Raw genomic sequence first — 110378 nt, 5'->3', positions numbered from 1 at the left:
CGCCATCGATCTCGGACCCCAGGGCGATGAACCCTTGCGGATGACCCGGACGTGGGCGCGGCAGGTTGATCGGGCAGGTCACGCGCTGACCCGGCTGGAACCCTGCCCCCGCGCCAACCGTTTCGACGATGCCACACAGATCACCGCCCTGAATCCGGGGGAAGTGCAGCGCACCGCCCCAGCCGCCGGAGTCGACATCCTGATCGACCTCCCCGGTGGCGCTTGTGACGTCCGAGGAATACCAGCCAACCCGCGTGTTGATATCGGTGTTGTTGACCCCGGCAGCCGCGACACGCACCAGCACTTGCCCCGGACCAGGTTGAGGAACGGGAATATCCTGCCGCCATTCCAGCGCCTCTGGCCCGCCGTGACGGGTCAGGTAAACGCCGGACATGGTTTCGGGCAAAGTCATCTGTCAGCCCGCAGCATCGGGATGCGCCGGAACCGGACCCATCGGCACAATGTCGTACCGCGCGTTGAGCGCGGCCATTTTGGCCTCATCGGCAAAGTCAGCCTCATCCATCCCGGCCAGTTCCGCAAGAAAGCCATCGAAGCCCGAGGGTTGGAAGATCATCAGCATTCTGGCGGGGGCCGCATCGGCCACCCGGCAGGCATGGGGCACCCCGGGCGGGACATGCATCGTCGTGCCCGGCATACACCGATGCCAGTCGCCATCGACGTAGAAATCCACCGCACCTTCCAGAAAATAGAAGGTCTCGGCATGGCTGTCGTGGCGATGAAGGCCAAGCGCGAAGCTGGCCTTCAGATTGTCTTCCATGAGCGTATATGCGCCACCGGTGTCCTGACCCGACACCTTCACGAAGGTGTGGTCGTTTTCCCAGTCATAGTTGGGACCCTCTCCGGGCCCCAGTTTGGCGTATCGTTTGCTCATGGCGATCTCCGTACGGGGTTACGCGCGCAACCGCTCGTTCTCGGGGTCCCAAAGCGGTTGGTCCTCTTGTACCACGGCACGGTGTTTCTGACCGTAGATTTCGACCTCAAGCTCGGTGCCGGGATTGGCAAGCTCGGTCCTGATCATGCCCAGCGCGATGGATTTGCCCACGCGATAACCCCATGCGCCCGAGGTCGTCTCACCCACAGTCTGATCGCCTTGCCAGATGCAGGACATATAGGGCGCGTCACACTCACCGGCTTCGACCGTCAGGGTAACGAACGACTTCTTCACGCCCTGCTGCTTTTCGTTCAGGATCGCCGCCTTGCCGGGGAAGTCCTGCGGCTTGTCCAGCTTGACGAACCGCCCCAGCCCGCCTTGCAGAAGCGAGTAATCGGTCGACAGATCGCCTTTCCACGCGCGGTATCCCTTTTCGATACGCAAGCTGTTCAGCGCGTACATGCCAAACGGCTTGGCCCCGGCGTCGATGATCGCACCGTAGATCGCGGGCATATGCTCGTTCAGGGCATGAACCTCCCAACCCAGTTCACCGGCAAAGGACACGCGGATCAGATAGGCGGGTTGTCCGGCGACGGTAGCGGACTGGTGGGTCAACCATCCGGTGGACAGGTCCGCATCGGTTAGACCCGACAGGATCTCACGCGATTTCGGGCCGGTCACGATCAGCGTGTCGCGGGTGGTGGTGACATCCTCGACCGACACCCCGGCAGGCATCGCCTTCAGCAGGATATCGCGGTCATGCCACTGCGCCGTGGCGGCGGTGATCATCACGAACTCATCTTCGCCCAGACGGATACAGGACATCTCGGTCAGGATGCGGCCCCGGTCGTCCGAAACGTAGACGAGGTTCATCCGGCCCGCCTTGGGCAGACCGCCCGTGACCAGACCGCGCAGCGCCTCGGCGGCACCCTCGCCCTTGACCATGAAGCGCGAGAAGCCAGGCAGGTCCAGCACACCGCAATGGTCGCGCACGGCCTCACATTCTTCCTTGATCCGCTGCTCCCACGGACCGGACCGGCCCCATGTGTGCGTCGCCTCAAGCGAGGTGTCGTCGCCCGGCATCGCGAACCAGTTGGCGCGCTCCCAGCCGTTATAGGCGCCCATGACACCGCCCAGTTCCTTGACCTTGTCATGCACCGGCGACAGCTTTTTGTCGCGCGCGGCGGGCCATTCGTGGTGGGGGAAGTGCATGGCGTATTCGTTGCCGTAAACCTCAATCCCCTTTTTCACGCAGTAATCGTGATCGGTGTAGTCGGTGTAACGGCGCGGATCGACCGACCACATATCCCATTCGGTGTGGCCATCGACGATCCATTCCGCCAGCACCTTGCCAGCACCACCGCCCTGCGCGATGCCAAAGGTAAAGACGCAGGCCTCGAACGCGTTCTTCACACCGGGCATCGGGCCGATCAGCGGCAGACCGTCAGGCGCATAGGGGATCGGGCCGTTGATGATACGCGAGATTCCGGCCTCACCGGACAGCGGCACACGCTCCATCGCGTCGGCCACGATGTCTTCGATCCGGTCCAGATCGTCGGACCAGAGCTGGAAGCTAAAATCGTCGGGCATCGGGTCGGAATCGGTTTCCCAATGTGCGCGGCAGTTGGGCTCATACGGGCCGATGTTAAAGCCGTGCTTTTCCTGACGCAGGTAATAGGACACATCCACGTCGCGCAGCAGCGGCAGCTTCTGGCCGGATTGCTTCGACCAAGCCTCAATCTCGGGGATTTCCTCGGTCAGCAGATACTGGTGGCTCATCACCATCATCGGCACGGTGCGCCCGCCATAGGGCTTGAACCATTCACCGACACGCTGCGCGTAATACCCGGCGGCGTTGACCACGTAATCGCAGTCGATATCGCCCTTTTCGGTGCTGACGGTCCAACTGCCATCCTCATGCTGTGTCACGCCGGTTGCGGGCGTAAAGCGCAGGATTTTCGCGCCCATGTCGCGTGCACCCTTGGCCAGCGCCTGTGTCAGCTGCGCCGGGTCGATATCACCATCGCTGGGGTCGAACAGCACGCCTTCCAGATCGTGAGTTTCCAGGAACGGGTATTTCTCCTTGGCCTGCTCGGGCGTCCACATCTCCATCTCGATGCCCTGATAGCGGCCCATGGCACAGGCGCGCTCGAACTCCTGCACGCGTTCCTTGGAATGCGCCAGACGGATGGACCCGGTCTGGTGATAGTTCATCGGATAATCGACTTCCTCGCCCAGACGCGCATACAGCTCGGTCGAATAGCGCTGCATGTTCATGATCGCCCATGAGGTCGAGAAGGTCGGCACATTGCCCGCCGCGTGCCATGTAGACCCGGCGGTCAGTTCGTTCTTTTCCAGCAGAACGCAGTCGGTCCAGCCTTTCTTGGCCAGATGATACAGCGAGGAGGTCCCCACCACACCGCCACCGATAACAACCACGCGGGCTTTTGTCGGAAAGTCACTCATTCGTCTTGATCCCTGTTACTGTGCCCGTTGGGGCAGATCGTCCGTGATGTCGTAGTAATCGCCCTTGTCGGCGACAAAGATATGCTGCGAGAGCATCAATCCGGTGGGCGCATCAAACGCCCCCATGGAAATCGAAATCGTGTCCTCATCATTGTGCTTCCAGAACAGGAACGAGCCGCATTGGGCACAGAACCCGCGCCGGGCAATGTCCGAGGCACGGAACCAGCGCAGCGTGTCGCTGGCGGTGAAACTCAGGTTGTCCTGATGGGTCGAGGTCGAGGACCAGTGATGGCCCGATTGCTTACGGCACTGGCCGCAATGACAGGCAGAGGGTGGCGACAGATCCCCATCGATGGTAAAGGCGACCGCGCCGCACAGGCAGGAACCCTTGTGCATGTGATTACCCCCTTGCAACGGGTGTGGAGCTGGTGCCCAGCAACACGCCGTAGATGATGAAACAGGCGGCCATGATCCGGCGCACCCATATGTTGAACACCGCCCCCAGCGCCGCCTTGCCCATCAGCGCGCCTAGCAGTGTGAAGCCGGTATAGCTGAGCGTGGTGATGACCAGCGCGGTGGGCATGATGACCCCCATTTGCTGCCAGATCGGCACGTCCGGCTGCACGAATTGCGAAAAGGCGGCGAGATATCCGGCCACACTTTTGGGATTGATCGTCGCCACCGCCAGCGCGTGCAGATAGACATGCCGAGCGGGCCGTTCAGATGCAGGCGCGGGCTTGGTGGCGTTCATCCAGCCACGGATACCGACCCAGATCAGGAACCCAGTCCCCACCAGTTTGGCGATGAAGAATCCGGTCGGAGACGCCGTGATCAGCGCGGTGATGCCGAGCGCCGACAGGACCAAAAACGCGCTGGCCTGCGTCAGGATCGCCAACACCCCCAGCATCGCCTTGGGAAACGGTAGGCTCATACCGTTCGAGATGCAATTGACCGCATTTGGTCCGGGCGTAGTGACGAACACCACCCAGAACAGCGCGAATATGGTCCAGGCCTCAAAGCTCATCAATACGCTCTCATCAATACACCGGCGGGGCGATGACCCAGATCGCCACGGCGGGCTCATCATAGGGGTTCGCCCATTGATAGGGTTCATGCTTGATGCGGAAACTATCTCCCGGTCCCACCGTGAACTGGCGGCTGCCGATGGTCAGGTCCAGATGGCCGGATACCATATACCCGACCTCCTGCGTCGGTCGGTTGGCCGGGGTTTGCATTTGCGACCGAGGCTCGAAGGTGGAATGCACCATTTCGAATTCGTCGGTCAGATCGGGCGAGAGCAGTTCTTCGATCAGGCCCTCTTCATCCGATCCCATGGGTCTGCGGGTTCCGGCCCGCACCACATAGCCCTGTTCGTCGCTGGGAACAGCAGAATGCGCAAACAGCATCGACATTGGCACGCCCAGCGATTCCGCAATCTGGCGCAGGTCGGAAATCGACGGGTCGGATTTGTCGCGTTCAACCTGGCTGAGCCACCCGACAGAGCGATCCAAACGTGCCGCGATCTCGGTCAGCGTCAACCCACGCGCCTTTCGCAGCGCGCGAATATCGGCACCCAATGTGGCACTTTGGGGGGCTTGGCTGTTCACTGGCCGCTCCGAATCTCGTGAAAATTTCTCCCTGTTTTTCACGATGCCAGAGGTTCGTGAAATTTCAAAGCATTTTTTCACGCAATTTCATCGAGCCGGTAACAGTATCGTTGGACCTGTCGGGCACCGGATGCCCGACAGGTTTTCACACCTCTTCAGCCACACATCAGACTGTGCGGATCGCGGATATGCCCCCGGTTGGCTTCGACATAAGCAATAATGCCGGCCATACAGGACGGCTGGCCACCAAATCCCGGCCAGGGCGTGAAGTGGGGAATATGCACAAAGGTCGTCGGATCCCGTTGCAGCAGATTGGCAAAGACCGAGGCGACGATCAGACCGCCAACACCGGTGAGTTTGCCGTGCCCATGCTGCTCAGCCTCTTGCAGGGCATAGAACCACAAGGGCGTTTTCTGGAACCCTTTGGCGGCAAGCTCTGGCGGCACGGCAACCGGGTCAGTGCCGAGATGCGCGGCAAAGTGCTGACCGCTGGCCAGTTGATACGTATACCGGTCGCGGATCATGTTGCGCAGCGCCAGGTTTTTGGATTGCGCCTCGGTCAGCGTCTCGCCGATATCCTCCAACGCGATCTGGCCTGTGACGAAGGGCAGCTCCAGCAGCGGTGCGCCCATTTTGGGACCAACCGGTCGGGCCTTTTGCGACGCGGTCTTGCCGTTCATCGAGAAATACAGGTCCATATCGATATTGGCCACCTTGTCCCTTGGCCCGAAGCCTTGCGTTGCAAACAGGCTGACGGGGCTGCCGGACGCGTTCAGCTTGTATTCGAATTGCGTCGTTGCATGGCCGAAACGATAACAAGCACCGGTGAATTCAACCGGCATGACCGGCGCATCCCAGCCAAAGATCGGACGCTTCATCGCTGCTGTCAGGCAGCTGTCTTCTACGAAGGCATGCAGCAACTCGTTCCAGACGACCCACTGGTAATGCAGACGAATGAACCGCCGCACTTCCTGAAAGTTGCTTAATCCGGGGGATACGTGATCCTTCCAGATTTTGGCACTGATCCCTTCATGGGCGCAGGCGTGAATATCCTTGGCTTCGGACCCGCCCTCGCTCAGCTTGCTCATCAGGATGTTGTGCAACTCGATAAAGATGCCCTGCACTTGTGCGACGATGATGTTCTCGTCGTTGCGCGGATCACCGATCAGGGCCTTGCCCGCGCAGGTGCGGGCCAGATCCAGATGGTTTTCCTTGCGCCCGAACATCAGCATGTGATCCTGATCCCCGGCTCCATAGAGATGCGGTGACGCCTCGGGCCCGGCACCATAGACGCAGTCGAGGTCCAGGCTGGGCGTTCTGACATTCGGGATGGTGGCCGGATCGATCCGGGTGCCCAGGGCCGATGTCGCATCCAGTGTGATGTCGTGGTCAACGAACTGACCCAGAAAGGTCATGCCCGCATCCGCCGGACCATCATGGTTTTCCTTGGCTCGCATGGACTGAGACAAGTCGTCCAGCGCATGGATCACATCCGCATGGGTGATCTTGACGATATGAACCGGGTTTGGTGGCTTGAGACGCCCAAGGGTCTGCACAAAGGGTCTGGAGGGGCCCGCGCCGTTGAGACAAACCTTGGTGAGTTGATCAAGCCGCGTAAGGCCGTGATGCATACCTGCCATAACAAAATACTCCTGAAACAAATAAAAAATGTCGGTGAAAATAAAAATCCGACAGGTCGATTCATAGCAGAAATAGGGAAGATTCTCAATTTGACGGCGCGCGAATCCGCCGACGAGAAAGGGTCTTTCAGACCTTTCCGATACTTGGCAGCACAAGCTCAGGTTTAAAGAACCTGAGGTGAAGAGGCGTCAGACGGGTCGGGGCAGCCGGTACCGGATGTGGCGATCAGCCAAAGACCCGCGCCAGAATTGTTCCCAGCGCATCCGCGTCCGCATCGTTGAACGCATCAGGCTGATCACTGTCGATATCGAACACCGCAATCACCTCGCCCGAGGCATCCCGCACGGGCAAGACAAGCTCGGACCGGGTAGAGGAGGCACAGGCGATATGGCCGGGAAACGCATCTACGTCGGGAACCAGCTGAACCTCTCCCGTACGCGCCGCAGCACCGCAGACACCGCGATCGAACGGGATGGTCAGGCAGCCATGTCCGCCCTGATACGGGCCGATCTTCAACAACCCCGGCTCAGTCACACGGTAAAAACCCGTCCAGTCAAACCGATCATCGGCGTGATGCACTTCGCAGGCGATGGTCGCCATCAAGGCAACCTGATCGGTCTCGCCTTCGGTCAGCGCGGCGATGGTTTTGGCAAGCGTGTCGTAATCGGCGGTCATGGTTGCGCTTTTGTCTATCAGGGGCGGGGGCGCTGCCCCCTCTTGAGCCTTTGGCTCAATTCACCCCCGCCGTATTTGAAACAAGAAGAAGGGTCAAATGCGTTCTATGGCGATGGCCGTTCCTTCGCCGCCGCCGATGCAGATCGCTGCGACGCCGCGTTTGAGGCCCCGCTTCTCCAATGCGTTCAGCAGTGTAACCATGATCCGAGCGCCAGACGCGCCGATTGGGTGGCCCAACGCGCAGGCCCCGCCGTTCACGTTCACCTTGTCCCGGGGCAAACCCATTTCATGCATGAAGGCCATCGGGACAACGGCGAAGGCTTCGTTCACCTCCCAAAGGTCGACATCTTCGGTGCTCCAGCCGATGCGGGCCAGCAGCTTTTGCGCAGCCGGGACCGGGGCTGTGGTGAACAGGCCCGGGGCCTGCGCGTGGCTGGCGTGGCCAAGGATACGCGCACGAACGGACAGATTCTGTGCCTCAGCAGCCAAGGCAGACGCCAGAACCAGCGCCGCCGCGCCATCCGAGATCGACGATGCATTGGCAGCGGTCACCGTGCCATCCTTGCGGAAGGCCGGCTTCAGGGTTGGGATCTTTTCGGGCCGGGCTGATTTTGGCTGCTCATCCGCCGATTGGATCACCTCTCCTTTTCGGGTGCGTACCGAAACCGGGGCGATCTCGCCATCGAACGCGCCGCTGTCCTGCGCCGCCAGAGCATTGGACAGGGATTGCAGCGCGTATTCGTCCTGCGCCTCGCGGGTGAATTGGAAGGATTCGGCACAGTCTTCGGCGAAGGTGCCCATCAGGCGGCCTTTGTCATACGCATCTTCAAGCCCGTCGAGGAACATGTGATCGACGACCTGACCGTGCCCGATACGCGCGCCGCCGCGCATTTTCGGCAACAGGTAGGGGGCGTTCGTCATGCTTTCCATTCCGCCCGCAACCATCAGATCGGCATGTCCCAGTGCGATCTGGTCAAAGGCCATCATGGCCGCTTTCATGCCCGATCCGCACATCTTGTTGAGTGTCGTGGCCGGCACCTCTTGGCCCAGACCGGCGGCGAAACCGGCCTGACGTGCCGGGGCTTGCCCTTGCCCTGCCGGAAGAACGCAGCCCATCAGCACCTCGTCCACGGTTTCGGTGCCTGCCTGTTCCAATGCGGCGCGAATTGCGGCCCCGCCCAGATCCGCGGCTGCGACCCCGTCGAACATGCCCTGAAATCCACCCATCGGCGTGCGGGCGGCCCCTGCGATCACAACCTCATTCATCACGGTCTTCCTTTGTTCATTTTCCGGCTTCTGCATACCGAATGGTAAGATTTGCCGTCTAGCGTATTTCTACGAAGCAATTCCAGGAAAGAGGGCGGTCAAACATGGGCCTGACCACTACAACATCCGGTGAGACTCAGATCATCACGGTCCAGACCGACCGGATCGACGCCGCCATGGCCATTCAGTTCAAGGAAGACATGCGGCGCGCAACCGAATCGGGATGCAACCGGGTGGTGCTGGATCTTGGCGGGGTCGAATTTATCGATTCCAGCGGGCTGGGCGCAATTGTCGCCTCGATGAAGCAGCTTGGGGCCGGGCGCAGGCTGGATCTGGCCGGGCTGCAACCGGTTGTCGAAAAGGTGTTTCGCCTGACCCGCATGGACACGGTGTTCAAGCTGTTTGCCACCCTGGATGACGCCCTGGCCGGTTCCATCGACTGATCTGGGCGGAGTGGACTGCGTGAAGCCGATAGGGACCAAAACCTGCCTTGAACTGACCTTCCCGGCCACTGAGGCCGAAGCGAGCGCGGGGATTTCGCAACTCAGCACCGGCCTGTCACGGCAGGGGCTGCCGGCGCATATGGCGGATGATGTGAAGATCGCGCTGGCTGAGGCGATCAACAACGTGGTCGAACACGCCTATGCGGGCATCGCCGCGGCCAAAGTGCAGGTGACCTGCAGGCTTGACCACAACCGGCTGGACATCCTGATTTCCGATACCGGCAATCCCCTGCCCGGCTACAAACTGCCCGACGGGGTTCCTGCTTCGGTCGAGACAGGCGTTCAGGACCTGCCCGAAGGCGGATTTGGTTGGTTTCTGATCCACCAGCTAACCAGCGATATCTGGTATGAAAGGCGGGACGGATGTAACCGCCTGTCGCTGCGGTTCGACTTCGATCCGCAAGACTGACCGGCAAGCAATAGCCATAATAAGGCCTTTTTCGAACCATTGTCGCGCCGCAAACCCCCGTCATACAGTGACTTGTAGCTCAGATAGCTTCCCTCGGCGCCAAGTGTCACAGCCCCCACCCAGTGAACGGCGCCGAGGAACTTCTCTCCCTAATATTACTGGACAAACACAGGCCTCGGCTTAGGTTCGACCCGTCGATGGGGAGGAGGAATACCATGCGGGATCTGCATCTGCCGGGCCGGTCTGAAGTTCTGGCAACCGAAGGGATATGTGCAACGTCGCATCCTCTGGCCGCAAAGGCGGCGCTGGATATTCTGGGTCAGGGCGGCAATGCGATGGATGCCGCAATTGCCGGGGCCATCCTGTTGGGCATTTGCGAACCGCAGATGACGGGTTTGGGCGGCGATTGCTTTGTGCTGTTCAACCGGGCAGGTGAAGACAGGATTCGCGCTTTGAATGGTTCCGGGCGCGCCCCGGCACAGGCAGATGCCGAGGCTTTGCGCGCCAAAGGGCTGGCTGCGGTACCTCTGACCAGCCCTGACGCCGTCACCATCCCCGGCGCGGTGGATGCGTTCTGTCATCTTTCAGAGAATGAAGGTCGTCTGGGACTGGACGCCATTCTGCAACCGGCGATTCACTATGCTGAACTCGGCGTACCGGTTGCGCCCCGGGTCGCTTTTGACTGGCAACGCGGCGCGCGCACTCTGCAAGGGGCCGCCAGGCAGCACTATCTGATCAACGGCGGCGTCCCAGAGATCGGTCAGGTCTTCCGGTCTCCGGGTCAGGCCGAAGTTCTGCGCCAGATTGCCAAGCACGGGCGCGACGCCTTCTACACCGGTGAAATTGCCGAGGATATGCTTTCGGCGCTGACCCAACTAGGCGGTGTTCATGGCGCGGATGATTTCGCGGCTACGAAATGCACCGTGACCGACCCGATGAGCGGAACATATCAAGGCATCGATCTGGTCGAACATCCGCCCAACGGTCAGGGGGCGACGGCCATCCTGCTGCTGAACATCCTGAAGCATTTTGATCTGGCCAGCATGGACCCATTCGGGGCGGAACGCGTTCATATCGAGGCCGAAGCCACCAAACTGGCCTATGACGCCCGCAACCGCTTCATCGCGGACCCGGATCATATGGCCCGCGCGGAACGGTTCCTTGATCCCGAAATCGCCGCATCGCTGGCCGCCATGATCGACCCCAAACGCGCGATGCAGGCAGCAGCGCCGCTGACCGAAGCAATTCACAAGGACACCGTTTACATCACGGTGGTCGATCGCGACCGGATGGCAGTTTCGCTGATCTATTCGATCTTCCACAGTTTCGGATCGGGCATCGCATCCCAGAAATACGGCATTCTGCTGCAGAACCGGGGGGCCGGTTTCACTCTGAACCCCGGCCATCCAAATGAGTTGGGTGGTGGCAAACGCCCCATGCACACGATCATCCCCGGAATGCTGCAAGAAAACGGCCGCGTGATGATGCCCTTCGGGGTCATGGGCGGGGCCTATCAGCCGACCGGTCATGCCCGTTTCCTGTCAAACCTCACGGATTTCGACATGGGCCTACAGGACAGCATCGATGCCCCCCGCGCCTTTGCCGACGGGGGTGTGTTGAAACTGGAACGCGGGTTCTCAGAACAGGTAGCGCAACAATTGTCGCAACTTGGCCACACTGTTGAGATTTCAGAAACCCCACTTGGCGGCGCGCAGGCAATCCGAATCCGAAACGACGGCGTGTTAGAGGGCGCAAGCGATCCGCGCAAAGACGGGTGTGCGTTGGGATATTAGCGACGTCAGCGTCCGGGCCGGGTTGGCCCGGTGGATCAGTTCAGATGGAAGTGCAGCGGGTAGGACCCGTCCTCGAACGGCCCGAACATATTGGGAATATCGGGATGCTCTACCGGCTCGCCCGATTGGTCGGCTATCAGATTTTGTTCTGAAACATAAGCCACATAGAAGGACTGATCATTCTCGGCCAGCAGATGATAGAACGGCTGATCCTTGATCGGTCGACTGTCTTCAGGGATGGCTTCGTACCATTCCTCGGTGTTGGAAAACTCCGCGTCCACGTCAAAAATCACCCCTCGGAAGGGATGTTTTTTATGTCGCACTACTTGTCCCAAGCCGTACTTGGCATGTGTCTTTAGCATTGTTTCAGCCCCCAAAGCAGTTACTACCTCTTTCCGGGCGGAAAATCCAATCATTGATCTGAAATTCAGGGAAACAGTCTGTGAACCTTCTACTGACAGTGTTCGAAATTGTCGCGCCGGTGTTTATTCTGGCGGGCATTGGATTTGCCTGGGTCAAGCTGGGGTTTGAATACCGCCTGCAATTCGTCACCCGTTTCGCCATGATGCTGGCGGTGCCCAGCCTGATCTTCGTGGCGCTGATGCAGACCGAAATACCGGGTGGCGACCTGTCGCGATTCACCGTGGCCACCATCGTCGCCAACCTTGGTCTGGCGGTCGTGTTTTGGGGAATCGTTCGGGTGCTGAGGCTGGAGCAGCGCACTTACCTGTCGCCTTTGATCTTTGGCAATACCGGCAACCTGGGCCTGCCGTTATGCATCTTTGCCTTCGGACAGGCGGGGCTGGGATATGCCGTGATTTTCCTGTCGGTGACGGCGCTGTTTTCCTTTACCTACGGCATTTATCTTGTCGCAGGCAAAGGGGCCTTTGGGCAGGTCATCAGGCAACCGATGGTTTGGGCAACGCTGCTTGGGGCATTGTTCCTGTGGCAGGATTGGGAAACCCCGCTGTTTCTGACCAACACATTGGATTTGCTGGGGCAAATGGCGGTTCCGATGATGCTGGTCACTTTGGGCGTTGCCATCGCGCGCCTGACCACCCGCAGTCTGGGACAAGCCATCTGGCTGTCGATCCTGAAAGTGGTGGTGTGCTTTGCCCTCGGTTGGGCCATAGCGTCCGCGTTTGACCTGGAAACCATCGCCTTTGGCGTGCTGATATTGCAAATGTGCACCCCCGTCGCGGTCACATCCTACCTGCTGGCAGAGCGGTTTCAGGCCGACGCAGATGCCGTTGCGGGGATGGTCATGGTCTCGACCCTGCTGTCGGTCGCAGCGTTACCCCTTGTTCTGGCGCTGATTCTGTAGCGATTGTGATTTCCTCAGCGCTCAATCTGCGCTAGAATGCCTAAAAAAGGCACGAGGCACATGAGCAGAATTCTTTTCGTACTCCTAGGGGTGCTGCTTTTGGCATCCTGTGGGGGCGGCTCGAAACAGCCGCCCAGCAGACTGAACGACGCGTGCAGCATTGCGCGCGAAAAGCCCGACTATATCCGGGCTTTCAAAAGCACCGAGCGTAAATGGGGCGTTCCCGTTCATGTTCAGATGGCCACGATCTATCAGGAAAGCCGCTATCGCCACGATGCGCGCACGCCGCACCGCTATGTTCTGGGCGTGATCCCGATGGGCCGCCAAAGCAGCGCCTATGGCTACGGTCAGGCGCTGGACGGCACGTGGGAGCAGTACCAGCGCGAAACCGGCAAACGCCGCGCCAAGCGGGATCGCATTCGCGACGCGTCGGATTTCATTGGCTGGTACATGAACAAAAGCTACGAGCGGAATGGCATCCACCCCGCAGACACGCGCAATCAGTATCTGGCCTATCACGAAGGTCACACGGGCTTTGCCCGCGGCAGCCATAACAAGAAATCATGGTTGCTGAACGTGGCCAGCGATGTGGACGCGCGCGCGAACCTGTATCAGTCGCAACTGGCAAATTGCCGGTACTGAGGTGAAGGGGTCAGCGGTCGGCTGACCCACTTCTTTTGCTGTTCGAGAACAGATCCTGATTCAGTCTGCCACCCTCGGTCAACGGGCCCAGCAGCACCGTGGTCTGGGTGCCTGCATTGTCGTGGATCACCCATTTCCGCAGTTCGACCGGGTTGTCGGTGAACATCAGCTCAATCCGGCCCGAGTCCGGGTTCTTGGGGTCTTGCGCCGTCACTACGGTTGCGGTGCCGTCGAACTCGTGCCCTACCACCATATTGGCCTGACCAAGGTTTACATTCCGCGCCAGAACCAGAGACAGCGGTGTCCGCTTTAGCGGGTATTGTTCGGGCGGTTGGTTCGATTTGGGATCAAAGATCATGACACTGCCGGACCGTGCCAGCACCACGGCGCTGTCCGGCGGGTCATATTCGAACCGCATTTTACCGGGTCGCTGCATCCACAGCTTGCCGGTACTCAGCGAGCCATCATCGTTGACCTGAGTGAAACTGGTCTGAACCGTTTTCAGCTGGTTCAGGTAATTTGAGATTTCCGACAGCGGCAGCTTATCAGCAGCCCAGGCCGCAGGCGCGGCCAGTGTCAAAGCAAGGGCAAAAGCAATCTGTTTCATGCTTCACAGATATGCGCTCTGCCCTTGTTATTAAATATCCTATTGCTCGGGGACGAGGATTTCGCGTTTGCCGACGTGATTTGCCGCCGAAACAACGCCTTCGTCCTCCATCTGCTCAACCAGCCGCGCGGCTTTGTTGTAGCCGATGGCAAGTTTCCGCTGGATATACGAGGTCGAGCATTTGCGATCCTTGATCACAATCGCCACCGCCTGATCGTACAGAGCGTCTTCGCCGTTGGTGTTGCCACCGGTGTTCAAGCCCAGAACGGCGTCGATATTGTCGGCTTTTTCCTCGGCCGGACCATCGACCACGCCACTCATGTAATCCGGCGGGCCGAATTGTTTCAGGTGGTTAACGATTTCCTCGACCTCTTCGTCCGAGACAAACGGCCCATGGCAGCGGGTGATCTTGGCACCACCCGCCATATACAGCATGTCGCCCTGCCCCAGCAGTTGCTCGGCACCCATCTCGCCCAGAATGGTGCGGCTGTCGACTTTCGAGGTCACCTGGAACGAAATCCGGGTGGGGAAGTTCGCCTTGATCGTGCCGGTAATCACATCAACCGACGGGCGCTGCGTGGCCATGATCAGGTGAATGCCCGAGGCCCGTGCCATCTGCGCCAGGCGCTGGATGCAGGCTTCGATCTCTTTACCCGCAACCATCATCAGGTCGGCCATCTCGTCGACGATGACAACGATATAGGGCATCGCTTCGGGGGCGAATTCTTCGGTCTCGAACATCGGCTCGCCGGTTTCGTCGTCGAACCCGGTCTGCACCGTGCGGCTGAACATCTCGCCCTTGACCAGAGCGTCCTTCACACGGCCATTGTAACCGGCGATGTTGCGGACGCCCATTTTGGACATCTTGCGATAGCGGTCCTCCATCTCGCCCACGACCCATTTCAGGGCCACAACCGCCTTTTTCGGGTCGGTCACAACGGGCGACAGCAGGTGCGGGATGCCGTCATAGACCGACAGTTCCAGCATCTTGGGGTCGATCATGATCAGGCGGCATTCATCCGGCGTCAGCTTATACAGCAGCGACAGGATCATCGTGTTGATCGCCACCGACTTACCCGAACCCGTGGTCCCCGCGATCAGCAGGTGAGGCATTTTCGCAAGGTTCGCCACAACGGATTCGCCGCCGATATCCTTACCCAGTGCCAGCGGCAGCGCGTGATTGCCATCGCCGAAATCACGGCTGGCGAGAATCTCGCGCAGCACCACCATCTCGCGGTTTTCATTGGGCAGTTCGATGCCGATCACCGAGCGCCCCGGCAAGGTAGAAACCCGCGCCGACAGCGCCGACATGGATCGTGCGATATCGTCCGCCAGACCGATCACCCGGCTGGCTTTCAGACCCGGGGCCGGTTCCAATTCATACATGGTGACAACGGGGCCGGGACGAACGCTGACGATCTCACCTTTGACGCCATAGTCATCCAGCACGTTTTCCAGCATCCGCGCGTTTTCTTCCAGCGCCTCATCGCTGAGGTGGTGGCGTTGAATGCTGGCCGGGTTCGACAACAGGCCCAGCGGCGGCAGTTCGAAATCGGAATGCCGTTCTTCGAAAGACAGGGCCGGCTGCGCCTCGGCCTGCGCGCGGCGGGACGGTTGCGGCGCGCGGCGCACCGGCTGTGCGACCACCGGCTTGCGCGGCTCGGCCACCGGGATTTTCATCGCCGGGCGCGATTGCGGCGCGGGTTCGGGGGAGTCCTCGAACACGGCGTCATCGTCAAAATCCGGCTCGGGCGCGAAGTCCTGATGCAGAGGCTCCTGCCACTCGGGCGCGGGGTCAGCCGTCAGCATCGGTTCCGGTGGCAACTCGGGCGCGGTCATAGGCGGTTCAGGCGGCAGGCCACCTGTTGGCCCTGCGTTCAGGATCAACGGGTCCGGCCCGCGACCACGGCCTTTGGTCAGCGGCAGGTTCGGATCAGGCTCGGGCGTCATCTCACCGGTTGCCACCTTGCGGTTGCGCACAGCCGCCGAGATTTTCGAGCGGATGCGATCCTCACCCGGCATTTCATCGAAGCCTTCGACCGGCATGGGCTCAACCAGTTCGGGTTCGGGCATCGGATCAGGGCGGCGGATCAGGGCGGGCATGCGGGCCAGCAGGCCGGTTTTTGGGGCAGGTTCCGGCGCTTCCTCTTCCAGGTCTTCAAAGACGGGATCCCCAAAGGCAATCTCATCATTCAAAACCGGCTCAACCCGCGCGGCGCGGTGTTCTTTCCACTGCGCCCGGCGATCCCGCGCGGCCTGCGCAGTGGCCGAGGCCCCACGGCCCAGCAGGTTCATCAACAGATCGTAGGCCATCACCAGACCCAGCAGGAAAGCACGCGTTCCTCGGCGCACGTCAACCTTGGTGAAGCCCAGCACAAAGACACCCAGCGCGATCATCCCAACGGCCATGGCCAGCGACATCAGCTTGACAAGGAAATGCGAGAAAATCGGCAAAAGGGTCAGCAACGCCCCCATTACGGTGTCGCCAAACAGCCCGCCCAACCCATAGCTGTGGGTCGCGCGCCATTCGGCACCGGGCACCAGAGTCGCGGCGTAGACCGAGACAATTGCGATCCAGATCGGGGCAAAGATCAAACGGGCAACGGCACGATCTTCACCGAAATGACCGGCAAATCGCACACCCCAACCGATCAGCACCAGCGCGATGCCCCAGCTTCCCCAGCCAACGATCATGAACAATGGCGCGGCAATCGAAGCCCCAATCCGCCCCATCCAGTTCTGCACCGGCGCGTCGGTCGAGACCATCCAGTTCGGATCATCCGGTGTATAGGACCAGATCATCGCCGCCGCGGCAAAGCCCAGCAGGATCAGGGCGATCCCGATCAGTTCCTTGCTGCGCCGCTCGATCGCGGCCTGAGTCGTGCTGTCCAGTAGCGGATCGCGGTTGCGCGCGTTCAATGATGCCATTTTGCCCTCGTACCTCACGAATAGATGCAGTCGCGGAGCGTGATCAGCCCGCGCTGCAACTCTGTTTTTGGGGCCACCATAGCGGCCCGGATAAAGTGCTCGCCCGGGTTTTGCCTCGGATCGCCTTGAGAAAGATATGCGCCCGGCAAGACACGTACTCCGGTCTCCTGCCACAGCTTCAATGCGGTCTCCTCGCCGTTTTCAACGGGCAGCCACAGGAAAAAACCGGCCTCGGGCAGCATATAGCCCTGCACACCGGCAAAGACCTCATCCGCAATGGCGTATTTTTCCTGATAGAGCGCGCGGTTATCGGCCACATGCGCCTCATCAGCCCAAACCTTGGCTGCAGCGGCCTGCAATGGCAGCGGCAAGGGCGAGCCCGCGTAGTTGCGCAACTGTTTGACGCGTTTGATCGTTTCGGGCCCGCCCGCGATCAGACCGGACCGCAGACCCGCCAGATTGGACCGCTTCGACAGTGAGTTGAACAGCGTGATCCGTTCGGGATCTGCCCCCATCTCTTGCGCGACGGTCAGAACGCCCGTGGGGGCCTCATCCCTATAAATCTCGGAATAGCATTCATCGGCGAAGATGCGGAAATCGTATTTCTCGGCCAGGGCGATCAACTCGGCCCAATAATCGCGGGACGCCACGGCCCCCTGCGGGTTGGCGGGCGAGCAGATATAGGCAATGGCGGTGCGGTTCAGCACGTCTTCGGGCAGGCCCGCATAGTCGGGCAAATGTCCGGTGGCCGCTGTGGCAGGGACAAAAACAGGCTCGGCTGCGACCGAGATCGAGGCGACCATATAGACCTGGTAAAACGGGTTCGGGCACAGAACGAGCGGCTTTTGGCCGTTCTTCTGTTCCGGGCACAGGGCCATTGCGGCATTATACAGCCCCTCTCGGGTGCCGTTCAGCGCCATGACGTTGGTGTCGGGGTCCATGCTCACGCCATAACGGCGCTTGATCCAGTCGGTGATTGCCCCACGCAACTCGGGCGAGCCTTCATTCGGTGGATAACCCTGAAATCCAGCCGCATTTTCGGTGATCACATCCGTCACCCATGCGGGAAAGTCATGCATAGGTGCGCCAATGGTCATGTGAATCACCTCGCCGCCCGGCTGGTGATGGTCCAACAGGGTGCGCAGACGCGGGAATGCATATTCCGGTAGGTTCGAAAACCGCTCGGGGAAAATCATAACTACTGCCTCAATATCGGGGTCATTTCGCCCCGTCTTTTTTGGCAGATTACAGATCAGACCCCGCCCCGTCCAGACAAAGAGGTGCCGAATCAGGGGATTGTGGCATTCACGCCAATGCGGTTTCCGCCGCTGAGCCCAGCCGCAACAGGGCCTCTTCGGACCCCGGATAGCCCAACATCATCAGCCCGCAACCGGGTGTCTGGGTCGGTAAAGTCAAAGCCGCCAGCCCCATCAGATTGCCAATGCGGGTGTTGCGCAGGGCCAGCAGATTCTCGGTCACGTAATAGTCGTGATCGCTCAACAGCCGGTCCAGATTGGGCGGCAGGATCGGTGCGGTCGGGGCCAGAACGGCATCAAATCCGGCAGTAGCTGCGTCCCATGCGGCACGGCAGGCTTTGAGCCTGGACCAGGCCGCAACATAGTCGGGGCCTGAAAAAGCCTGACCCATGCGGAACCGTTCCAAAATCTCGGGGTACATTGCCTCGGGGTTGGCCTCGATAACGTCCTTCCACAAGCCATAAGCCTCGGTTGTATAAAGCACTCCGGTCAGGCCCATCGCGTCATTCAGCTCGGGCACGTCCAGCGGGACGATCTCGGCCCCTGCATCGGCCAGACGGGCCAGCGCATCCTCATAGGCCGCGCGCGGGGCGTCGCGCAGATCGTCCTTCGCGACATTCTGCAGATCCGCAAAGCGACGACCCGCCAAAGACGCGCCGCGCAGATCGGCGGGGGTACCGCCTTCCAGCAAGGCCAGAACATGCGCCGCATCCTCGACCGACCGGGCCAAGGGGCCGACCGTATCGAACCGCAGACATAGCGGAACAGTGCCTTCAAGGCTGACCCGGCCCGCGGTGGTTTTCAGACCCACCAGATTGTTCCACGCCGACGGGATACGCACCGACCCGCCGGTATCCGACCCAATCCCACAGGCGGCCAAACCCCAGGCAACACTGGCCCCGGCGCCCGAGGATGAGCCGCCCGGCACAGCATCTTCATCATCGATACAAGGTGGGGTACCGGTGATCGGGTTCAGGCCAAGACCGGAGAAGGCCAGTTCGCTCATATGGGTTTTGCCCAGACAGACCGCGCCCATGGATGTGGCATTGCGCACGACCACGGCGTCCGCATCCGGAACACGGCCTTTCAACAGGGCCGATCCAGCCTCGGTGCCAATACCAGCCGTATCGAACAGATCCTTCCAGCTGATCGGAACGCCATCCAGCAGGGACCGGCGCAAGCCCAAGGCGGCGCGGTCTTTTGCGGCCTTCGCCTCGGCCCGCGCGCGGTCATGGGTGACACGGGCATAGATGCGGTCGCGATGGGGGTGGGCGTCAATGGCGGTCAGATAGGTTTCGGTCAGGTCTACCGGGTCGATCTGCCCCATGCCGATGCCCCGACCCAGTTCACAGGCCGTCATGGTTAGCCATTCCTGCATCTCACCCCTCCTTCTTTTCCGCCTGAACCGGACGGTAGCGACAGGACCGCACATGGACAATCCCGAAAGGGCGCGCATATTGCAGGGCATGACACGGGCATCGGATATCCTGATCGTTGGCGGCGGCCTGAACGGCCCCGCTCTGGCACTGGCCTTGGCGCAAACCGGTCACACGGTCAGCGTGATTGATTCTCTGGCCGAGACGGTCCGCACAGACGCAGACTTTGACGGGCGATCTTATGCGCTGGCGCTGGCTTCGAAACGGTTGCTGGACGCGATTGGTGTGTGGGAGCGGGTCGCCGACCACGCCCAGCCGATGCTCGAAATCAAGGTGACCGACGGCCATGCCGGTTCCGGCCCGTCGCCCTTTTTCATGCATTTCGACCATGCCGAGATCGAAGAAGGCCCGATGGGCTATATGGTCGAGGATCGCCACCTGCGCCGCGCCTTTCTTGAGGCGATGGCAGAGGAAAAGCGCATCACCCAGATCAGCGGCAAGACCGTTGTGGCGCAGGAAACGGGTACATCCGGCGTCACCCTGACATTGGATGACGGCAGCACGGTTGCAGGGCAACTGGTCGTCGGGTGCGACGGTCGGCGCAGCGGTACGGCGGCGCGGGCGGGCATCATGCGCAGCGGGTGGGATTATGGTCAAACCGCCCTTGTCTGCGCCATCGAGCACGACCTGCCCCATCACGGCGTCGCGCATCAGTTCTTCATGCCCCCCGGGCCACTGGCGATTCTGCCACTGACCGGCAATCGCAGTTCCATCGTCTGGAGCGAACGCACCGACACCGCCTATCGCATCAACGCGCTGCCCGAGGCCGAGTACCTACAGGTTCTGCGGCCCAGATTCGGAGATTTTCTGGGTGACATCCGCCTGCAAGGCGACCGCTTCACCTATCCGCTGAACCTGACCATCGCCAATTCCTTTATCTCGGATCACTTGGCCTTGGTTGGGGATGCGGCGCATGGGATGCACCCGATTGCCGGGCAAGGCCTGAACGCCGGTCTGCGCGACGTGGGCGCTCTGGCCGAAGTGCTGACACTGGCCGGACGGCGGGGTGAAGAGATCGGCTCGACCCTTGTGTTACAGCGGTATCAGGAGTGGCGGCGCTTTGACACAGCTTCGCTTGCGATGGCGACGGATGTGTTCAACAAGCTGTTTTCGAACGATAATCCGCTGCTGCGGATCGGTCGCGATATCGGCATGGGGATCGTCGGATCCTTGCCCGGATTGCGGCGCGGATTCGTGCGTGAAGCGGCAGGTCTGACTGGCGATCTGCCGAAACTGCTGCAAGGCCGCCCGATTTAGTCCAGCGGACGCGCCTCATCCACCAGCATCACCGGGATGCCATTGCGGATCGGAAAGGCCAGCCCTGCGGTTTTGGACACCAGTTCCTGCTTTTCCGCGTCATAGTGCAATGTTGTATGCGTCTGCGGGCAAATCAGCGCCTCAAGCATATGGCGGTCGAACGCGTTTGCTGGATCACTCATTGCAGTGTTTCCTCATTTGATCCGCCACGCAGGGCGAATTCGATCAATGTCACAAGGGTTTCGCGCCGTGTGCGCAGGCACGGAGCTTCTAGCAGGGCTTGTTTGTCTTCCGGGTCGAAATCCATCAGCATCGACAGGGAATTCACCAAAAGCTCATCATCGGCATCCTTCAGCGAACCCCAGTCGGTGGACAATTGGCGGGATACGAAGAACCGTTCCAAAAGGGTCAGAAACCGTGTCCGATTGAACCCATCATCGTTCTCGGACTTGCCCAGATCGCGATCAAACCCATCCCATGACACCTCGCACCGGCGATACGGGGTGAAGGCGTCCAGTTCGGATTTGATGCGGAACCGGGAAATGCCAGTCAGTGTGATCAGGTACCGGCCATCTTCGGTTTCGGAAAACTGGGTGATGCGCCCGGCGCATCCGATGCGGTGCAGCTTGGTGTCATCGTTGGCCGAGGGGTTCGGCTGGACCATCGCAATCAGCCGTTCCTTGGTCTTCAGCGCGTCATCCACCATTTGCAGGTAGCGCGGCTCAAAAATATGCAGCGGCAGGGGAGAACGGGGCAGCAGCAGCGCCCCGGGCAATGGGAAAACGGATACCGTTTCCGGCAGGTCGGCGGGATGCATCATGTACCCGAGTGTAGCTCTGATCAGGAATTAGGCAAATATCATCGAGCTGAGCTTGCGCCGCCCGTTCAGAACAATCGGATCATTGGGCTTGAGCGCGTCGAAAATCGTGAACAACTGAGCCTTGGCCGCACCGTCATTCCATTCGCGATCCCGGCGGAACAATTCCAGCAATTGCGCCACGGCGTCTTCCACATCGCCGTTGGCGTGCAGCGCCTGCGCCAGATCGAAACGCGCCTGATGGTTGTCGGGCTCGGCCTCGACCGCAGCGGTCAGTTCAGCCACCGGGCCCGCATCTGCCGCCTGTTTCGCCAATTCCAATTGTGCATGCGCCGCTTCCAGTTCGGGCGCGTTGGAAATCTCGGCCGGGGCACCGTTCAGGATCGCCTCGGCCTGTTCCAGATCGTCGGATGCGATATGCGCGCGCACCAGCCCGCCATAGGCCGCTGCATGGTTGGGGTCTTCGCCCAGAATGGCGGCAAAGGTCTGCGCCGCATCTACGGCGGCCCCTTCGGCCAGCATTTCTTCGGCGGCCTGAACGGCCTCCTCCAACTGGCCACCGGGGCTTTCGCCGCCTGCAGCTTCGATCACGCGGTCCACAAAGGCCTTGATCTCGGACCCCGGCAGCGCGCCCTGAAACCCGTCAACCGGCTGACCCTTGAAGAAGGCGTAAACGGTTGGGATCGACTGGATCCGCAACTGAGACGCAATCATCTGCGCCTCGTCCACGTTGATCTTGACCATCTTCACCGCACCTTTGGCGGCGGTTACGGCCTCTTCCAGCAATGGCCCCAACGTTTTGCACGGGCCGCACCACGGCGCCCAGAAATCCACGATCACCGGGATGTCCTGCGACGCCTCGACCACATCGGCCATGAACGTGGCCTCAGAGCCGTTCTTGATCAGATCGGTGGCGGGGGTGCTGTCTGACGGGTTCAGAAGGTCCATGGCAAATACTCTTTCGTTCGAACTTGCGCCCTATATGCAACCGCTTGGCGCAGAAACCAAGGGCTGAGTTTGCCGGTTACAGATCGAAACTTGCAAAGACGGGCGCGTGATCGCTGGGCTTTTCCCATCCGCGCGCCGCGCGCAGGATACGGCTGGAATGGCCCGCGTTCGAGATATCCGGCGTCGCCCAGACGTGATCCAGCCGCCGCCCCTTGTCTGCCGCGTCCCAATCCCGGGCACGATACGACCACCAGCTATACAACTGGCCTTCAGGGATATCCTGCCGGGTGATATCGACCCAACCGCCCGCATCTTGCGTTTCCGCCAGTTGGTCAACCTCGATCGGAGTATGTGAGACCACCTTGAGCAGTTGCTTATGCGACCAGACATCATCTTCGCGCGGGGCGATGTTCAGATCGCCCACCAGAATGGACTTCTCGGGCTTCTCCGCATGGAACCAGTCGCGCATATCAGTAAGGTAATCGAGCTTCTGCCCGAACTTCTCATTCACCTCACGATCCGGCACATCCCCGCCTGCCGGGACGTAAAAATTGTGGATCGTCACGCCATTTTCCAACCGCCCTGCAATGTGACGGGCATGGCCGAGACCGGCGAAATCCTTGTCGCCCACCTCTTCCATCGGCAGGCGCGACAGAATGGCGACGCCGTTATAGCCCTTTTGGCCACGGGCAACCATGTGGGTATACCCCAGTTCTCCAAACCCTTCGGTCGGGATCTTTTCGACCGGAGACTTGCATTCCTGCAAACACAGCACATCCGGAGCCTCTTCCTGCAACAATTTCAGCACGATAGGCTCGCGCAGGCGGACCGAGTTGATGTTCCAGGTGGCAAGGGTGAAGGGCATGGGTCGGGATTCCTCTGTCGCGATTGGGCGGAGGTTAGCGCGACATAGAACCAGGTGCCATGAGAAAAGGCCGCGGAACAACTTCGTTACCTGAATCGCAGTTAAGCGGACAAAGCACCATTTCGCTGCGACTGCGCCAAGGCCCGCTTTACAGGTTTCGCCTTTGTCAAAAACGGTCGTTTCTCAGCGTCAACGTTATCTCAGCCTATAATTCACTACACAACAGGCGCGGATAACTAGGTCGGCAGTGTGGGCAAGGAAGGTGTTGCTCATAGGTTTGAAGTTTTGGCAAGCATGACCGCTTTGGTATTGAGAATTTCTTGAAAGACAGCAAATATCTGACTAGCAGAGTTAAGATCTGATAGGTGCCAGCGCAATGTGGTTGCAAAGACTGTTGTTGGTCGTAACATTCCCGGCCCTAGCGTCTGTGCTCTTTGTTGCTTCCCCCGCGCAAGCGAACCAGCTTAACAACTGGTCGATTTCTTGCGGAGTCGACCAAGGAGCGATCACTAAGAAAGGTAAGGACTGGCGCTTTACCACCAGTTCAAACAGGTGCCCAGGAGGATCTTGGCAGCAACGTGCTGAAATCTCTACAAAACATGTGAAACCAAATGTGAAAGGGGCTTATCTGTTTACTTCAAGGGTATCGATGACAAGCAGCCGCCCAAAGCGCTTCGATATCTTCCAACTGCACGATGGGCGGCGTTCGTGCGCTCCGCCACTCAAGGTAACGGTTCTATCGAATGGCAGAATGGAGCTTTGGAGCGACACTGAGTTCACGAACGGCGGTTGCATATATGGAAAGCTGACTCGGCAACCATCTGCGGGCAGGCTTAGGTTTGAAGGGACAGAACAAGAACTGAAAGTCCTCATAAACTTCGATGGTAACGGCGGTTTCGATGTTACCGTTTGGTTGGATGGACGGGTCGAAATGAAGGGCCGATATGACCAGCCCCTTCAAGCTAACGCTTTCAGATCAACCAAGTTCTATTTTAAGCACGGAGCGTACTCACCAAAAACCTTTGACTACGTGCTGTTTTCTCGCGGGATGAGTGTGAAAAAAGTAAGGCTCAGCAACTGAGTACTACGCGTACACCACTCTCTGCGGAAAACCGAAGCAGCGCTGATGACAGGGCACTATCTGCACTGCCTCGCGGGGTGAAGAACTGAGTAGATGCGAAATTTACCGCGCTGCGGGCGCTCGCAGCTCGAAAGGGCAAGGTACAGTTTGGGCTCAAAGCGGACATTTATAAATCAACTCCCCAAAAAAAAGCCGGGCCATCAGGCCCGGCAGTCCAACAGGGAGGTGCATGTCATAACCCGGACATGCGCGGGTTGGGAGTAACCTAATTATGAGGCCAGAGTATCACTTTGATCCAAATCAATCCACCTCGGATCACGATACAAGGCGATATCCACCCGATTCTGTGACCAAAAGGCGTGCATTCGATGGATCAGGCTCGATCTTCTGGCGCAGACGGTAGATGTGCGTTTCCAGCGTATGGGTGGTGACGCCAGCGTTGTAACCCCAGACCTCGTGCAGCAGCACATCCCGCGCCACGACGCCATCGGTCGAGCGGTAGAGGAACTTGAGAATGTTGGTCTCTTTCTCGGTCAGACGGATTTTCCGGTCTTCCTCGGTGATCAGCATCTTCATGGCCGGCTTGAAGGTGTACGGGCCAAGAACGAATACGGCGTCCTCGGATTGTTCATGCTGGCGCAGTTGCGCACGGATGCGGGCCAGAAGAACCGGGAATTTGAAGGGCTTAGACACATAGTCATTGGCACCGGCATCCAGACCCAGGATCGTGTCGGCGTCGCTGTCATGACCGGTCAGCATCAGGATCGGGCTTTTGACGCCCTGCTTGCGCATCAGGCGGCACAGCTCGCGCCCGTCGGTATCAGGCAGTCCCACATCCAGAATGACCAGATCATAGATCGCTTCGCGGGCCCGCTCCATGGCTGACGAACCATCAGAGGCTTCGAACACGTCAAAATCCTCGGTCATCACCAGTTGCTCGCTAAGCGCTTCGCGCAGGTCTTCGTCGTCATCCACCAGCAGGATTTTCTTGAGCTGAGCCATTTCGCGGTCCTCCTAAGCCTTTTCCATCACTTGCGCGTAGAAGATGCAATCGACAAGCTTTGCTGCACCTGTCTCACGCCATCGTGTCAGACGCGGCGGAAATGTTTCACATTTCTTTTGGAAACCGTTAGAAGTCCGCCGAACGCGATTGGGCATTATCAATGAGTCTAAACCCCGACATCACCGAGCTGCTGGCCCGCGCCCGGGCTGACCTGCGCATGGGCGTGCCTGTGGCCCTGACCGACGACAGCGGCGTCAGTGTGCTGGCGCTTGCGGCCGAGACGCTCAGCCCCCAACGTCTGGCGGATTTGCGCGGGCTTGGCGGGACACCTGTGGTCGCGATCACCGGACGGCGGGCCGAGACGCTGAAAGCACGCGCCTATGACGGGGATCTGGCGCGGGTTGTGATCCCGGCAGATGTTGAGATTGACTGGGTGCAGGCGGTTGCCGATCCTTCGGATGATCTGAACGCGCCGATGAAGGGCCCCCTGATGACCGAGCGGCAGGGGAAAGCCAACCTGCATCGCATTGCCATCGCGCTGACCAAGTCGGCACGCCTGCTGCCGGCAGTTGTTGTGATGCCAGTTGAGGACGGCCAGGCCTTTGCTGCCCAGCACGGCCTCACCTGCATCGATCACACGCGTGCGGCCCCTCATCTGGCCGATCGCAGCGCCCTGCACCCGGTTGTTGCCGCGCGTCTGCCGATGGAGGTGTCCGAGGCAGGACGTCTGCACGTGTTCCGCCCCGAAGACGGTGGTGAGGAGCACTATGCCGTAGAAATCGGCCGTCCGGATCGCGACAAACCGGTTTTGGCGCGCCTGCACTCGGCCTGTTTTACCGGCGACCTGATGGGCAGTCTGAAATGCGACTGCGGTCCGCAGTTGCGGGGCGCGTTGGCGCAAATGGGGGCTGAGGGTGCAGGCGTATTGCTGTACCTGAATCAAGAGGGGCGCGGGATTGGCCTGGCCAATAAGATGCGCGCTTATTTCCTTCAGGATCAGGGGTTTGACACTGTTGAGGCCAATCATCGGCTGGGCTTTGAAGACGATGAGCGTGATTTCCGGCTGGGCTCGGACATTCTGAAATCGCTAGGCTTTAGCTCGGTGCGTCTGTTGACCAACAACCCGGCCAAGATTTCGATGATGGAGAAAACCGGCATCGCAGTGACCGAGCGCGTGCCGTTGAAAGTGGGCGAGACAGCGCATAACCGCGGCTACTTGGCCACCAAGGCTGCGAAATCCGGGCATTTACTGTGACACCGGGCGATCTGGTCTGGACCCCACGCGGCGTCCGGTTTCTGGGCCGCGTCTTTCCCTGTTCGATTGGGAAAGGGGGTCTGAGCGCCGCGAAACGCGAAGGCGACGGGGCCACCCCAACCGGAACGCACCGCATCGTAGGGATGCTGTATCGCCCGGATCGAATAGTTGCACCCTGTTCCTGGGCGCGGCCCATCGGCCCGACGGATTTGTGGTCCGACGATATGTCCGATGACCAGTATAACAGTTTGGTTTCAGCGCCTTACGCCTTCAGCCATGAAAAGATGCGCCGGGCGGATCCGTTATATGATCTGGTCCTGATAACCGACTGGAACTGGCCGAATGCGGTGCCGGGGGCTGGGTCGGCCATCTTTATCCATCAATGGCGCAGGCCCGGCTTTCCGACAGAAGGCTGCGTAGCCTTCCGTCGCGATCACCTGCACTGGATCGCCCGGCGGATCGCACCGGGCACGCGGCTGATTATTCCTCAGGTCTGACCCGCTCGCCGAAAATGGCCGAGCCGACCCGCACATGGGTCGCGCCAAGGGCGATGGCTTGCTCGAAATCACCGCTCATTCCCATGGACAGGCCGTTCAACCCGTTGCGTTCAGCGATTTTGGCCAGCAGGGCAAAATGCAACGCGGGCTCTTCTTCGACCGGTGGGATGCACATCAGCCCCCGTACCGGCAGGTCCAGAGCTTTGCATTCTGCGATGAATCCATCCGCGTCGGTCGGGAGAATCCCGGCCTTTTGCTCCTCTTCCCCCGTATTGACCTGAACGAACAGGTCCGGGCAGGCTCCGATCTCCTGCGCCAGCCGCGCCAGGGTTTTGGCAAGTTTCGGGCGGTCGAGGGAATGGATCGCGTCGCACAGTTCCATCGCCTGCCGTGCCTTGTTGGTTTGCAACGGTCCGATCAGGTGCAGGTCTATCCCGTCGAACTGCTCTTTGAACGCGGGCCACTTGCCTGCCGCCTCTTGCACCCGGTTCTCACCGAAACAGCGGTGGCCCTGTTCCAGTACGGCCTGAACCCGTTCATTCGGCTGGACCTTCGATACGGCGATCAGTTTGACCGACCCGGGGTCCCGGCCTGCTTTGGATTCGGCCGTTGTGATGCGGGCGGTGATGTCTTGCAGGGACATGGCGTTCCTCAAATCTGTCTTTGGCGCGACAGAACACCATGTTCAGGCAAAAGAAAAGGGCGGGTCCGAAGACCCGCCCCAAGAACCAGTCGGTTCAGATCAACTTAGAAGTTGAACTGTGCACCGAAGTCAGCACGCAGCTGGCTGTCGCCGTCGCCACGCTTCTGGTTGCCGATACCACCGCGCAGCGATGCACCGCCACCCAGGTCATAGATGGCACCAATGCCGTACTGCTGCAGGTCGTCGTCAGCCGAACCGTCACCGTAGGCGAAGGTCAGGGTGGTTGCTGCGTTCACGTTGTAAGCAGCCGACAGACCATATGCGGTACCGTTGCGGCTGTCATCTGCAACGTCATCGTCCGCGACGAACAGAGTGCCCGAGAAGTCACCGAATTCTGCACCCAGGGTCAGAACGGCCAGGCTTTGCTTGTCAATCGCACCAATGTCGCTGGTCTCACCATAGGCCACAGCGGCAGTGATGTTGTTGAAGGTGTAGGTGGCGCTGAGGTCCCAACGGTCTGCGTCAGTAGTCGCGGAACCAGTGGTCGCGGTGTCCGCAAAGGTACGCTGGTCATACGACGCGCCAAACGCGAAGTCGCCAACTGCGTACTGGAAGAACACAGCGTTTGCGCCCGAACCTGTCGACGAATAGGCCAGGAAGTCATAATCAACGCCCGAGTACTGGCCGATGAAGTTTTCCAGACCAGGCTCGTTACCGTAGTAGTTTGCCAGGTTGTCGAACGAGCCAGCAACGTTGCCCGCGTCAACACGCAGACCGCCGAAGATGACCGAGAAGCGCGCGCCGTTCAGGCTGGCCGCGTTTGCTTCGCCGTTACCTGCGTCTTCGTCGGCCTGTACACGAACACGGCCTTCAAAGCGGACGCCACCGTCGGTTTCAACGATGCCGTCGATGTTCAGACGGAAACGCGAGACCAGGATGGTTTCGTCGGTTTCAACACCAGTCGCGGATGCACCACCAGTGGTGCTAACGGTGCCTGTGCGATCTTCCAGATAGCCCAGACCGAAACGGCCATAACCGCTGAATTTCACTTCAGCTGCTGCAACGCCTGCGGTCGCGATCAGCGCCGTCGTTGCGAAGAGAACTTTTTTCATCTTGTTTCCCTCGGTTTCAAAAGTTTTATCTACTCGACACATACCAAGGCATATGTCTCAGCACGGACACCGTTTCGCTCTTTTTGCCCCCATTGCGCAAGCTTGGCATAAAAGGGGGCGGTTCATTGGGATCAGATTGGTGCAAGGATGCCACAGTCGGTTTTGGGACCTGTCAGGCGGCAATCACACCGACAATTCATAAAGAATAGGCTTGTTGCACACATGGACCTTAGTTAGGAGTATCCCCCGACGATGTATAGCAAGTGAAAACAGGATCTGCTGACAATGCGCCTGCCGACGATTTTGGGTCTGATTGCAATTACCGCCGCCGTTTCCGCCTGCGGCCCGAATCGAGGCGCCGCGCCAAATCCGGTTTACAACAATACGGACAGTACCCGTTCGGCTGAACGAGAGCTGAACGACTCCAACCGCTCGACCATCTGGGATGTGTTCGACCGCAGCGGTGCTGAGCAAACAGCGAATGTGAACCGTTACCTATGGGCCGCATCGCTGGACGTTCTCAGCTTCCTGCCTGTTCAAGAGGTGGATCCGTTTACCGGCGTAATTGTAACGGGTTACGGCACTCCTCCGGGCGGAGGACGCTCGTACAGGGCAACCGTGCATATCAGCGACCCGGCGCTTGCGGCGCGGTCCTTGTCGGTTGCGTTGCAGTCCAGCGGCGGTGCACCCGTCAGCGCGGCAACCTCGCGCGCGGTTGAGGATGCGATCCTGTCCCGCGCACGTCAGTTGCGCGTTGCAGACAGTAAGTTCTAGCAACCCGTCGAAATTCGCACTAAGACCACGCCGGGTTCTGACCCGGCGTTTTCATTCACGAAGGACCGCATGATGTCGCGCTACTCGGCCACCGAAATCGAAGCAAAATGGCAAGAGGCCTGGGACAAGGCCGGGATCTTCACCGCCAACCACAAGGCGGACAAGCCGAAATACTATGTGCTTGAGATGTTCCCCTACCCGTCAGGCCGAATCCACATGGGGCATGTGCGCAACTACACGATGGGCGACGTGATCGCGCGGCATAAGCTGGCGACCGGGCATAACGTGCTGCACCCGATGGGCTGGGACGCGTTTGGAATGCCTGCCGAAAACGCCGCGATGGCCATCGGCGGCCACCCCAAGGACTGGACCTACGGCAATATCGCCGACATGCGCGGGCAGATGAAGCCGCTCGGCCTGTCGATCGACTGGTCGCGTGAATTCGCCACCTGTGACCCGGAATATTACGGCCAGCAACAGGCGCTGTTTCTGGACATGCTCGAAGCCGGGCTGGTTTATCGCAAGAACGCCGTGGTGAACTGGGATCCGGTCGACATGACCGTTCTGGCCAATGAACAGGTGGAAAACGGGCGCGGTTGGCGCTCGGGCGCTTTGGTGGAACGGCGCGAGCTGACGCAGTGGTTCTTCAAGATATCGGATTACTCCGAGGAATTGCTGGACGCACTGGATACTCTGGACAACTGGCCTGCCAAGGTCCGCCTGATGCAGGAGAACTGGATCGGCAAGTCGCGTGGCCTGCAGTTCGGCTTTGAGCGCACCGATGGAGGTGAGCCGATCACGGTTTATACGACTCGCCCCGATACGCTGCTGGGTGCGTCATTTGTTGGTATCTCGCCGGATCACCCGATTGCCAAGCAGCTTGAGGCCGAAAACCCCGAAGTTGCTGAATTCGTTGCCGAATGCCGCAAGGGCGGGACCACCGAAGAGGCCATCGAAACCGCCGAGAAGCTCGGCTATGACACCGGCATCCGCGTGCGTCACCCGCTGGACCCGAGTTGGGAACTGCCGGTCTGGATCGCCAATTTTATCCTGATGGACTACGGCACCGGCGCGATCTTTGCCTGCCCAGCACATGACCAGCGTGACCTCGATTTCTGCCGCAAATATGGCCTGCCCGTGATCGATACCTTCTTTGCGCTGGACGATGACACCCCGGTCGACAAGATCGCCTTTGTGCCGCCGAAGACTGAAAAAGTCCGCTGGGTGAACCATTTCGCGGGCCTGACCGAGGCCACGGGCGATGAGGCCATCAACACCACCGTCGATTTCGCCGAAAAGGCGGGCTGGGGTGAAGGCGTCACCAAATACCGCCTGCGCGATTGGGGCCTCAGCCGTCAGCGCTATTGGGGCTGCCCGATTCCCGTTGTGCATTGTGATGCCTGCGGCGTGGTGCCCGAGAAGAAAGAGAATCTGCCGGTCCGCCTGCCCGACGATGTCACATTCGACAAACCGGGCAACCCGCTGGACCGCCACCCGACCTGGCGTGACTGCGCCTGCCCGTCCTGTGGTGCCCCGGCCAAGCGTGAAACCGACACGATGGACACATTCGTCGATTCGTCTTGGTATTTCGCCCGCTTCACAGCGCCTCGCGCCGAGACGCCCACCGATCTGGCCGAGGCCGAATACTGGATGAATGTCGACCAGTATATCGGCGGCATCGAACATGCGATTCTGCACCTGCTCTATTCCCGCTTCTTTGCGCGGGCGATGCAGATCACCGGTCATCTGCCGAAAAAGGCCATCGAGCCGTTTAACGCGCTGTTCACGCAAGGAATGGTCACGCATGAAATCTACCAGACTCGCGACGCCAAGGGCCGACCGGTCTATCACCTGCCCGAGGATGTGACCGACGGTAAACTGGCCGACGGCACCGAGGTCGAGATCATCCCCTCGGCCAAAATGTCGAAGTCCAAAAAGAACGTAGTCGATCCGGTCAGCATCATCTCGGCCTTTGGCGCCGATACCGCGCGCTGGTTTGTGTTGTCCGATTCGCCGCCCGAGCGGGACGTTGAGTGGACCGCCGCCGGGGCCGAGGCCGCGTTCAAACATCTGACCCGCGTGCACCGCATTGCCTCGGAAATCGCAGACTCGGACAACCCGGCCAATGCCGAGGACGAGGTCCTGTTGCGCGAGATGCACAAGGCGATCCACGATGTGACCGGCGGCGTCGAATCCTTTGGCTTCAACGCCTCGATCGCCAAGCTTTATGCGTTCACCAACACATTGGCCAAATCCAAGGCGGGCACCGACGCCAAGCGTCAGGCCGCCAAGACACTGGCGCAACTGATGTCGCCGATGACCCCGCACCTGTCGGAAGAACTCTGGCAGTTGCTGGGCGGCGAAGGGCTGGTGGCAACTGCACCATGGCCGGTTGCCGATGAGGCGATGCTGGTCGATGACACCGTCACCCTGCCGATCCAGATCAACGGCAAGCGCCGCGCCGAAATCAGCGTTCCGAAGGACATGGACAAGAACGAGGTTGAAAAAATCGCGCTTGGCACCGAAGCTGTGCAAAGGGCGCTGGATGGATCGGCCCCGAAGAAAGTGATCGTTGTCCCGGGTCGGATCGTGAATGTCGTCGTTTGACCGAAGAACCTTTCTGTTGATGCCGCTGGCGCTTGCTGCTTGCGGCTTTCAACCGGTTTACGCTCCGGGCGGGGCAGGATCGGCGCTGTTTGGCAAGGTCGAACTGTCTGCGCCAAATAACGAAAACACGTTCCTTCTGGTTCAAAACCTCGAACAACAGCTTGGGCGCAGCGCGACCTCGGGTAAGGATTACAAGCTGAGCGTGCAGGTCTCTACCCAGGTTCAAAGCGCGGCCATCACCACAACCAACGAGACCAACCGCTACACGGTCAACGGACGGGCGCAGTATTCGCTGCGCTCCAACGCCTCGGGGCAGATCGTGGCCTCGGGCACCGTCACCGATTTCGTGGGCTATTCGGCGTCTGGGTCAACGGTTTCCACACTCGCCGATGAACGCGACGCGACACGGCGCCTGATGACGATTCTGTCGGATCAGATCGTCAATCGCCTTTACGCCACGCCGGGCCTGACCGCATGAAGCTGAGCCCGCGTGAGGCTGACGGCTATTTCGCCAAACCGGATGCAGACAAGACCGGCCTGCTGATCTACGGCGCGGATGCCATGCGGGTGGCGTTGAAGCGTCAACAGGTGCTGGCGGCCTTGCTGGGCGCAAATGCCGAAGAGGAAATGCGCCTGACCCGGATGCCCGGCAGCGACTTGCGCGGCGACCCCGCTTTACTGCTGGATGCGGTCAAAGCGGTCGGTTTCTTCCCCGGCCCCCGCGCCGTGTTCGTCGAAGAAGCCACGGATGCTGCCGCCCCCTCGATTTTGGCCGCGCTTGAGGATTGGGCACCCGGAGACGCGCAGATCATCGTCACCGCAGGGCAGCTGAAACCCAGTTCCAAAATCCGCAAAGCCTTCGAATCGCACCCGGCGGCCTATGCGGTTGGTATCTATGACGATCCGCCCTCACGGGCCGAGGTCGAGCGTGTGCTGGCACAGGCCGGATTGCGGAATGTGCCGCGCGACACAATGTCGGCGCTGAATGAACTGGCCGTCAGCCTCAGCCCCGGCGATTTCGCTCAGACGGTTGAAAAACTGTCGCTGTTCAAGCGCGGCGATGACAGCGAACTGAGCCTGGAGGACATCGAAGCCTGCGCCCCCCGCTCGACCGAGGCGGCGCTGGACGATGTCCTGAACGTGGTCGCCGAGGGTCGCGCCGGTGAGATCGGGCCGCTGATCCGGCGTCTGCAGGCGCAGGGTACCAACGGGGTAACACTGTGCATCGGAGCGACCCGGCATTTTCGCACACTTTATGCCTGCGCCTCGGACCCCGGCGGTGCGGCGCAGGGAATCGGCAAGCTGCGCCCGCCAGTCTACGGCAAACGCCGCGACCGCATTCTGCGGCAAGCGCAGGGGTGGGGCGCACCCAAGCTCCAGACGGCGCTGACCGTTTTGACCGATACCGACCTGTCCTTGCGCTCAGCCGGGCAGACAGCCCCGGCGATGGCGCTGGTCGAACGTGCCATGATCCGTCTGGCAATGCTCGCCCGGTCGCGCTGACCCTGCGTTTGTCTTGACCCCTGCCCGTTCCGGGCCACACTCAGGCCAGCAAATGGCAGGAGATCAGCATGTACAAGATCTATGGACGCGTCCAAAGCCGCACCTCGCGCGTCATCTGGCTGCTGGAAGAGCTCGGGCAACCGTACGAGTTGGTCAATGTCGGACCACGTGATCCACAGGTTGCCGCGTTGAACCACAGCGGCAAGATTCCGGTTCTGGTGGACGGCGATCATGTGATCTCGGACAGTTCCGCGATCATGACCTATCTGGCCGACAAACACGGGGCCTTCACCTTCCCGGCGGGCAGCCCTGAACGCGCCGTTCAGGATTCGGTGTTCCACGCGATTCTGGACGAGCTGGATGCGGTCCTGTGGGTTGCGGCACGGCACGGGTTCATCCTGCCCGAGGACAAGCGCGTCCCGCAGATTGGCGAGGCCGCCAAATGGGAGTTCGATCAGAATTTCAAGCGGTTAGAGAAACGGTTCCAGGGTCCGTTCCTGATGGGTGATCAAATGACCATCGCCGATATCCTGCTGGTACATTGCATGAGCTGGGCAAAGGGCGCGGGCTTTTCGTTGGATTCGGACGTGTTGAAAGCCTACGGCAAAGAGATGCGGAACCGGCCTGCCTATAAGAAACTGGCCGAACTCAATTAATCAGGACCGTTTTGCCTCAGCCGGTCTACTGCGGATCGACCGGCCCAGCGCCCTGTGGCCAGACACGCCGTCAACAGGTAACCACCTGTTGGCGCTTCCCAGTCCAGCATCTCTCCGGCGCAAAAAACGCCTGGCAGGGCCGTCAGCATCAAGCCATCGGTCAGGGCCGCGCGCGAAACGCCACCTGCGGTTGAGATGGCTTCGTCCATTGGCCGCGGGCCCGCATGATGAACCGGCAGCGATTTGATGAGTTGTGCCAAGGCATCGGGCGCGGACGGGATGGGCCGCCCGAACTCCATGAGCAACGCCGTTCGGGTCGGCCCCAGTTTCAGAACTTTGCGGATGTGATTGGACAGGCTGGCCTTGCCGCGCGGTTTGCTGAGGCGCTGCGCCACGTCGTCCTGCGACACATCAGGCATCAGGTCGAGCGTCAATGGCGCCCCGTCTCGCACCGCTTTGCAGATGGTGTAGATGCCGCCGCCCTCCAGCCCGCGGGCCGAGATCACCGCCTCGCCGCGTGTGTGCAAGGACCCGGCTTGCAGGGCAACACCTTTGATTGGCGCGCCGAAATGCGATGCCATTTGGTCGGACCAGTCGACCAGAAGACCGGCATTGGCGGGAGCAAACGGGGTGATCTGAACACCTTTGTCGGCAAGGGGGGTCGCCCAATTGCCGTCCGATCCCAATCGCGCCCAACTGGCCCCGCCCATCGCTAGAATTGTCGCGCTTGCCGTCAGGCTGTGTTCGCCGTCCGGGGTGTCGAATGTCAGCACATCGCCCTGCCACCCAGTCCAGCGCCAGCGCGTCCTGATCTCAACGCCCGCTTCTGACAGGCGGGCCAGCCACGCGCGCAACAGGGGTGAGGCTTTCATGACGGTTGGAAATACCCGGCCCGTCGAGCCGGTGAACAGCTCTTGCCCCAAACCGCGCGCCCAGTCCTGAACGGCCTGCGCGTCGAACTCGGCCAGCATCGGAAGCAGCCAGTCGGCGGCTTCGTCATAAGACTGGATCAAGGTCTCGAAAGGTTCATCCTTGGTCAGGTTCAGCCCCGATTTTCCCGCCATCAGAAACTTGCGCGCGACCGAGGGTTTGGCCTCGGCCACCAGAACCGAGTGACCGGCCCGGGCAAGCTGTTCCGCCGCCATCAACCCGGCGGGACCTGCCCCGATCACCACTGCCTGCGCCATTCGCACCCTCTTGCCTTCGTCGCCCACAGGCGCATCATTCCCGATCATGACGAACAGCGATCCGATCTGCCCGCTTTGCGACCGCCCGATCCCCGAAGGCGGCGGCAGCCTGCATCATCTGATCCCAAAACTCAAAGGAGGCAAGGGCGGACCCACCGTTCTGCTGCACCAGATCTGCCACAAGGAAATCCACGCCACGCTGACCGAGGCCGAATTGGCGCGCAGTTTCAACACGGTCGAGGCCCTGCGCGCGCATCCCAGGCTTGAGAAATTCCTGAACTGGGTCCGCAAACGCCCGCCCGGTTTTCGTTCGAAAGTGCCGGGAAAACGGCGCGCTCGGTGATCAGCCGGGCAGGACGGGATCACCGAAGGCATCCGAAATCGGCTGGGCCAGGCCCTCGAACTCCAACCCCTTGAAATCCGGCACCGGTGCGAATTGCGCGCCCTGAATGTGCTGAAATTCCAGCGTTGTGTAGGGGCGCTTCCACAACCATTCGCGGTTTCCGACCGCCCACGGGTCGGGATCAGGCGGGGCGTCCTGCGTGAAGGCGTAGAAATGCAGATCGAACCCGTATGGAGCGACGTCCTGCATTGACAGCAGTTTCATGCCCCGGGCGCGGCAGAACGCGTCCTCGGCGGCTATATCGCCGGTACGCAGGGTGATCTGACCGACCCGCGCCTGCGCGAACGGGTTCGCGGGATCGGCTGCATTTTCGGGCCGGTTGCCTTCGAAATCATGTTGCAGAAGTTCGATCACAAAGCCTTCGGGGTCGCTGAGATGGGCCATGTAGCCGATATCCAGAAACTGGCGCGGGACACTGACAGCATGGCCCTGTTTGCTCAACGCCTCAACCGCCGCGTCCACATCGGGCAGAGTAATCCCGATCTTCCAGTATCGTTGCCCCTGATCATGGGCGTACCCGCCGCCACCTGGCATCAGCAACAGATCCGCATCCTGCCCGTCATAGCCGACGCGGCGGTTTTGCCCTTCGGCCCGCACCGACATGCCAAGCGCGTTCCGGTAAAATCCGGCCAGGCGATCCGGATCGGCGACGCGCAATCGCAGCGCGGACAACCTCATCGGCACAGCTCGGCGATGCCAGCGGCGATGTCGGGCTTTGCAGCGACACTGTCCGCCACCAGCTCGCGCGCTGTGGGCATCAGGTCTTCGGGCGCGACGATGCGGTCCACAAGACCGAAGGCATAGGCTTCCTCTGCCGTGATCTTCTGCCCTGCCATCAGGATCAGTTTGGTCCGCGCCGGGCCAATCAGGGCCGCCATGCGTTTGGGATCGGACGGTTGCGGCAGAAAGCCCAGCTTCATCACCGGATAGAAGAACTTGGCCGAGGGCACCGCGATGCGCAGATCACAGGCCAGCACCATCCCGTTGGCCCCACCGGCCAGCGTACCGTTCAATGCGGCCACCGTCAGACAGGGCAAGGCGGCAATCGCGCCCGACAGGCGCTCCCACACGTCCGAGGTGGCCAGCCCGGCGCGCGCCTCGTCCAGATCGGCCCCGGCGCTGAACACTTTGCCGGTACCTGTCAGGATCAGCGCGCTGGCCTCGGTCGCGGCCTCGGCAATCTCGGCCAGTTCGGTCAGCATCGCACCGGTCAGGGCGTTTGCCTTGCCCGGGTTATTGATCGTGACGGTCCATAGACCGTCGTCCTTCGTCAATTCAATCACGTCAAGCCGATCCTTTGGCGGATGTCATCTTGGCGTAGGGAAATCTCGGAGCCCAAGAACTCATCCGAGTCTGACGAACACATCCACATCAGCGCCCGCGCGGGCCAGTCCGCCGGGATGTGAACATCCCAATCCAACTGGCTAACCGGGTTGATGCCGCTGGCCTTGATGACACGTTGCATATCCGTGGCCACAGTGCCCGGCGACAGGCCCATGGCGCGGATACCGTTATGCGCCTCTTCCAGATGCAGGCATTCGGTCAGCATCTTCGCACCCGCTTTCGAGGAACAATAGTGGCTCCACGCCTCAACCGGGTTCGATGCCGCACCGGACGAGACGGTCAGGACCGTACCACCCCCGGCGGCGCGCATCACCGGCAGGGCGGCGCGCATGCCGTAGAATACGCCTTTGAGGTTAATATCGATGGCCTGGCTCCAGGATGCGACATCGGCGTTGGACAGGTGAAAGATCGGCTCGATCACACCTGCATTGCCGATCAGTACGTCCAGACCGCCAAACCGGGCAACGCAATCGGCCACCGCCTGTTCGACCTGCGCGAAATCACTGACGTCGCAAGCCAGCGCAATCGCGTTATCCCCCAGCGCAGCCGCCAGCGCATCAATCTGATCACGACTGCGTGCAATCAGCGCGACATTGGCCCCGGCTGCGGCAAAAACGCGCCCCGCCTCGGCCCCGATTCCCCGGCTGGCCCCTGTTATGAGTACTGTTTTTCCCTGCATTTCCCCCTCCTCAATCCGTGGGCTGGTCCTTGTCCAAAGCCGTAGCGCGGAAACGGGGAAGGCGTCCAGCCCTTGCCCCTTGACGATACCCGCCGCAACCCCGACCATGCGCCACAAATTGATCAAGAAGGGTTACCTTATGTCTGTTTTCCTTCGCCGCAGCTGCGGCGCAGCCCTGGCTTACGCCGTTGCCACCCAAGGCGCCTGGGCCGACCTGACTGCAAATGATGTCTGGGCCGATTGGCAGAACTATTTCCAGTCGATGGGCTATACAATTACCGGCGATCAAAGCAACGCCGGGGACGTGACCACAATCGCGGACATGACCCTGTCGATGACCTTCCCCGAAGATGACGGTCAGTTCCAGATGGTCATGCCGGAAATGACACTGACCGAAAACGGCGATGGCACCGTCAGCATCGGCTTTCCCGACAGCTTCCCGATGACAATCTCGGGCACGGCCGAAGATGAGGCATTCTCGGTCGACCTGATCTATTCGCAGACCGATCTGGACATGGTTGTTTCCGGCTCGCCCGAAGACATGACCTATGACTATTCCGCATCCACCCTCAGCATCGTTCTGGGCGAGTTGCAGGCTGGCGACGAAGCCCTGCCCGATGATGCTCTGAATGTCAGCTTTGACATGACCGACCTGTCCGGAAGCTCTCGCATGTTGATCGGTGATGAGCGCACAATCGATCAGACGTTCGAAGCCGCCGAACTGTCCTACGACATCCAGTTCGAAGACCCTGAGAACGGCGATTCCGGCCTGTTTGTCGGCAAAATGGACCAGTTGACGTTTGCGGGTGAAAACATCCTGCCGCTGGAATTTGACCTCAGCGATCCTGAGGCGCTGTACGCTGCCGGTTTCGCCTTTGCGGGCGATTTCACCTATGCCTCGGGCAAGACCGATATCAGCGGCGTCAGCGAGGGTGAGCAGTTCAACATGGCCAGCTCATCCGAAGGCGGGCGCTTTGCGGCCAGCATGGATGCCGAGCGGATTGCCTATGATATCGAGCAGAACAATACCAAGCTGGCGGTGACAACGGCGGACCTGCCCTTCCCATTGGAAGCCGCGATGGAGAAAGCCGGTCTGCAACTTGAGATTCCGGTTCAACCTTCGGATGAGGTCAAGCCGTTTGGCTTCTCGATGAACCTGACCGATTTCACCATGTCGGATATCTTGTGGAGCATGTTTGACCCCGCAGGCACTCTGCCCCGCGATCCGGCGACCATCGCGCTGGACACCAGCGGCACCGCCAAAGTTCTGATGAACATCTTCGATCCCGAAGAGGCCGCCGAGTTCGAAGCAACAGGCGAGATTCCGGCCGAGCTGCACTCGCTGAAGATCAACGAGCTTCTGGTTTCGCTGGTTGGGGCAAGACTGACCGGTGACGGCGATTTCACCTTCGACAACGCAAACACCGAGGAATTCGGCATGCCCGCCCCGGCTGGTGTCGCGAACCTTCAACTGGTGGGGGCAAATGCACTGATCGACAAGCTGATCGGAATGGGCCTGATGTCCGACAGCGATGCCTTGGGCGCCCGGATGATGATGGGCATGATGGCGGTGCCGGGGGATGAGCCCGACACGCTGAATTCAACCATCGAATTCACCGAAGACGGCCAGATTCTGGCGAATGGTCAGCGTATTAAGTAAATGTGATCGGGCAAGGGCGTGACCGCGCGCCCTTGCCCTTGACCTACGGTGCAGACGTCACAAAACCATTCGGTCACGGGTCTTGCGAGACGGGCTGTGCAAGGCTAGGTCCATTGCAGTCAAACCGGAGGCCCCATGACGCGCACACCAGAAGAAATCAGCCAATCCCTGCTGGATGCGGCCCGCAAAGCCGGGGCTGAAGCGGCCGATGCGATTGTTATCGACGGCTCGTCGGTCTCGGTCGAAGTGCGCGGCGGGGCCCTGGAACATGCGGAACGTTCGGAAGGGACCGATCTTGGGCTGCGGGTGTTTGTCGGCAAACGGCAGGCCATCGTCTCAAGCTCTGACAATCGTCCCGAAACCCTGAACGCGATGGCCGAACGCGCCGTTGCCATGGCGAAAGAGGCCCCCGAGGACCCCTTTGCCGGGTTGGCCGATGCCGCGCAACTGGCCAATGGCTGGGACATCGACGCGCTGGAATTGTTCGACCCCACCCCGGAACCTGCCCCAGATGCGTTGATGCAGGATGCGCTTGCCGCCGAAGCCGCCGCTTTGGCCGTACCGGGCGTGTCGCAAGTGTCCGACGCCGGTGCAAGCTATGGAACCCACCGCGTTTTTCTGGCCGCCACGAACGGGTTTTCGGGCGGGTATGCGCGCAGTTATCGCTCAACCTCGTGCGTCGCCATCTCGGGCGAAGGCACGGGGATGGAGCGGGATTATGACGGCGACAGCCGCACGTTCCAGTCCGACCTGCGCGACCCGCAGGAGATCGGTCGCAAGGCGGGCGAACGCGCCGTGGCCCTTGGGGGTGCGCGCAAGCCCGAGACCGGCAGCTTTCCAGTTCTGTTTGATGAACGTATCTCATCGTCTTTGATCGGGCATTTGCTGGCCGCCAGCAACGGTGCCGCCATCGCGCGCGGGGCCTCGTGGCTGAAAGACAGCCTTGGGAAGCAGATTCTGCCCGAACATTTGTCTCTGATCGAAGACCCCAGCCGCCCGCGCATCTCGGGCTCGCGCCCCTTTGATGCCGAAGGGCTGCCGACCCGCCGCCGCGCGATTGTCGAAAACGGCATTCTGACGGGCTGGACGCTGGATCTGTCCAGCGCGCGCAAGCTGGACATGGCCTCGACCGGCAACGCCACACGCGGCGTGTCGGGGCCGCCCTCGCCCAGCAACTGGAACCTGAGCCTGACCCAGGGTGACCAAAGCCGCGCGGACCTGATCCGCGACATGGGCACCGGCCTGTTGGTGACGTCGATGATCGGTTCGACGATCAACCCGAATACCGGCGATTACTCGCGTGGGGCCTCCGGATTCTGGGTCGAAAACGGTGAGATCACGCACCCGGTCAACGAATGCACCATCGCAGGCAATCTGCACGACATGCTGAAACGGATGATCCCGGCCAATGACGCGCGGGCTTATCTGTCGCGGGTCGTCCCCTCGGTGCTGATCGAAGGAATGACGCTTGCCGGCAACTGATCTGCCACTTCTGATCGACGCAGCCCTTGAGGCCGGAAAGATCGCCACCCGCTATTCCGGGGCGCAGGCGCAACGCTGGGACAAGCCCGACGGGGCCGGGCCGGTGACCGAGGCCGACCTGGCGGTAAACGCCATGCTGGAGCAGCACCTGCCCGCAGCCCGCCCCGATTACGGCTGGCTGAGCGAAGAAACCGAGGATACGCCGGATCGGCTGAACCGCGACCGCGTCTTTGTCATCGACCCGATCGACGGCACCCGCAGCTTTGCCGAGGGTGCCCGCACATGGGCGCATTCGCTGGCCATCGCTGAGAAGGGTGAGGTCACGGCAGCGGTGATCTATCTGCCCCTGCGCGACCTGCTGTACGCCGCAGCCAAGGGTCAGGGGGCCACGCTGAACGGCGCCCCCATCCGCATCGCAACAACCGCCACGCTGGACGATTCCGAGCTTTTGGCGGCCAAACCAAACCTCGCGCCCCATCATTGGCGTCAGGGCCAGCCCCCGTCGTTCACGCGGGCCTATCGCCCGTCGCTGGCCTATCGCATGGCGCTGGTCGCGCAGGGCCGGTTCGACGGGATGCTGACCCTGCGCCCCAGTTGGGAATGGGACATCGCGGCAGGCGACCTGATCGTGCGCGAGGCGGGCGGCATCTGCTCCGACCGTGCAGGCCAACCGCTGCGCTTCAACAATGCCCATCCCCGCCTGAACGGGGTGATTGCCGCCGGGAAACCCCTGCACGACCAGCTATCCGAACAACTGGATCCCAACGGCCCCGGGATCAGCGGATGAGCAAGCCCCGCTCTCTCAGCCTTGCGGCCTATCGGGTTTTGTCGTGGGGGGTTCCCAACGGCAATGGCCAGCCCGACCTGCCGCGACCTGAAGGGGAGTTGTTGTGGATCCACATCGCAGATCAGGACCGGCTGCGGGTGATCAATCACTTCTGCCACCGTCTGCAACAGGTCCGGCCCGGCCTGTCCATCCTGCTGAGCGCACCGCCAAAGGCTGACCTGAAACGATGGGCCGAAACGCCCTATCCGCTGATCACCCTGCCGGTCGAGCACACCGGCGCGGCACGCGGGTTTCTGAACCACTGGCGTCCGAATATGGGGCTGTGGGTTGGCGGCGGCCTGATGCCCAACATCATTACCCGCGCTCAGGAACGGGGCATACCGCTGATCCTGATCGAGGCGACGCTGGAGATCGAGATCCCCAGAACCGCGCGGTGGCTGCCGGACATTTCCCGGTATACATTTGATTGCTTTGACAGAATCCTGACCAAATCCGAAGACACATCACGCCAGATCCGGCGCATGGGTGTTGCATCGGCCAAGGTTGCCGTATCTCCCCCCCTGCAGATCAGCCCCAACCCGGAACCCTGGCCCGAAGACGAGCTTATTGAGATCAATCACATCTTTTCGGGTCGGCCCGTCTGGCTGGCGGCATGGGTGCAGGACAAGGAATTCATCTCGGTTCTCAGTGCCCATCGTCAGGCGATGCGGATGCTGCCGCGTCTGGCGCTGGTGCTGCATGTGGCCGACATGCGCGAAGCCGGACCGCTGCACAGGCGGCTTGAATCGATGGATCTGCGCTGTGCCTACTGGGATCAGGGCGACAAGATCGAAGACACGACACAGGTCATTCTGACATCCGAGCCCGAAGATCTGGGCCTCTGGCAACGAGTCTCACCCGTCACATTCATGGCCAGTTCGCTTGAACGTGGCGCAGCTGGCAAGGACCCGCTTGAGACGATTGCATTGGGATCGGCCATTGTGCACGGCCCCTTTGTGCACAGCCAGCAAGAGCTTTACGATCAGTTGAAACAGGTCAAGGCGGCACGCATGGTGAAATCCGCCACCGAATTGGGCGATGCGATTGTCGAGCTTCTGGCCCCCGATCAGGCGGCGGGCATGGCCCTTGCAGGATGGCAAATGATCACCGAAGGCGCGCCGCAGGCCGACCAGTTGATCGACATGGTGCAGGAAGCGCTGGACCAGCGGAGTGCAGATGATGCGAGCACCTGAGTTCTGGAACACCGGCCCAGACAAGCTGGACCTGCGGGCGCGGCTACTGGCCCCTCTGGGCCGTATCTACGCATCGGCAACCGCGCGCCGCGTTGCATCCGATACCGGGGTCAATCCGGGCGTTCCGGTGATCTGCATCGGCAACCTGAATGCAGGCGGAACCGGAAAGACCCCCACGGCGATCTGGGTTGTGGAACAGTTGCGAAGCAACTGGCACGAACCGCATATCGTCACACGCGGACATGGCGGGTCGCTGGAAGGACCGGTGCGGGTCGATCCAAGCAAACATTCGGCCGCGCAAGTCGGCGACGAACCGCTGCTGCTGGCCATGTTTGCCGAGGTTTGGGTGGCCAAGGATCGCGCCGCCGGTGCGCGTGCTGCCGCACAAGAAGGCGCAAGTGTGATCGTGCTGGATGACGGGTTCCAGAACCCCTCGGTCGCCAAGGATTTCTCGATCATCGTGGTGGACGCGCAACGCGGGTTCGGGAACGGGTTGTGCCTGCCTGCTGGGCCTTTGCGCGAACCCGTCGATGTGGGCCTGAAACGCGCCGATCTGGTTCTGTCCCTTGGCGACGCCCCCGCGCAACAGGTATTTGCCGATCAGTGGGGCGATCAGATTTCAGTGCCGCACGCGACCGGTGTCGTCGAACCTTTGCAAACAGGAATGGACTGGGCCGGGTCGCGCGTGCTGGCCTTTGCAGGCATCGGACATCCCGAGAAATTCTTCCAGACCCTGCGCCAGCAAGGGGCCGAGCTGCTGCGGGCCGAGGCTTTGGACGATCACCAACCGCTGACGACAGCCCTTATGACCCGGCTTGAGAACGAAGCCCGGTCCTTGGGTGCCCAGATGGTGACAACGGAAAAAGATGCGGTCCGGTTGCCCGATGCCTTTCGTCGCAAGGTCGTGACCCTGCCGGTGCGCCTGCAAGTGGCAGATGCCGATTCTGTGCGCGAGATGCTGTTAAAGGCGGCACCTTCGCCCTGATGGATCCGGCCAGCCCTGAACGGGCTGACCGGGAATGGGTTTAGCTGCCAAGCTCGGCTTCGATCAGCCGCTTGAAATCCTCGTAGGACTGGTTCGACACCTTCTCGCCGTTGACGATGAAGGACGGGGTGGCCTGAATATCGTCACGCTCGGCGTTTTCCTGATACCACGCAACCAGTGTCTGGGCGCGGGTACCGTCCTGCAGGCAGGCTTCTAGCTGATCGCCATCGATCCCGGCCAGACGCCCGATCTTGCGCAGCTCGTCGACGATTTCCGGCGGGCCGCCCGCGCGGGTCCATTCGGACTGACCTTCATAGATCAGGTCGGTGATGCCAAAGAACTTCTCGGGACCCGCGCAGCGCGCAACCATCGAGGCCCACAGACCATAGCGGTCAAAATACACCTCTCGGTAGATGAACTTGACCTTCCCGGTGTCGATGAAATCCTTCTTGAGCTGCTTATACGCGCCCTGATGGAAATTTGCACAATGCGGGCAGGTATAGGATGCGTATTCGATGATCTCGACCGGCGCATCCTCGGCACCCTGCACCATTTCGACGATGGTCGAGGTGTCCAGATCGGCCTCTTGCGCGATGGCACTGCCAACCAGCGGGTTGGCCGGGGTGGAATTCGAGGTTGTCAGCCAATAGCCGCCAGCGGCGACGGCGACAGCCGCACAGATTACGGTTGCAATACGGCTCATTCTCAGCCCTTTCTCAGCGTTTCTGTTTGGATAAAACGTTGCGGCCCAAACGTTCAAGGGCAGCGCGCAAATCACCATCGTGAACATCGCGCGACACTTTGTCTGCCTCGGCCGCAATTTCTGGTTTTATTTCCGGTTTTGCGTGTTTCGGTTTGTGATCGAAACTGGCCTGCCCCTCGGCAAATCCTGTCGGAGCGGTCTGGGTGATGCGAATGCGGCTGATCGCGTTATAGCCGTATACGGCGTTCACCTTGCCGCGCAGCTGTTCCTTCTGCATCTCCAGCATCGGGGCCTGTGGGCCCGTGGTCAGCAGGGTCAGCGTCGCGCCGATCCCGCCCTTGCCATAGCCCACATTGACCGGACGCGCGATCGAGGCGGTGTCCTGCCCCACAATCTCGGCCCAGTGGGTCAACAGACGCGACACGGCAAAGCCCCGGCTTTCCCCGGCGCGCCTGATCTGGTCGTTCAGCAATGTCGCGGTCCGTTTGAACCCGCGGGTCGAAGAACGTCTGCGCTGCATCTGGTTTCCAACTCCTGCGCCGCTATTGTAATGGGCGAAACGGCAGGTGCCAGCGAAACCCGACAGAGAGTTAGATAAATCTTGCGTGACAGCCCTGAATTCGACCTGAGCGCCGCATTGCTCGACTGGTATGACCGTCACGCGCGGCACATGCCATGGCGCGTAGGGCCTGCGGATCGTGCCGCAGGCGTGCAGCCAGACCCCTATCGCGTCTGGTTGTCCGAAGTAATGCTGCAACAAACAACCGTTGCTGCCGTACGTGATTACTTCATGCGTTTCACCTCGCGCTGGCCAACCGTTCATGATCTGGCCGCCGCGCCGGATGATCAGGTGATGGGCGAATGGGCAGGGCTTGGCTACTACGCCCGCGCCCGCAACCTGCTGAAATGCGCCCGGGTCGTGGCGGATCAGCATGACGGGCGGTTCCCCGACACCTATGACGCCCTGCTGAACCTACCGGGGATCGGCCCCTACACCGCTGCCGCCATCGCATCCATTGCCTTTGACCGGCCCGAGACCGTGCTGGACGGCAATGTCGAGCGTGTCATGGCGCGGCTTTATGACATTCATGATCCACTGCCCGGATCGAAACCAGTTCTGAAGGCCAAGGCCGCCGCGCTGACGCCGGATCAGCGCCCCGGCGACCATGCGCAGGCGGTGATGGATCTGGGCGCAACGATCTGCACCCCGAAATCCCCCGCCTGCGGCATCTGCCCCCTGCGTGACCCCTGTCTGGCCCGCATCGCAGGAACGCAGGCAGAATTGCCCCGAAAGACCCCGAAAAAGCCAAAACCCACCCGCCTCGGGCATATCTACATCGCCCAGCGCCGGGACGGAGCGTTGCTGCTGGAGCGTCGTCCCGACAAAGGGCTGTTGGGCGGAATGCTGGGCTGGCCGGGCTCGGACTGGTCGGATGCACCAGCCGAGGCACCTCCGTTCCGCGCCGACTGGAACCTGCTGCCCGGCGAAGTGCGCCACACCTTCACTCATTTCCATCTGGTTCTGCGTATCTGGACAGCGGACCTGCCTGAGCAAGAAACACCAAACGGCCTGACGATACTGCCCAAACACGATTTCAAACCCAGCGACCTGCCAACCGTGATGCGCAAGGCCCACGATCTGTGGCGCGGGCAATAAGCCCGTTGTGCCCCATTGGGTCGCCCGGCTAGGCTGCCCATACCGGTTCGGAGCACGAATGATGATCACAACAGAGACCCTGACCCGCTGGCAAACGGCTCTGCCCTTCTGGGTGTCCTTTCTGCTGGTTCCCCTGATCTGGATCACAGCCATCGCAGGCGGCTGGTGGGTTCTGCTGATCCCGCTGACGACCTGGTGGGCCTTTGCCGCGCTGGACCGCCTGACCGGCCTTAACCTGGACAATGCCGATCCCGAAACGCCAGACGATGTGCTGCGTTGGTACATCCTGCTGACCAAGCTTTGGGTGCCGGTTCAGTTTGTCACCCTGTTTGGCCTGATCTGGTATGTCACGCACACCGATCACCTGTCAGGCTGGTCCAAGGTCGGGCTGTTTTTCGGTATGGGCATCCTCTCGGGTACGGTTGGCATCAACTACAGCCACGAGCTGATGCACCAGAAATCCCGGCTGGAACGCTGGCTGGGCGATATCCTGCTTGCCATGGTCCTCTATTCCCATTTCCGGTCCGAACATCTGTTGGTCCATCACCGCTATGTCGGCACTCCACGCGACCCGGTGACCGCGCGGTATAACGAGGGCTTCCACCGCTTCTACCCGCGCGTCCTGCTGCAATGCCTCATGTCCGCCTTCAAAGCCGAGCGGGACAAGCTGGCCCGCAAGGATCGCCCCTGGACCGACCCGTCGAACCCGTTCTGGCGGTATTGGGCGCTGCAAGGCGGAATGCTGGCGCTTGCGGCCCTGATCGGCGGATGGTCCGGGTTGGGGCTGTTCCTGCTGCAAGCGGGCGTGGCGATCTGGCAGTTGGAACTGGTGAACTACGTCGAACATTACGGGCTGACCCGGAAACATATCGGCGACGGGAAATACGAACATGTTCTGCCGCGCCATTCCTGGAACGCCTCGCAAAAGGCGTCAAACTGGTTGCTGATCAACCTGCAACGCCATTCGGATCACCACTACAAACCCAACCGGCGCTTTCCGTTGCTGCAAAACCACGCACAAGAGGACGCGCCGCAATTGCCCCATGGCTACCCGGTCATGACGGTGGCCGCGATGATCCCGCCCTTGTGGCGGCGCGTCATGAACCCCCGTGTGCGGGCCTGGCGGCGGCAATACTACCCCGAGATCACCGATTGGCATCCCTACAACAAGGCGCAGAACCCCCAGCCAAATGCGTGACCGCAGCGCGCCCTGCGCGCTGCCCGGCCCAACCGAAGGCGCTGCATCTTCGATGCAGCAACGACGGGCGGGAGCCCCTCAGTACGCCCAGATATCCATGGGGTCGGCCACGCCGCGCACGGCCTGAGCGCTGCGCCTAGTGAATCCTTCCATCGCGTATGCGGGGCTTTCCTGCGACGCCTGAGCCCGCAGCGCGTCACTGACCACAACGCGTGCCTTATAGTCGCGCGTCATCGCCTCAAGCTTGGCAGCGACATTCACCGCATCGCCGATCACCGCAAATTCCAAACGGTTGGCCCCGATATCACCCAACACGACCGAGCCATAGTGGACCCCGATCCCCACATGAATCTCAACCTCGCCCGCGCGACGGCGTTCCAGATTCCAGCGGTCGATCATGTCCACCATCGCCCGCGCACAGCCCAGCGCGTTGGTGGCATCCAGCGGCGTCGGGACCGGCGTGCCAAACGTGGCCATCAACCCATCACCCAGATATTTGTCCAGCGTCCCATGATGACGAAACACCTCGGTCTCCATCCGGGCATGGAACCCGCGCAGAACCTCGATCACCTCATACGGGTCGCGACCCGCCGCAAACTTGGTGAAGCCCACGATATCGATGAACAGAACCGCGATGTTTTCCTTGCGCACCTGTTTCAACGGCTCGTCATTCTGGCTGAGTTCATCGACCACATTGGGCGAGAAATAGCGCGACAGGTTCGCCCGCTCGCGCTCCAGCCCCGCATTGGTCATCAACAGCCGGTTCAGCCGCCGCATGGATACGCCCAGCGTCACCGCGACCATTACAAACACGATCACCTCCTGGATGCGCAATTCGGCCCGGAAACTGTTTGGATCCAACATTTCGGCCACATCCGGATAGCCCTGCAACGCATCCGCCACCCGCTCGCTGATCCCGGGGAAGGGGGTGGCGATCCACCAGGCAATGATCCACCCCGCAGTCCATACCCCTGCGGTCCACGACCCGATGGCAATCACCGTGCGCCAGGAATAAGCCAGCGTGCCCGCCGCCAGAATGATGAAGAAATACTGGAAATTGTCGAACCGGTACTGCATCGCCAGCGGTCGGACATCGTCGCTGAACGGGTTGGGTACGATCATGCCCAAGGTCATGATCAGCAGATCGACAAAGATCAGCAACAACTCAGCCCGCGATTGCCCCACCCGGCCCGCGCGGCGGATCAGCCAGCCATTGGCGCAGAGCAGCAGCAGGATGAAGTGATACCACAACACCTCCCACTGCGGGTTCAGATAGATCAGCAGCACCCCGGTCAGCCCCATCGCGATCCAGCGGGCGCGAACGGCCAGTTCCAGCCCCTCGCGCTTGTGCTGTTCCAGCGCGGCTTCGGTATATTTGTTGTCCAGATCGAAATTGTCGGGCCGGGTGACAAAGAACCTTTCAAAACGCGAGGGGCTGGCGCTGGTGTCTGTCATGACGGATCACTCTCGTATCAGGTATCAGAGTGATCCCATGCAACCATTCCTGCGGCCAAAACAAAAGACCCCGCCGGATGATCGGCGGGGCAAGGCGTAGTGCCATGTGTCAGGCCACAGGCACCGGCGGTTTTCGTGAATCAGTTCATTTCCGCGCGGATCTGCTGGCGCAGCACATCAATCGGCACCGTCTTGCCGTCGCGTTTGAAACACCAGTACGTCCAGCCATTGCAGGACGGCGCGTTTTCCAGATGTGCGCCGACCTGATGGATCGAGCCCTTGACGTTATCGCCCACCAGCGTCCCGTCGGCGCGCACCTTGGCCTTATGGCGCTGGTTCATGGAATAGAGCTCCTCGCCCGGGCGCAGCATGCCGCGTTCGACCAATTGGCCAAAGGGCACGCGCGGCTCGGCGCGTTTGCTGGCGCTGACCTCCAGCGCCTCACGGTCGAACTTGCGGACCTTGGAAATACGCTTCTCGGCCACCTTGCGATAGCTTTCTTCGCGCTCGATGCCGATGAACTCGCGCCCCAGCATCTTGGCAACCGCACCGGTCGTGCCGGTGCCAAAGAACGGGTCCAGAATCACATCCCCCGGATTGGTCGAGCCGATCAGAACCCGGTGCAGCAACGATTCCGGTTTCTGCGTCGGATGTGCCTTGTCGCCGTTTTCATCCTTGAGCCGTTCATGCCCGGTGCAGATCGGCAGCACCCAGTCGCTGCGCATCTGCACGCCTTCGTTCAGGGCCTTCAGCGCCTCGTAGTTGAACGTGTATTTCGCACCTTCACGTTTCGACGCCCAGATCATCGTTTCATGCGCGTTGGTGAATCGCTTGCCGCGGAAATTCGGCATCGGGTTCGACTTGCGCCACACGACGTCGTTCAGAATCCAATAACCCGCGTCCTGCAGGGCCGAGCCCACGCGGAAGATGTTGTGGTAGGACCCGATCACCCAGATCGCGCCATTGGGTTTCAGCAGACGATGCGCCGCTTTCAACCACTCGCGGGTGAATTGGTCATAAGCGCCAAAGCTTGAAAACTGATCCCAATGGTCGTCAACCGCATCCACCTGTGAGTTATCCGGGCGATGCAATTGCCCCTTCAACTGCAAATTATACGGAGGATCCGCAAAGATCAGGTCAACCGACGCCTCGGGCAGACTGTTCATCACATCGATGCAGTCCCCGGATAGGATCGTGTTTAAAGGGAGCGCTTTTGCGCCCTTTTTGGTGGTTGTTGTCATTTTACTGCCTCAAGTATCCACGGCGCTTTTGCGCTCATTTGGTTGAGACAAGGATGAGTCAAAGACGATTCGCCGTCAATTTCTTTTTTGAATCAGCGACTTACGATTTACTCTTGATACAAGATATTGTGGACAGGCTTGAACGAACGTCTATGGTGTGGGGTCACACCAAGATTTTGCAGCGCCTCCTTGTGTTGTTTTGACGGATAACCGGCATTTGTCTCCCACCCATAGCCCGGATGCTGTTGCGCCAAATCCACCATCACCTGATCGCGCCAGTTTTTGGCAAGGATCGAGGCCGCCGCGATCGACACCGATCGCGCATCCCCTTTGACAACCGCCTGCGAAGGGATTTTCAGGCCGCGCGGTATCATAATGCCATCGATCAGCAGAAAATCGGGCGCAGGGTCCAGGGCCGCCACCGCCCGCGCCATGGCCAGATGCGAGGCGCGCAGGATGTTGATCTCGTCGATTTCTTCCACCGACGCCTCGGCAACCGCAAATTCGGCGCTGTCCCGCAAGACCGTATCCAAAGCGGCGCGGCGCTTGGCGGTTAGTTTCTTGGAATCGTTCAACCCGGCGGGAATATCACCGGGGTTCAGAATCACCGCAGCCGCCACAACCGGCCCGGCCAGCGGGCCGCGCCCGACCTCATCAACACCTGCGACGCGCAGATGCCCTCGGTCCAGCAGGGCCTGCTCAAGTTCAAAATTCGGTACCATCATCCCTTTGGCAAACCGCGTTTCACGACCGACCGCAAGAAAAAAGAGAGGGCAGCTTGTGCCGCCCCCTCTCTTGCGCGGCGCTTCTTGCGGCACCGCTCCTGCTCGTGACCGATTACTGGTAAACCACGCGGTATCCTTGCTGGCGCAGGCACGCGGGTTCATACCCCCGCTTGACCTTTTTGCCGTTCCAGAAACCGACCTTGCATTGGTTGGGCAGGCTATTGGCATGTCTGTAGTGTTTCTTCAGGCATTTTGGCCCAAGCAACTGCCGGTTGGGTCCGTAGCCTTTGATGGTCCGCAGGCACCGGTGCGGCAGGTCATATCGCGCCACACGTTTCGGAACCGGACGAACATGTGGATGCACGATCTTCGGTTCCTTGTACACGTGATGATACTGGCGGCTCGGCCGATCCCTGCGCTTTTCCTTGTTATAGTGATTGACCGCCGCGCCGATGATGGCAATTGCGGCCAGCCCGCCAAGAATGTCCCCGGTATCCGCAGCCCGTGCTTGCGAGGCCGAGACGCCGGTAATGGCAATGGCGGTGGCGACGATCAGGGCGATGAATTTGCGGTGCATGATGCATGTCCTTTCGCAACTTGGGGCGGACCCGCTAAGGACCGCGAATGTGATGCCCCGACACTGGGCCCGTCCCCTTCAGACAAGCAATAACGCGCGGTTGTTATCGAATATCAGCCGCGTCTAACCCCTTATGTTATTGAATATCCCGGCCACCCATGCGCAGGATGCGGCCTATGAAACAGATCCTCTCTTCTCTGGTCATTGCGACCCTGTTATCGGTGGGCTCCTCTGCTTTGGCGGCGGATTGCTATGCCGACTACAAGGCCAAACAGGACAATCCCTTGCGCCTGCATTACGGCGTGATGCAGGTGTCTTCGTGTAAAAAAGGGCAGGCAAAGCAGGAGGTCGCGCAGCGCCTGCGCGGGTCCGGCTGGACCTTGCTGAACGTCATGTCGGTATTTGGGCCGGAAGGGTTGGATCAAAGGAAGGCCAATGCCGGAAAATTCTATCTCCGTTTCTGACGCAAGACGCTCCGGGGTTCGACTGGTCGGGCTGGGCATTGCTGCTATCCTGGTCATTCTTGTGACCGCAGCCGCATTTCTGTTCTGGACCCTGCCCGACGCCAACGCCTTCAACGCGCGGGTCGAAAGGTTGTTTGTCGAAAGCGACCTGACCACGCAGGCCGAAATCCGGCTGTTGGAGATTCTGGCCCAATCCGGCACCGCCTTTGCCGATACGCTGGCCAGCTATCGGATGGTCATCTATGTGCTGCTTGTCTTTTCCTGCGCGATGCTGATCTCGGCCTTTGTGTTTCTGGTGATGCTGGTGCTGCTGAACCGGCGCATGGCACAGATCGAACGTACCGGGATTCAGGTGACCTCGCTTTTGATCAGCCGCGAGGAAAACACGGTTTACCTCAACAACATGGACTTCAAACTGACGCCTGCCGCGATGGAAACCCTGTCCATTCTGGCCGAATCCAGGCTGGACGACGAGGTCCTGTCAGGTGCCCAGATCGAGGCGATGATCTCGGGCCGTGATGCCGCCGATTGTGACGAAGCCGCCGGGGCCACCCGGATCAAACGCCTGCGCGACGCGTTGGGTAACCAGATGGTCAGCGAATTGTTGGTCAAGAATATCGCCAAAAAGGGCTATATGCTGTCCATCGAAAAGGACGTCATCCAGATGGTGTGACCCGGCGCAGTTGAAAAACTGTGCCGTGCCCCTTGGAATAAAGACCGGAAAACCCCATTATTTTGGGACCCCATGGCAAGGGAGGTCGATCATGAACGTCCACGCCACACCAAGACCCAAAGGTTACGGAATCTCTGTCGAGCCGTTGAAAGGCAGAATTGCCATTTACCGGAACGACATTCTTCTGGCGGAAAGCCACAATGCCAAGGTGATGTATGAGACACGGCTGCCGCCCACCCTCTACATCCCGCGCGCCGATCTGTGCGTGGACCTGAGCGCAGAGACCGATTTGCAGACCTTTTGCCCGTTCAAGGGCACCGCGACCTATCATGACATCAACCTGCCGGGTGAGCATCTGGCCAATTCCGTCTGGGCCTATGAAGACGCGCTGCCGGAAAGCATCGCGATTCAGGGCCATATCGGGTTCATGCCCGGCGCCTATACCGAGATTGATCTGGGCCAGAACCAACTGCGCGAGCCTGATGACGGGAACATCAGCGGCCCCTTGATTGATTGGCTGATGCGCGGTGCCTCAACCGCCAATACGCCCGAGGCGTTTACAGAGGCGCTGGCCGAGAAAATGCTGGAACACGGGATCGCGATTCAGCGCCTCAGCATTCTGGCCTGGTCGCTTCATCCGCTGATCGTGGGCAAGCATTATATCTGGGAAAAGGATCAGGCCGAGATTCTGACCCACGCACCAACCTACGAGATCCATGACCACCCGGCGTTTATCAACAGCCCGCTGCGTCATGTTTCCAACGGGCTGGGTGGCGTGCGGCAACGGCTGAACGACGAGAACCCCCATAACAGTTTTCCGATCATGGAGGATTTGAGGGCCAAGGGCGCAACGGATTATGTGGCCATGCCGCTGCCGTTTTCGGACGGGCGCACCAATGTTCTGACCCTGACCTGCGATCACCCCAACGGTTTCACGACCGAAAATCTTGGGCTGGTTTTTGAATGCTCGGCCGTGATCGCTCGGTATTACGAAGTGTTCATGCAGCGCGAGAACGCGCAGGTTCTGCTGGAGACCTATGTCGGCAAACGATCCGGGGCTCGGGTTCTGGGCGGTGAAATCCGTCGCGGCGACGGGGATGAGATTGATGCGGCGATCATGTTCTGCGATCTGCGCAACTCGACCAGCCTTGAAGAGAAATTGGGACGTGCGGCCTATATCAACCTGCTGAATGAGTTTTTCGAAACCGTATCCGGCATTGTCCATGAGAATGGAGGCGAAGTTCTGAAATTCATCGGCGACGCTGTGCTTGCTGTCTTTCCGGCCATCGACGACCCCGCGGTCGCGCGAGAAAGCGCGCAACGCACGGCAATTGGAATTGTCGAACGACTGGGCGAGTTGCGGCAAGCCGGCACTGACACTCATTGCGATTGCTCGATCGGTCTGGCCTATGGGCGCGTGACCTATGGCAATGTCGGCTCGCGCGAAAGGTTGGATTTCACCGTGATCGGTCAGGCTGCCAATGTGGCCGCCCGGTTGGGGGAGTTCGGCAAAACCGTTGGGCACCGCATCGTTGTCTCGGAAGATATCGCACCGGCCTGCGCACATGCGCAGCCCTTGGGCGAGGTCGCGTTGCATAATGTGTCCAAACCGGTCAGATCCTATGCGTTGCGTACATCTGCAGATGACATCCTGAATTCTTAGCTTGCTCGTGCCTCGATCCGGGTCGTCCGACCAGCGGTGCAATCATAGTCTTCGGCGAACCCAATTTCGCCGCAGGACGTTCCTTCCGTGACTTGTTCGGCCATCATAGGTTTACCCCGCCCCCAGCAGGATCAGCGCGGTCTGCGCAGGAGAGATCGTGTTCTGCAACTGCGCGATCTGGCTGCGCGCAAGGTAGGTATCGGTCAGGTGGGACACAGCGCCCTCATCCGTGAATTGCGACAGATCGTCAGAGCCCGTCAGACTGAACAAACGCTCTTTGAACTCGACCAATTGCGTATCAATGTCCAACTGCCCGAAGGACGCAGGTAATCCCAATGCTGTTTCCATCATGCTGCGCAGCGGCGGTAACCCCATCAGATCGAACCACTTCGTGTCCGTGCTTGTATCCGCCTCAGCCAGTTCGGTCAGTGCGTGTTGCGCATAAAGGGTGATGCGCATGGACTCATCCGAGTCACCTACCGAGATCTCGAAACGTGCGGTCATGTTGTCCTGTGCGACCTGCTCCATAAGCGATGCAAATCCGGTCCGCCGCACCTGACCGGGGCCAAATCCGAAAGCGTCCGAGAACTCGCGATACCGCTTGTCGGCCAACCGGTTGGACAAGGCGTCATCGGCGCTGGTTCCATCCTCAAGGATCTTGCGGATGAAGAAGCGGTTATCCAGATCACCCTCAAGCCCAAACGCCCCAAGTGCGACTTGCAACAGCCTCCGATCCGACACCAGTTGTTCGGCTGTTTCGACCTGACCGATGTTTTCCAGAAAATACCGTGTCTCTCGCTCGTTGATGTTCGAGGTCGAAAAGGCCTGAAACTGCGAATCGTACGTGCGTTGCAGAAAGCGCCAGCCGACCAGCCCGCCAGTGGGTATGACGGGTTGGAAGGTCATTGCTGATAGGCCATCAAACGCTCTTCCCTCGGCAATAGCGAGCGGAGCGATTTCAGACATTTATAATAATGCTCGGCCACCAGCGCATCGGTTGCTTCGGTCAGAACGCGCCGGCTGTCGGCATCGGTGAAAACCTGACTCAGTTCTTCAACGCGGCGCAGCAGTTGTTGTCTTGCGGAAACAGGATCCATATCCCCGGACAGAACAAGCTGCGCGGCGTAACAGACACGACGGACGGGTGTATTCACCTCATCCGGGTGAATGGCATCTCGCAACCTCAGCACATTGGCCTGCGGCGTCATGATCGAGAACCGGCTGCGTCGATCCCCGTTTTCAATGACAACGCCGTTGATCAGAACCCTCTCTTTCGGGGCCAATTTCAGGACCAGCCCCCCCATCACGCGGCCCCACCCTGACGCAGCCCGCGCAGAACTGCGGTGTTGATTTCCAACAAGGGATCAATGGTTGCGTTGTTGGTCAGAACCTGACTGCTGTGATGTTCGGTAAACTCCGCCAGATAGAAAATGCGGGCCCGCAGGTCATTGGGCAGGGCGTTATCCGAGTCAGACACGCCCGTTGCAAGAACCGTCCACAGACGCCGGTTTTCATGCACGGCCTGAACAAATCCGGCAAAATCAGTTGACTTGCGTGCTGCGGCCGCTTTGAGACGGCGCGTGATTTTCGAAATCGCCTCGAATTCAGTATCGCGCGGCGTTCGAATAGGGGCAGCGGTTTGCGCGTAGGCGTTGTGAGCAAGCATTTGCGGGGTCACTTGAAATCCTTCCAATAGGCCGTCTTCATGCGGTCAATGCCGGGGCGCGAAACCCGCGCCCCGACGAGGTTCCGGAATTAACGGAACAGCGACAGGATCGACTGTGGCGCCTGGTTGGCAATCGACAGCGATTGGGTTGCCAGCTGCTGCTGTACCTGCAGGGCCTGCAACCGAGCCGAGGTCTCTTCCATGTCGGCATCAACCAGCGAGCCGATACCGGACTTGAACGAGTCGGTCAGTTTCGAAACGAAATCCTGCTGGGTTTCGATCCGACCCTGCACGGACCCAAAGGCCGCCGCCGCGTCGATCGAGGTATCGATCAGCGTTTCGATCGTGCCCAGTGCTGCCGCTGCACCTGCATCGGTCGACACGTCAATTGAGCTCAGCGCACCCAGACCGCCAGAACCCGCGTTGGTGAACTGAGCAGAGATAGAAATGTCCTGATCCGCATCAGCACCTGCAGCGGCGGTACCCGTCGCGAAGGACAGGGTGTTCGGCGCACTGGACGCGTCATAATCAACGGCAAGACCCGTGATACCCAGTGCATCGATCTCATTCTTCAGGCCGACCGCGACCAGAGCATCGGTGTAGTTCTCGTCATAGGTTCCCGACGGATCAAGATCGCTGTCCTGGATCGTATATGACACTTCCTGATCGCCAACGCGGATCGACACGCTGTCACCGACTTCGAAGTTGTCCGTCGAACTGTCGATGAGAATGTCGCCAGTGCCCGTGGTGCGGTCCATGGTGAAGCCTGCCACGTCATTGTCGGTTGTCGCACCGTCCGAACCGGCAAGAACGCCCTTGGCCGTATACCCACCAATCGACAGGTCCTGGCTGGCCACCGAAATCGACGCAGAGTTCACGGCACCGGTGCCATCACGGTCAAGCGAGGACAGGATCGAGACAGTGCCCGCGGTCCCATCCACCAGGTTGAGACCGTTGAACTGCGCGGCCCCGACAACCGATGCGATCTGATCGCGCAACGCGGTCACGTCGTCATTGATCTTGGCGCGGTCAACATTGCCTTCCTGCGCGGCAACGATTTTACCCTTCATCTGGGTCAGCAGGTCGGTCACCGTTTCCGACGCATTCCGCGCAACGGCAACGGTGGATTCACCCAGTGACAGGCTGTCCTTGATGGCGTTGAAGCCTTTGACGTCCGACTCCATGACTTTGGAGATCGCCCACACGGCCGAATTGTCCTTGGCGGTCGCGACATCCTTACCGGTCGAGATCGCGTTCTGGGTCATTTCAAGGTTCTTGTTGACCGACTTCAGGGTCTGCAGCGCAACCATTGCGCCATTGTTTGTCAGAATGCTGGACATAGCTTTCATCCTTTTCCGTTCGGGCCTTTTGCGCCCAGTTTCACCCCGCAATGCCTGCGGGCTTTGCTGTCGTTCTGACCTGTGCGACGCACCCTGAGGCCGTTCGCGCCACCTGTGTTCATCAAGTGCAGGGACACTCTTGACCGTGATCCCCTAACGGAGTGCTAAAACGCCCAACCCGGAAATTTCGGATTTGAATCAAACCGACGGCTATGCCCGTTTTTCCAGCTTTGCATGGCTGCGCACCTTGTACCCGTTGCGCTGGCCATCTGCGCCGTAGGTGCTGAATTCCTGACGTACCCGGCGCAGTTCGGCCATGCGGGCGGCCACGGCGCGGATGCCGTCTGCCGCGCTGTTCAGCAGGGCCTGATTGCGTTCGACCTTTTGCTGAACGCGAATCAACTCGGCGCTGTCGCGTACCTGAAGATCGTTGATCGCACCGATCAGCTTTTCTTTTTCCGGCACCATCAGGGTCAGGCGATCCAGATCGCCGTCAACCAGCGCCGCGCGTTCAAGATCCAGAATCTCTTCCAGCGACCGGATCAGAATCGTATCGGAATCAGCTGTCATTGCTGCGCTCCATCATTGATTTGAGTAAAAGTTCCGACAGCCCGACGCCGCCGGACTGGGCCAATTGTCGTGCTTGATGCTGAACCAGAAAGGACGAGAACTGATCCTCTCCGGCCCCGCCGCCGAACGAGTCGCGCGATTCCCCCAGACCGGCGGACTTTAACATCTCCGCCAGGAATGCGGCCTCAAGCTCAACGGCTGCAGACCTGAGCTTATCCGTGGTTGGAACCGGTGGGGGGAGGGCCGAAACCTTCATTGCTTTCTCCGAAAATTGCATCGAACTTTCTCGATCAAAGAGGAAAGCGGTTAAAATAAACGTAACTTCCTGAGGGCAGATTTCCGGTCACACAAGACGGAGCCGGAGCAAAATGCCCAACCCGCTGACACTGGCGACAAACGCGCCCACATCGACTGCCAAGCCCGAGTCTGCGACGCACGAATCGGATGCGTCAAAAAAGACGGCGCAGTTTCAGGACATTCTGGATCAGCAGGAACCTGCGCCGGAACAAGACCCCATGCCCGAGGTGACAGAAGAAGGTGCCGATTTGCCCGAAGCCAAGATTGCAGCCGACGGGCCCGATATCGAGGCCGAGCCTCCTGCCCCCACGCTCGCTGTGGCTGAGGTCAAGCCGGTGCCGGTTGCCGAACGTGCCATTGAACAGGCGCCGCCCACGGGGAAAACAGTGCAAACACAAGTGACGATTGGCGCGCAGACTGTGCCACAAGCTGTGGAGTCTGGCCCGGCGGCACAAGCAACGATCCCGCATGACCCCGCCCCGCCCAAAGACGTACAAGCAGTCGTGCCGCAGCCGGACACGCGAAACAACGCCCCGGCCAATGCGTCGCCTGCTATCACGCAGGTGAATTTTGGAACGCCCGTCGTATCGGCTCTCGCGGCACGTTCAACAAACGGGCCGGAGTTGTCATCCAAAGGGCAAGTGACAATGCATCGGGATGCCCCAAAGATCGCGAGCGACCTGCCAAAACCACCGCAGTCGCAGGTGCCAATGGATCGACCTCCCAGCGCCGCTCAGATGCAGATTCTGGCGACGGCCACCCCTCGTGAGGTTGAAAAACCGGGACCTGTCGAGAAACCAGAGGCTCTGCCTGTTATGGCCGATGAGCCGGTGTTGCAATCTTCGCGTGAATCGGCCCCGTCACTCAGCGCGCCCGCTCAGGCGGCGCGGGCCGAGGTCGCGCGGGCCATTGCCGGACAAATGGCAGCGGCGGTGCAGGCGCGGCCCGGGTCAGGCGCGGTCGAGATTGCACTGAACCCCGAAGAATTGGGGCGGGTTTCAATCGTACTGAATGGCCGCGATGACGGGTTTTATGTCACGATTGCCGCCGAGCGTCCTGAAACGCTGGACCTGATGCGCCGACATATTGCCGTGTTGAACGCCGAGTTCCAGAAGCTTGGCTATGGCGATCTGTCCTTCGATCTGGGCACGTCTTCGGACCCTCGGCAGGACGCGCGCGATCCCAACACCTCTGGCTTTGTCGAGATGCCATCCGAAGAAGCGGCGGTCCATACAAATGCAATTCCACAGAAATCGGCCCCGGGCAGGGGCATCGATATGAGGTTATGACAATGATAAACCCAACCCAGCTTGTGCAAAGCACAAGCCAGATTCAGACGGCAGCCAGCACTCAAAGCTCGGCCATTGCATCCGATTTCGAAACCTTTCTGCTGATGATGACCACACAGGCCCAGAATCAGGACCCGTTGGAGCCGATGGATTCCACCGAATATGCCTCGCAGCTTGCGCAGTTTTCGATGGTTGAGCAGCAGGTGCAGACCAATGATCTGCTGTCCTCGCTGACAGCCAGCATGGGGGGGCTGAACCTTGGCGAACTGGCGAATTGGGTTGGAATGGACGTACGCTCGACCGCGGGGTTCCAGTTCGAAAACGCGCCCGTGACCTTGTTCGCCCAGCCCGATGATGCGGCGGACAAAGCGACGATGATCATCCGGGACGAACAAGGCGCGGTTGTCAGCCGGACAGATGTGCCGCTGGATCAGACCGAGTTTATCTGGGCTGGTACGGACGCCGATGGCAATCCGCTGCCCCCCGGGACCTACACGGCCACGCTTCGCAGTTTTCAGGATGGTGACCGGTTGTCGGACACGCCTGCCGCCTCATACAGCCGGGTGGTAGAAGCCCAGATCGGAGACGCGTCGATCCTGCTGACCCTTGAAAGCGGGCAGGTTGTTCCCACCGATCAGGTCACAGCCGTGCGCGCGGGCGCTTGAACTGACGGGCTGGGCGGGCCAAAGCTAGGCCATTCGCGACTCGCTTGAAGAACTGGTTAACGCCCTGCCCGACCTGCCCAAACCTCCACCCGACCTTGTTCAGCAGCTGATCGACAAAGCGCTGGTTCATGAAGGTGCGCGTTTCGAGACCCTATATGGCGGGCGGACCAATCAGGTCTGGAAGGTGCTTGGCGGCGATTGCGACAGGGTTTTGAAACTCTATAGCTCATCCCTGCGCAACCCTTTGTTTGGCAATGATGCCGAATTGGAAGCCCGTTGCCTGAAAGCGCTGGAACCCACCGGATTTGTGCCTCGGCTGCGCGCCGCAGGGCGGCACCAGCAGGACCGCTGGGTGTTCTACGACCACGCGCCCGGATCACCCTGGGACAAGGATCCCGAGCCGGTGGCCGAGCTGCTTTGGGATTTGCACCGGCAGAAATTTCCGGTTCCGGCACCAGAAGGGTGCAATGGCAGCGCGGATCTGGAACAGCACGGGCTAAGAATCCTTGATCGGTGTTCGTCCCAAACCCGTCAGACGCTGCTGGACTTGCGGCCCTCACACGCGGTCGAACCGATTTCTGATGTTTGCCTGATCCATGGCGATCCTGTGCCGGGCAACATTCTGGTGGCAGATACCGGTTTGACCCTGATCGACTGGCAATGTCCGGCGTTGGGGGATCCTTGTGAGGATTTGGCGATGTTCCTGTCCCCGGCGATGCAGAAACTATACCGGGGGGCGCCTTTGGCGACCGATCAGACAGAACGGTTCCTGACAGCTTATCGGGATAAGGCGATTACGGTCCGGTACAGACAGTTGCACCCATGGTTCGCCTGGCGCATGGCGGCGTATTGTCTGTGGCGGATGGAAAACGGTGCACCGGATTACCGGCACGGTTTGGAACTTGAGATCGAGGCACTGCGCTGATCCGAACTCACCAATCCGCGATCGACATGGCCGCATAAGCAGGCGGCAGAACCGCGCGTCGCCACCTGCCAAGGGGAAATCGCTGCGGAGGCTGTGTCATCGGACCGGGCAGCCCGGCATCTTGTCCCAGAGCCAATCGCGCCAAGGCCCGACCACAATAGGTGCCCATTGCAACGCCGTTGCCATGAAACGCAAAACCCGCGAACAGGCCGGGTTGCCGGGGCACCGGGCCCGCATAAGGCACCAAACCGTGGGACAGGCACACCATGCCCGACCAGATATGCGTGATCTCGATCCCGGCCCAGGCAGGGAACATTCGCCTGAAATCCCTTTGCACCTTGTGACGAATTGCAGCCTCGGCCCGGTCCGAGGGTCGCAGTCCACCGCGCATTCCGAACAGAAATCGCCCGTCGGGCATCAATCGGAAATAGTGCAGCAAATGCCGGGTGTCATAGCACATCTGATCCGAGGTCCAGCCCTGCGCCATCTTCTCGGCCTCGGTCAGGGGGCGTGTGACCAGAACGGTGGATTGCGCCGGTAGATACCGGCCAGACAACCAGTCCGGCACATCCTCGCTTGAATAGCCATTGGTGCAGATCAGGACCGTGTCGGCCTGTACACAGCCGTTGGGGGTGGCCAGCCGAAACCCCGGCCCGGATTTCTGGACGCGCTGAACCGGGCTTTTCTGATAAAGCTGCACCCCCAGATCATGCGCAGCGCGCGCGAGGCCAAACAGATACTTGCGCGGGTTCAGGCCAAAGCCGACGGGAGTCGTGTAGCCACCGTAAAACGGGCCGTTCAGCCCCAACGCGGGCAGGTCGTTGGCCTCGTGCAGGGTGCCGTTCTTGTCTGCATGCCGACGCAGACGGGTCATTGCGCGCTTGGTATGCGCCAGTTGGGTTTCGCCTGCGGAATGTGTGTCGACATCGATCTCATGCTTGTCCAGCAACCCGGCGACCAGTTGGACCGCATCCTGTTCTGCCTGCCCGTAGGCGTCCGCCTCCTGTTCGCCAAACCGGCGCACCATGGTCCTGTGGCTCAGCTTTGAGCCGCCCAGACAGCAAAACCCGCCGTTGCGACCGGAGGCGCCCCAGCCGGGGGTTTCCGCCTCGAACACCGCGACCGAGGCCCCGCCTTCTGCCAGATGCAGCGCGGCAGAGACGCCGGTGAAACCTCCGCCAATTATGGCGACATCGACGCTCTGATCACCTTTCTGCACCGGCCAATCGGGGCTGGGGCTGGTTTCATCCCACCAACACCCCGCGCGCGGGCCGGGGCCGTAGGTATAGTCGGGGAAAATGCGCCTCATTCCGTTCGGGCAGCGGCCATTTCATCTTGTCGCTGCCGCATCATCGCGCGTTTTGTCACCAACGAGGCGGTGATCACGCCAAGGGTGACAACCGCGATCATAATGGTCGACAGCGCGTTGATTTCAGGGCTGACCCCCAGACGCACGGCCGAGAATATCCGCATCGGCAAGGTCGTGGCCGACGGGCCCGAGGTAAAGGACGCGATCACCAGATCGTCCAGCGACAGGGTGAAGGCCAGCAACCAGCCCGAGATCACGGCAGGCGCGATAATCGGCAGGGTCACCAGACGAAACGCTTGCGCCGGAGAGCATCCCAAATCCAATGCGGCCTCTTCCAGCGACTGATCGAACGTCACAAGCCGCGACGAGACGACAACAGACACAAAGCACATCGAGAATGTCGTGTGCGCCAGCACGATGGTCAGGATACCCCGATCCAGTCCGATGCCGATGAACAGCAACAGCAGCGACAATCCGGTGATGACTTCAGGCATCACCAGCGGTGCATAGATCATGCCCGAAAACAGGGTGCGGCCAAAGAAACGCCCTCCGCGCACCAACACATAGGCGGCAGCAGTGCCCAAAACGGTGGCGATCGTTGATGAGAACACGGCCACGCGCAACGTCACCCATGCGGCATCCAGGATCTGTTCGTTCTGGAACAGCTCGCCATACCATTTGGTCGAGAAACCCGCCCAGACCGTGACCAGCTTGCTTTCATTGAAGCTGTAGATGATCAGGATCAGCATCGGGATATACAAGAAGGCGAACCCCAGCGTCAGCGAGACCGTGTTGAACCAGCTTAACCTGCTCATTGTTCGGCCTCCGTCTGTTTTTGCTGGTTGCGCTGGAACAGCACAATCGGGATCACCAGGATCAACAACAGGACAACGGCGACGGCACTGGCGACAGGCCAGTCGCGGTTCGAGAAGAACTCTTCCCACAGAACCTTACCGATCATCAGCGTGCCCGAGCCGCCCAGCAGGGACGGGATCACGAACTCACCAATTACAGGGATCATCACAAGGAAGCAGCCCGCGATTATGCCGGGACGCGACAACGGGATGGTCACCAGCCAGAAGGCTTGCATCCGTGAACAGCCCAAATCCTCGGCAGCTTCGATGAGGGATTCGTCCATCCGTTCCAGTGCGGAATAGATCGGCAGGATCATGAAGGGCAGATAGGTGTAGACGATGCCGATATAGACCGCCGTGTTGGTGTTCAGGATCGTCAACGGGGTCGAGATGATGCCCGTCCAGAGCAGCAGTTGGTTCAGATAACCTTCGTTCGACAGAATGCCCATCCACGCATAGACGCGGATCAGGAACGAGGTCCAGAACGGCAGGATCACCAGCATCATCAGCGTCGGCCGCCATTCCTCGGGCGCGCGGGCCATGCCATAGGCGATCGGATAGCCCACCAGCAACGTGAAAAAGGTCGAGATCACGGCGATTTTTACGCTGGACAGATAAGCCTTCCAATACAGGTCATCCTCGGTCAGCCAGACGAAGTTTTCGAAATCCAACTGGCTGAAGAAGTCCTTGATCCCGGCCCATCCCTGCGACAGGTCCAGCGTCGGCGTATAGGGCGGGATCGCCAGTTCAGTGTCGGACAAAGAGATCTTCAGAACAATGAAGAACGGCACCATGAACAGCGCCAGCAGCCAGACATAGGGAACGGCGATCAGCAGGGCGCGGCGCATCAGTTCGCCAGCAGAACCGCAGCCGTCGCTGTCCAGGACAGCCAGACCGGGTCTTCCCATGTGAACGACCGGCGCGAGATGCGACGGGTATTGGCGGATTGCGCCTTGATGATCGTGCCGTTTGCCAGTTCGACGTGATAGGTGGACAGATTGCCCAGATAGGCGATGTCATGCACCTTGCCCTGAATGGCATTGATCGCGTCCGTTGGGCGATCTGCGGAAATGGTCACCTTCTCGGGCCGGATTGCCAGATGGCAGGATTGGCCATTCGAGAACCCGGCGTCCGAGGTTGCGGTCAGCGGGGCCTGCCCTTCGGCCCAGTCGATCTGATAGGTATCCTGACCGTTCGATGTCGCGCGACCTTCGATAATGTTCACATCGCCAATGAAGTCTGCGACGTAGACCGAATTCGGGGTCTCATAGATGCGATCCGGCGTGGCGACCTGCATCAGCCTGCCTTGATCCATTACGGCAACGCGGCTGGCAACGGTCATCGCCTCTTCCTGATCGTGGGTGACGATCACAAAGGTCGTGCCGGTTTTTTCCTGAATGTCCATCAGTTCGAACTGCGTGTCCTGCCGCAGCTTTTTGTCCAGCGCCCCCAGCGGTTCATCCAGCAAAAGCAACCTGGGCGCCTTGGCCAGTGACCGCGCCAACGCCACCCTTTGCCGTTGACCGCCCGAGATCTGATGCGGTCTGCGGCGGGCAAATTGCTCCAACCGGGTCAGGCGCAGCATTTCCTCGACCCGATCCTCAAGATCATGCTTGGGCATGTTGTCCCGGCGCAGACCAAAGGCGATGTTGTCCCATATGCTGAGATGCGGGAACAGCGCATAGGACTGGAACATCATGTTCACCGCCCGCTTGTTCGGCGGGATCGGGTCAATGTCCTGACCGCCCAGCATGATATGCCCTTCGGTCGGGGTCTCGAACCCTGCCAGCATCCGCATCATCGTGGTCTTGCCGCAACCGGACGGGCCGAGCAGAGCAAAGAATTCCCGTTCGAAAATGTCCAGCGACAGGTTGTCGATGGCGGTAAAACCGCCGAACCTTTTGGTCACATTCTGGAACTGGATCAGTGGTTTCGCCTGCGGGTCATCCCACGGCGCAAAGACTTCGGTGTTCAAAGCGGCCCCCGTCGATCTCTACGGACAAAATGAACACGGGGCGGTCCACCCGCCCCGTGTTGAATGATCAGGTGCCTGACTTGATCTTGGTCCACAGACGGGTCACGACCCGCTGGGTTTTCGACGGGTATGGCGTCGTGATGTAGAGGTTCTGCATCGTGGCCTCATCCGGGTAAATCGCCGGATCGCCGATCACGTCCTCGGCCAGAAACTCCTGCGAGGCCTTGTTGCCGTTGGCGTAATACACATAGTTCGACGCGGCGGCCATGTTATTGGCGTCTAGAATGAAATCGAGGAACTTGTGCGCCCCTTCCGGGTTCGGCGCATCCGCAGGAATGGCCATCTGGTCGAACCACATCAACGAGCCTTCGGCAAACGGGTGGTATTCAATCTCGACCCCGTTATCCGCCTCGGCCGCGCGGTCCCGCGCCTGAAGGATATCGCCCGACCAACCAACGGCGACGCAGATATCCCCGTTTGCCAGCGCGTTGATATATTCCGAGCTGTGGAATTTCTGGATATGCGGGCGCACCGCGGTCAGAACACCTTCGACCTTCTTGATCACATCCGGATCGTGGCTGTCCGGGTCTTCACCCAGGTACTGCAACGCCATCGGTATCATTTCAGATGGTGCATCCAGGAAATGCACACCGCATGAGGCAAGCTTTTCCATGTTTTCTGGTTTCAGAACCAGATCCATGCTGTTCAGCGCCACATCGTCACCCAAGGCTTCTTTGACCTTGCCGACATTCACGCCAATTCCAGTCGTCCCCCACATGTAGTTGATGGAATGGGCGTTGTTCGGATCGTAACCCGACGTGCGGTCCTGGATGACATCCCAGAGGTTTCCGGCATTCGAAAGCTTGGCTGTGTCCAGTTCCTGAAAGGCGCCCGCTTGGATCTGGCGCTGAAGGAACGTGCCCGACGGCACCACCACGTCATAGCCCGATCCACCGGCCAGCATCTTGGTTTCGAGAACCTCGTTGCTGTCGAACACGTCGTAGATCAGCGTCAGACCTGTTTCTTCCTCGAATTTCTTCAAAAGGTCCTCATCGATATAGTCGGACCAGTTGTAGACACGCACCTCGTCGGCAAAGGCCGCCGAAACCCCCAATGCGATGACCGCTGTCAGTGTCAGCGTTTTGATTGACATTTTCTTCTCCCTGCAAGTGTCCCGATATTTTCCCGGTTTTTTGGATTTGATCAAGTTTTGCGTTTTTCAGCCGCACGCAGTATGCTTCCATGACGGTTCAAACCCGGCAAGCTGTCGGCTTGCAAATTGGAATGAACCACTTGGATTTGATCAAAAATAAGGCATCTACGACAAAGATGGACGGCAAAAAAAGCCCAGTACATGAGCAGGTGTACCAAACACTGAAATCGCAGATCCTGTTCGGCGATCTGGTTCCGGGTCAGCCCGTAACGATCCAGGGACTGACTGATTCGCTTGGGGTCGGGATGACACCGGTACGCGAAGCGATCCGTCGTCTGATCTCGGACGGGGCGTTGGTGTTTCAGGGCAATCGCAGGGTCAGTGTTCCGCTGGTTTCGGACTCGGATATCGCGCAGATGATCTTTGCCAGAAAGTCAATAGAATCAGAGCTTTCACGTCTGGCGGCAGCCAATCTGAAACCTTCCGATATCGACGCGCTGGAACGGTTGGACCAGCGCCTTGATCGTATGATCGCGGATGGCGATGTCAGCGGATACCTGCAATTGAACTATGCGTTTCACGAGGCGCTGTATGCCCACGCCAACGCCCCGATTCTGCGCGATCTGGCCGAACGGTTGTGGCTGCGCTTCGGCCCCTCGCTGCGTGTCGTCAGCGGGCGTTTCGGAACGCAAAGCCTGCCGGACAGGCATAAAGACATCATTGCCGCCCTGCGCAAAGGAGACGCCGAAAAAGCCGCCCTGGCCACTGCGCAGGACATCGAACAAGGGATGGAGCTGATGGTCGGCGCGCTGGCCACCGCCTAGGCAACAGCGATTCGATTGACAGCAAAAAATTTGATCATATTCTGAGTGCCAACTGCTGCAGGAGGTTTCAGGATGTCCACCATCACCAATCACATGCCCACGGCCGAGTTGCAGGCACTGGACGCGGCGCACCACCTCCACCCGTTTTCCGCCAATGGGGCGCTGGGTCAGGAAGGGGCGCGGGTGATCACGCGCGCCAAAGGTGTCTATCTGACCGACAGCGACGGCGAAGAGATTCTGGATGCCATGGCCGGTCTGTGGTGCGTGAACATCGGCTATGGGCGCGATGAACTGGCCGACGTGGCCGCACGTCAGATGCGCGAACTGCCCTATTACAACACCTTCTTCAAAACGACCCATGTTCCCGTTATTGCGCTGGCGGCGAAAATTGCCGAACTGGCTCCGGGTGATCTGAACCACGTGTTCTTCGCAGCCGGCGGGTCCGAGGCCAATGACACCAATATCCGTCTGGTCCGCACCTACTGGGCCGAGAAAGGCCAGCCCGACAAGAACATCATCATCAGCCGTCACAACGCCTATCATGGCTCGTCCGTGGGGTCGGCCTCGTTGGGAGGCATGGCGGGGATGCACGCGCAGGGCGGCATTCCGATCCCGAACATCCATCACATCAACCAGCCGAACTGGTGGGCCGAGGGTGGTGATATGTCACCCGAAGAGTTCGGCCTGGCCCGCGCCCGCGAGCTGGAAGAGGCCATTCTTGAACTGGGCGAAGACCGCGTGGCCGCCTTTATCGCCGAACCCGTGCAGGGCGCGGGCGGTGTGATCGTGGCCCCCGATACCTACTGGCCCGAAATCCAGCGAATTTGCGACACATACGACATCCTGCTGATCGCGGATGAGGTGATCTGTGGCTTTGGACGGACCGGCAACTGGTTCGGGTCGCAAACCGTGGGCATCCGGCCCGATATCATGACAATCGCCAAGGGGCTGAGTTCCGGCTACGCGCCGATTGGCGGCTCGATCGTCACCGACGAGATTGCCAAAGTGATCGGCGGCACCGAGTTCAACCACGGCTACACCTATTCCGGCCATCCCGTCGCTGCTGCGGTCGCGCTGGAAAACCTGCGCATTCTGGAAGAAGAGAAAATCGTCGAGCATGTCCGCGACGTGGCCGCGCCCTATCTGAAACAGAAATGGGAGGCGCTGGCCGATCATCCGTTGGTGGGTGAGGCCAAGATCGTCGGCATGATGGCCTCGGTCGCGCTGACCCCGGACAAGGCCAGCCGCGCCAAGTTTGCGTCGGCGCCGGGCACCGTGGGCTATATCTGCCGCGACCGCTGCTTTGCCAATAACTTGATCATGCGCCATGTGGGCGACCGAATGATCATCTCTCCGCCGCTGATCCTGACCCCTGCGGATATCGACGAGATGTTTGTGCGGATCTACAAATCGCTGGATGAGGCTCAGGCAGAAATCATCGCGCAGGGGCTGATGAAGGCGGCGTCCTGACATTCTGACACTGGCCGGAGACGACCTAACGTCTCCGGTATCGCCGTGCGCAACCGCTATTTCTGCGCGATGGATTTGAGGCCAAGCAGGATGGCGGCGCCGATCATGAAGCCGCCGCCAGTGCGTTCGATCCAAACACGCGCGGTTCCTTTGAACCGCTTGGCAATCCAGCTTGCGCTGAACCCGTATGCCGACAGAAACACGCCATCCATCGCGATATAGGTCGCGCTCAGGATCAGGAATTGTGGCCAGAAGGCACTGTCGGCAGAGATGAATTGCGGAAACAGAGCGGCAAAGAACACGACCGCCTTCGGATTGGCCGCCGAGGTCAGAAAGCCTTGCATCCACAGGGCTTTCAGGGATGCCTTGGGCCGGGCCTCATCCAGATGCGGATCGTCCGGCTTGGCGCGACGGATCATCATGAACCCAAGCCACAGAAGATAGGCAACACCCGCCCATTTGATGACGGCCAGCGCAGTGCCCGAGGCCGCAACGATGGCGGCCAAGCCCAGACCGGCGGCCAGCATCTGCAGCGCATTTGCGGTCAGGTCCCCTGCCGCCGTTGAGAGCGCACGTTTGAACCCATGTGCGCCGCTATTTGACAGCATCAGCAATTGGCTCGGTCCCGGGGTGCTCATCAATGCAAGCACCGTCAGGACGTAGATGGTCCAGGTTTCGATAGTCATGTGATCACCTTCTGCATCTCGCGAAGGCTATCACCAATTCCCTGAAACGCCAGCGCGCATTCACCTCAACCGTTCCAGCAACTTCAACGTCGGATACCCGTCCGGCAGCAACCCCTGCGCCAGTTGATAGGCCCGAACCGCATTGATCGTGTTCGGCCCGGTGCGCCCGTCGATGCCCTGCGTGTCGAACCCCGCATTGGTCAGGCGGGTTTGCAGCTCTTTCTTTTCGGTGAAACTGAGTATCCGATCCCCCCGAGGCCAGTCACTCTGAAACGGTGCGCGCCCGGCCAGACGGTCTGACAGGTGACCGATCCCGATCACATAGGCATCCGCGCCGTTATAGGCCTCAATCACGCGGAAATTGTCGAAGATCATCAGCGCCACGCCCTGCCCTCCGGCGGGCAGCAGGATTGCGGCCTGCCCGTAGTCGCGCACGGGTTTACCATCGCGCCCAACCACACCTCGGGCCGCCCAGTCCGACGGCATCAGAGTATAGTCCCGCTTGGCCGTGGCATAGTCGAACCCATCCGGCAGTCGTACCTCGACCCCCCAGGGCTGTCCTTCGGTCCAGCCATGTCGTGCCAGATAGGCAGCGGCAGAGGCCAGCGCATCCGTCGGATCGTCCGACCAGATATCGCGCCGCCCGTCGCCATCGAAATCGACGGCGTGGTCCAGATACGAGGTCGGCATGAACTGCGTATGCCCCATCGCCCCGGCCCAACTGCCGATCATCCGACCCGCGCTGACATCCCCGGCCTGAACGATCTGCAAGGCGGCGATCAACTGCGCCTCAAAGAACGACGCACGGCGGGCATCAAAGGCCAGAGTGGCAAGCGACCTTATGGTCTGGTTGTTGCCGCGATACGATCCGAAGGACGTCTCCAACCCCCAGATCGCCGTCACGACCTCTTTCTCGACGCCATACTGCGCCTCGATCCGGTTCAGCACCGCGCCGTGACGATCCAACGCCGCGCGTCCGTTGGCGATACGCGTGTCCGAGACGGCGCTGTCCAGATACTCCCAGATTGGCTTGCTGAACTCGGCCTGATTGCGGTCGCGCCGGATGACGTCCTTGTCGTATGTCAAACCCGCCAAGGCCCGGTTCAGAGTGGTCTGCGAGATGCCCTGATCCCGCGCCCGATCCCCGAACGCCCCCAGCCAGGCCTGAAACCGCGCGTTCCCTGCCGCCGACACCCGCACCACCTCAGCCGACGGCCGGGGCACCGGGCGAATTGACGTTGTCACCTCCGCCGAAGCCAATTGGATTTCGCCCTCCAATGGCCGAGACTCGGGCCTTGGAGACTGTTCTGTCGCTGACGCCTGCACGATGGATGCCCATAATGCGGCGGTCATGACGCCACCTACGCATTTACGCATTCCGTTTTTTCCTGATTACTGCTCAACCTCGAGGATAGCGCAAAATCAGGTATTCTCAAAGCGCTCAGCGCTCGTCCTCGCGCGCTTGTGCTTGGCGTTCGGCACGGATACGCGCAAGCACATCGCGCAGCATCGGCACGCGATTGGGGCGAAAGCTTTGATCCGTCACGGACATGTCGCGGATCCGGTCCAGCCGGAAGACGCGGAAATCCTGCCTGAGATGACACCAGCTGAGCAACACATTCGAGCGGTCCATATAAACAATGCTCAGCGGATCGACCCGCCTGCGGGTCTCATCGCCCTTGGCATCGGTATAGGCAAACTCGATCGTCCGCTCATCCCACGTCGCCTGCCGCAGCTCGGCGACCTCGATCGTCGGCGCGGGTGGACGCGCAAATCGCGTCGCGGCCAGCACCGCGTGGCTAAGCCTGTGAGACTGGCGTGGCGGCAACCGCCCCTGCAACTTGCGTAATGCGGCGCTGGCGGCCTCTGACAGGGCCGGATCGCCGATCACCTGCACTTCGCGCAGGCCCAGAACCAGGGCCTCAAGCTCGTCATCGGTGAAGCTAAGCGGCGGCAGAGTTGCATCTTCAATCAGGGTGAATCCGAACCCGGCCTCGCCGTCGATAACGGCCCCAAGGCCGCGTAACGCATCAATGTCCCGATGAATCGTGCGCGGCGACACGCCCAGATCCTCGGCCAGTTGCACCGAGGTTTTCGGGGACGGGCCAGAACGCAGGGCTTGCATCAATTGGAACAGGCGGGCGGTGCGGGACATGATGTATCCTAACTTACCCCTAATGCCAGAAACTGTCATCAGGTGCGTCTAGGGTCTGGCCATCCCCAATGACGGAGCCACAGATGCTGACCCTACTGACCTTCCCCTCGGCCTTTGGCGTGTTCAGCGCCAGCCCGTTCTGCGTGAAAACCGCGCTGATGCTGCAGCACTCCGGCCAAAGCTGGCAGCGATCCGACATGCTGGACCCCCGCAAGATGCCGCACCAGAAACTGCCCGTCCTTCGCACGCCTGAACGGCTGGTGCCCGACAGCGACCTGATCCGCGAATGGCTGGAGCATCAGGGCGCCGATTTCGATCAGGGCCTGACGGATGTGGAAAAGGCACAGTCCCGCGCGTTGATCCGAATGGTTGAGGAACACCTGTATTTCCACATCGTTTTGGATCGCTGGGGCAATGATCAGGTCTGGCCCATCCTGCGCGAGATGTTCTTTGACGGAATCCCGGCACTGATCCGCAAACCGGCCTCGAACGCGATCCGCAAATCCGTTCTGAAGGGGATCAGGACCCAAGGCATCGGCCGCTTTTCCCAGAATGAACGTCTGGACCGGGTCGAACGCGATCTTGAGGCGATCTCGGCCTATCTGTGGCAATCGCCGTTTCTGCTGGGCGAACACCCGACGGCGGCGGACATGAGCGTTGGGCCCATGCTGGCCGCGATGCGTGCCACCCCTGCCGATACCCCCCTGACCCGGCGGATCAAACAGGATAACCTGCTCAACAGCTATGTGGATCGGATGGAACAGGCAGTACCGCTTGCATGACACAGTTCGAAGACCCCGCCGTCGCCGCAGCCTTCGCGGCCTTGCCACCAGAGACCCGCGCCGGTGCGCTTGCCTTGCGCAATCTGATCCTTGAGACGGCCAGCGACCTGCCCAGCGCGCAACCGCTGCAAGAGGCGCTGCGCTGGGGCCAACCCGCGTATCTGGCGCCCAAGGGCTCGACCATTCGGCTGGGCGGGCACAAATCCGCGTGCTTTGCCCTGTTCGTGCATTGCCAAAGCCGGTTGATGGGTGATTTCACCAGCGCCTTTCCGGGTGAAGATCGGATCGACGGAAACCGGGCCGTGCTGTTTGACGATATGGGCCAGATCGATCCGACCCGCCATGGCTGGCTGATCGCGCGGGCGCTAACCTATCGCGTTACAGCGAAAGGCAAATGAAAAGCGATACGACATTTTCCTGAAACGCAGCATCACCTCTGACGGCGTTTGCGTTCGACCTTGCGCTTGATCTTGTCCTTTTTGCGCTTGGTGCTGACCGCCTTGCGCCGTGCACCGCGTTTGGCGGGGCCGCGCCCGCGCGGCAGGGCCTGATCGTCGATGGACAGCAGTTCCAGCTCCAACCCACCCGTCACCGGCGTCGCCTCGGTCAGTCGCACGGTGACGCGTTGGCCAATCGCGATGATCAAGCCAGTGTCCGAACCCATCAGCGTCCCGGCCTCGCGGTCGAAATGAAAGAATTCGCGCCCCAGCGAGCGTACGGGCACCAGCCCATCCGCGCCGGTTTCGTCCATTTTGACGAAGGCCCCAAACCGGGCGATGCCGCTGATCCGGCCCGAGAACTCATTGCCAACACGTTCGCTAAGATACGCGGCCAGATAACGGTCGGTTGTGTCTCGTTCCGCCATCATCGAACGGCGCTCAGTATCCGAGATATGGGTGGCGGTTTCGTCGAGCCTTGCGATCTCATCCTCGGTCAGCCCGTCGGTGCCCCAGCCATGGGCCGAGATCAGCGCGCGGTGCACGATCAGATCGGCATAGCGGCGAATGGGCGAAGTGAAATGCGCATAGTTCCGCAGCGCCAGCCCGAAATGGCCGAAATTCTCGGGGTTGTAATAGGCCTGCGCCATGGATCGCAGGGTGGTGAGGTTGATCAGTTCCGCATCCTCGGTCCCGGCGGCGGCGTTCAGCAGCGCGTTCAGATGGCGGGTTTGCAACACCTGACCCTTGGCCAGATTCAACCCCGCCGCCTGCGCCGTTTCCCGCAGGCTTTCCAGCTTCTCGGGCGCAGGTTCCTCATGCACCCGGAACAGCAATGGGCGGCGTTTGGCGATCAGGGTTTCGGCGGCGGCGACATTGGCGAGGATCATGAACTCCTCGATCAGCTTATGTGCGTCCAGCCGGTCTCGGAACGCCACGCTGGTGACCTCGCCGGTGTCGGAGAGGACAATCTTGCGTTCCGGCAGGTCCAGTTCCAGCGGCTGCCGCACCGCCCGCGCCTTTTTCAGCGCGGCATAGGCTGCATAGAGCGGTTTCAGCACCGTCTCCAGCAACGGCCCGGTGCGGTCGTTGGGGGAGCCGTCAATGGCCTCCTGCACCTCGGCATAATGCAACGACGCAGCCGAGCGCATCAGGCCGCGCACGAACCTGTGGCCGATCTTGTTGCCATCCGCGTCGATTTGCATCCGCACGGCGATACAGGCACGCGGGACGCCTTCGTGCAAGGAGCACAGATCGCCCGACAGACGATCCGGCAGCATCGGCACCACACGGTCGGGGAAATAGCTGGAATTGCCCCGCTTGCGCGCCTCGCGGTCCAGCGCGGTGCCGGGCGTCACATAGGCGGCGACATCCGCGATGGCGACCCAGACCACATACCCGCCCGGGTTCTTGGGATCGTCATCGGCATGGGCATAGCAGGCGTCATCATGATCCCGCGCGTCCGAGGGGTCGATGGTCAGCAGCGGCATGTCCCGCAGATCCTCGCGGCCCTTCAGGCCAGCGGGTTTGGCCTTGTCGGCCTCATCGATCACCTTGTCGGGGAAATCGTCGGGGATGCCATGCTGATGGATCGCGATCAGCGAAACCGCCTTGGGCGCCGTAGGATCGCCCAGACGCTCGACGATCCGCGCACGGGGCAGGCCCATGCGGTTCTTGGGTCCGGCCTGTTCGGCTTCGACCAACTCGCCATCCTTGGCCCCATGCACCGCGCTTTCGGGCACCAGCCATTCGGTCGAACCGGCCTTGTCGATGGGCACAATCCGCCCGCCCTCGGCCCCTTTCCGAAAGATGCCGACGATCTTGCGCGGGTTGGTTCCGATGCGGCGGATCAGGCGCGCCTCGTAATTGTGGTCTTCCTCATGCACCACGGTCAGGCGGGCCAGAATGCGGTCGCCTTCCCCCAGCGTGGGATCGCTGGCGCGGGTGATCAGCAGCACGATGGGCTCGACCCCCTCGCCATGCCACTCCAGCGGGCGCGCGAACAGGTCGCCATCGGCATTCGGGGCTTTCACCTGCAACACGCTGACCGGTGGCAGGCGGTCCGGGTCACGATAGCTGCGCTTGCGCTTTTCCAGATGCCCCTCGGCCTCAAGTTCCTTGAGGATACGTTTCAGATCGATCCGATCCGCGCCCTTGATGCCAAAGGCCTTTGCGATATCGCGTTTCGAGGTCAGGGTGGGGTTCGCCGAGATCCAGTCCAGGACCTCCTGCTTGGTGGGGATGCGAGTCATGTTTTCGGCCTAGCATGGGTATGCGACCGCGTCATGACCAAAAAGTGTTCAGGGGGTCAGATCAGCCACCGTATCGACGTCGCGAAGCTGGTCCAGCAAGGCGATGCGGCAGCCGGGAACCGAGGCCAGCGTGTCGGCCAGCGCGTGTTCCGTTGACCAGCGTACGTCGCGAAACAGACCTCTGGGCAACGCGCTGTAGCGCTGCGCCCCGACCAGCCAATAGCCGCCATCCGGGGCCGGGCCGAACACCATTTGCGAGCCGCCCAGCGCCGCGAACGCCCGCGCAATATGCCCGCGAGAAATCCCCGGAATATCCGCCCCGATCAGGCACACCGGCCCTTTGGGCATCCCGCGCAGCATCCGCCCCATACGGTCGCCCAGATCACCGCGCCCCTGCGCCGCGCGCGGCAAGTCAGCAGGCCAGATGCGGCTGGTCAGCCCCTCGCGGTCCGGTGACACGGCCAGAACGATCTGCCAGCGCGGGTCCCGCAGCCGCCGGATCAGCGCCCGTGTCTGATGCCGGAACCACCACGCTGCGCCGACCATGCCGATATCGCGCCCCAGCCGCGTCTTGACGCGCCCCGGATGGGGCTCTTTCACCATGATGACCAGAGTGCGCTGCATGGCTTAGGCAAAATAATCCGTCAGAATGCGCGTATAGATCGCCTTGAGTTGTTCGATCTGGGCCACCTCGACGCATTCGTCCACCTGATGCATGGTGCGGCCCACCAGCCCGAACTCGACCACCGGGCAGTGGTTCTTGACGAACCGCGCGTCCGAGGTGCCGCCGGTCGTCGACATCTCAGGCTGCACACCCGTCTCGGCCTCAACCGCCTGCGCCACCAGATCGGACAAAGGACCGGGCGGGGTCAGAAAGCTTTCGCCCGAGATTTTGATTCTGGTCTCGACCTCAACGCCATATTCCTCGGCCACACGCGCGGCCTCGGCTTTCAGCCAGTCACTCAGGCCCGTGCCGGAATGCAGGTCGTTGAAGCGGATATTGACGGTGCCGCCGCATTGCGCCGGGATGACATTTGTTGCGGGATTGCCGGTGTCGATTGTGACCACGGCCAGCGTCGAGGCATCGAAATGGTCACTGCCTTGGTCCAGTTCATGACTGGCCAGACGGTCCATCAGCCGCGCCATCGCGGGCAGAGGGTTCTTGGCCCGGTGCGGATAGGCGGAATGGCCCTGTACGCCCGTCACGGTGAACCACGCGGTCATTGACCCGCGCCGCCCGATCTTCATCATCTCGCCCATTGTGTTCGGACAGGTGGGTTCGCCGACCAGACAAACGCTCATCCGTTCGCCGACCTGATCCATATGATCAAGCAGGGCGGTGGTGCCATCCAGCGCATCGGCCTCTTCATCGCCGGTTATGGTCAGGATGATCGCGCCATCCGGCGGCGTGTCGCGTACGAAATCCACGGCGGCAGCAGCAAAGGCGGCAACGCCAGATTTCATGTCCGTTGCGCCGCGCCCATACATCACCCCGCCCTGAACCTCGGCCCCGAAAGGTGGTTTGGTCCAGGCGGAGTCGTCGCCAACGGGAACCACATCGGTATGGCCGTTGAATCCAAATGTTCGTGCATGTCCTTTGGCCCCCCAACGGGCGAACAGGTTGCTGATCCCACCGCGATCCACTCGGGTGCATTCGAACCCTGCATCCGACAAAAGACCCTGTAACAGGACCAATGCACCGCCTTCGGCAGGTGTGACCGATGGGCAACGGATCAGGTCCGCCGTCAATTGAACTGGATCGGTCATTTAAGGGCCTCTTTGGTGGTGGTGCGCTCAGGTTCGTGCACAGATTCAACGAATTGGCCGGATTGCCAACCCCAATCCGCAATTTTCACAGTAACGAACACGCAACGTATCGACCTGAGACGCCAATAAATCATGGTGCTTTACCCCGGGACGTGCTTGCCGCCATGCACACATTCGCGTTACAGGGCCGCGAAACAGGTGAATTGACCATGAAGCGCGCATTCTACGCCCTGATCTGCCTGACTTTCGCCGTTCTCGCACAGCAAAGCCTGGCACAAACGCTGAATGTCACAACCGTGACCCGACCGCCGTTTTCCTATGTGGAGGACGAGGCCGAGACCGGATTCTCGATGGACCTGCTTGCGGCGCTGGCCGAGGCGCTGGACTGGGACTACACGGTATCCCGGGTCGAAGGTTTTTCGGACATGCTGGGCGCGGTTCGGGACGGGTCTGCGGATCTGGCGATTGCCAATATCTCGATCACCGCGATGCGCGAAACCCAGATGGATTTCAGCCAGCCGATCTTTGAGGCCGGATTGCAGATCATGGTGCCCTCGGACGCGGTGCGCAGGCCATCACTGCTGCAGGCCCTGCTGTCGACCGAGCTGTTCATTGCCATTGGCCTGGCCTTTGCCATCCTTCTGGGCGGCGGCATGCTGATGTGGGGGTTTGAGCGGCGCGCACAGCCCTATTTCGACCGCAAACTGAATGAGGCATGGTTCCCATCCTTCTGGTGGGCGCTGAATCTGGTGGTGAATGGCGGGTTTGAGGAACGGATGCCGCGCACGCCCTTCGGCCGGATTCTGGGCGTTGTGCTGGTCGTCTCGTCCCTGTTCATCGTGTCAGTCTTCACCGCCCGGATCACCAGCGTCATGACGGTGGACGCGATCACCGGCAATGTGAATTCGGTCAATGACCTCTACGGCAAGAATGTCGGCACCATCACGGGCTCGACCGCCGCCAGTTTCCTGACCCGACGCGAGATTGAATTCACCGGTTACACCGGGCTGGATCAAATGCTCGAAGCATTCAAGGCCGAAGATCTGGACGCGGTCGTGTTCGACGCGCCCATCCTGTCCTACTTCGCCGCCCATGAAGGTCGCCGCATTGCCAGCATGACCGGAGGCATCTTCCTGCGGGAGAACTATGGCATTGCCTTCCCGACCGGTTCGCCCCTTGTCGAAGAGGTCAATCAGGCGCTGTTGGCCCTGCGCGAAGACGGGACCTATGACGAGATTTACCGCAACTGGTTCGGGATGCAGAACTAAGGCAAGTCTGCTTTACGGCTGCGCGTCACCTTCGAAAAACGGCGTCATCTGCGCGACGATCACCGCATTCTCATCCAGCGCCCGCTGCATCAGGGCACGTTCGTCCGGATCAATGTCGTGGCCCTGCGCCTCGCGCTCGGCCAGCGTGCCATAGCCCGTGACATCCAGAGGCGCGGTATCTGCCTGTTTCAGGATCGCCACGGTTTCGCGCACCGCCTCGGCCTCATCCACGCCGCTGGCAAAGCACATCAGGGCCGCCCCGGTCGCCCCGTCAGGCAATCCGTCGCCGTCCTTGCGACCGATTTGGACCAACAGGGTATAGACTTGCTGACGCGAAGGTTTCTTTTGCTTTTCCATGCAACGGGCCATAGCCGCGCGCCCGCCTACGGTCAAGCAGCCGGGAATTGCGCGCGGGCTTTCAGGCGTCCATAGTGCCCAAACACAGCCCGTTGCCAATTGCAGAGGACTTTTGATGCCCTATCCCGATTTTATTACAGCCTTCCCAAGCCTCGACATTCCCTTCCCCGAGGATGTGGTGCAAACCGCCGTCATCCGGTCTGATGCGGGTCTGGTGGCGTTCTTCACGTTCCTTAAGGATTTTGAACTGCCCGCACATTCGCACAAAGCGCAATGGGGCACGATTATCGAGGGCGAGGTTGAATTGACCATCGGCGGCGAAACCAGAACATACGGCCCCGGCGACAGCTATTCGATCCCTTCGGGCGTCGAACATGGCGGCAAGATCAAGGCCGGTACGCGGGCCATTGATGTGTTTGAAGAACCGGATCGCTATCCGATCAAGGGATAGGCAGGCAACAAAAAAGGGCAGCGGCACGCGCCACAGCCCTTTGTTCGTTTCCGCAGATGCCTTAGTCCCGCAACAACTCGTTGATGCCGGTTTTCGAGCGGGTCTTTTCGTCCACCCGCTTCACGATCACTGCGCAATACAGGCTGATGTTGTTCTTCGACGGCATCGAACCCGCCACAACAACCGAATAGGGCGGCACTTCGCCATAGGTCACTTCACCGGTTTCACGGTCAACGATCTTGGTGGATTTGCCAATGAACACACCCATACCCAGAACCGAGCCTTCGCGGACGATACAGCCCTCGACCACCTCGGACCGCGCGCCGATAAAGCAATTGTCTTCGATAATGGTCGGACCGGCCTGCATCGGTTCCAGCACGCCGCCAATACCGACGCCACCCGACAGGTGCACGTTCTTGCCGATCTGCGCGCAGGACCCGACGGTGGCCCAGGTGTCGACCATGGTGCCCTCGTCCACATAGGCACCCAGATTCACGAAGGACGGCATCAGCACCACGCCCGGCGCGACATAGGCCGATTTGCGGACCACGCAGTTCGGCACGGCGCGGAAGCCAGCGGCTTTCCACTGGTTCTCACCCCAACCGGCGAACTTGCTGTCCACCTTGTCCCACCAGCCACCGGCCTGCGGGCCGCCCGACTGGATTTCCATGTCCTTGATGCGGAAGCCCAGCAGAACCGCCTTCTTGGCCCACTGGTTCACATGCCAGTCGCCGCTCTCCAGCTTTTCGGCCACACGCAGCGATCCGCTGTCCAGTGCGTTCAGCGTATCCTCGATGGCTTCGCGCTGTTCGCCGGTGGTTGCGGGCGAGATGGTATCGCGGGCCTCCCATGCGGCTTCGATGGCGGCTTCCAGTTGCGCATTGGACATTGGGCGTCTCCCTAGAGAATCTGTTCGTGTCGGTGTGGCCTATACGCAAGCCGGACCCACGGCGCAATGCGACGAACGCGGGTCTTTTTGCGTCCAATCCGCGCTATCCTCAGCTTGCGCGGCGAATATGCCGGATCAGAATGGCCGTTGCCGCGCCCGTATCCTTGCGCTTCAGGGCCTGCACGATGGACAGGTGGTCCTTGTCCACACGCTGCGTCCATTTGGGGCGCCAATGGGCAAATAGGTGCCGGGCGCTGGCGATGTGCAGGTCATCGACGGTGTGCAACAGGCGCGGCAAACCGCAGGGCGTCAGGATTGCACGGTGAAAGGCGCGATTGCGGGCCTCCCATTCCGGCATGGTTTCAGCGTCATCGCAGGCAATACGAGCCGCTTCGATCCGGTCCAGATCAGTGGGCGACATGTTCTGCGCCGCCTGCTGCAGGGCAAGCGGTTCCAGCGCCACGCGCATCTCAATCACTTCGCGTATTTCAGCGGGATCCAGAACCGAGACACGCATCCCCCGTCTGGGCTCGCTGTGGGCCAGCCCGTGCGCCTGAAGCCGCAGCAGCGCTTCGCGCACCGGCACGTGGCTGGTGTCAAAGGATTTGGCGATGTGGTCCTGACGCAATTTCTCACCGGCGCTTAAAGCCCCGGTGATGATCTGCTGGCGCAAGTTTTCATAAATTGTGTCGGCAATCGTGGCGTTCATAGATTATCGATAAAATCGTCAACGCCTGTCCACAAGCCGATAATTCACGCCGCAAACGGATCGGGGGCGATATTTCCACCGCAAACCAGAACCGCCACGCGTTCCCCCGGTTCCGGCTGATACGCACCCGACATCAGGGCTGCCAAGGCCGCTGCCCCTGCGGGTTCAACAAGGATGCGATGGGCCTGCCACAAGGCGCGTTGTGCGTCGGAAATCGCCTGATCCGAGACCAGAACCGAGGGCATCCCCTGCGCCAGATCAAAACAGATCGATCCAATCCGCCGCGCGCCCAGCGCGTTGGCCGCGATCCCGGAGACCGACACGTCCACCGGCTTACCCGCCTCTAAAGCCGCGTTTAGCGCGCAGGAGGTTTCCGGCTCAACCGCCACAACCTTGCGCGCGCCCTGAAACCACGCCAGAGCGCCCGCAATCAGGCCGCCGCCGCCAACCGCGATCAGGACGGTATCAGCCTGCAAACCTTGAGCGTCCCATTCCGCAAAGCACGTCCCCTGCCCGGCCACAGTCGCTGGTGCGTCATAGGCGTGGATTTGCATCGCGCCGGTTCGTTCCTCATGCTCTTGCGCCATGGTCAGGGCATTGGCGTATTCACCCGGCACCACGCTTAGATCCGCGCCGATCTGTTCGATCAGGGCGATCTTGGACGGACCGGCCAGTTCCGGCACAAAGATCTTGGCCGGATGGCCCAGCGCCCGCGCAGCATAGGCCGCCGCCGCCCCGTGATTGCCGCCCGAGGCCGCCACAACGCCCGCCTGCGGCACATCCGTGCTGAGCAGCGTGTTGAACGCGCCCCGTGCCTTGAAGCTGCCGGTGTGCTGCATATGCTCCAGCTTCATTTCAATCGGGTAGCCGGGAAGGTGGCTTTCCATCACCGGGGTCACCTGTGCGTGCCCGTCGATCCGACCGGCTGCTGCCTGAATTTCGCTCTTCCAATCCATGTTTGTCTTTCCGTGACTGGCACTCTGCCCGCGAACCCTATAGCTGTTTGTCAAACACGCAAGCAGGGATCGATCAACGATGAGAGAAGACCGCCACAGCCCGTTCCGCGACGCGCAGACCGACCGCTCGACCGCGAGCGAGGTGCCGGATACGCCGCAGACGCGCTCACCCGCCTATCGCCTTGCCTTCGCCGATGAGGAATTTCTGTGCCGGGATGAGCTGCGCCCGGTGCGCCTGCAGCTTGAGCTGCTGAAACCCGAGATGATCATGAGCGAGCGTGAGATCACCTCGACCATCGTCATGTTCGGCGGCGCGCGTATTCCGGAACCGTCGCAGAAGCACACGGCACGAACCGAAACGCTGGCCGGGCTGTCCGAGTATTATGACGAGGCACGCGAGTTTGCCCGGTTGATGACCGAAAAATCGAACGAGACCGGCTGCCGCGAGAACGTGATCGTCACCGGCGGCGGCCCCGGCGTGATGGAGGCCGGAAACCGCGGTGCGCAGGATGCAGGCGGCTGTTCCATCGGGTTGAACATCGTCTTGCCGCATGAACAGGCCCCGAACCTGTATGTGACGCCCGAGCTCAGCTTCAATTTCCACTATTTTGCGATCCGCAAGATGCATTTCCTGATGCGCGCCCGCGCCATCACCATCTTCCCCGGCGGCTTTGGCACGATGGATGAGCTGTTCGAGTCGCTGACCCTGATCCAGACCGGCCGGATGGACCGCGTGCCCTTCCTGCTGTTCGGCCGCGAATTCTGGGAAAAGGTGATCAACTGGGAAGCCCTTGCCGATGCAGGCACCATCTCGGACGAAGATCTGGACCTGTTCCGCTTTGTCGATACCGCGCAAGAGGCGGTCGAGATCATCGAGAACTGGGAACCCGCCCCACCCCGCGACGCAATTCCGGGACGCTAAGAGATGGCCCCCAAGATTGGAGAGATGCTGCATTTGCGCGGCAATGCGCTAAACGCGGGTGAGCCGGTGGCCCTACCGCTGACCCAAAGCAGCATGTATCACCTGCCGGGGCCGACAGATGGTCTGGCCACCTATGGCCGTGTGGACAACCCCACATGGGTCCAGCTGGAACATGTGCTGTCGCATCTGGAAGACGCGCCCTGCCTTTGCTTTCCGTCGGGCATGGCGGCGATCTCAGCGGCGCTGTTTGCGACCGTTCAGGCCGGATCGCGGCTGTTGATCCCTTCGGACGGCTATTACGTCACGCGTCTGCTGTCGGATCGGTTCCTCTCACGCCTCGGTGTTGAGGTCGAAGAACGCGCGACGACGGCTTTTGCCGAAGGTGGTTTTGCCGGGTTCGATGTGGTGTTTGTCGAAAGCCCCTCGAACCCCGGTCTGGACATGATCGACCTGAAAGCGGTTGCCGAACAGGTGCGCGCCGCCGGTGGGGTGACCATCGCCGACAACACAACCCTGACACCGCTAGGCCAGCGCCCGTTGGATCTGGGCATCGACGTGGTTGTGTCATCCGACACCAAGGCGATGGGCGGGCATTCCGATATGCTGATGGGCCATGTGGCCAGCCGCAACACTCAGATCATGGAACGGGTCGAGGAATGGCGGAAGGTTTCCGGATCAATCCCCGGCCCGCATGAGGCTTGGCTGCTGCATCGCGGGTTGGAAACTCTGGATGTGCGCTTTGACCGGATGTGCAACTCGGCGCAGCTGCTGGCGGAGCGGTTGGCGGAGCATCCGAAGGTGAAACAAGTTCGCTATCCGGGCCTGCCAGACGACCCCGCGCATGCATTGGCGCAGGCTCAAACGGCGCGATTCGGGTTCCTGTTGTCTCTGACACTGGACAGCGAAGCCCAAGCCGAAGCCTTCATCAACACCTGCCCCTTGCTGCGCCCCGCAACCTCATTCGGAGGCGTTCACAGCTCGGCCGAACGCCGCGCCCGCTGGGGCGATGACGTCGATCCGGCGTTCATCCGCCTCTCTGTTGGCTGCGAACCGGTCGAGGAACTGTGGCAAGCCATCGAGGCCAGCCTGAGCGCGCTGTGATTACTTTTTAGGTTCGCGCAGTTCTTTGAACACATAGATCGGCAGCACGATACTGCCGATCAGCGCGCCCAGCCAGACCAGCAGCGTCGCCGCCAGCAGGTTCGAGATACCGCCGATGGTCAACCCAGCCGTGATCCAATCTGTCACCAGCAGGCCCACGAAGGTCACGATCAGCGCGATCCCGCCTTTCAACGCGGGCGCATTCTTTTCCCCAAGCTTCAGGATCAGCGGCTCGGCCACCACCTGAACCAGGGTGAAGACGATCACCACAACGATGAACGACAGCGGCTTGATCGAAAACCCGGACAGCAGCAGCACAGCCAGCAACAACCCAAGGGCATTCCCGGCCAGCAGGGCCAGAGCGGATTTGATTCTGCGTGACATGGGGTGGCCTCCGTCAAGCGACATTTAATAACATGCAGATGTTAACAGGTTTGCAGGAAATGAAGAAGCAATTCAATCGTCTCTTCCTTTTGGGCCCTTGAAATCGCATGATAAAACGCAACCACCCTGTTCCGACCGACCCGTGAGAGAGGTGAGATGAGCGACGATCCCTATTCCGTCCTTGGTGTAGCAAAGGACGCAACTGCCGCCGAGATCAAGAAAGCCTATCGGCGTATCGCCAAGGAATGCCACCCGGACCTGAAACCCGGCGACGCAGAGGCCGAGGCCAAATTCAAAGCCGCCGCCGCAGCCTATGACCTGCTGAAAGACCCCGAAACGCGCGCACGCTATGACAATGGCGAAATTGACGCTTCGGGTCAGGAACGGCCGCAGCAGCAATACTACCGGGACTACGCCGAAGCAGCGGGCAACCCTTATCGCGGGCGTCAGGCGGATCCGGACGACATGTCCGACATCTTCGCCGAATTCATGCGGGGACGCGGCGGTTTCGGTGGCCAACGCACGCAGGAATTTCACGCGCCGGGGCACAATCTGAATTATACGCTCGAGATCGGATTTCTGGATGCCGTCTTTGGTGCCAGCCAAAAGCTGACCCTGCCGGATGGGGACCGGATCGAGGTCAAGATCCCCACCGGTATCACCGACGGCCAAACGATCCGCCTGCGGGGTAAGGGCGCTCCGGGCTATGGTGAAGGGCCGCCGGGCGATGCTTTGGTGACGGTCTCGGTCGCCAAACATCCGGTGTTTGACCGTCAGGGTGACGACATCCACATAACGTTGCCGATCACTATTGATGAGGCCATTCTGGGCGGCAAAATCCCGGCCCCCACCATAGATGGTGGCGTGAACGTCAATGTGCCCGCAGGCACGAGCAGCGGCAAAACCCTGCGGCTGCGCGGCAAAGGGGTGAAGAAACGCGGCTCATCTGACCGAGGTGATCAGCTGATCGAACTGACCATCGCAATGCCCGGTACGATTGATGAAGAATTGAAGACATTCATGGAGACCTGGCGCGACACGCACCGCTATGATCCGCGGAAAGGAATGCCGTCATGACCCTGACCGAAAAGGAACTGATCGAGACCATCTCGCGCCTGACATCGGACCGTCTGACCGAGTATCTGGCGGCCGAAATCGTGATCCCCGAACAATCGGATCAGGGGCTGGTCTATCACAGCATCGACGTCGCCCGGCTGGAACTGGCCTGCGAGCTGCACGAGCAATACGATATGGAAGCGGACGCGCTGTCGGTGATGATCTCTCTGATCGACCAGATGCACGGTTTGCGCGCGGAACTGCGCGAGGTGCTGAACGCGGTTCGAGCACAACCCGAACCCGTCCGCCAGCAATTGATCGAGGTTATCGGAACGGCTCGGTTCCGACGCGGCTAACGGGCGGACCCGCCGTCGCACCGTCAACAGGCGATGCGATTGCTATTCGCCGGTCTGATACTCTTCGGGCACATAAAAGGTGTAATCGCGCTCGGCGACCTGCTCGTGACAATCATGGCAATAGGCCACTGCATTGGCGCGGAATCCCATCGTGTCGCCAAACAAAGAGCCATCCGGCAGAACCATGATATAGCGCCAATCCGCCATGTCGGGATCTGTACCAGCGGCCAGTTTTTCCATCACGAACATCGCACCGGGAAAGATCTTCCCCTCATCCGTGACGGTCATGCTGTCCTTGGCCAGCACGGACCCCACCGGCAGAACCTCGCCTTCCTGCAAGGTCCCGTAATTATGCGCCATCCTGTTGGCATAGCTGTTCACGAACCGCTGCCCATGGGTGGCCGAGATATAGGGCGCATCGTTAAACAGCGGCCAGCTTTGGTAATTGCGCAGCAGATCCAGCTGTGCCGCCGCATAGCCACGCGCCATCCGCTTCGCCAAGGACTTGTAGACAGCGTTGGCCTCGTCCTTGCTCAACTCGGCGGGGTTTTCGATTGCGATATGGGCATCCTGTTCGTCGGCCTGCGTCTGGCCCACAAAAATCAGAAGCGAAGCCGAAATAATAAGAACGGTCTGAAATCTATTGCTGAAAACTGTATTCATAACTTGGCCTACCTGAAAAACAGTTCGCTTGCGCATCGGGACTTACATTAATCCACATAGCGAACATCAATCATCCTGCCAGAACCGGTCCGTCCACCTCACCGTTTCGTGCACAAAGGTGAGCCCCAAATCCGAAACCCGGGCAGGACAAACATAACAAATTTTGCATGCAAAAAACAGAAGCCGAAATGTTAAGATTTCATCTTCAACCGTCGGCTGAGCAGATGCCTTAGCTGTTCAACCCAGCCTCGGCCTCGATCTGTTTGCGCGACTTGCGGGCGCGTTCTGTGGCCGATTTCAACTGACCGCAGGCCGCCATGATATCCTCGCCCCGCGTCTTGCGGATCGGTGAGGCATATCCGGCCTGATAGATGATGTTCGCAAAGGCCCGGATACGGTTGTTCGAGCTGCGCTTGTAGGGCGCGCCGGGCCATTCGTTGAACGGGATCAGGTTGATCTTGGCCGGAATCTTGTGCCGCTTGATATGGTCGATCAGACGGTGCGCATCCTCGTCACTGTCATTCACGCCATCCAGCATCACATATTCGAACGTGATCCGTTCCGAGTTCGAGGCATTCGGATAGCTGGCCAGCGCCTGCAGCAATTCCTCGATGTTCCAGCGCTTGTTGATCGGCACCAGCACGTCGCGGGTCTCATCGGTGGTTGCATGGAACGAAATCGCCAGAAGGCAACCGATTTCCTCGGCCGTGCGTGCGATTTCAGGCACCACTCCGCTTGTCGACAGGGTGATCCGGCGGCGCGACAGGGAAATGCCTTCGGGGTCCATGGCGATCTTCATCGCATCACGGACATTTTCAAAATTATATAGCGGTTCACCCATGCCCATCAGAACGATGTTCGACAGCAGGCGCGTTTCGTCCTTGGGCGCGCCGGGGGTGGGCCATTCCTCAAGATCGTCGCGGGCCATCATCACCTGACCGACAATTTCCGCCGCCGTCAGATTGCGCACCAGTTTCTGCGTGCCGGTATGGCAAAAGGAACAGGTCAGCGTGCACCCGACCTGAGACGAGATACACAGCGTGCCGCGATCATCCTCGGGGATATAAACCACCTCGACCTCATGCCCGCCCGCGATGCGGCACAGATATTTGCGTGTGCCGTCCTCGGACACCTGACGGGTCACGACCTCGGGGATTTCTATCACGAAATGCTCGGCCAATTGCGCGCGATAGGCTTTGGCCAGATTGGTCATTTCACCAAAATCGCGCACGCCCCATTGATAGATCCACTGCCAGATCTGCCCGGTGCGCATCTTGGCCTGCTTTTCGGGTGTACCATGTTCGATCAGCACCTCGCGCAGCTGGTCGCGGGTCAGACCGACAAGGTTCACCTTCCCCTCGGGCAGTTTACGGGGGATGGTCATGACGTCTTGAGTGATCGGCGCTTTGGGCGACATGTGGCTGTCTCAACGGATTCTGGCTTGGGATGCGCCTCTATATAGGATCGCGCGCAAAGATCAAAAGGAATCGTCAATCCCGGTCTCCTGCTTTTTTTGACGCGCCCAGATACAGTTCGGCCGCACCGGGATGAGCGATGCGGCCGATTTCGTTTTCCGATACCGGATGAGCCGGTCAGAAGCTTGCAGGCAGGATGTTACAATCCGCTGCATCCAGGGTTTTCACCGGATCTTCCGGTCCACATTGCTCGCCGGACACCGGATAGGTGTCGCTTGATTTCTCACATGCGCTCAGCACCGCAGCGGCGGCGATCATAAGGGCGACAATGGACTTGTTCAGCATTCGAAAGCTCCTTTTCTTCCTCTGAACCGATTAGTTCAGAAAACGGAGCAACCTGCTTTGATACGGATCAAATTCGAATATGTACGTTACGTAAAGCGGTCGTTTTTTGAGCCAAAAAGAAACCCCGCCGAAAGACGGGGTTACCTATATCTGAATTTAGAATGGGTCAGTTGGTGCAGCGCTTTTCGGCGTCTTCGATCGCTGCGGTAAAGCCCAGCAATGAAAATGTGTCCTTGGTCTGCGTTCCCCGCTCCGACCGTGCGGTCAAAACCGCCTCGGTTCCGCGCTTCATGGCGGTGACGATCTTGGCATCATCCGCCGCTGTTGCGGGCCAGGCCCATTCGCCTTCGGTGAACAATTCGAACTCGCTGCCATCTACGTTCAGGTTCACGGTCGACCCTGCCGCAAACGGATAGCCACCGGTAAAGGTCACCTGACCTTTGACCTCGGCATTGGGGCGATAGAACACGAATAGCAGGATGTCGCTGCGACGGACCGAAACCACACGCCCGCCACGGGTATTCACCGTTTCCTTGGGGGCGGAAACGCTCCAACATTCGGTGGGATCATCCTCGACAAAAACGCTCCAATCCGTTTTTGCCGCTACGCGATTTGTGCTTGTCGCCTGTTGAGCGATTGCAGTCGTGGCCATCCCCGCCACGCACAGGCCCGCGATCACGCGGACGAGCATTGATCCCATTTGTCCAGCCTCCTAGCTCGACCTTCTACCTCATACCCATCAGAATGCGTCGCGAACCCTGCCGGTTCGTCTTGGAAAAGTTGCGCATCCCGATGATTGCCGACATACACACACTAACGCAGGTTTCGCCACAGGCGAAAGGGCGATTGGCAGAATTTTGCGCATAAATCCGGAGGTCAAGATGACTCAGCCCATACCGATGACAGAACTGTGGCGTGGTCCCCTGCTGGAAAGTCTGCATCTGGGTCATGCGGTGGTCTGCGATGGCACCGGGCAGATCGTGCAAAGCTGGGGCGATCCAAATGCGGTGATCTATCCGCGATCCTCGGCCAAGATGATTCAGGCACTTCCCTTGATTACGTCGGGCGCTGCCGCGAAGTACGGATTGAACTCAGAGCATCTGGCGCTGGCTTGTGCTTCACATAATGGCGCTGCGATTCACACGGAACGTGTGACGGAGTGGCTGGATCATCTGGGTCTGGCGGAACCCGACCTGCGCTGTGGCCCGCAGGAACCGGCGGATAAGGCCGCGCGCGACCGGCTGATTTTGGCCGACGACACGCCCTGCCAGATTCACAACAATTGTTCAGGCAAGCATTGCGGCTTTCTGACCCTTGGTCAGCATATGGGGGCCGGGCCGGAATATCTTGAGATCGACCACCCGGTGCAGCAAGCCTGCCTGTCGGCTATCGAAGAGACAACCGGCGAAACCAGCCCCGGTTATGGGATTGACGGATGCTCGGCCCCGAACTTCGCGACCTCATTGGTGGGGCTGGCGCGGTCAATGGCGTGGTTCGCCTCGGCCGCGGACCGGTCCGACCGATCCAGCGACGCGGCGCAGCAGTTGACCGCCGCGATGATCAAACATCCCGAACTGGTCGCGGGCAAAACCCGCGCCTGTACGGAACTGATGCGCGCCATGGAGGGGCGTGCGGCGATCAAAACAGGGGCCGAGGCTGTGTTCGTGGCCATCCTGCCGGAAAAACGCATGGGTGTGGCATTGAAAATCACGGATGGCACCACGCGCGCCAGCGAATGCGCCATTGCCGCCATTCTGGTCAGCCTTGGCGTGCTGGCGGCCGACCACCCGGCCACCAGAAAATTCATGAACGCTACGCAATACAGCCGCCGTGGGCTGGAATGCGGCGTGATCCGACCCGCGCCGGGTTTTCCCGGCTAGGCCCGCTACATCTCAATCTCGTGCACCTCGGCCACTTCGACCGAGCCGGAACCGTTGACAACCATCGGGCAGCCCTTGGCCATCTCGGTCGCGGCGTCCATGCTGTCGGCTTTGATCACCGTAAAGCCCGAGGCCGGGTTCGCGCCGCCATTGTCGACAACCCCGCTGCTGCTGACGGTGTAGGATTGGCCAACCGGGTTTCCGGGGATCTCCAACGCCTCACCCATGTTCTGAAACCACGCGCCCCAGGCGGCCATGGTCGCCTCGATCTCGGCGGGGTCGGTGGGGGTGTGGCCCCCGTGATAGACAAACAAATATTGGGGCATAACGCTCCTCCCTGATGAAAACCTATGTGCACAGCGCTTCGAGTTTGCGCAGTGAAGATGTCCAGCCCATGTTGTGGTTCTCGGCAGCTTCCGCATCGACCAGTTCCCGGTGATCCACCACAAGGCGCGAACCGGTTTCGGTTGCCGTGACGGCAAAGGTCACATGACTTTCCGCGCCGCGCTGATCCTGATCGTCATGCCAGGCCCAGGTGAACCCAACAGATTTGGGCGGGTCGACATGGGTGACATGGCCCGAGACCTTGTATTGCTGGCCCTCGCTGTTCTCCATCACCGAAAACCACGGGCCCGTGCGCGAGAAATCCAGATTGTGCTGAGGCACATGCATCCCCTCGGGCCCCCACCATTGCAATAGCTTCGCGCCGTTGGTGACCCATGCAAACAGCGTTTCAGGATCAACGGGAAACTCCCGCTCGAGCTTCAGGTCGGCCATGAGTTTTCCCTTTCCAATATGTCGCCCAGGCGATCCAGACTGCTTTCCCAGAACTGACGTTTCGAAATCGTCCAGTCGGCAATGGCGCGCAGCCCCTCGGAGCGGATCGAATACATGCGCTGTGTGCCCTGCACCCGCTGCTGTACTAGCCCCGCCGCGCGCAGCACTTTCAAATGGCGCGAAATCGCGGCACCGGACATGCCCTTGCCCTTGGTCAACTCGCCTGCGGGCATCTCTCCGGCCTCCATCAATTGCTCAACAATCGCGAAACGGGTCGCGTCGGACAGGGCGGAGAAGGTGGTGAGAAGCGTGTTCATGGTCACTATTTAACACAATAGTTAAATTAAGGGAAGCTCAAAGCGACTGTGTGAACTCGGTCACGTTCGACACCTTAAGTGTTTCAAAAACAGCCATAATTCACTGATAGACAGACATAATGTCTGCGAACTATAATCAAATATGCGAGTTTCGTGTTTTATGTAAGTTGTTAAGGAGTTTTGAAATGCGCCGTACGACCGTTTCAGCATTTGCTGTTCTGACAGTCGCCCTTTCCGGATGTGGGACAGTTTGGTCTCAGGAAGAGCCGGTTGATACCTCAGGCGAGGCGACGCAGTCAGCCGTCGCGGCAACGCCGGCTTCGGCGACGTCGTCGGGAAGCTCTGGCACGTCTTCAACATCCCTGGCCGGTGAAGAACGCGGCGGAGAAGGCGGTTCGAGCGGCGGAGGATCAGGCGGTGGTTCCGGTGGCGGCTCGGGCGGTTCGTCAGGCGGCAGTTCGGGAGGTTCATCGGGTGGCGGTTCCGGCGGTTCGTCAGGTGGCAGTTCGGGTGCCGGTGGCGGCAGCGGCGGTGGCTGGAGCAACTCATGATCTGAAAGGGTCTTAACAATGGCACAGCAAGCGTTGAAGCAACGACTTGGTCGCTTGCTGGCTGCATCGGCTTTCCTGTTACTGAACACACATGCTCTGAGCGCGCAGACCGGCCAAGCATCGTCACCTGCTAGTCGCATCGCAATTGTGATTGGCAATCAGGATTACGAAAGCGTTGGCGATCTGACAAACGCACGCAAGGATGCCGAAGATATTGCGGCCATGCTGCGGGATTTCGACTTTCGGGTGTACGACGGCTATGACCTGAGCAAGCAGGAATTTGAAGCGCTGATCCGAACGGCGGTGCTGAACATCCCACCCTCGGCAGACGTGCTGTTTTATTACGCGGGTCATGGCATTCAGATCGGCCGCAGAAACTACCTGCTGCCGGTCGATGCCAAGTTCGAAACCATCTACGACGTCCCGCTGGCGACCATGACGTTGGATCGTGTGATCGATACCCTGTCGGCGCGCAGCGCGGCCCATGTCGCCATATTGGATTCGTGTCGCGACAATCCATTTCAGGACCTCCGGCTGGCCGCGGATCTGGATGCAAACCTGTTCGAAACCCGCGAAGGGTTTGATGTGTTCAAGACGCCCCTGAACTCACTTGTAGCGTACTCCACGTCACCCGGTGCGGTGGCGAGTGATGGCGCGCAGGGTCAGAACAGCCCCTATACTGCTGCCGTTCTGGCTACGGCTGCATCTTCGCCGTTTGAGAACATTCAGCAGCTTTTCCCTGTCATTCGCGAACAGGTTCACGCCAAAACGGCAGGTCAGCAGATTCCTTGGGAAAGCTCGACGCTGGTACGCCCGTTCTATCTGGCACAACAAACCGCCGAGCCCACACCCCCACCTGCCGAGGCAGAAGAAGCCGCACCACAATCGGTGGCTCTCAGCTATCAGTTCGACAAGTCGATCCCATTGCTGCGAAGCCTGGAACAGGCATTGGGAACCGAAATTGTCGATCTGCAGGTGATTGAAAACCCGACCCGGGGCGCTGTCAGTTTCAGCGATCAATCCACGGCCAGTGACGTGCAATACGCCCCCGAGATTTCTGACGCGCGCGCTGTCGAAGTCGGCAACGCTGACTTCAAAGATACCTTTTCGGTTCAGGTGCTGACACAAGACCAAAAACAGCAGACAGTCGACGTGTCTCTGGATCTGGAAATGAACGCCTGCGACCTAGAGGCCGGAGATGCGCTGGACATCAATGGTGTCGGCGTGTTCCGCCTGCCGAACGAATTGGACATCGCAAAGGGGCTGGCAGCCTGCACACAGGCCGTTCAGGACGATCCCGACAATCCGCGCTTCCTGTATCAGCTTGGGCGCATCCAACAGGCATCGGGTGACGTGCCCGCCGCTTATGAAAGCATCTCAGCAGCCGAAGCCGGGGGGCACATCCGCGCCAAATATGCGTTGGCCAGTTTGTTGAAAACCCAGCGGATTGACCGCGCCGTCACCAAAACCCCCTATGACCCCGAACGTGCCCGCGAACTTTTGGAACAGGGTGCAGCTCAGCGCGACCCGTATTCCATGCACAGCCTAGGTCAGGATCTACTGCGCAACGGGACAACACAGGAAGAGAAAAAGCGCGGGTTTGAGTTGTTGGAACGTTCTGTCGAGTTGGGCCATACCTTCTCGATGAACGAGCTGGGCATCTATTATCTGCGGCAGAACTCGGACCACTATATCCCCGAACGCGGGCTGCGCTATCTGCGCGCCTCGGAACTGCGCAAGGATATCTACGGCTACGATAACCTTGCCTATGTCTCGCTGGAAGGGCTTGGTGGAAACCCTGTCGATTTCGCAAAGGCCGAGGCCTATTTTCGTGCCGCCTCTGACGGCGGGCATCCGACCGCTCCGGCTAGTATCGCCCGCATGATCCTGCGCGACCAGTTGCAGGGCAGAACCCGCGCTGAGGCGTTGCAGTGGTACGATACATCACTGGAACGCGGTGATGCGTGGGGTGGGGCCAACGGAGCCTACATCATTCTGGATGGTCAGGTGCCGGGACGTGGCCCTGCCGATGCGGCGCTGCGGGCGGCCAAGGCCGCGTTGCTCGCCAATGAAGAACCCGCCGCGCAGGCGATGGGTCAGTTGGACGGGATATCCAAGGCTGATCTGGACCGGGCCCTGCAAATGGCCCTGAACGAGGTCGGAGAGAGTGTCGCTGTTGACGGTCAGGTCGGCCCCGCTACGCTGGCCGCGCTGGAAAGCGCCAGTGCCCGGTTCGGGGTTCCTGTGTCCTACGCGTCGACAAATGACCCCAAAGCGCGCTTGCTGCTGGCGGCCAGAGTGTATTGGGCCAAAAACCCGGTTCGGTTCGATCTGTTCTAGGGGTGATCAGCCCTGAAACTCGGACTTCCTGTAGCCCTGCAGATACAGCAGCGCGGTCAGATCACCGTGGTTGATCCGCACGTCACATTCCGCCGCGACCGAGGGTTTGGCGTGCAGCGCAACTCCGGTTCCGGCGCGGTGCAACATGCCCAGATCATTGGCGCCGTCCCCCACCGCGATCACATCCGCCTCGGCTAGACCGAGTTTGTTGGTGATCCGTTCCAGCGACTCGACCTTGGCTTGCCGACCCAGAATCGGACGTCCGACATCGCCGGTCAGGCGTCCGTCTTCGGCCAGCAGCGTGTTGGCGCGGTTTTCGTCAAACCCCAACAACTCGGCCACGCGCGCGGTGAAGGCGGTGAACCCGCCTGACACCAACGCCGCATAGCCGCCATTTGCCCGCATGGTGGAAACAAGTTCGCGCCCGCCGGGCATCAGGGTGATCCGGGTGTTGAGCACCTGATCGATCACCGCCTCGTCCAGCCCTTTCAGCAGACCGACCCGTTCGATCAGGGCCCCTTCGAAATCCAACTCGCCATTCATGGCGCGCGCGGTGATGTCCTTGACGCGTTCGCCCACACCGGCCTCATCAGCCAGTTCGTCGATGCATTCCTGCTGAATCATGGTGCTGTCCATATCGGCCAGCAGCATCTTTTTGCGTCGCCCCTCGGACGGTTGCACAACCAGATCGACGCCCATCTGCTGCAAGTCCGCCCAAACATCCCAGCGATTGTCCGGCATGTCCGGCACGGCAAATTCTGCCGCCTCGTCGGGGTTCAGCCAGACAATTTCGGCACCGCCCCAGGCGTTTCGCAGCGACTCGACCAGAGCCGGGTCCAGCGACGGTGCGGCTGGGTTGGTAAGCAATGTGGCAACAAACATATCGTATCTCCGGCAAGCTGCCATGCGCATATCGCAGGTGCAGCATATGCACCAGAGCGGGATTGGAAAACGCCCGTAAAATATATCGCAAACGGGGCTTTACCACCCCACATTTCCACGACAGATTCAGCGCAGGCAGCTGGGAAAGGAATACGGGATGGGCAACCCGCTTTATGATCGCTTGTTTGGGATTCACGCGGGGAAAGACACGGCGTTTCTGCATCTGCCCGACGGGCGCACAATCACCCATGCCGCGTTTCTGGATATGGCGGCGCGGATCGCCAACGCGCTGACAGGGTATGGGCTGGAACCCGGCGATCGCGTCGCCGTTCAGGTCGAGAAATCGCCTGAGATGCTGGCGCTATATGCGGCCTGCGCGCAGGCGGGGCTGATCTTTCTGCCTTTGAACACCGCCTACAAAACAGCCGAGCTGACCTATTTCATCGAAAACAGCGGGGCCGCTTTGGTCGTCTGCGATGCGGCCAGTGAGGCGGAACTGACCCCAATTGCACAGGCTCAGAACGCCCGGCTGGAAACGCTGAACGCCGATGGCTCGGGCAGTCTGATGCGTCGGGCTTTGGGCATGTTACCGGCCTTCGAACCGGTTCACCGGACCGAGGATGATCTGGCCGCATTCCTATACACCTCTGGCACCACCGGACGCTCAAAGGGGGCGATGCTGACACAGGCGAACCTGCTATCAAACGCCGATACGCTGGTGCGGGAGTGGCGGTTCACGCGCGAAGATGTGCTGTTGCACGCGCTGCCGATCTTTCACACGCACGGGCTGTTTGTGGCAACGAATGTGATCCTCGCCTCGGGCGGGTCGATGATCTTTCTGCCGAAGTTTGATCTGGACGACATGCTGCGCCTGATGCCACAGGTGACATCGATGATGGGCGTGCCCACCTTCTACACGCGCCTGCTGGGCGACGCGCGCTTCACCGGTGATCTGACCCGACATATGCGGCTGTTCATCTCGGGCTCAGCCCCCCTGCTGGCCGAAACCCATGAGACATTCGAGGCCCGCACAGGCCACCGCATCCTTGAACGCTATGGCATGACCGAGACCAACATGAGCACCTCGAACCCCTATGACGGTGAACGCCGCGCGGGCACGGTCGGGTTTCCTCTGCCGGATGTCGAACTAAAAGTGACCGATCCCGAAACCGGAGAGACCCTGCCGCAGGGTGAGATCGGCATGATCGAGGTGCGCGGCCCAAACGTCTTCAGCGGCTACTGGCAGATGCCTGAAAAAACCGCCGCCGAACTGCGCGAGGATGGCTTCTTCATCACCGGCGATCTGGGCCGCGTGGATGAGGATGGCTATGTCCACATCGTCGGACGCGGCAAAGACCTGATCATCTCGGGCGGGTTCAACATCTACCCCAAAGAGCTTGAACTGCTGCTGGACGATCAGGCCGGCGTGTTGGAAAGCGCCGTGATCGGCGTGCCGCACCCGGATTTTGGTGAAACGGTTCTGGGCATCATCGTGCCCTTGCCCGGCCAGTCACCGGACCTGACCGCAATCATGGCCTCGGTTCAGAACGACCTCGCCCGATTCAAACACCCGCGCGAGCTGATCCTGATGGACGCCCTGCCGCGCAATACGATGGGCAAGGTGCAGAAAAACACGCTGCGCGAGCAATTCAGGGATCGGTTCGTCAAACGCTAGGGGTCAGCGGGACACGGCCGTTTTCGGTCAGCAACCAGCAGTCGCGGCCCTCGAAAACCGCAGGAACCAACGGTCGGCCCATCCCGGCTCCGCCATCCAGATTGATCCGGTTGCCACGATGCTCGGCCCGATGGGCGGGTGTGTGCCCGTGCACGATCAGACAGGGATGCGGGCGCGGATCGTCCAGAAACTCGCCCCGTATCCAGACCAGATCCTCTTCGGTTTGATCCGCCAAGGGGACGCCGGGTCGAATGCCTGCATGGGCAAAGAACACCTCGCCTTCCTGATGATGTGTCACAAGGCTGTTCAGAAAGTCGATATGAGCCTGCGGCACGACATCGTGCACCCGCTCAAGCAGCCGGAAGATACGGTCTTCTTCCGTGAACTCCACACCGTAAGACGCCAAAGTCTCGGCCCCGCCCAAGCGGTGATGTAGCCAGTGTTCCCCGACGCGCAGTTTGGCCTCGGCGGTGGAGCCATCCTGCAGGAAACGGGCAAACATCCGGTCATGATTGCCCAGCAGAAAGACCCAGTTGCGCCCGGCGCGGTGTTCCGCAGCCAAAAGGTCCAGAACCGCGCGACTATCCGGACCGCGATCCACATAATCACCCAGAAACACCACGCGGGCGTCTGACCCTCCGTCGCGCTCGATCCGGTCAAGCGCCTGTTGCAGCATCTCAAACTGGCCGTGAATATCGCCAATTACGTAAACGGGGGATGGCATCAGGTGCCCTCGTACAGATTGAATATCTGGCTTGTTGCGCAAATCTTCGGGCGGGAAAAGAAAATACCCGCGCCTTGGGGGGCGCGGGCAGGAATTGTCTCAGAAATTCAACACTTAAAGCGTTTCGGGTTTTACATGCACCACTATTCGACACGAATGTCCCGAGAACGCCGCAGGCGTGGCAGGGCATTCGTGTCTCAGGTTAAACCCGAAACGCTTCTTTAGGCGACATCGAACTCCAGCGGCTTGATCTGTGTGAACAGACCCGTCTCTGCCAGCTTGGCGCGGGCCTCAGCCGGCACAGGTTCGTCGACGTAAAGCAGCGCAATGGCCTCGCCGCCCGCCTCGGACCGGCCAAGGGTAAAGTTCGCGATGTTGACATCGTTCTCACCCATGGTCTGACCCAGCGCACCGATGATGCCCGGAACATCTTCGTTGGTGGTATACAGCATATGCGCGCCCACTTCGGCATCGATATTGATGCCCTTGATCTGGATGAAACGCGGCTTGCCATCGCTGAACACGGTGCCCCCGATGGAACGCTCGCGCTTTTCGGTCACCACGGTCACTTTGATATAACCTTCGAACGCGCCCGATTTGTCCTGATTGGTAGTCGAAATCTGAATACCACGTTCACGGGCCACAACCGGGGCCGAGACCATGTTCACCTCGGGGTTGAACTTCTTCATGATCCCCGCCACGACCGAGCAGTTCAGCGCCGCAAGGTTCATCCCGGCGGCGACACCGTCATAGAGGATGTTGATCGCTTTGATCGGCTCATCCGTCATCTGGCCGATAAAGCTACCCAGATGACCTGCCAGCTTGATCCACGGACCCATCACCTTGGCTTCTTCCGCCGTCACGCTGGGCATGTTCAGCGCGTTTTCCACGGCACCGGTCAGCAGATAGTTCGAGATCTGCTCGGCCACCTGCAGCGCCACGTTTTCCTGCGCTTCGGTCGTGGCCGCGCCCAGATGCGGCGTGCAGACCACGTTGGGCAGGTTGAACAGGGCGTTTTCCTTGGCCGGTTCCTCGCTGAACACGTCAAAGGCCGCGCCTGCGACCTGACCGGATTGCAGCGCCTCGGCCAGCGCCTCTTCATCCACAAGGCCGCCACGGGCACAGTTGATGATGCGCACGCCCTTCTTGGTTTTGGCCAGGTTCTCGCGGCTCAGGATGTTGCGGGTCTGGTCGGTCAGCGGCACGTGCAGAGTGATGAAATCGGCGCGGGCCAGCAGATCGTCCAGCTCGACCTTTTCCACGCCCATCTTGGCGGCTTTCTCTTCGCCCAGATAGGGATCATAGGCGACAACCTTCATCTTCAAACCCAGCGCACGTTCACAAACGATGCCACCGATATTCCCCGCACCAATAACGCCGAGGGTCTTGTTGGTCAGCTCAATACCCATGAACTTGGATTTCTCCCACTTGCCCGCATGGGTCGAGGTGCTGGCCTCGGGGATCTGCCGCGCCACGGCGAACATCATCGCAATGGCGTGTTCAGCGGTGGTGATCATATTGCCGAAGGGCGTGTTCATCACGATTACACCCTTCTTGGATGCGGCATCCTTGTCGATATTGTCGGTGCCGATTCCGGCGCGACCGATAACTTTCAGCTTATCGGCCTTCTCCAGAATGGTCGGCGTGACCTTGGTGGCCGAGCGGATGGCGAGGCCGTCATACTGACCGATCACCTCGGCCAGTTTGTCTTTATCCTTGCCCAGATCGGGCATGAAATCCACATCAATGCCACGATCGCGGAAGATCTGCACGGCGGTTTCGCTGAGCTTGTCAGATACGAGTACTTTGGGGGCCATATCTTTGGTCCTTTGAAGAATTCTGGGGGTTGGCGGGCTGAAGCCCGCCCTACGATTTCAAATGTGAGTAGGCCGGGCTTCAACCCGGCACCGGGTCATCAGGCAGCTTCGGTTTGCGCCGCGATCTCGGCCTCAAAGGCCCAGGCCAGCCAGGGCAACATCGCTTCGATATCCGAGGTTTCAACCGTGCCGCCGCACCAGATGCGCAGGCCCGCAGGCGCGTCGCGATAGGCGCCGATGTCCAGCGCGATGTTCTCGGCCTCCAGCCGTTTGGCCACCGCCTTGGCGAATGTGGCCCCGTCCTGAATACGCGCGTCGGTGAATTTCAGGCACACGGACGTGTTCGACTGCGTTGCCGCATCCTCAGCCAAATTGGCAATCCAGTCATTCTGGTCACAGAAGGCATGGACCGCACCGGCATTGGCATCGGCCCGGGCGATCAGCCCTTGCAGACCCCCAACCGAGCGCGCCCAGTCCAGCGCGAACAGGTAATCCTCAACCGCCAGCATCGATGGCGTGTTGATCGTGGCACCAGTGAAGATACCCTCGATCAGCTTGCCGCCCTTGGTCAGGCGGAAAATCTTGGGCAGTGGCCATGCAGGCGTATAGCTTTCCAGCCGTTCCACCGCGCGGGGGCTGAGGATCAACATCCCGTGGGCCGCCTCGCCACCCAGCACTTTCTGCCAGCTGAAGGTGGTCACATCCAGCTTGTCCCAGGGCAGGTCCATCGCAAAGGCCGCCGAGGTCGCATCGCAGATCGTCAGACCTTGACGGTCATCGGCAATCCAGTCGCCATTCGGCACCCGCACGCCCGAAGTTGTGCCGTTCCACGTAAACACCACATCATTGGCGAAATCGACGGATGCGAGATCAACGATCTGCCCGTACTCGGCAGTTTTAACGTGGGCGTCGATCTTCAACTGCTTGACCACATCCGTGACCCAGCCGGACCCAAAGCTCTCCCAAGCCAGCATCTCGACCTTGCGTTCGCCCAGCAGTGACCATAGCGCCATCTCGACCGCGCCGGTATCCGAGGCGGGAACGATGCCAATCTTGTAATCCGCCGGAATACCCAGCACCTCACGCGTGCCTTCGATGGCCGCTTTCAGCTTGTCCTTGCCAACAGCGGCACGGTGCGACCGGCCTAGCGCGGCATCGGCCAGTTTGGTCAGATCAAATGTGGGGGGTTTGGCGCAGGGGCCCGAGGAAAAACGCGGATTCGCCGGCCGCGTCGCCGGTTTATTAGTGCTCATGTGTATTACCCTTCCAGATACACGCCCCTCGTTGGGGAGGGGTGTCCCACGGGCAGAGCTATTGCCTGCTCAACCGCTCAGCAAGCGGAAAAGACCTCTCCGATGCCAAAAACGACATCGGAAATCGCGTATATCGGGAACAGAGGTTTCCTATCGGCATCACGGGTCGAAGCGAACGGCCTCGCCCGTGCTCAGCGCCTGCTGCGCGGCCAGCCCCATGCGCACGGCCCATAGACCGTCGTGAAGTGAGACATCCGGCGCAGTACGCTGACCGCGCAACAGTTCCAGAAACCCCTTATGCTGATAGAAGGTCGATCCGTTGTGATCCCCGGCCGCCAGCAATTTCGGATCGACCGGAATGTCGGTCGAAACCGGCCCCTTCGGATCGCGCGGGCTGACGATCACCTGCGGCACCGGCGGTTCGCCCAGATGATCAGGCCAGAACCGACCCGGTCCGGGGACCAGCGCCTCGATCTTGGCCTTGGGGCCAATGGCCGAGACCTCTTCCTGATAGCGTGAGCCTTCGGCGAACATGCATAGTTCCAGCATCGCCCGCGCCCCGTTGGCGAAATCGACCAGCACATAGCCGTGGTCCAGAATATCCGGCGTCTCACCATCATATCTTTCTTTCAGATGGTTCACCGCCTGCCCGCCGCTTGCAGTGATCCGCACCGGATCCGCGCGCAGGATCAGGCGCATCAGGTCGAAGAAGTGACAGCATTTTTCGACAAAGGTGCCGCCGGTATTGCGATTGAACCGGTTCCAGTTTCCGACCTTGCCCAGAAACGGAAAACGATGTTCGCGGATCGACAGCATCTGAACGCCGCCGGTCACATCCGTCTGATTAATAAGCGCCGAGATTGGGGGCATATAGCGGTACTCCATCGCCACCCAGATCGGATGGGGGTAGTCGCGCTGAATCTGCTCAAGCCGGGCGGCATCCTGCGGATCGGTGAACAGCGGCTTTTCCACCAACAGCGGCAAGGGACGCGTGGCTGCGATTTCGCAAATCTGATCCACATGCAGGTGGTTTGGGCTGGCGATGACGAGGCAATCCAGATCCTCGATTGCCAGCAACTCTTGCACCGACGTCACCATGACCGCATCCGGCGCGATGGTTTGCGCCGCTTTGGCCATGTCCGGATCAGGTTCGTAGATCGCCGCAACCCGCGTGCCTTCTAACAAAGCGATATTGTGCAGATGCTCCTGCCCCATCATGCCGCATCCGATCAGCCCGTAGTGGATGGTCCGGGTCATGCGCGTTTCCTTTTACTTCAGACGTTGGACATAGGTGGCCCGATCCGGATCGAACCATGTTTTTGAAAACTCGACAGGTTCGGCCTTTTCCGACCAGCTGAACCGCTCGATATACCCCACTGTTTCACCGGCGGGTTTAGTGAAACTCTCGGGCGTCCAATCGGGCAGCGACCCGACTGAAACCCTGTCTTCCGCCCGCGTGATCCAAAACCCAAGCTGGTGCTGATAATAACGATAGAGCGAGTCCGACAGCAGGCTGCGATCGATCCGACCGGCTGATTCGTCCAGCCAGATCTCTTCAACCGCGATGATTGTGTCATTCAGATAGCGCATCCGCCGCACGCGCGAGCCGCGGCTTGATGCCCCGAATTGGGGCAGATCGGCGGGCTTTTCCACCTGATCGACCGACAGAATATCCGCACGCGGCAAGCCCCCGCCTTCGGGCAGTTCCAGCCGGAACATCGCATAGACGCTGTTTTGCGTTCCGGTCTCGCGCACATAGTTGCCCGAGCCCTGTATCCGCTCCAGCATCCCTTTTTTCTCAAGCTCGGCGAGCGATTTTCGCAGCGTCCCGACCGAGACCTGAAGCTCAGCCGCCATGTCCCGTTCGGGTGGCAGGCGTTCCCCATCGATCAGCCGACCGGCTGCAATTTCGCGGATCAGAAGTTCGGTGATCTGAACATAGATCGGCAATGCGTTGGGGTTTCGGCTGTTCGGGGGCACGTTCGGGCGCTTCTTTCAGTCGCAGGAAAAATTGATACACTATTGATCTACATCAATGTGCTTGCTACGCAAGAGGAAAGTCAAAGATGTACGGAGCGTGAATCAAATGAGCATCGTCCCCATCACATCCCCCGATCTGGATGCGGCCGAAGTCTCGTGGTTTGCAGCGCTGTGTTCGGACGATTACCAGTTTCTGGGCGTGCCCGATGGCGACCTGCGCTCTAGCTGGGACCACTGTTCCGGCATCGTGAAAGAGGCCGAGACGCAGGGGTTTCGCAACATCCTGTGCCCCTCGTCCTATCAGGTCGGTCAGGACACGCTGAGTTTTGTCGCAGGTTGCGCGCCGATCACCGACCGGATCAACCTGCTGGCCGCCGTGCGGTGCGGCGAGATGCAGCCGATCATGCTGGCCCGCACCATCGCGACGCTCGATCACATGCTGAAGGGGCGGCTGACGGTCAACATCATCTCATCAGACTTCCCGGGCGAGAAAGCCGACAGCGCATTCCGCTACCAACGCTCGCGCGAGGTGGTCGAGATTCTGAAACAGGCCTGGACGCGGGATGAGATCAATCACGCGGGTGAGGTCTATAACTTCTCGGGCCTGACCACCGACCCCGCCAAGCCCTATCAGACCGGCGGCCCGCTGCTGTATTTCGGCGGCTACTCGCCGTCTGCTTTGGACCTGTGCGGCGAGCATTGCGACGTCTATCTGATGTGGCCTGAAACCAAGGACCAATTGGCCGAACGGATGAAGGCCGTTCATGCAGTTGCCGAGAACTACAACCGCACGCTGGATTACGGCCTGCGTGTCCACATGATCGTCCGCGATACCGAGGCCGAGGCGCAGGAATACGCCGACTACATCGTCTCGAAACTGGATGACGACTATGGCCGCGCGATCCGGGAACGGGCGCTGGACGCGACCTCGCTGGGAGTGGCGCATCAATCCAAGAACCGCGATCTGGCGGATGAGTATGGCTATGTCGAACCCGGCCTGTGGACCGGTGTCGGACGCGCGCGGTCAGGCTGTGGTGCTGCGCTGGTCGGTTCGACCGATCAAGTTATGTCTAAGATCGAAGAGTATCAGAAGATGGGCATCCGCGCCTTCATCTTCTCGGGCTATCCGCACATGGACGAGGCCAGGCACTTTGGCGCCCGCGTGATGCCCAACCTAAAAACCTGCTCGCTGCCCGAAGCCTATGGGCGCGTGCCTGCAACACCCCCGGCGACCCCGCTGGGCAACGGAGTTCGTCGCTGATGCAACGTGTGAAACTATCCGACACGCTGGAGCTAAGCCGTCTGGTCTATGGCATGTGGCGGCTGGGCGATGACAGCGACACGTCCGTGGGCCATGTCGAGGCCAAAATACAGGCTTGTCTGGATCAGGGCATTACCACATTCGATCAGGCCGATATCTATGGCGGTTACGCGGCCGAGGCGGTTCTGGGCAACGCGCTGCGCGCCAAGCCCAGCCTGCGCCAGCGGATGGAGATCGTCACCAAATGTGACATCATCGCGCCGATGGGCCGGTATGCGGATGCCAAGGTCAAGTACTACGACACCTCGCGCGACCATATCCTGAAGTCCGTCGATACCTCTCTGTCGGAAATGGCGATTGACCATATCGACCTGCTGCTGATCCACCGTCCCGACCCGTTCATGGACCACCACGAAACCGGTGCCGCACTGGATGAGGTTGTGGCCAGCGGCAAGGTCGGCGCGGTTGGCGTGTCGAACTTCCGCCCCTGGGACTGGTCGCTGCTGCAATCGGCGATGAAAACGCAACTGGTCACCAACCAGATCGAGATCTCTCTGGGAGAGATCAGCCCCTTCACCAACGGCGATCTGGCCTTTCACCAGCTGCATGGGCAACCGATCATGGCATGGTCGCCGCTGGGCGGCGGTCTTCTGATGGCCGGAAACCCACCCGTGGGCGTCGTCGCGGATGAGATCGCAGCCGCGTTCGGCGTGGATCGCGCTGCCGTGGCCGTGGCCTTCCTGTTGGTCCATCCGGCAAATATCCTGCCGGTTCTGGGCACCAATAACCTGAGCCGCATCAAAACCATCTCGGACGCTCTGAAAGTCAATCTGGATCGTGAAAGCTGGTATCGCCTCTATGAGGCGGCACTGGGGCATGAGGTACCATGATGAACGCCATTTCAAAGGACATGACCCGCACATTCGTTCCCCACAAGGACGACACCCGCACCCTGCGTGACGCCTTTGGCCGCTTTGCCACGGGCGTCACCATCGTAACCTGCGACAGCGCGGATGGCCCGGTCTGCATCACCGCCAACAGCTTTTCGTCCCTGTCACTGGACCCGCCGCTGATCATGTGGGCTGGCGACCGTAACTCGCGCCGCTTCCCCTATTTCCACAAAGCCCGCCATTTCAGCGTGCATGTGCTGTCGGCGGAACAGGCCGAACTGTGCTTTGGCTGCTCGAAAGACGCCTTTGCCCTGCGCGATATCGATCATGAGCGCTGCACGAACGGAACGCCGCTGCTGTCGGATTGCCTGGCGCGGTTCGAATGCGAACAACATGCGTATCACGATGCGGGCGATCACGTTATTGTCGTAGGAAAAGTTCTTAAGGTCAGCATGGCGGACGGAGACGCGCTGACCTTTTACGCCGGGAAACTCGGCCAATTCGCGAAAACCTAAACGCGATCTGACGACCGTGGGACAAACCCGCGGCTGAACAAGGGAGGATCCGCATGGGCGGACTGGCATCGGCGTTAGCGCCGATTGCATTCGTGAACGAAACCGCGCTGCGTCTGGGCCGCGCGGTTGGTGTCGTTGCGATTGCACTTATGGTGATCGCGATCCTGATACAGGTGTTCTTTCGATATGTTCTGGGCAACGCGCTGCCCTGGCCGGATGAGGCCGCGCGCTTTTGCATGTTGTGGATGACCGGCCTGATGGCCCCCACCGCCTTTCGGCGCGGCGGTTTTGTGGCCATCGATATGCTGCAAAGGTTCCTGCCGCGCGTCATCGGCCAATCGCTCAACCTGTTCCTGTTGCTGATCTCGCTGGCGGTCTTGCTGGTCGCGGTCAACATTGGCTGGTCCGAAGTCACCGGCTTTGGCGGCAAATTCGCCACCGCCGCGCTGTATCTGCCAACTTCATTCGGGTTCGACGAATGGTACCGCATCCCGCGCAGCTGGATGATGGCCTCGTTGCTTGTTGGGGTCATCCTGCTGATCTCGGTGAATATCGAACTGATCCTGCGATCCTTCATCACCCTGCTGGGCGGGGGTCACCTGTTGCCCGAAATTCCTGACGCGGCAGTGGGGGCCGAATAAATGCTGATCTGGTTCCTGCCCACCTTCCTGATTTTCCTGCTGATCGGCCTGCCGGTCTTTTTCGCGTTGCTGGCCGCGCCGGGCATCCTTCTATGGCTGAACGGTCAGACCAACGACATCACGCTGCTCTATCGCAATGTCTACAATGGCATGGACAGCTTCCCACTGATGGCGATCCCCTTCTTCATGCTGGCCGGAGAGTTGATGAACCGCGGCGGCATCACCATCCGCCTTGTCGAGTTTTCGCAGGCCCTGATGGGCCACCTGCGCGGCGGTTTGGCTCATGTGAACGTGCTGAGTTCTATCCTGTTCGCAGGCCTTTCGGGCTCGGCGGTGGCCGACACGTCGGCGCTGGGGTCGATGCTCATCCCGGCGATGGAGAAACAGGGCTATACCCGCAAATTCGCCGCCGCGATCACAGCGGCCAGTTCGGTGATCGGGCCGATCATCCCGCCTTCGGGCATCATGATCATCTACGCCTATGTGATGGGCGAAAGCGTTGCGGCGCTGTTCCTGGCGGGGATCGTGCCCGGCGTGATGGTCGGCGTCGGCCTGATGCTGATGATCAAACTCATGGCCGACCGCTATGATTTCCCGGTGGCCAGCCGCAAATACACATGGCCCGAACGCCGTCAGGCCAGCCTGAAAGCCTTCTTCCCGCTGATGACGCCGGTGATCATTCTGGGTGGCATTCTGGGCGGCATTTTCACCCCGACCGAGGCCGCTGCCGTCGCCGTGGGATACGCCTTTATCATCGGTTTCTTTGTCCTGCGCACGCTAACGTGGAAAGAGGTGCCCGAGGTGCTTAGCAACGCAGGCATGACCTCAGCCGTCGTCCTGTTGCTGGTCGGCGCGGCGATGGCGTTCAAAACCGTGGTCAGCCTCAGCCACGCGCCGGAGCAACTGGCTTCGCTGATCCTCAGCCTGTCGGAAAATCCGCTGATCCTGCTGTTCCTGATCAACCTGCTGCTGTTCATCGTCGGCATGTTTCTGGACGCCGGCCCCGCGATCATCATCCTTGGGCCTATCCTTGGCCCGATCTTTACCAGCCTCGGCGTCGACCCGATCCATTTCGCCATCATCATGAGCGTCAACCTGACCGTTGGCCTCGCCACGCCGCCAATGGGCTTGGTCCTGTTCGTGGCCGCCGCCGTGTCCCGCGAACGGGTCGAAACCATCGCCAAGGCGATCCTGCCGTTTCTGGCGGTCGAAATCATCGTGATCTTTCTGATCACCTATATCCCCGCACTATCCATGACGATCCCGAGGATAACGGGATTTGCCAACTGAGTATCACAGGGAGGAAACGCATGCTCAGAGACTTCATCAAAACCGCAGCGGTGGCCACATCGCTTGTGGCCGCGTCCGCCATGGCAGCCACGGCCGCCGACTACACGCTGCGCGCCACTGCCAATTCGAACGAAAATGACGAGGATTATGACGGCCTGATCGTCTTCAAGAACTATGTCGAGGCCGCCTCGAATGGAGCAATCGAGGTCGAGCTGTTCATCGGCACCCAGCTGTGTTCGAACGGGGCCGAGTGCTTACAAGGTGTGGCCGAAGGTCAGATCGACATCGTCATCCAGACCTCGAGTGGCACGTCAGGTATCTTCCCCTTCGTTCAGGTGCTGGACTTGCCCTATCTGATGTCGGATGACCGCGTGGCCGAAGCGGCGCTGGCCAACGGCTCTTCCTTCGTGACAAAAATGCAAGAGATGGTCGCCGAAAACTCGGGCGGCGCATTGCGCCTGATGACCATCGGCAATACCGGCGGCTGGCGTAACTTTGCCAATACTCAACGCCGCGTCCAGAACCCTGGCGATATGGAAGGGTTGAAAATTCGGACAGTTGTCGCTGACTTGCCGCAGGAGCTGGTCAAAGCACTTGGCGCAGCCCCGACGCCGATCCCGTGGCCGGAACTGTTCACCTCGTTCCAGACCGGCGTAGTTGAAGGGTCCAAGAACGGCATCACCGACATCATGAGCATGAAGTTCCCCGATGCCGGTCTGAAATACATCACGCTGGACGGGCACGCATACATGGGTGCGTTGTGGTTCATGAACAACGAAAAGTTCATGTCGATGCCGCCTGAGCTGCGCAATGTCATCGTCGATGGGTTCTATCAGCTGCAGCAGGCCACATTCGCCTCGCCCAAGCGCAAGTCGATCCAGGCTTATGAGGAATTCGTGGCTGAAGGTGGCGATCTCTATGTGCCCACGCCCGAAGAGAAGGCTGCCTTCAAAGAAGCCGCTGCACCTGTCTATGATTGGTTCAAGGCCAATGTCGATGGCGGAGAAGCAGCCTTTGACGCCTTGGCCGCGGCAGTTGCCGAAGCAGAAGCCGAGATTGCAGCAACCCGCGCCGCCGAGACGCAGTAAAGCGGTCAGACAAGAGAACCTTGCGCGCGGCCCCGTCGCGCGCAAACCTGCCCCTCGCCGGAGAAACTCTGATGCTCGACCAAACCGATGCATTTCGCCGCCAAGGTTACCTCGTTTTCGAAAACGCGCTCAGCCCGGAAGACCTGCAGATGCTGCGCGGCACCTGCGACACACTGTTGGAAGAGCCTGCACATGATGGCGGCGGCAATGTGCACAAAATCGGGCTAGGCGATGCGCGCCGCTTTCTGCGCCATCGCCATGCCGAGTTCTCGTCTTTGGAGGACTTCTTGCTCGGCCCCAAGATCGCCGAAATCATCAGCGCCTGCGGAATCGAAGACCCGATGCTGTTCAACGAGCAGTTTGTGGTCAAAGGCGCGGGCAAAGGCGCGAGTTTCGCCTGGCATCAGGACGGCGCCTATGTCGGCTTTGATCACACACCCTATCTGACCGTCTGGATCGCAGTGGATGATGCAACCGAAGAAAACGGCTGCGTTTATATCCTGCCGCGTGACCTTGACGCCGAGCCCGGTCTGGACCGGCATGAATGGCAGGATGAAAGCAACGAGCTTAACGGGTATTTCGGCGAGGATACAGGCACTCCGATGACCTGCAAGGCGGGCACGATCGTGGCCTTTTCCAGCCTTACGCTTCACAGTTCAGGGGCGAACACAACCGACAGCCCGCGACGGGCCTTTGTGTGCCAATATTCCTCGGGGCCGATCATCGACCCTGAAACCCACGCCCCAAAACGGTTTGCGAAACCGTTGCGGGTTTGATCCATCATCTGAAAGGGTACATCCACCCTTTGTAATCATTGACCAGAATATGCGCCCTTTCGATCTGCTCCGGCGACATTTTCTTGACCACTTCCTCAAGGCTGATCGCCGCGTCGGGATCGCCTCCAATCGCGCTGAGCGTATACCACATGTAAGCCCGCACCAGATCGGGCGCGGGCATGCCCAATCCCAGCTCATAGTACCATCCGACCCCCGACTGCGCCCCCGGATGCCCCTTCATCGACGCGCGAAGATACCATTCAAACGCGCGTTCATAGTCCTGCTCGACCCCAAGACCCAGCCCGTACATCACACCGATCAGTTCCTCGGCCTCGGCATTGCCCGACCGGGCGGCGGGCAACAGTTCCTCGCGCGCGGCCTCAAACTCCCCCGCCTCCATCAGATCGCGCGCCTGTTCCAATTCGGCTATCGCAGGGTTCGCAAGCAGGCAAAGGGCAAATACAAGCTGGCGCATGGGGTTGTGTTCCTTTTGGCCGGGACTGCTGCGGCACAGGATTTACCGCGCCCGCTGACCGATGATGACTTCATCCCCTTTGATATGGAACAGGCCGCCATCGGTCATCAATTGTTTTATGATCCGATCCTGTCGGGCAACCGGAACATATCCTGCGCCCACTGCCACCACCCGGATTTCGGCACATCAGACGGGTTGTCGCTGGGTATTGGCGAGGGTGGTCAGGGTCTGGGGCCGGACCGCACACCCGGCATCGGAGCAGACAAGATCCGCAAACGCATCCCACGCAATTCGCCGGGGCTGTGGAACCTTGGCGCGCGCGAGCTTGATACTGTCTTCCACGATGGTCGGCTGAGCATTTCTGATGTCTACGGCAACGGCTTCAACTCACCCGCGCAGGAATGGCTGCCCGAGGGGCTGAACTCTCTGCTCGCCGCACAGGCGCTGTTCCCCCTGACATCGCAATTCGAAATGGCGGGGAATGTCGGCGAAAATCAGGTGACCGGGGCCGTCGCTGACCGGATCGATCTGGGCTGGCCCATTCTGGCCAAACGCGTCCGTACCGATCCGCGATACGGTCCCGCGATGATAAAGGCATTCGACGAGGTCCAAAGCACCCAAGACATCACAATCACCCAGATTGCCAACGCTCTGGCTGCTTTCATGGCCATCGAATGGCGCAGCACCGACAGCCCGTTCGACCAATATCTGGCTGGCGACCCCAATGCCCTTACCAAAGTTCAGAAAGACGGCATGACGTTGTTTTACGGCAAGGCAAACTGTTCGACCTGCCATTCCGGACCGCTGATGACCGATCAGCAATTCCACGCTTTGGGTTTGCCCCCGTTTGGCCCCGGCCGCACCCGCCAATGGGACCCTTACGCCCGCGACGTGGGCCGTATGGGCGAAAGCAACCGGATCGAGGACGCCTATCGCTTCCGCACCCCAATGCTGCGAAACGTCGCCCTGACCGCGCCTTACGGCCATAACGGCGCCTTCCCGGACCTTGAAAGCATGATCCGCCACCATTTGGACCCAAAGACCAGCTTGGCGAACTGGACACCCGCCATGGCGGCTTTGCCTCAGGTTCCCTGGCTACAGAAGGCAGACTTCGTTGTCTGGCAGGATCGTTTCGAAATGCAACGTGTGCGCAACACAATCGATATCTCCTCGGTCGCGCTAACCGATGCAGAAATCGACGCCCTCGTCGCATTTCTGAATGCACTGACCGGGACGAGCGTGGACACGCCGCCTTTCGGCGTTCCAAAAGGGTTCGAACCCTAAAGAAAACCCCCCGCCTTTCTGTGGCGGGGGGTTGTGTTTGTGTTGTTATTCAGCTGCGTCTTTGTATGCGTCCATTGGGGGGCATGTGCAGACGAG

Annotated in this window: 117 protein-coding genes (1 of these 117 running past the window's edge); 50 read left to right on the top strand and 67 right to left on the bottom strand. The window is 60.3% G+C overall.

Features of this window, described 5'->3' with window-relative positions; translation table 11 throughout:
* The 9 genes from ACR0KJ_RS15975 to ACR0KJ_RS15935 all read right to left on the bottom strand — a co-directional run.
* Positions 1-412 carry the beginning of a zinc-binding dehydrogenase gene (locus tag ACR0KJ_RS15975; RefSeq protein ID WP_480627135.1) on the bottom strand. It extends 641 nt beyond the left edge of the window, so only the first 412 of its 1053 coding nucleotides appear in the window; it begins with the start codon at positions 410-412; the stop codon falls past the left edge of the window.
* A gap of 3 nt (positions 413-415) precedes the next feature.
* On the bottom strand, positions 416-892 hold the full coding sequence (locus ACR0KJ_RS15970) for a cupin domain-containing protein (protein WP_170624575.1): 477 nt from the start codon (positions 890-892) through the stop codon (positions 416-418).
* A gap of 18 nt (positions 893-910) precedes the next feature.
* Complete coding sequence (locus tag ACR0KJ_RS15965; protein ID WP_480627134.1) at positions 911-3358, bottom strand: GcvT family protein; 2448 nt, start codon at positions 3356-3358, stop codon at positions 911-913.
* 15 nt (positions 3359-3373) lie between these two features.
* Positions 3374-3754, bottom strand: coding sequence for a GFA family protein (locus ACR0KJ_RS15960; RefSeq protein ID WP_480586341.1), 381 nt, complete (start codon positions 3752-3754; stop codon positions 3374-3376).
* A gap of 4 nt (positions 3755-3758) precedes the next feature.
* Complete coding sequence (locus tag ACR0KJ_RS15955) at positions 3759-4382, bottom strand: LysE family translocator (protein WP_480627133.1); 624 nt, start codon at positions 4380-4382, stop codon at positions 3759-3761.
* 13 nt (positions 4383-4395) lie between these two features.
* Positions 4396-4965, bottom strand: coding sequence for a helix-turn-helix domain-containing protein (locus tag ACR0KJ_RS15950; RefSeq protein ID WP_480627132.1), 570 nt, complete (start codon positions 4963-4965; stop codon positions 4396-4398).
* Between the two features lie 155 nt (positions 4966-5120).
* Entirely contained in the window at positions 5121-6605 is a 1485-nt protein-coding gene (locus ACR0KJ_RS15945; protein ID WP_480627131.1) for a peroxidase family protein, read from the bottom strand.
* Positions 6606-6831: 226 nt separating this feature from the next.
* Positions 6832-7281 (bottom strand): GAF domain-containing protein, encoded by a 450-nt coding sequence (locus ACR0KJ_RS15940; RefSeq protein ID WP_170455191.1) that lies wholly within the window; start codon positions 7279-7281, stop codon positions 6832-6834.
* A 93-nt stretch (positions 7282-7374) separates the two neighbouring features.
* Positions 7375-8547, bottom strand: a complete 1173-nt coding sequence (locus tag ACR0KJ_RS15935; protein WP_480627130.1) for an acetyl-CoA C-acyltransferase — start codon at positions 8545-8547, stop codon at positions 7375-7377.
* A gap of 104 nt (positions 8548-8651) precedes the next feature.
* On the opposite strand from ACR0KJ_RS15935, the gene ACR0KJ_RS15930 reads away from it, so the two are divergent.
* From ACR0KJ_RS15930 to ACR0KJ_RS15920, 3 genes are all read left to right on the top strand, one after another.
* A complete protein-coding gene (locus tag ACR0KJ_RS15930) occupies positions 8652-8990 on the top strand; it encodes an STAS domain-containing protein (protein WP_170455195.1) in 339 nt (112 codons plus the stop codon).
* A gap of 19 nt (positions 8991-9009) precedes the next feature.
* Positions 9010-9459: an ATP-binding protein gene (locus ACR0KJ_RS15925; RefSeq protein ID WP_480627129.1), complete on the top strand. Its 450-nt coding sequence runs from the start codon at positions 9010-9012 to the stop codon at positions 9457-9459.
* Positions 9460-9674: 215 nt separating this feature from the next.
* On the top strand, positions 9675-11252 hold the full coding sequence (locus ACR0KJ_RS15920) for a gamma-glutamyltransferase family protein (protein WP_480627128.1): 1578 nt from the start codon (positions 9675-9677) through the stop codon (positions 11250-11252).
* A gap of 35 nt (positions 11253-11287) precedes the next feature.
* On the opposite strand, the gene hspQ is transcribed toward ACR0KJ_RS15920, so the two are convergent.
* Entirely contained in the window at positions 11288-11614 is a 327-nt protein-coding gene (gene hspQ / locus ACR0KJ_RS15915; protein WP_170455199.1) for a heat shock protein HspQ, read from the bottom strand.
* A gap of 80 nt (positions 11615-11694) precedes the next feature.
* Here hspQ and ACR0KJ_RS15910 point away from each other — a divergent pair, with 80 nt between their 5' ends.
* A complete protein-coding gene (locus ACR0KJ_RS15910) occupies positions 11695-12576 on the top strand; it encodes an AEC family transporter (protein WP_170634256.1) in 882 nt (293 codons plus the stop codon).
* Between the two features lie 60 nt (positions 12577-12636).
* The gene (locus tag ACR0KJ_RS15905) at positions 12637-13218 is read left to right on the top strand and encodes a transglycosylase SLT domain-containing protein (protein WP_170455203.1); all 582 of its coding nucleotides are present in this window, start codon (positions 12637-12639) and stop codon (positions 13216-13218) included.
* A 10-nt stretch (positions 13219-13228) separates the two neighbouring features.
* Here the strand turns inward: ACR0KJ_RS15905 and ACR0KJ_RS15900 are convergent, their stop codons facing one another.
* The 4 genes from ACR0KJ_RS15900 to ACR0KJ_RS15885 all read right to left on the bottom strand — a co-directional run bounded on the left by ACR0KJ_RS15900 (position 13229) and on the right by ACR0KJ_RS15885 (position 19387).
* On the bottom strand, positions 13229-13825 hold the full coding sequence (locus ACR0KJ_RS15900) for an outer membrane lipoprotein carrier protein LolA (RefSeq protein WP_170455204.1): 597 nt from the start codon (positions 13823-13825) through the stop codon (positions 13229-13231).
* Positions 13826-13864: 39 nt separating this feature from the next.
* Complete coding sequence (locus ACR0KJ_RS15895; protein WP_480627127.1) at positions 13865-16753, bottom strand: DNA translocase FtsK; 2889 nt, start codon at positions 16751-16753, stop codon at positions 13865-13867.
* Between the two features lie 14 nt (positions 16754-16767).
* Entirely contained in the window at positions 16768-17949 is a 1182-nt protein-coding gene (locus tag ACR0KJ_RS15890; protein WP_480627126.1) for an aminotransferase class I/II-fold pyridoxal phosphate-dependent enzyme, read from the bottom strand.
* A 109-nt stretch (positions 17950-18058) separates the two neighbouring features.
* Positions 18059-19387, bottom strand: coding sequence for an amidase (locus ACR0KJ_RS15885; RefSeq protein ID WP_480627125.1), 1329 nt, complete (start codon positions 19385-19387; stop codon positions 18059-18061).
* 52 nt (positions 19388-19439) lie between these two features.
* Here ACR0KJ_RS15885 and ACR0KJ_RS15880 point away from each other — a divergent pair, with 52 nt between their 5' ends.
* Complete coding sequence (locus ACR0KJ_RS15880) at positions 19440-20702, top strand: FAD-dependent monooxygenase (RefSeq protein ID WP_480627124.1); 1263 nt, start codon at positions 19440-19442, stop codon at positions 20700-20702.
* Here the strand turns inward: ACR0KJ_RS15880 and ACR0KJ_RS15875 are convergent.
* The 4 genes from ACR0KJ_RS15875 to ACR0KJ_RS15860 all read right to left on the bottom strand — a co-directional run bounded on the left by ACR0KJ_RS15875 (position 20699) and on the right by ACR0KJ_RS15860 (position 23332).
* On the bottom strand, positions 20699-20884 hold the full coding sequence (locus tag ACR0KJ_RS15875; protein WP_170455213.1) for a Trm112 family protein: 186 nt from the start codon (positions 20882-20884) through the stop codon (positions 20699-20701). The two genes, ACR0KJ_RS15880 and ACR0KJ_RS15875, sit on opposite strands and share 4 nt — an antisense overlap.
* Positions 20881-21522, bottom strand: coding sequence for an LON peptidase substrate-binding domain-containing protein (locus tag ACR0KJ_RS15870; RefSeq protein WP_170455215.1), 642 nt, complete (start codon positions 21520-21522; stop codon positions 20881-20883). Before ACR0KJ_RS15870 ends, ACR0KJ_RS15875 begins: the two co-directional genes overlap by 4 nt.
* Positions 21523-21549: 27 nt before the next feature.
* Positions 21550-22467 carry a thioredoxin gene (trxA, locus tag ACR0KJ_RS15865; RefSeq protein WP_170455217.1) on the bottom strand — a complete coding sequence of 306 codons (918 nt, stop codon included), beginning with the start codon at positions 22465-22467 and terminating at the stop codon, positions 21550-21552.
* Between the two features lie 76 nt (positions 22468-22543).
* On the bottom strand, positions 22544-23332 hold the full coding sequence (locus ACR0KJ_RS15860; protein WP_480627123.1) for an exodeoxyribonuclease III: 789 nt from the start codon (positions 23330-23332) through the stop codon (positions 22544-22546).
* A 376-nt stretch (positions 23333-23708) separates the two neighbouring features.
* On the opposite strand from ACR0KJ_RS15860, the gene ACR0KJ_RS15855 reads away from it, so the two are divergent.
* The gene (locus ACR0KJ_RS15855; protein ID WP_480627122.1) at positions 23709-24413 is read left to right on the top strand and encodes a hypothetical protein; all 705 of its coding nucleotides are present in this window, start codon (positions 23709-23711) and stop codon (positions 24411-24413) included.
* A 315-nt stretch (positions 24414-24728) separates the two neighbouring features.
* On the opposite strand, the gene ACR0KJ_RS15850 is transcribed toward ACR0KJ_RS15855, so the two are convergent.
* Entirely contained in the window at positions 24729-25415 is a 687-nt protein-coding gene (locus ACR0KJ_RS15850) for a response regulator transcription factor (RefSeq protein ID WP_050605036.1), read from the bottom strand.
* 161 nt (positions 25416-25576) lie between these two features.
* On the opposite strand from ACR0KJ_RS15850, the gene ribA reads away from it, so the two are divergent.
* Entirely contained in the window at positions 25577-26671 is a 1095-nt protein-coding gene (gene ribA / locus ACR0KJ_RS15845) for a GTP cyclohydrolase II (RefSeq protein WP_480627121.1), read from the top strand.
* A complete protein-coding gene (locus tag ACR0KJ_RS15840) occupies positions 26668-27168 on the top strand; it encodes a L,D-transpeptidase family protein (RefSeq protein ID WP_480627120.1) in 501 nt (166 codons plus the stop codon). Before ribA ends, ACR0KJ_RS15840 begins: the two co-directional genes overlap by 4 nt.
* Here the strand turns inward: ACR0KJ_RS15840 and ACR0KJ_RS15835 are convergent.
* Together ACR0KJ_RS15835 and ACR0KJ_RS15830 are read right to left on the bottom strand one after the other, a co-directional pair.
* Entirely contained in the window at positions 27152-27811 is a 660-nt protein-coding gene (locus tag ACR0KJ_RS15835; RefSeq protein WP_480627119.1) for a YggS family pyridoxal phosphate-dependent enzyme, read from the bottom strand. The genes ACR0KJ_RS15840 and ACR0KJ_RS15835 overlap by 17 nt on opposite strands.
* Before the next feature lie 104 nt (positions 27812-27915).
* Positions 27916-28923 carry a porin gene (locus ACR0KJ_RS15830; RefSeq protein ID WP_170624604.1) on the bottom strand — a complete coding sequence of 336 codons (1008 nt, stop codon included), beginning with the start codon at positions 28921-28923 and terminating at the stop codon, positions 27916-27918.
* A 285-nt stretch (positions 28924-29208) separates the two neighbouring features.
* Here ACR0KJ_RS15830 and ACR0KJ_RS15825 point away from each other — a divergent pair, with 285 nt between their 5' ends.
* The 5 genes from ACR0KJ_RS15825 to ACR0KJ_RS15805 all read left to right on the top strand — a co-directional run bounded on the left by ACR0KJ_RS15825 (position 29209) and on the right by ACR0KJ_RS15805 (position 34463).
* Complete coding sequence (locus ACR0KJ_RS15825) at positions 29209-29697, top strand: DUF3576 domain-containing protein (RefSeq protein WP_170455232.1); 489 nt, start codon at positions 29209-29211, stop codon at positions 29695-29697.
* Positions 29698-29769: 72 nt separating this feature from the next.
* Positions 29770-32304, top strand: coding sequence for a leucine--tRNA ligase (leuS, locus tag ACR0KJ_RS15820; protein ID WP_480627118.1), 2535 nt, complete (start codon positions 29770-29772; stop codon positions 32302-32304).
* Positions 32291-32782, top strand: a complete 492-nt coding sequence (gene lptE, locus ACR0KJ_RS15815; RefSeq protein ID WP_480627117.1) for an LPS assembly lipoprotein LptE — start codon at positions 32291-32293, stop codon at positions 32780-32782. Before leuS ends, lptE begins: the two co-directional genes overlap by 14 nt.
* A complete protein-coding gene (holA, locus tag ACR0KJ_RS15810; protein WP_480627116.1) occupies positions 32779-33807 on the top strand; it encodes a DNA polymerase III subunit delta in 1029 nt (342 codons plus the stop codon). Before lptE ends, holA begins: the two co-directional genes overlap by 4 nt.
* 68 nt (positions 33808-33875) lie before the next feature.
* Complete coding sequence (locus ACR0KJ_RS15805; RefSeq protein WP_480627115.1) at positions 33876-34463, top strand: glutathione S-transferase family protein; 588 nt, start codon at positions 33876-33878, stop codon at positions 34461-34463.
* On the opposite strand, the gene ACR0KJ_RS15800 is transcribed toward ACR0KJ_RS15805, so the two are convergent.
* Positions 34460-35650, bottom strand: coding sequence for a TIGR03862 family flavoprotein (locus ACR0KJ_RS15800; RefSeq protein WP_170455407.1), 1191 nt, complete (start codon positions 35648-35650; stop codon positions 34460-34462). The genes ACR0KJ_RS15805 and ACR0KJ_RS15800 overlap by 4 nt on opposite strands.
* A gap of 46 nt (positions 35651-35696) precedes the next feature.
* Here ACR0KJ_RS15800 and ACR0KJ_RS15795 point away from each other — a divergent pair, with 46 nt between their 5' ends.
* On the top strand, positions 35697-35993 hold the full coding sequence (locus ACR0KJ_RS15795) for an HNH endonuclease (RefSeq protein ID WP_480627114.1): 297 nt from the start codon (positions 35697-35699) through the stop codon (positions 35991-35993).
* Here the strand turns inward: ACR0KJ_RS15795 and ACR0KJ_RS15790 are convergent, their stop codons facing one another.
* The 3 genes from ACR0KJ_RS15790 to ACR0KJ_RS15780 are packed head-to-tail and all read right to left on the bottom strand — an operon-like array spanning position 35994 to position 38076.
* Complete coding sequence (locus tag ACR0KJ_RS15790) at positions 35994-36731, bottom strand: VOC family protein (RefSeq protein WP_480627113.1); 738 nt, start codon at positions 36729-36731, stop codon at positions 35994-35996.
* Positions 36728-37336, bottom strand: coding sequence for an enoyl-CoA hydratase/isomerase family protein (locus ACR0KJ_RS15785; RefSeq protein ID WP_170455246.1), 609 nt, complete (start codon positions 37334-37336; stop codon positions 36728-36730). Before ACR0KJ_RS15785 ends, ACR0KJ_RS15790 begins: the two co-directional genes overlap by 4 nt.
* The gene (locus tag ACR0KJ_RS15780) at positions 37333-38076 is read right to left on the bottom strand and encodes an SDR family oxidoreductase (RefSeq protein WP_480627112.1); all 744 of its coding nucleotides are present in this window, start codon (positions 38074-38076) and stop codon (positions 37333-37335) included. The genes ACR0KJ_RS15785 and ACR0KJ_RS15780 overlap by 4 nt, the downstream gene beginning before the upstream one ends.
* Before the next feature lie 139 nt (positions 38077-38215).
* Between ACR0KJ_RS15780 and ACR0KJ_RS15775 the strand changes: the two genes are divergently transcribed.
* The 5 genes from ACR0KJ_RS15775 to lpxK all read left to right on the top strand — a co-directional run bounded on the left by ACR0KJ_RS15775 (position 38216) and on the right by lpxK (position 44222).
* On the top strand, positions 38216-39736 hold the full coding sequence (locus tag ACR0KJ_RS15775) for a DUF2125 domain-containing protein (RefSeq protein WP_170624617.1): 1521 nt from the start codon (positions 38216-38218) through the stop codon (positions 39734-39736).
* Positions 39737-39871: 135 nt separating this feature from the next.
* Positions 39872-41218, top strand: a complete 1347-nt coding sequence (locus ACR0KJ_RS15770) for a TldD/PmbA family protein (RefSeq protein ID WP_170624619.1) — start codon at positions 39872-39874, stop codon at positions 41216-41218.
* Positions 41205-42005 carry a 3'(2'),5'-bisphosphate nucleotidase CysQ gene (locus ACR0KJ_RS15765; protein WP_170624621.1) on the top strand — a complete coding sequence of 267 codons (801 nt, stop codon included), beginning with the start codon at positions 41205-41207 and terminating at the stop codon, positions 42003-42005. Before ACR0KJ_RS15770 ends, ACR0KJ_RS15765 begins: the two co-directional genes overlap by 14 nt.
* Complete coding sequence (locus ACR0KJ_RS15760; RefSeq protein WP_170455253.1) at positions 42002-43237, top strand: glycosyltransferase N-terminal domain-containing protein; 1236 nt, start codon at positions 42002-42004, stop codon at positions 43235-43237. Before ACR0KJ_RS15765 ends, ACR0KJ_RS15760 begins: the two co-directional genes overlap by 4 nt.
* The gene (lpxK, locus tag ACR0KJ_RS15755) at positions 43224-44222 is read left to right on the top strand and encodes a tetraacyldisaccharide 4'-kinase (RefSeq protein ID WP_170624713.1); all 999 of its coding nucleotides are present in this window, start codon (positions 43224-43226) and stop codon (positions 44220-44222) included. Before ACR0KJ_RS15760 ends, lpxK begins: the two co-directional genes overlap by 14 nt.
* Positions 44223-44262: 40 nt before the next feature.
* Here the strand turns inward: lpxK and ACR0KJ_RS15750 are convergent, their stop codons facing one another.
* Positions 44263-44925 carry a DsbA family protein gene (locus tag ACR0KJ_RS15750; protein WP_170455256.1) on the bottom strand — a complete coding sequence of 221 codons (663 nt, stop codon included), beginning with the start codon at positions 44923-44925 and terminating at the stop codon, positions 44263-44265.
* 13 nt (positions 44926-44938) lie between these two features.
* Positions 44939-45445: a DciA family protein gene (locus tag ACR0KJ_RS15745; protein ID WP_170455258.1), complete on the bottom strand. Its 507-nt coding sequence runs from the start codon at positions 45443-45445 to the stop codon at positions 44939-44941.
* An 81-nt stretch (positions 45446-45526) separates the two neighbouring features.
* On the opposite strand from ACR0KJ_RS15745, the gene mutY reads away from it, so the two are divergent.
* Positions 45527-46582, top strand: a complete 1056-nt coding sequence (gene mutY / locus ACR0KJ_RS15740) for an A/G-specific adenine glycosylase (protein WP_170455260.1) — start codon at positions 45527-45529, stop codon at positions 46580-46582.
* A gap of 61 nt (positions 46583-46643) precedes the next feature.
* Positions 46644-47780, top strand: coding sequence for an alkane 1-monooxygenase (locus ACR0KJ_RS15735; protein ID WP_480627145.1), 1137 nt, complete (start codon positions 46644-46646; stop codon positions 47778-47780).
* Positions 47781-47858: 78 nt separating this feature from the next.
* Here the strand turns inward: ACR0KJ_RS15735 and ACR0KJ_RS15730 are convergent, their stop codons facing one another.
* From ACR0KJ_RS15730 to ACR0KJ_RS15715, 4 genes are all read right to left on the bottom strand, one after another.
* On the bottom strand, positions 47859-49235 hold the full coding sequence (locus tag ACR0KJ_RS15730; RefSeq protein WP_480627111.1) for an adenylate/guanylate cyclase domain-containing protein: 1377 nt from the start codon (positions 49233-49235) through the stop codon (positions 47859-47861).
* Between the two features lie 140 nt (positions 49236-49375).
* Complete coding sequence (locus ACR0KJ_RS15725; RefSeq protein WP_170455264.1) at positions 49376-50476, bottom strand: site-specific DNA-methyltransferase; 1101 nt, start codon at positions 50474-50476, stop codon at positions 49376-49378.
* Between the two features lie 107 nt (positions 50477-50583).
* On the bottom strand, positions 50584-51201 hold the full coding sequence (locus tag ACR0KJ_RS15720) for a ribonuclease HII (protein WP_170523819.1): 618 nt from the start codon (positions 51199-51201) through the stop codon (positions 50584-50586).
* A gap of 112 nt (positions 51202-51313) precedes the next feature.
* Entirely contained in the window at positions 51314-51778 is a 465-nt protein-coding gene (locus ACR0KJ_RS15715) for a hypothetical protein (protein ID WP_480627110.1), read from the bottom strand.
* Positions 51779-51954: 176 nt separating this feature from the next.
* Between ACR0KJ_RS15715 and ACR0KJ_RS15710 the strand changes: the two genes are divergently transcribed.
* The 3 genes from ACR0KJ_RS15710 (at position 51955) to ACR0KJ_RS15700 (ending at position 54578) form a co-directional block, all read left to right on the top strand.
* Positions 51955-52242, top strand: a complete 288-nt coding sequence (locus ACR0KJ_RS15710; RefSeq protein ID WP_170455270.1) for a hypothetical protein — start codon at positions 51955-51957, stop codon at positions 52240-52242.
* Entirely contained in the window at positions 52214-52915 is a 702-nt protein-coding gene (locus ACR0KJ_RS15705) for a helix-turn-helix domain-containing protein (protein ID WP_170455272.1), read from the top strand. The genes ACR0KJ_RS15710 and ACR0KJ_RS15705 overlap by 29 nt, the downstream gene beginning before the upstream one ends.
* Positions 52916-53006: 91 nt before the next feature.
* On the top strand, positions 53007-54578 hold the full coding sequence (locus tag ACR0KJ_RS15700) for a DUF427 domain-containing protein (RefSeq protein ID WP_480627109.1): 1572 nt from the start codon (positions 53007-53009) through the stop codon (positions 54576-54578).
* A gap of 111 nt (positions 54579-54689) precedes the next feature.
* Here the strand turns inward: ACR0KJ_RS15700 and ACR0KJ_RS15695 are convergent, their stop codons facing one another.
* The 6 genes from ACR0KJ_RS15695 to ACR0KJ_RS15670 all read right to left on the bottom strand — a co-directional run bounded on the left by ACR0KJ_RS15695 (position 54690) and on the right by ACR0KJ_RS15670 (position 58410).
* The gene (locus ACR0KJ_RS15695) at positions 54690-55484 is read right to left on the bottom strand and encodes a DUF1217 domain-containing protein (RefSeq protein ID WP_480627108.1); all 795 of its coding nucleotides are present in this window, start codon (positions 55482-55484) and stop codon (positions 54690-54692) included.
* Positions 55481-55882 (bottom strand): flagellar biosynthesis repressor FlbT, encoded by a 402-nt coding sequence (gene flbT, locus ACR0KJ_RS15690; RefSeq protein WP_170455278.1) that lies wholly within the window; start codon positions 55880-55882, stop codon positions 55481-55483. The genes ACR0KJ_RS15695 and flbT overlap by 4 nt, the downstream gene beginning before the upstream one ends.
* Positions 55882-56256: a flagellar biosynthesis regulator FlaF gene (gene flaF / locus ACR0KJ_RS15685; RefSeq protein WP_170455280.1), complete on the bottom strand. Its 375-nt coding sequence runs from the start codon at positions 56254-56256 to the stop codon at positions 55882-55884. The genes flbT and flaF overlap by 1 nt, the downstream gene beginning before the upstream one ends.
* 77 nt (positions 56257-56333) lie before the next feature.
* Complete coding sequence (locus ACR0KJ_RS15680) at positions 56334-57584, bottom strand: flagellin (protein ID WP_170455282.1); 1251 nt, start codon at positions 57582-57584, stop codon at positions 56334-56336.
* 210 nt (positions 57585-57794) lie between these two features.
* Entirely contained in the window at positions 57795-58154 is a 360-nt protein-coding gene (locus tag ACR0KJ_RS15675; RefSeq protein ID WP_170455284.1) for a flagellar biosynthesis protein FlgN, read from the bottom strand.
* Entirely contained in the window at positions 58144-58410 is a 267-nt protein-coding gene (locus ACR0KJ_RS15670) for a rod-binding protein (RefSeq protein ID WP_170523802.1), read from the bottom strand. Before ACR0KJ_RS15670 ends, ACR0KJ_RS15675 begins: the two co-directional genes overlap by 11 nt.
* A gap of 112 nt (positions 58411-58522) precedes the next feature.
* On the opposite strand from ACR0KJ_RS15670, the gene ACR0KJ_RS15665 reads away from it, so the two are divergent.
* From ACR0KJ_RS15665 to ACR0KJ_RS15655, 3 genes are read left to right on the top strand one after another with little or no spacing between them, the layout of a single operon-like run.
* Complete coding sequence (locus tag ACR0KJ_RS15665) at positions 58523-59740, top strand: flagellar hook-length control protein FliK (protein WP_480627107.1); 1218 nt, start codon at positions 58523-58525, stop codon at positions 59738-59740.
* A 2-nt stretch (positions 59741-59742) separates the two neighbouring features.
* On the top strand, positions 59743-60405 hold the full coding sequence (locus ACR0KJ_RS15660) for a flagellar hook capping FlgD N-terminal domain-containing protein (RefSeq protein WP_480627106.1): 663 nt from the start codon (positions 59743-59745) through the stop codon (positions 60403-60405).
* 31 nt (positions 60406-60436) lie between these two features.
* A complete protein-coding gene (locus ACR0KJ_RS15655; RefSeq protein WP_480627144.1) occupies positions 60437-61330 on the top strand; it encodes a phosphotransferase family protein in 894 nt (297 codons plus the stop codon).
* A 7-nt stretch (positions 61331-61337) separates the two neighbouring features.
* Here ACR0KJ_RS15655 and ACR0KJ_RS15650 read toward each other — a convergent pair whose 3' ends face one another.
* From ACR0KJ_RS15650 to ACR0KJ_RS15630, 5 genes are all read right to left on the bottom strand, one after another.
* Positions 61338-62639 carry an NAD(P)/FAD-dependent oxidoreductase gene (locus tag ACR0KJ_RS15650; RefSeq protein WP_480627105.1) on the bottom strand — a complete coding sequence of 434 codons (1302 nt, stop codon included), beginning with the start codon at positions 62637-62639 and terminating at the stop codon, positions 61338-61340.
* Positions 62636-63454: an ABC transporter permease gene (locus tag ACR0KJ_RS15645; protein ID WP_170455297.1), complete on the bottom strand. Its 819-nt coding sequence runs from the start codon at positions 63452-63454 to the stop codon at positions 62636-62638. The genes ACR0KJ_RS15650 and ACR0KJ_RS15645 overlap by 4 nt, the downstream gene beginning before the upstream one ends.
* Positions 63451-64341: an ABC transporter permease subunit gene (locus ACR0KJ_RS15640; RefSeq protein WP_480627143.1), complete on the bottom strand. Its 891-nt coding sequence runs from the start codon at positions 64339-64341 to the stop codon at positions 63451-63453. The genes ACR0KJ_RS15645 and ACR0KJ_RS15640 overlap by 4 nt, the downstream gene beginning before the upstream one ends.
* A complete protein-coding gene (locus ACR0KJ_RS15635; protein WP_480627104.1) occupies positions 64341-65468 on the bottom strand; it encodes an ABC transporter ATP-binding protein in 1128 nt (375 codons plus the stop codon). The genes ACR0KJ_RS15640 and ACR0KJ_RS15635 overlap by 1 nt, the downstream gene beginning before the upstream one ends.
* 67 nt (positions 65469-65535) lie before the next feature.
* Entirely contained in the window at positions 65536-66621 is a 1086-nt protein-coding gene (locus ACR0KJ_RS15630) for a polyamine ABC transporter substrate-binding protein (protein ID WP_170455303.1), read from the bottom strand.
* A 140-nt stretch (positions 66622-66761) separates the two neighbouring features.
* On the opposite strand from ACR0KJ_RS15630, the gene ACR0KJ_RS15625 reads away from it, so the two are divergent.
* Complete coding sequence (locus ACR0KJ_RS15625) at positions 66762-67445, top strand: GntR family transcriptional regulator (protein ID WP_480627103.1); 684 nt, start codon at positions 66762-66764, stop codon at positions 67443-67445.
* Positions 67446-67517: 72 nt separating this feature from the next.
* Positions 67518-68915 (top strand): aspartate aminotransferase family protein, encoded by a 1398-nt coding sequence (locus ACR0KJ_RS15620; protein WP_170624643.1) that lies wholly within the window; start codon positions 67518-67520, stop codon positions 68913-68915.
* Between the two features lie 56 nt (positions 68916-68971).
* Here ACR0KJ_RS15620 and ACR0KJ_RS15615 read toward each other — a convergent pair whose 3' ends face one another.
* The 3 genes from ACR0KJ_RS15615 to ACR0KJ_RS15605 form a co-directional block, all read right to left on the bottom strand.
* Positions 68972-69601: a LysE family translocator gene (locus tag ACR0KJ_RS15615; RefSeq protein WP_170455310.1), complete on the bottom strand. Its 630-nt coding sequence runs from the start codon at positions 69599-69601 to the stop codon at positions 68972-68974.
* A gap of 60 nt (positions 69602-69661) precedes the next feature.
* A complete protein-coding gene (locus ACR0KJ_RS15610; protein WP_480627102.1) occupies positions 69662-70978 on the bottom strand; it encodes a lytic murein transglycosylase in 1317 nt (438 codons plus the stop codon).
* Positions 70979-71042: 64 nt separating this feature from the next.
* Positions 71043-71756, bottom strand: coding sequence for a helix-turn-helix transcriptional regulator (locus ACR0KJ_RS15605; RefSeq protein ID WP_480627101.1), 714 nt, complete (start codon positions 71754-71756; stop codon positions 71043-71045).
* 83 nt (positions 71757-71839) lie between these two features.
* Here ACR0KJ_RS15605 and ACR0KJ_RS15600 point away from each other — a divergent pair, with 83 nt between their 5' ends.
* Both ACR0KJ_RS15600 and ACR0KJ_RS15595 read left to right on the top strand, forming a co-directional pair.
* Positions 71840-72538, top strand: a complete 699-nt coding sequence (locus ACR0KJ_RS15600; RefSeq protein ID WP_170737764.1) for a glutathione S-transferase family protein — start codon at positions 71840-71842, stop codon at positions 72536-72538.
* The gene (locus ACR0KJ_RS15595; RefSeq protein WP_480627100.1) at positions 72535-72936 is read left to right on the top strand and encodes a DUF1801 domain-containing protein; all 402 of its coding nucleotides are present in this window, start codon (positions 72535-72537) and stop codon (positions 72934-72936) included. Before ACR0KJ_RS15600 ends, ACR0KJ_RS15595 begins: the two co-directional genes overlap by 4 nt.
* A gap of 32 nt (positions 72937-72968) precedes the next feature.
* On the opposite strand, the gene rnr is transcribed toward ACR0KJ_RS15595, so the two are convergent.
* From rnr to dapE, 3 genes are read right to left on the bottom strand one after another with little or no spacing between them, the layout of a single operon-like run.
* Entirely contained in the window at positions 72969-75227 is a 2259-nt protein-coding gene (rnr, locus tag ACR0KJ_RS15590; RefSeq protein WP_480627099.1) for a ribonuclease R, read from the bottom strand.
* Between the two features lie 48 nt (positions 75228-75275).
* Positions 75276-75851, bottom strand: a complete 576-nt coding sequence (locus ACR0KJ_RS15585; RefSeq protein ID WP_480586198.1) for a TIGR04282 family arsenosugar biosynthesis glycosyltransferase — start codon at positions 75849-75851, stop codon at positions 75276-75278.
* Positions 75852-75854: 3 nt separating this feature from the next.
* Complete coding sequence (dapE, locus tag ACR0KJ_RS15580; RefSeq protein ID WP_170634173.1) at positions 75855-76994, bottom strand: succinyl-diaminopimelate desuccinylase; 1140 nt, start codon at positions 76992-76994, stop codon at positions 75855-75857.
* A 209-nt stretch (positions 76995-77203) separates the two neighbouring features.
* Between dapE and ACR0KJ_RS15575 the strand changes: the two genes are divergently transcribed.
* Positions 77204-78262, top strand: coding sequence for a transporter substrate-binding domain-containing protein (locus ACR0KJ_RS15575; protein ID WP_170455322.1), 1059 nt, complete (start codon positions 77204-77206; stop codon positions 78260-78262).
* Between the two features lie 12 nt (positions 78263-78274).
* On the opposite strand, the gene ACR0KJ_RS15570 is transcribed toward ACR0KJ_RS15575, so the two are convergent.
* Positions 78275-78619 carry a hypothetical protein gene (locus ACR0KJ_RS15570; RefSeq protein WP_170455325.1) on the bottom strand — a complete coding sequence of 115 codons (345 nt, stop codon included), beginning with the start codon at positions 78617-78619 and terminating at the stop codon, positions 78275-78277.
* A gap of 115 nt (positions 78620-78734) precedes the next feature.
* On the opposite strand from ACR0KJ_RS15570, the gene ACR0KJ_RS15565 reads away from it, so the two are divergent.
* Positions 78735-79070, top strand: a complete 336-nt coding sequence (locus ACR0KJ_RS15565) for a cupin domain-containing protein (RefSeq protein ID WP_170455327.1) — start codon at positions 78735-78737, stop codon at positions 79068-79070.
* A 61-nt stretch (positions 79071-79131) separates the two neighbouring features.
* Here the strand turns inward: ACR0KJ_RS15565 and dapD are convergent, their stop codons facing one another.
* The 3 genes from dapD to ACR0KJ_RS15550 form a co-directional block, all read right to left on the bottom strand.
* Entirely contained in the window at positions 79132-79959 is an 828-nt protein-coding gene (gene dapD / locus ACR0KJ_RS15560; RefSeq protein ID WP_170455329.1) for a 2,3,4,5-tetrahydropyridine-2,6-dicarboxylate N-succinyltransferase, read from the bottom strand.
* A gap of 109 nt (positions 79960-80068) precedes the next feature.
* On the bottom strand, positions 80069-80668 hold the full coding sequence (locus ACR0KJ_RS15555) for a GntR family transcriptional regulator (protein ID WP_480627098.1): 600 nt from the start codon (positions 80666-80668) through the stop codon (positions 80069-80071).
* Positions 80669-80712: 44 nt separating this feature from the next.
* Positions 80713-81624, bottom strand: a complete 912-nt coding sequence (locus ACR0KJ_RS15550) for a threonine/serine dehydratase (protein ID WP_480627097.1) — start codon at positions 81622-81624, stop codon at positions 80713-80715.
* 79 nt (positions 81625-81703) lie between these two features.
* Between ACR0KJ_RS15550 and ACR0KJ_RS15545 the strand changes: the two genes are divergently transcribed.
* Together ACR0KJ_RS15545 and ACR0KJ_RS15540 are read left to right on the top strand one after the other, a co-directional pair.
* Positions 81704-82546: an LOG family protein gene (locus ACR0KJ_RS15545; protein ID WP_170455335.1), complete on the top strand. Its 843-nt coding sequence runs from the start codon at positions 81704-81706 to the stop codon at positions 82544-82546.
* Positions 82547-82549: 3 nt separating this feature from the next.
* Positions 82550-83647, top strand: coding sequence for a cystathionine gamma-lyase (locus ACR0KJ_RS15540; RefSeq protein WP_480627096.1), 1098 nt, complete (start codon positions 82550-82552; stop codon positions 83645-83647).
* Here the strand turns inward: ACR0KJ_RS15540 and ACR0KJ_RS15535 are convergent, their stop codons facing one another.
* Positions 83648-84031: a phage holin family protein gene (locus ACR0KJ_RS15535; RefSeq protein ID WP_170523741.1), complete on the bottom strand. Its 384-nt coding sequence runs from the start codon at positions 84029-84031 to the stop codon at positions 83648-83650.
* 156 nt (positions 84032-84187) lie between these two features.
* Here ACR0KJ_RS15535 and ACR0KJ_RS15530 point away from each other — a divergent pair, with 156 nt between their 5' ends.
* Both ACR0KJ_RS15530 and ACR0KJ_RS15525 read left to right on the top strand, forming a co-directional pair.
* Positions 84188-85108: a DnaJ C-terminal domain-containing protein gene (locus ACR0KJ_RS15530; protein ID WP_170455341.1), complete on the top strand. Its 921-nt coding sequence runs from the start codon at positions 84188-84190 to the stop codon at positions 85106-85108.
* A complete protein-coding gene (locus tag ACR0KJ_RS15525) occupies positions 85105-85443 on the top strand; it encodes a hypothetical protein (RefSeq protein WP_170455343.1) in 339 nt (112 codons plus the stop codon). The genes ACR0KJ_RS15530 and ACR0KJ_RS15525 overlap by 4 nt, the downstream gene beginning before the upstream one ends.
* Positions 85444-85485: 42 nt before the next feature.
* On the opposite strand, the gene ACR0KJ_RS15520 is transcribed toward ACR0KJ_RS15525, so the two are convergent.
* From ACR0KJ_RS15520 to ACR0KJ_RS15505, 4 genes are all read right to left on the bottom strand, one after another.
* A complete protein-coding gene (locus ACR0KJ_RS15520; RefSeq protein ID WP_170455345.1) occupies positions 85486-86106 on the bottom strand; it encodes a cytochrome P460 family protein in 621 nt (206 codons plus the stop codon).
* A 229-nt stretch (positions 86107-86335) separates the two neighbouring features.
* Positions 86336-87523, bottom strand: a complete 1188-nt coding sequence (gene rlmN, locus ACR0KJ_RS15515; protein WP_170624667.1) for a dual-specificity RNA methyltransferase RlmN — start codon at positions 87521-87523, stop codon at positions 86336-86338.
* A gap of 175 nt (positions 87524-87698) precedes the next feature.
* Positions 87699-87866 (bottom strand): hypothetical protein, encoded by a 168-nt coding sequence (locus ACR0KJ_RS15510; RefSeq protein WP_170455349.1) that lies wholly within the window; start codon positions 87864-87866, stop codon positions 87699-87701.
* A 166-nt stretch (positions 87867-88032) separates the two neighbouring features.
* Positions 88033-88566, bottom strand: coding sequence for an invasion associated locus B family protein (locus tag ACR0KJ_RS15505; RefSeq protein ID WP_170455351.1), 534 nt, complete (start codon positions 88564-88566; stop codon positions 88033-88035).
* Between the two features lie 181 nt (positions 88567-88747).
* On the opposite strand from ACR0KJ_RS15505, the gene ACR0KJ_RS15500 reads away from it, so the two are divergent.
* Positions 88748-89746: an asparaginase gene (locus tag ACR0KJ_RS15500; RefSeq protein WP_170523727.1), complete on the top strand. Its 999-nt coding sequence runs from the start codon at positions 88748-88750 to the stop codon at positions 89744-89746.
* Between the two features lie 5 nt (positions 89747-89751).
* Here ACR0KJ_RS15500 and ACR0KJ_RS15495 read toward each other — a convergent pair whose 3' ends face one another.
* From ACR0KJ_RS15495 to ACR0KJ_RS15485, 3 genes are read right to left on the bottom strand one after another with little or no spacing between them, the layout of a single operon-like run.
* Complete coding sequence (locus ACR0KJ_RS15495; protein WP_170455355.1) at positions 89752-90072, bottom strand: YciI family protein; 321 nt, start codon at positions 90070-90072, stop codon at positions 89752-89754.
* A 22-nt stretch (positions 90073-90094) separates the two neighbouring features.
* Positions 90095-90523, bottom strand: a complete 429-nt coding sequence (locus ACR0KJ_RS15490) for an SRPBCC family protein (RefSeq protein ID WP_170523723.1) — start codon at positions 90521-90523, stop codon at positions 90095-90097.
* Entirely contained in the window at positions 90511-90840 is a 330-nt protein-coding gene (locus tag ACR0KJ_RS15485) for a metalloregulator ArsR/SmtB family transcription factor (RefSeq protein ID WP_170523720.1), read from the bottom strand. Before ACR0KJ_RS15485 ends, ACR0KJ_RS15490 begins: the two co-directional genes overlap by 13 nt.
* Positions 90841-91025: 185 nt before the next feature.
* Between ACR0KJ_RS15485 and ACR0KJ_RS15480 the strand changes: the two genes are divergently transcribed.
* On the top strand, positions 91026-91391 hold the full coding sequence (locus ACR0KJ_RS15480; RefSeq protein ID WP_480627095.1) for a hypothetical protein: 366 nt from the start codon (positions 91026-91028) through the stop codon (positions 91389-91391).
* 18 nt (positions 91392-91409) lie between these two features.
* Positions 91410-93731: a caspase family protein gene (locus ACR0KJ_RS15475; protein ID WP_480627094.1), complete on the top strand. Its 2322-nt coding sequence runs from the start codon at positions 91410-91412 to the stop codon at positions 93729-93731.
* 6 nt (positions 93732-93737) lie between these two features.
* Here the strand turns inward: ACR0KJ_RS15475 and serB are convergent, their stop codons facing one another.
* Positions 93738-94613 (bottom strand): phosphoserine phosphatase SerB, encoded by an 876-nt coding sequence (gene serB / locus ACR0KJ_RS15470; protein ID WP_170455363.1) that lies wholly within the window; start codon positions 94611-94613, stop codon positions 93738-93740.
* Positions 94614-94770: 157 nt separating this feature from the next.
* Between serB and ACR0KJ_RS15465 the strand changes: the two genes are divergently transcribed.
* Positions 94771-96288, top strand: coding sequence for a malonate--CoA ligase (locus ACR0KJ_RS15465; protein WP_170455365.1), 1518 nt, complete (start codon positions 94771-94773; stop codon positions 96286-96288).
* Here the strand turns inward: ACR0KJ_RS15465 and ACR0KJ_RS15460 are convergent.
* The 5 genes from ACR0KJ_RS15460 to ACR0KJ_RS15440 all read right to left on the bottom strand — a co-directional run bounded on the left by ACR0KJ_RS15460 (position 96278) and on the right by ACR0KJ_RS15440 (position 102062).
* Positions 96278-97012, bottom strand: coding sequence for a metallophosphoesterase family protein (locus tag ACR0KJ_RS15460; protein ID WP_170455367.1), 735 nt, complete (start codon positions 97010-97012; stop codon positions 96278-96280). The two genes, ACR0KJ_RS15465 and ACR0KJ_RS15460, sit on opposite strands and share 11 nt — an antisense overlap.
* 221 nt (positions 97013-97233) lie before the next feature.
* Positions 97234-98829 (bottom strand): phosphoglycerate dehydrogenase, encoded by a 1596-nt coding sequence (gene serA, locus ACR0KJ_RS15455; protein ID WP_480627093.1) that lies wholly within the window; start codon positions 98827-98829, stop codon positions 97234-97236.
* A 98-nt stretch (positions 98830-98927) separates the two neighbouring features.
* Positions 98928-100082, bottom strand: a complete 1155-nt coding sequence (locus tag ACR0KJ_RS15450) for a phosphoserine transaminase (protein WP_480627092.1) — start codon at positions 100080-100082, stop codon at positions 98928-98930.
* A 159-nt stretch (positions 100083-100241) separates the two neighbouring features.
* Entirely contained in the window at positions 100242-101339 is a 1098-nt protein-coding gene (locus ACR0KJ_RS15445) for a Gfo/Idh/MocA family protein (protein ID WP_480627091.1), read from the bottom strand.
* A 12-nt stretch (positions 101340-101351) separates the two neighbouring features.
* On the bottom strand, positions 101352-102062 hold the full coding sequence (locus ACR0KJ_RS15440) for a GntR family transcriptional regulator (protein ID WP_480627090.1): 711 nt from the start codon (positions 102060-102062) through the stop codon (positions 101352-101354).
* A 106-nt stretch (positions 102063-102168) separates the two neighbouring features.
* Between ACR0KJ_RS15440 and ACR0KJ_RS15435 the strand changes: the two genes are divergently transcribed.
* The 7 genes from ACR0KJ_RS15435 (at position 102169) to ACR0KJ_RS15405 (ending at position 108523) form a co-directional block, all read left to right on the top strand.
* Positions 102169-103323 (top strand): LLM class flavin-dependent oxidoreductase, encoded by a 1155-nt coding sequence (locus ACR0KJ_RS15435; RefSeq protein WP_480627089.1) that lies wholly within the window; start codon positions 102169-102171, stop codon positions 103321-103323.
* Positions 103323-104213: an aldo/keto reductase gene (locus ACR0KJ_RS15430; RefSeq protein ID WP_480627088.1), complete on the top strand. Its 891-nt coding sequence runs from the start codon at positions 103323-103325 to the stop codon at positions 104211-104213. The genes ACR0KJ_RS15435 and ACR0KJ_RS15430 overlap by 1 nt, the downstream gene beginning before the upstream one ends.
* Positions 104213-104728: a flavin reductase family protein gene (locus ACR0KJ_RS15425; RefSeq protein ID WP_480627087.1), complete on the top strand. Its 516-nt coding sequence runs from the start codon at positions 104213-104215 to the stop codon at positions 104726-104728. The genes ACR0KJ_RS15430 and ACR0KJ_RS15425 overlap by 1 nt, the downstream gene beginning before the upstream one ends.
* A gap of 53 nt (positions 104729-104781) precedes the next feature.
* Positions 104782-105369: a TRAP transporter small permease subunit gene (locus ACR0KJ_RS15420; RefSeq protein WP_170523682.1), complete on the top strand. Its 588-nt coding sequence runs from the start codon at positions 104782-104784 to the stop codon at positions 105367-105369.
* Positions 105370-106659: a TRAP transporter large permease gene (locus ACR0KJ_RS15415; protein ID WP_170378746.1), complete on the top strand. Its 1290-nt coding sequence runs from the start codon at positions 105370-105372 to the stop codon at positions 106657-106659.
* Between the two features lie 20 nt (positions 106660-106679).
* Positions 106680-107747 (top strand): TRAP transporter substrate-binding protein DctP, encoded by a 1068-nt coding sequence (dctP, locus tag ACR0KJ_RS15410; RefSeq protein ID WP_170455385.1) that lies wholly within the window; start codon positions 106680-106682, stop codon positions 107745-107747.
* Positions 107748-107818: 71 nt separating this feature from the next.
* Complete coding sequence (locus tag ACR0KJ_RS15405; protein ID WP_480627086.1) at positions 107819-108523, top strand: phytanoyl-CoA dioxygenase family protein; 705 nt, start codon at positions 107819-107821, stop codon at positions 108521-108523.
* Between the two features lie 4 nt (positions 108524-108527).
* On the opposite strand, the gene ACR0KJ_RS15400 is transcribed toward ACR0KJ_RS15405, so the two are convergent.
* Complete coding sequence (locus ACR0KJ_RS15400) at positions 108528-108998, bottom strand: tetratricopeptide repeat protein (RefSeq protein WP_170455389.1); 471 nt, start codon at positions 108996-108998, stop codon at positions 108528-108530.
* A 15-nt stretch (positions 108999-109013) separates the two neighbouring features.
* Here ACR0KJ_RS15400 and ACR0KJ_RS15395 point away from each other — a divergent pair, with 15 nt between their 5' ends.
* Positions 109014-110282 (top strand): cytochrome c peroxidase, encoded by a 1269-nt coding sequence (locus ACR0KJ_RS15395; RefSeq protein ID WP_170455418.1) that lies wholly within the window; start codon positions 109014-109016, stop codon positions 110280-110282.
* Positions 110283-110378: the final 96 nt, after the last annotated feature.

It is taken from the genome of Ruegeria sp. AD6 (assembly GCF_056542325.1).
Note: the sequence above shows the minus strand (reverse complement) of the source record. Positions and strands in the feature narration are given on the sequence as shown.

Excerpts from the sequence above, each read along its gene's own strand:
- ACR0KJ_RS15485 (WP_170523720.1), bottom strand. The coding sequence starts at position 90,840 with ATGAACACGCTTCTCACCACCTTCTCCGCCCTGTCCGACGCGACCCGT.
- ACR0KJ_RS15700 (WP_480627109.1), top strand. The coding sequence starts at position 53,007 with ATGAACGTCCACGCCACACCAAGACCCAAAGGTTACGGAATCTCTGTC.
- ACR0KJ_RS15665 (WP_480627107.1), top strand. The coding sequence starts at position 58,523 with ATGCCCAACCCGCTGACACTGGCGACAAACGCGCCCACATCGACTGCC.
- ACR0KJ_RS15430 (WP_480627088.1), top strand. The coding sequence starts at position 103,323 with ATGCAACGTGTGAAACTATCCGACACGCTGGAGCTAAGCCGTCTGGTC.
- ACR0KJ_RS15565 (WP_170455327.1), top strand. The coding sequence starts at position 78,735 with ATGCCCTATCCCGATTTTATTACAGCCTTCCCAAGCCTCGACATTCCC.
- ACR0KJ_RS15885 (WP_480627125.1), bottom strand. The coding sequence starts at position 19,387 with ATGCAGGAATGGCTAACCATGACGGCCTGTGAACTGGGTCGGGGCATC.
- lptE (WP_480627117.1), top strand. The coding sequence starts at position 32,291 with ATGTCGTCGTTTGACCGAAGAACCTTTCTGTTGATGCCGCTGGCGCTT.
- ACR0KJ_RS15490 (WP_170523723.1), bottom strand. The coding sequence starts at position 90,523 with ATGGCCGACCTGAAGCTCGAGCGGGAGTTTCCCGTTGATCCTGAAACG.
- ACR0KJ_RS15620 (WP_170624643.1), top strand. The coding sequence starts at position 67,518 with ATGTCCACCATCACCAATCACATGCCCACGGCCGAGTTGCAGGCACTG.
- ACR0KJ_RS15695 (WP_480627108.1), bottom strand. The coding sequence starts at position 55,484 with ATGACCTTCCAACCCGTCATACCCACTGGCGGGCTGGTCGGCTGGCGC.
- ACR0KJ_RS15970 (WP_170624575.1), bottom strand. The coding sequence starts at position 892 with ATGAGCAAACGATACGCCAAACTGGGGCCCGGAGAGGGTCCCAACTAT.
- ACR0KJ_RS15465 (WP_170455365.1), top strand. The coding sequence starts at position 94,771 with ATGGGCAACCCGCTTTATGATCGCTTGTTTGGGATTCACGCGGGGAAA.
- ACR0KJ_RS15900 (WP_170455204.1), bottom strand. The coding sequence starts at position 13,825 with ATGAAACAGATTGCTTTTGCCCTTGCTTTGACACTGGCCGCGCCTGCG.
- ACR0KJ_RS15750 (WP_170455256.1), bottom strand. The coding sequence starts at position 44,925 with ATGAGCCGTATTGCAACCGTAATCTGTGCGGCTGTCGCCGTCGCCGCT.
- ACR0KJ_RS15800 (WP_170455407.1), bottom strand. The coding sequence starts at position 35,650 with ATGGCGCAGGCAGTGGTGATCGGGGCAGGTCCCGCCGGGTTGATGGCG.
- dctP (WP_170455385.1), top strand. The coding sequence starts at position 106,680 with ATGCTCAGAGACTTCATCAAAACCGCAGCGGTGGCCACATCGCTTGTG.
- ACR0KJ_RS15505 (WP_170455351.1), bottom strand. The coding sequence starts at position 88,566 with ATGGGATCAATGCTCGTCCGCGTGATCGCGGGCCTGTGCGTGGCGGGG.
- ACR0KJ_RS15850 (WP_050605036.1), bottom strand. The coding sequence starts at position 25,415 with ATGGCTCAGCTCAAGAAAATCCTGCTGGTGGATGACGACGAAGACCTG.
- ACR0KJ_RS15805 (WP_480627115.1), top strand. The coding sequence starts at position 33,876 with ATGTACAAGATCTATGGACGCGTCCAAAGCCGCACCTCGCGCGTCATC.
- ACR0KJ_RS15725 (WP_170455264.1), bottom strand. The coding sequence starts at position 50,476 with ATGACAACAACCACCAAAAAGGGCGCAAAAGCGCTCCCTTTAAACACG.
- ACR0KJ_RS15870 (WP_170455215.1), bottom strand. The coding sequence starts at position 21,522 with ATGATGCATCCCGCCGACCTGCCGGAAACGGTATCCGTTTTCCCATTG.
- ACR0KJ_RS15405 (WP_480627086.1), top strand. The coding sequence starts at position 107,819 with ATGCTCGACCAAACCGATGCATTTCGCCGCCAAGGTTACCTCGTTTTC.
- ACR0KJ_RS15495 (WP_170455355.1), bottom strand. The coding sequence starts at position 90,072 with ATGCCCCAATATTTGTTTGTCTATCACGGGGGCCACACCCCCACCGAC.
- ACR0KJ_RS15610 (WP_480627102.1), bottom strand. The coding sequence starts at position 70,978 with ATGCGTAAATGCGTAGGTGGCGTCATGACCGCCGCATTATGGGCATCC.
- ACR0KJ_RS15705 (WP_170455272.1), top strand. The coding sequence starts at position 52,214 with ATGCCGGAAAATTCTATCTCCGTTTCTGACGCAAGACGCTCCGGGGTT.
- ACR0KJ_RS15585 (WP_480586198.1), bottom strand. The coding sequence starts at position 75,851 with ATGCAGCGCACTCTGGTCATCATGGTGAAAGAGCCCCATCCGGGGCGC.
- ACR0KJ_RS15965 (WP_480627134.1), bottom strand. The coding sequence starts at position 3,358 with ATGAGTGACTTTCCGACAAAAGCCCGCGTGGTTGTTATCGGTGGCGGT.
- ACR0KJ_RS15550 (WP_480627097.1), bottom strand. The coding sequence starts at position 81,624 with ATGGATTGGAAGAGCGAAATTCAGGCAGCAGCCGGTCGGATCGACGGG.
- ACR0KJ_RS15760 (WP_170455253.1), top strand. The coding sequence starts at position 42,002 with ATGAGCAAGCCCCGCTCTCTCAGCCTTGCGGCCTATCGGGTTTTGTCG.
- ACR0KJ_RS15890 (WP_480627126.1), bottom strand. The coding sequence starts at position 17,949 with ATGATTTTCCCCGAGCGGTTTTCGAACCTACCGGAATATGCATTCCCG.
- ACR0KJ_RS15500 (WP_170523727.1), top strand. The coding sequence starts at position 88,748 with ATGACTCAGCCCATACCGATGACAGAACTGTGGCGTGGTCCCCTGCTG.
- ACR0KJ_RS15615 (WP_170455310.1), bottom strand. The coding sequence starts at position 69,601 with ATGACTATCGAAACCTGGACCATCTACGTCCTGACGGTGCTTGCATTG.
- ACR0KJ_RS15930 (WP_170455195.1), top strand. The coding sequence starts at position 8,652 with ATGGGCCTGACCACTACAACATCCGGTGAGACTCAGATCATCACGGTC.
- ACR0KJ_RS15790 (WP_480627113.1), bottom strand. The coding sequence starts at position 36,731 with ATGAGGTTGTCCGCGCTGCGATTGCGCGTCGCCGATCCGGATCGCCTG.
- ACR0KJ_RS15745 (WP_170455258.1), bottom strand. The coding sequence starts at position 45,445 with ATGCAGCGCAGACGTTCTTCGACCCGCGGGTTCAAACGGACCGCGACA.
- ACR0KJ_RS15945 (WP_480627131.1), bottom strand. The coding sequence starts at position 6,605 with ATGGCAGGTATGCATCACGGCCTTACGCGGCTTGATCAACTCACCAAG.
- ACR0KJ_RS15795 (WP_480627114.1), top strand. The coding sequence starts at position 35,697 with ATGACGAACAGCGATCCGATCTGCCCGCTTTGCGACCGCCCGATCCCC.
- ACR0KJ_RS15675 (WP_170455284.1), bottom strand. The coding sequence starts at position 58,154 with ATGACAGCTGATTCCGATACGATTCTGATCCGGTCGCTGGAAGAGATT.
- ACR0KJ_RS15555 (WP_480627098.1), bottom strand. The coding sequence starts at position 80,668 with ATGAACGCCACGATTGCCGACACAATTTATGAAAACTTGCGCCAGCAG.
- ACR0KJ_RS15575 (WP_170455322.1), top strand. The coding sequence starts at position 77,204 with ATGAAGCGCGCATTCTACGCCCTGATCTGCCTGACTTTCGCCGTTCTC.
- ACR0KJ_RS15940 (WP_170455191.1), bottom strand. The coding sequence starts at position 7,281 with ATGACCGCCGATTACGACACGCTTGCCAAAACCATCGCCGCGCTGACC.
- ACR0KJ_RS15960 (WP_480586341.1), bottom strand. The coding sequence starts at position 3,754 with ATGCACAAGGGTTCCTGCCTGTGCGGCGCGGTCGCCTTTACCATCGAT.
- ACR0KJ_RS15920 (WP_480627128.1), top strand. The coding sequence starts at position 9,675 with ATGCGGGATCTGCATCTGCCGGGCCGGTCTGAAGTTCTGGCAACCGAA.
- ACR0KJ_RS15525 (WP_170455343.1), top strand. The coding sequence starts at position 85,105 with ATGACCCTGACCGAAAAGGAACTGATCGAGACCATCTCGCGCCTGACA.
- ACR0KJ_RS15445 (WP_480627091.1), bottom strand. The coding sequence starts at position 101,339 with ATGACCCGGACCATCCACTACGGGCTGATCGGATGCGGCATGATGGGG.
- ACR0KJ_RS15710 (WP_170455270.1), top strand. The coding sequence starts at position 51,955 with ATGAAACAGATCCTCTCTTCTCTGGTCATTGCGACCCTGTTATCGGTG.
- ACR0KJ_RS15735 (WP_480627145.1), top strand. The coding sequence starts at position 46,644 with ATGATCACAACAGAGACCCTGACCCGCTGGCAAACGGCTCTGCCCTTC.
- ACR0KJ_RS15680 (WP_170455282.1), bottom strand. The coding sequence starts at position 57,584 with ATGTCCAGCATTCTGACAAACAATGGCGCAATGGTTGCGCTGCAGACC.
- ACR0KJ_RS15425 (WP_480627087.1), top strand. The coding sequence starts at position 104,213 with ATGAACGCCATTTCAAAGGACATGACCCGCACATTCGTTCCCCACAAG.
- ACR0KJ_RS15540 (WP_480627096.1), top strand. The coding sequence starts at position 82,550 with ATGGCCCCCAAGATTGGAGAGATGCTGCATTTGCGCGGCAATGCGCTA.
- ACR0KJ_RS15400 (WP_170455389.1), bottom strand. The coding sequence starts at position 108,998 with ATGCGCCAGCTTGTATTTGCCCTTTGCCTGCTTGCGAACCCTGCGATA.
- ACR0KJ_RS15715 (WP_480627110.1), bottom strand. The coding sequence starts at position 51,778 with ATGCACCGCAAATTCATCGCCCTGATCGTCGCCACCGCCATTGCCATT.
- ACR0KJ_RS15905 (WP_170455203.1), top strand. The coding sequence starts at position 12,637 with ATGAGCAGAATTCTTTTCGTACTCCTAGGGGTGCTGCTTTTGGCATCC.
- ACR0KJ_RS15825 (WP_170455232.1), top strand. The coding sequence starts at position 29,209 with ATGCGCCTGCCGACGATTTTGGGTCTGATTGCAATTACCGCCGCCGTT.
- ACR0KJ_RS15895 (WP_480627127.1), bottom strand. The coding sequence starts at position 16,753 with ATGGCATCATTGAACGCGCGCAACCGCGATCCGCTACTGGACAGCACG.
- ACR0KJ_RS15660 (WP_480627106.1), top strand. The coding sequence starts at position 59,743 with ATGATAAACCCAACCCAGCTTGTGCAAAGCACAAGCCAGATTCAGACG.
- ACR0KJ_RS15535 (WP_170523741.1), bottom strand. The coding sequence starts at position 84,031 with ATGTCACGCAGAATCAAATCCGCTCTGGCCCTGCTGGCCGGGAATGCC.
- rnr (WP_480627099.1), bottom strand. The coding sequence starts at position 75,227 with ATGACTCGCATCCCCACCAAGCAGGAGGTCCTGGACTGGATCTCGGCG.
- ACR0KJ_RS15780 (WP_480627112.1), bottom strand. The coding sequence starts at position 38,076 with ATGCAGGGAAAAACAGTACTCATAACAGGGGCCAGCCGGGGAATCGGG.
- ACR0KJ_RS15595 (WP_480627100.1), top strand. The coding sequence starts at position 72,535 with ATGACACAGTTCGAAGACCCCGCCGTCGCCGCAGCCTTCGCGGCCTTG.
- ACR0KJ_RS15770 (WP_170624619.1), top strand. The coding sequence starts at position 39,872 with ATGACGCGCACACCAGAAGAAATCAGCCAATCCCTGCTGGATGCGGCC.
- serB (WP_170455363.1), bottom strand. The coding sequence starts at position 94,613 with ATGTTTGTTGCCACATTGCTTACCAACCCAGCCGCACCGTCGCTGGAC.
- rlmN (WP_170624667.1), bottom strand. The coding sequence starts at position 87,523 with ATGTCGCCCAAAGCGCCGATCACTCAAGACGTCATGACCATCCCCCGT.
- ACR0KJ_RS15420 (WP_170523682.1), top strand. The coding sequence starts at position 104,782 with ATGGGCGGACTGGCATCGGCGTTAGCGCCGATTGCATTCGTGAACGAA.
- ribA (WP_480627121.1), top strand. The coding sequence starts at position 25,577 with ATGAGTCTAAACCCCGACATCACCGAGCTGCTGGCCCGCGCCCGGGCT.
- ACR0KJ_RS15880 (WP_480627124.1), top strand. The coding sequence starts at position 19,440 with ATGGACAATCCCGAAAGGGCGCGCATATTGCAGGGCATGACACGGGCA.
- ACR0KJ_RS15450 (WP_480627092.1), bottom strand. The coding sequence starts at position 100,082 with ATGAGCACTAATAAACCGGCGACGCGGCCGGCGAATCCGCGTTTTTCC.
- lpxK (WP_170624713.1), top strand. The coding sequence starts at position 43,224 with ATGCGAGCACCTGAGTTCTGGAACACCGGCCCAGACAAGCTGGACCTG.
- ACR0KJ_RS15475 (WP_480627094.1), top strand. The coding sequence starts at position 91,410 with ATGGCACAGCAAGCGTTGAAGCAACGACTTGGTCGCTTGCTGGCTGCA.
- ACR0KJ_RS15460 (WP_170455367.1), bottom strand. The coding sequence starts at position 97,012 with ATGCCATCCCCCGTTTACGTAATTGGCGATATTCACGGCCAGTTTGAG.
- hspQ (WP_170455199.1), bottom strand. The coding sequence starts at position 11,614 with ATGCTAAAGACACATGCCAAGTACGGCTTGGGACAAGTAGTGCGACAT.
- ACR0KJ_RS15855 (WP_480627122.1), top strand. The coding sequence starts at position 23,709 with ATGTGGTTGCAAAGACTGTTGTTGGTCGTAACATTCCCGGCCCTAGCG.
- dapD (WP_170455329.1), bottom strand. The coding sequence starts at position 79,959 with ATGTCCAATGCGCAACTGGAAGCCGCCATCGAAGCCGCATGGGAGGCC.
- ACR0KJ_RS15570 (WP_170455325.1), bottom strand. The coding sequence starts at position 78,619 with ATGGAAAAGCAAAAGAAACCTTCGCGTCAGCAAGTCTATACCCTGTTG.
- serA (WP_480627093.1), bottom strand. The coding sequence starts at position 98,829 with ATGGCCCCCAAAGTACTCGTATCTGACAAGCTCAGCGAAACCGCCGTG.
- ACR0KJ_RS15720 (WP_170523819.1), bottom strand. The coding sequence starts at position 51,201 with ATGATGGTACCGAATTTTGAACTTGAGCAGGCCCTGCTGGACCGAGGG.
- ACR0KJ_RS15650 (WP_480627105.1), bottom strand. The coding sequence starts at position 62,639 with ATGAGGCGCATTTTCCCCGACTATACCTACGGCCCCGGCCCGCGCGCG.
- ACR0KJ_RS15830 (WP_170624604.1), bottom strand. The coding sequence starts at position 28,923 with ATGAAAAAAGTTCTCTTCGCAACGACGGCGCTGATCGCGACCGCAGGC.
- ACR0KJ_RS15645 (WP_170455297.1), bottom strand. The coding sequence starts at position 63,454 with ATGAGCAGGTTAAGCTGGTTCAACACGGTCTCGCTGACGCTGGGGTTC.
- ACR0KJ_RS15545 (WP_170455335.1), top strand. The coding sequence starts at position 81,704 with ATGAGAGAAGACCGCCACAGCCCGTTCCGCGACGCGCAGACCGACCGC.
- leuS (WP_480627118.1), top strand. The coding sequence starts at position 29,770 with ATGTCGCGCTACTCGGCCACCGAAATCGAAGCAAAATGGCAAGAGGCC.
- ACR0KJ_RS15435 (WP_480627089.1), top strand. The coding sequence starts at position 102,169 with ATGAGCATCGTCCCCATCACATCCCCCGATCTGGATGCGGCCGAAGTC.
- ACR0KJ_RS15520 (WP_170455345.1), bottom strand. The coding sequence starts at position 86,106 with ATGAATACAGTTTTCAGCAATAGATTTCAGACCGTTCTTATTATTTCG.
- holA (WP_480627116.1), top strand. The coding sequence starts at position 32,779 with ATGAAGCTGAGCCCGCGTGAGGCTGACGGCTATTTCGCCAAACCGGAT.
- ACR0KJ_RS15875 (WP_170455213.1), bottom strand. The coding sequence starts at position 20,884 with ATGAGTGATCCAGCAAACGCGTTCGACCGCCATATGCTTGAGGCGCTG.
- ACR0KJ_RS15480 (WP_480627095.1), top strand. The coding sequence starts at position 91,026 with ATGCGCCGTACGACCGTTTCAGCATTTGCTGTTCTGACAGTCGCCCTT.
- ACR0KJ_RS15510 (WP_170455349.1), bottom strand. The coding sequence starts at position 87,866 with ATGCTGAACAAGTCCATTGTCGCCCTTATGATCGCCGCCGCTGCGGTG.
- ACR0KJ_RS15600 (WP_170737764.1), top strand. The coding sequence starts at position 71,840 with ATGCTGACCCTACTGACCTTCCCCTCGGCCTTTGGCGTGTTCAGCGCC.
- ACR0KJ_RS15670 (WP_170523802.1), bottom strand. The coding sequence starts at position 58,410 with ATGAAGGTTTCGGCCCTCCCCCCACCGGTTCCAACCACGGATAAGCTC.
- dapE (WP_170634173.1), bottom strand. The coding sequence starts at position 76,994 with ATGACCGATCCAGTTCAATTGACGGCGGACCTGATCCGTTGCCCATCG.
- ACR0KJ_RS15415 (WP_170378746.1), top strand. The coding sequence starts at position 105,370 with ATGCTGATCTGGTTCCTGCCCACCTTCCTGATTTTCCTGCTGATCGGC.
- ACR0KJ_RS15955 (WP_480627133.1), bottom strand. The coding sequence starts at position 4,382 with ATGAGCTTTGAGGCCTGGACCATATTCGCGCTGTTCTGGGTGGTGTTC.
- ACR0KJ_RS15860 (WP_480627123.1), bottom strand. The coding sequence starts at position 23,332 with ATGCCCTTCACCCTTGCCACCTGGAACATCAACTCGGTCCGCCTGCGC.
- ACR0KJ_RS15935 (WP_480627130.1), bottom strand. The coding sequence starts at position 8,547 with ATGAATGAGGTTGTGATCGCAGGGGCCGCCCGCACGCCGATGGGTGGA.
- ACR0KJ_RS15730 (WP_480627111.1), bottom strand. The coding sequence starts at position 49,235 with ATGACAGACACCAGCGCCAGCCCCTCGCGTTTTGAAAGGTTCTTTGTC.
- trxA (WP_170455217.1), bottom strand. The coding sequence starts at position 22,467 with ATGGACCTTCTGAACCCGTCAGACAGCACCCCCGCCACCGATCTGATC.
- ACR0KJ_RS15530 (WP_170455341.1), top strand. The coding sequence starts at position 84,188 with ATGAGCGACGATCCCTATTCCGTCCTTGGTGTAGCAAAGGACGCAACT.
- flbT (WP_170455278.1), bottom strand. The coding sequence starts at position 55,882 with ATGGGGGGGCTGGTCCTGAAATTGGCCCCGAAAGAGAGGGTTCTGATC.
- ACR0KJ_RS15605 (WP_480627101.1), bottom strand. The coding sequence starts at position 71,756 with ATGTCCCGCACCGCCCGCCTGTTCCAATTGATGCAAGCCCTGCGTTCT.
- ACR0KJ_RS15775 (WP_170624617.1), top strand. The coding sequence starts at position 38,216 with ATGTCTGTTTTCCTTCGCCGCAGCTGCGGCGCAGCCCTGGCTTACGCC.
- ACR0KJ_RS15640 (WP_480627143.1), bottom strand. The coding sequence starts at position 64,341 with ATGCGCCGCGCCCTGCTGATCGCCGTTCCCTATGTCTGGCTGCTGGCG.
- ACR0KJ_RS15630 (WP_170455303.1), bottom strand. The coding sequence starts at position 66,621 with ATGTCAATCAAAACGCTGACACTGACAGCGGTCATCGCATTGGGGGTT.
- ACR0KJ_RS15835 (WP_480627119.1), bottom strand. The coding sequence starts at position 27,811 with ATGTCCCTGCAAGACATCACCGCCCGCATCACAACGGCCGAATCCAAA.